This window comes from Shewanella nanhaiensis, assembly GCF_019457885.1.
Lineage (GTDB): Bacteria > Pseudomonadota > Gammaproteobacteria > Enterobacterales > Shewanellaceae > Shewanella > Shewanella nanhaiensis.
In genome coordinates, this window is record NZ_JAHZST010000005.1 from 115,344 (window position 1) to 230,686 (window position 115,343).

A 115,343-nucleotide genomic window follows, 5' to 3' on the forward strand; every position below is an offset into this window, starting at 1 on the left:
ATACATTGTGTGCTTCTGCTCAGGCTATTCCAAGTTCAGCAAGTGTGACACTGCCTGTTGCTGATATTGCAGATCTCGAAGCCTTTGAAGGTATGCGAGTGAGCTTTACTCAAAACCTTGTCGTTAATGAAGTCTATAACTTAGGCCGTTTTGGTGAACTATTGCTCGGAAGTGAGCGTCACTTTATCGGTACGCAAGTCGCGGCACCTGGCGCCGATGCTTTGGCTGTTACTGCTGCGAATGCAAGGGATGCTATCGTACTTGATGATGGCTTAACGGCTCAAAATCCGGATCCAGTTCGTTACCCTTCACCTGGTTTAAGTGCCGATAATACAGTTCGTGTTGGCGACACTGTTACTGGATTAAATGCCATGATGCACTATGCATTTGGTAAGTACCGTTTGATGCCTGTTGATACGGTTAATTTCATTGCTGAAAACGCAAGAACGCTTGCACCAGAGCTCGTAGCGGGTGGTAATCTAACCGTGGCAAGTTTTAACGTTCTTAACTACTTCAACGGTGACGGTGCTGGTGGCGGATTCCCGACTCCACGTGGTGCTGATACTGTGACAGAGTTTGAGCGTCAACGAGCGAAGATCATTAGTGCCATGGTCGGTATCGACGCAGATCTGTTTGGTTTGATGGAGATTGAAAATGATGGCTTTGGCAGCGAGTCTGCGATTGCGGATCTGGTCTCAGGTCTGAATGCAGCTATCGGTGAAACTCGCTATGGCTATGTTAATGCAGGTGGAAGCTCTATCGGAACTGATGCAATTGCTGTTGGGATGATCTACCGACTCGACAAAGTTAGCCCACAAGGCGCGGCTAAAATTCTGTCAACGGCTAACTCACCGTTAGACGATGCTGGCGCACCTTTGTTTAATGATGGCAAGAACCGTCCTATGTTGACTCAGTCTTTCTCTGTTAATGACAGTGATGAGTCATTTGTTGTTGCAGTCAACCACTTCAAATCAAAAGGCAGTAATTGTGACAGTCTTGGCGACCCTAACCTCAATGACGGTCAAGGAAACTGTAATGTCACTCGTACCCGTGCAGCGCAAGCTGTAGGCACTTGGTTAGCGGCTGAATACCCACAAGCTCCAGTGCTCTTGATTGGTGATTTGAATGCCTACGCACAGGAAAATCCATTAACGGCATTAAAAGATGCTGGGTTTACTGAGCTGTTTGATCACTTAGATAAAGTCGGTGCATACTCTTATGTGTTCTCTGGTGAAACTGGTCAGCTAGATCATGCTTTAGCCAATAGTGAACTGATTGACAGTGTCGTGGATGTTACTGAGTGGCACATCAATACCGATGAGCCGCGTATACTGGACTATAACGAAGAGTTTAAGTCGGCTTCTCAGATTGAAAACTTGTACAGTGATAATGCTTACCGCTCATCTGATCATGATCCAGTCATCGTCTCTTTACTGCTTGAAGCGGCTAATATCGCTCCAGTGGCTAGTTTCACTTTTGAGCAGCAAGGTGCTGTGGCTAACTTTACCAGTACCTCTGCCGACGAAGATGGTGAGCTGGTTAGCTACGAGTGGACATTTGGTGACGGTAATGGCGCTGATGGACAAACTGTGAGTCATGAGTATGCTCAAGATGGTGATTATGTTGTGACACTAACGGTGACGGACGATGGCGGCCTAAGCCACAGTGTTTCGCAAACTGTGACTGTGGTAACTGAGCCTGAGAATATGAAGCCAGTTGCTGTTATTCATCATATTGATCTTTGGTTTATTGATATTTTTGTATCGCTTAGCTATGACGAAGATGGTTATATCACTAGCCATAAGTGGAAGTTTAATGATGGCAGCAAAATTAACGGCCCAGTGGCGGTTAAGTTTGCAAGTCGTGCATCTAAAGTTAAGCTGGTTGTAACAGACAATGATGGCTTAAAAGACAGTGCTAAACTAAGATTTTAAAGAGAGTTTAACTTGTTAGTTAACAATAAAAAGCCCGCATAGCGGGCTTTTTGTTTAAATAGAGACTATTTTTTTATCCACTTACCATTTGAGCTTTTGATATATTGACCACGTTTGGTGGCTTTCATCGCTTTCTCAGCAGCGAGTTTTGCAACTTCACTAGCAGAAATACCATTTTTTCTGGCAATCTTTTCGTAGTGAGCTTTACGTTTTGCATTCACCTCTTTTGCTACCGCAGTAGCTTGAGGGTCACTTTTTATAACCCCTAAATAACCATTAGGTTGCTCGCCAACTAATCCTTGTGATTTAGCGTCTTGTAACGAGATCGCAAATGTGTTTAGGCTCAGCAGTAAACCTGCGGCGAGCACGAGTAACTTAGTTTTCATTCTGTCCCCCTTAATTAACTGAGCCGTTAAAATAGTTCATCATTGGTAAGTAGCTCATCAAGCTCTTTATCCACTTTAATGCGTATTTCATGTTCAATCTTAACATTGAGATTGATCACGATTGGCTTATCTGGTGGCTCTATCTTCACTGTGGGCGTGCAGCCCGTCAGTAGCAGGAGAGCGGTGATTGCGCTCAACGTAATGCGTTGGATTTGCAACTTTTTCACGGCTATTTCCTTTTATCCAGTTTTTTGAAGTTATTTGGGTCTAGGCGCTAACTATAACGGGTTTAAGATGACAATAAGCTGAACGCCTGCTTTAATTCATCGATTGTTCTATTTGAGTCTGTAGCTTATCACCTATCTGCAAACTCTTTAAAAGTAGTAACATATTCTCCTCTTGAGAGTAGTTCAAGTGAATAGGCCGTTCAATCCCTTTTGTGTGACCTTTCACATTGACGTTTAAGATGGCATCTCCCGATGGCTCCATATCAAAGGTACTTGCAAGCTCAGAGTATTCAAGGTGCTCCAAAGTTGAAAAAGCAAAGTCCAGATAGGGCTGCGACGTTCTCATCTGATCTACCGCAGGGTTGCCGCTGAGGGTAATAAGTCCACCCGGTGCACGAGCTGCCAGCCGTCCACCAGTGACAGAAACTTTACCGTCGAGAAGATCGACAGGTAATACACCATCAAATATCCCGTCGGCGTAGAGTCCCACTTGCGGTTGTATCTCTATCAGCTGGGCCAGACTTAATCCTTGAAGCACTAAATAGCCATGGGAGGGAGCGTTTAGGTTTAGGTCAAATTCGGGGAGAAGAAGTTCGCCTCCTAATAATTTACCGCCCGCATTCATCTGGATATTGGCATTCGTCAAATTCGCCGGCACACTGGCTGACTGACTCTCTAACTTTTCTGAGTCCTTTGATATAGATATGTTGGCATTTGCTTTGAAGTCTTCGATAAGCACACCTGGGTTAAATGCTACTGCTGATAGATTGATGTCGGGACAGGAGAGTGTACTTTGCTCCTTAGGAGGATCTATAGATTGATCTTTGCCAGTACGATTTAGCTCTAGGTGGCAGCTGGCATCCATCATTGCGCCTTCAAAGGGGAGCTCGTTGATACTGCCCCTGAGCTCACTTAATCTTGGGGTAAAATCTAAGGAAAATCGGCTTTTTGATAGGTGAACATCGCTATTTTGTGCTGCTTTCCTCTCTTGGGTGAACAGGTAGTTAAGGTCTAATCTAGTGTGACCATTGAGATTGAGGCTTGGTGGAAGGGAGTAATTTGCATTTATCACGCTTAATACCGAGCTTATGTCAGTGTCGAGTATCGCTTTCCCCTCAACAGTAAAGTCAGTTAGGTTGGTTTGAGTTAAATCTGGCGTGACTGTGTGCGTCGAGTCTAGATTTAGCCCATCGAATAACCAGTGCTCTTGGGTGTTTAAATCTTGTTTATTCCAGTTGAAGCTCTGTATTAGCTCGCCTTGACTCAACTCAAGGAGCTTTTCTATTCTAAGGCGTCTGTTCTTATGGTAACTGCGCTTTATCTCGAGTCCCTCAATCTGGTACTTGGCTTGGTTTTGCAAGCTTTGCTGCTTAAGCAGTTGGTTCAAATTAGTATGCTTATCGATAGCCAATTTAAGGTTTGCAGTCTCCATCAATGTCAGCGCAATGGAAGGAAGTTGAATGTTTACCTCCTGATTGAGTGAAGCCGTTGCTGTATTTTTTGATTGTGCTTGAGCCACTTGAGGCCCTGTTTGCACCAGTTCATTGGCTAGTTGTTGGAGTTTAACCCTTGGGATCTCTAGCGCTAGTTGAGTTGTTCCATCATCAAGTTGTGACTTTTCTAACTTGATCCTATCCAGTGACTGCAAGTTTGCTTCTTGGGTTGAAACTGAGATGGAAGGGGGAGCGAGTCCCTCAGTTTTACTCATTTTTTTATCTAAGAAGTTAATACCTTCAGAGTTTAATGAAAATATAGAGCCGTTAAACTTAATCGCTAAAACCTCTGGCTCGTTGCCCGTAGGGTGCTTTGTTGCTGAGAGATAACTGGGCGTATCTGTATGAAGGCTAAGGCTGTTAGCGCTAAAGCTCACCTCTTTTGTTTTAGAGGAGGGCTGCTTATGGTCATAGCTGACCGGACCTAAGGCCAACGTCAATGAAGGTAGTTCTATTGAAAAGGTATCGTTTGAGTTATTGAGATTAAGAGGGGAGTGAGTTTGCAATGAGAGTGATTTTACACTCATGACCATAGCATCTTCTCGATTACTCTGCTCTTGTGACATGGGCTCATGCAGCATCAGCTCTTCACTATGAAAAAGTGTCGCTTTATCTAGATTTAGGCTGAGCTCTGTCGATACCTTGTTGCTCTTTGCTTTTACTTTCCCCTTTAGTTCTGAAGTGGTTTTTGCGAGCTCAAGGGCATAACTGGAGAGCTGCTCAGGTAGGATAGTGGTTAGTTCAAGCCTCTTTTTGGTTACAGTATTAAGTGACCAAGTCATCTCTAGCTCAGCCCCTTGAGTTTCACTTTCCAAGGTTAGGTTTAGCGTTTGTAATTGGGCCTTGGCAGAGAGCATTTCGTTCTCTATCGCGAGTTGAATCTTGGGTGATAGAAGCTTCTGCTCTGCAAATGAGTAGTTGAGCGGTTCGTTCAGCTCGAACTTCATGCTCAAGGGGTTAAAAGAGGTGGCTTTATTGTCTGGATGCAACAGCTCAATCATTTCGTGAAGCGACTTATTTTTAATTAGTGAGCGTAATGCAACTTGCTGCAGGTATTCGGGAGCGACTGCTATCGAGAAGGGCTGTAAGCTCAATGATAGATCTGCAATATGGCCATTAATCGTAAATTTAGCAGTATGATTAGGCTCATTATTTGTGGGAGTTAGAGATGCTTCAGGAGTGATAACGAGATCCGCTAATTGTGTCAATTTGAGATTTGTGTCTATAAGTTCATGGTTTGATCTTAGTTGTGCGGTTTTGAGATTAAGCTCGGCTTGACTATTCAGTGTGCCACTCAGTTGTAATCCTAGCTCATCAACTCTCTGCTTTATCAATATCAGATGAGTTAACGCCTTGTTATTAAGAGGCTGTTTGGCAATATTGTTAAGGAGTGTTTGAACTTGCTCAAACACGACTGAGGTAGAGAAGGCCCATCTTGTGTCACTTAATTGAGCATCCATCGATAATAGAGTTTCGCCCTCTTGCGTGAGTAGGCTAGAGAGTGAGCCTTGGTTATCTAAGGTGAGGTGCGCTAAAACCAGATTTAGTGGATTAGTGGTTCCATTTTTTAATGTTAGTCTTGTTGGCCCAATCTCTACCTGCGGGAGTTGAGCGATATCCAGTGCCACAGTGGGACCCTGTTGATCGACATTTTTCCCCTCATCAGTGAGGATATCAGGATTGAGGGCGACATCCACTTGTCCCAGTGAGATTTTAGCTATTTGATCCGTTGAAAAATTGAGTAGAGAAAAAGTGGGGGCTAAGGTTAACTCAAGATCTTTAATCTTGATGTCGCTATCTTTTACCTCAAGGAACACATTGGCGAAGTGCCATTGAGTGAGCGAGCGAGGTCGGATACTAAGCTTAGTTATCTGAGTGTCATAATTGGCTAGATATTGATTGGCAAACTTAGCTGTCAGCCACTCATAGCTCATCAACAAGGCTGTGAATAGGCAGATAAAGAGAAGTGTAAAAGCGAGCATAAGTCGCTTCATCCGAGATAAGGTTCGGAGCATCAATATAGTTTTTCCCAGTTATTTGTTGAGTTTAGTATGATGAAAAAACAAATATTTGAAAAGTGACGATTATATTGGCTGGTATTAAGGTCAACTCCATAAAGAGCAATAAAAAAGCCAAGCTAATATTCATCAGTATAAGAATTAGCTTGGCTTTCGTTTATACCTTCAACAAAACTAACGCTTCCAACCGATCTTAGTGGTTAAGGTGTGCGACTCATCTGGGGCTAAAGTTACGGCATCATCTAGTACGTTAGCCGCTTCTAAGCAGACCATAGAGAGGTAGTCGTCACTATTGAATCGAGAGAGGCGTTGAGATTTCTCTATCCAAGGGTTCCAGAGTACAGCTGATCTACTATTTTCACGGCTAACCTCTATCACACCGTCAGGTGTCACTAGCTCCTGCAGATCACTTAGCTTGGTATAGACGCGATCAGTCTCTTTGTCGAAGGAGACCTCATCACCTTGCTGCTTAAATGGACCTTCTCCAAATTCAATGTATTGAGACCCTTCAAATCCTTTGGCCTTGAGTTTAGAGATATCCCCGATAGGGAAGTAGGTATGCAGAGCCTGCGTAAAGCTAATAGGGTAAGCAGATAAGTTTGTATTTTTGAGGGATACCGTTAAGGTGTCATTTAAGATAAAGAGCATTTCGACTCGAGTGTCGTGGGGCCAATAAAGCTTATCTTCCTCACTAATTGTCAGCGTAAACCTAAGCTCGACGCCAGAATCTTTCATCTGTACAGACTCCAGTGCCCATAATCGAGTACGAGCAAAGCCATGTTGTGGCCAGTCAGGGTTATCGTTCATGCCAAACCAGGGCCAGCAGACTGGTATTCCGCCTCTGATCCCGCTACCTGCTTGATAGTCATCTGCAGATGAGACCCAAAGTAGAGGCGCTTTTCCAGTTGGCTGGAAAAAGTCAATTTGTGCCCCTTGTAGGAAAATTCTGGCTTTACATGCCGGAGTATCAACATCGACGTACTCTAATCCGTTGGCGTGCTTTTTTGTTGTCACTGAACCCATGCTCTGTTTCCTCATTCCAAATGCTGGACTCACTTATATTGATACAAGCTCGAAATATTGAGATTGCTTGAATATGTTTGATAGTGAGTCGGAATAATAATGCAGCTAGCTTAGCTTGTTTTGCACTTTTTCATAAGAGGCACTTGTGTTCTATTTACGGTTACGCTGTTCGGGTGCGTAAACAAACTGAGAAAAGTGAAAGGTTTCAGTAACGGCTCAGTGAGATTGAGGTCAATATCTTGCGTGGACGTAAACTGCCTCTTGTAAAAGTTATTATTTAAACGCATGATTGAAACCATTGTATGAAAGGTCTGAACTTTATTAGCTGCGTATAAAAATAAAAGGATTAGGGAATGCCGACATATCAAGCACCACTTCGTGATTATCAATTTGTATTAAATGAACTACTCAATATCTATGGAGAGAGTGAGTTACAGGGATTCGATGAGATTGATGCAGATCTTGGCGATGCCATTCTTCAAGGTGTGGCAGACTTTGCTACCGAGATCATGCTACCGCTAAACAGTAGTGGTGATGTCGAAGGTTGTAAGTTGCTTGATGGTCATGTTATTGCACCTAAGGGCTTTAAGGAAGCTTACCAGCAGTATGTGGATAATGGTTGGGGTACATTGACCTGTGATCCTGAGTTTGGTGGCCAGGGACTTCCTGAAGTTATTGGTGTGTTTGCAACCGAGATGAAAACCGCCACTAACATGGCGTTTGCCATGTATCCAGGGTTAACTCATGGCGCTTATGCTGCGATACATGCACATGGAAGTGACGCATTAAAGCAGAAATATTTAGAAAAACTGGTGACAGGTGAATGGACTGGAACCATGAATCTAACTGAGTCACACGCGGGGACAGATCTGGCGCTACTGCGTACAAAAGCTGTTGATGCGGGTGAGGGATTTTTTGCTATTTCAGGTGAAAAGATATTTATCTCATCTGGTGATCATGATTTAGCCGAAAATATCATACATCTAGTGCTAGCCAGACTACCCGATGCACCGGCAGGGGTGAAAGGGATCTCTCTGTTTGCAGTGCCTAAATATCTCGTCAATGACGATGGCAGTATTGGTGATGCTAACACATTGTGTGCGACTGGGATCGAGCATAAAATGGGGATCCACGGAAACTCAACCTGTGTGATGAACTTTGATGGAGCACTCGGTGAGCTAGTGGGAGAGCCTCATCAAGGCTTACGCGCCATGTTTACCATGATGAATCAGGCAAGATTAGGAGTGGGCGTGCAAGGTCTAGGTGTCTCTGAGATCGCCTACCAAAATGCGCTTATTTATGCGAAAGACAGAATTCAAGGTCGCGGCTTAAGTGGTGTTAAAGCCCCTGAAATGGCGGCGGATCCTATTCTAGTCCATGGTGATGTTCGTCGTATGTTGATGTCTCAAAAAGCCTTCAACGAGGGCGCGAGAGCCATGATGGGCCAGCAAGCGTTATGGCTCGATAAAGCTGAGCGTCATAGCAATCCTGAAAAAGCCAAAGCGGCCTCTAAACTAGCGGCACTGTTTACCCCTATTGTGAAAGGTTTCGTGACTGACAGAGGCTTTAATGCCTGTGTCGATGCTCAACAGGTCTTTGGCGGCCATGGTTATATCCATGAGTGGGGAATGGAGCAGTTTGTACGTGATATTCGCATCGCCATGATCTATGAAGGAACAAATGGCGTACAGGCACTGGATCTGGTTGGCCGTAAGATACTGTCAGATAAAGGAGCTGCGCTGATGAGTTGGTCTGGGCTGGTTAAGCAGTTTATCGGTGAGAACATGGGCAATGATCAGATGAAGCCCTATATTGCTGGTTTGATGGATGCCTCTGGTGATCTTGAGAAAGCCACTCAGTTTATCGCGACTAATGCGGAACAGAATCCTGATATTCTTGGCGCTGCTTCAATGCCATATATGCAGATATTAGGGATCACAGCCTTGGCTTGGATGTGGGCACGTATCGCTTCAACGGCAATCGTAGCGCTCGAGAACGGTACAACTGAGCTTGAGTTTTACCAAGGTAAGTTAAAAACCGCCAAGTTTTATATGAACTATTGGGCGGTGCAAACCAGAAGTTTACGTAAACAGATAGAGGCGAGTAGTGAACAGTTAACTCAATTTAATGAGGCTGATTTTTAACGATTAGCTAGTTACTGCTCAGACTCGGTCTGACATCTTATCTAATTGATCTGCGGAGCTTGTGTCTCTGCAGATCAGCTTTTCTCAGCGTATAGATTAACAGCACTAAAGATTGTTTTATCTCTTACCGTTAAACCGTCAATTGCATTAACTCTCCCCATCATCTCCATTTAAAATTCATACTTAAAAACTCATTAATTAAGTGTATTTTGATTATTTGAACTTTTATGTAAACTTAAACGGTCATTTTTCTCTTACCATTGTGTCAGTTTACTAACAGGAGTCCCTATATGAAACTTAAAACATTAATCATTCTTTTGGCGGGTGTGGCATCATTTTCAAGTCAGGCATTAGAGATCAGTAGTAAAGATATTCATGAAGGTCAGCTGATGAGATCTAAATTTGAGTTCTCAGGAATGGGTTGCAGTGGGGGAAATGTATCGCCTCAGCTTTCGTGGTCTAATGCGCCAAAGGGGACCAAAAGCTTTGCCATTACAGTGTTTGATCCCGACGCGCCAACTGGCAGTGGCTGGTGGCATTGGACGGTATTGAATTTACCAGCAAGTACAACTCACTTAGAGCGAGGCGCTAAAATCACTAAAGGCCTTGAAACTCGCACCGATTTCGGTAAACCAGGTTTTGGTGGGGCGTGTCCGCCAGAGGGTGATGGTATGCACAGGTATCAGTTTACGGTCTGGGCTTTGCCACAAGAGAAAATAGACCTTCCTGCCGATATCTCTCCTGCAGTTGTTGGTTTTACTCTTAACAGTATGGCCCTAGATAAGGCTGTACTGACGGCAACGTTCGTCCGTTAAAGTAGGGATATTCGGGGATAAGATGGCTAAGTTAATCAGCGTGCACGCTTTTAAAAGCTCGCAACCTCAAGCATTAAGAGATGTTCCCATCTATATCCCCAGTATTGTAGTTGTGCAAGCGGGTGCTAAGCTGCTGAGTTGGCAAAGTGATACGTTAACGTTCGAGAAGGGAACCTGGCTGTTTGCTCATGCTGAACAATCGCTTACTTTTATTAATCACCCCGCTAACTTTGCATTTCGTTCAATTCAGATCTGTTTCTTATCGCCTCCTTCCTTAGCGATTATGGCGTCGATCGCTGCCAAGAGGGGAAGACATTTAACCAAATCACCTAAAGTGGCCTCTAGTACAAAACTTGATTTTGCTTTGAAACAGCTACTTGCTATGCAAGAGCTGGACTTTACTGAGCAAACTCAGCAGCACTACCTCGATGCCTTCTATCAAATACTGTTAGAAGCTGGGTTACTGCAGCTGCTTTTCCCTGGGGCAGATCTTTCAATGCGAGAGAGGGTATGTCGCTTTTTGAGTAATGAGCCAGCTAAGGCTCATTCCATTGATGAACTTTGTACACACTTAGGCCAGAGTCGATCGACGTTAACACGACGCTTAGCAGATGAGAGTACCAGTTACCGTGAGCTCTTAAGTGAGACTCGTATGCTCCATGCGCTCAGCTTGATGCAGGCCAGACCCTACAAGCAGTTAGAGCTGGCATTGGCCTGCGGTTATCAGTCTGAAACCCGCTTTGGTCAACGTTTTCTCAAGCAGTTTGGACTCACTCCTAAACAGTATATGAAAACGCTTTAAGCCAGTTTTTCTGCAATTTCTCTATATCGTTATTAACTATGTTTTTTGCTTGGCTAATTATGAATTAAACTATAGTCATTTATTCTTTTTAGAGAGAATCGGATCGTTTTTTATTGTCTTTTCCATAAAGTCTAAGAAATATTTTGTTTTTAAAGGCATATAATTATTTGCTGGATATACAGCATTGATAGGGTAACGCTTATAATAATCTTTGAGAATATGAGTTAGTTTTCCTGACGAAATATAAGAGGTAACTAACCAGCTTGGCATTAATGCTATTCCAGCATCTGCTAATAGCATCTCCATTAATCCAAATCCATTATCGCATTGGAAATTTCCAGTGATCTGTACTGAGGCATCTGATTTTTGATTGGAGAAATTCCATACTGTACCTTTGGGCGATAAGCTGTATACAAGGCAGTTGTGTTGTTTTAGTTCTCTTGGATGGTTTGGAGTGGAGTAATTTTGAAGGTAAGTTGGTGAGGCGACAATAATAAGATCATCATAACCTAACTGTTTAGCGATCATTGAAGAGTCTTTTAAATCGCCTAAACGAATAGCAAGATCAATACCTTCTTCGACGAGATGTAACATTTTTTCATTGAATATCAAATCTAAATGAATATTAGGATAGGTATCCAAAAATGTTGAAATGACGGGGGCTATATAGAGACCACCGAACATGGTAGGGACTGTTACTCGTAGTTTTCCTTTAGGTGTTGCGGTCATAGAGCGAGCCTCTGATTCTGCTTCCTCTATCTCACTTAAAATATTTACCACTCTCTCATAATAACTCTGGCCTGTTTCGGTTAACTTGTGAGCTCTACTTCCTCTCACCAACAGATGAGATCCTAATTCTGATTCTAAAGCCGCAACTCTTTTGCTGATGGTTGCTTGATTTGTATTTAGTTCTTTGGCTACGGCAGAGAAGCTGCCAGTTTCAACGACTCGAATAAAAGATCGCATAGCAATAAGTGTATCCATAACTATTCCTTTTAGGCATAGAAAGTATGCATATCTGCCTAGATTTAATCCTTAAAGCCATAGTTTATACTCTAATTAAGGTTGGAAAAAGGTTAAAACAGAACCTTTAACTAAATAAAAAATATCAATTTTTAAACAAAGGATACAAAGTGGACTGTCAAGCTTTACGTATTATTCATCGTGAAAATCTTCCTGTTGGAGGCTTCGCCGGTATCGTAGAAACTCGTATGGTGATGAATCCAGACATTTGGGCAGAAGCTGCTCAAAATAATGAAATTAGTCACGGTTTAGGTGATTTTATTTATCTTGCTAGTGGTTATTTTAAGCCGAATGAAGGTGTGCCCATCCACCCCCATAATGATGTTGATATTGTCAGTGTTATTTTGAGCGGCTCAGTTGGTCATAAAGGAAGCTTAGGAGATGGCACTGTCATAGAGGGGCCGGGTGTTCAGGTTCAGCGTGCAGGAACTGGAATGAGGCATTCTGAATTTAGTTTAAGTCAGAGAAAAGCAGAGATTATACAGGTTTGGTTTCGTCCTCCAGAACAGAAGTTAACACCAAAATATCAGAATTTTGAGCTTAAGCGAGGGAAGCTAACGACCGTTTTAGGTGGAGAAAATGATGAAAGCTTTAATAGTAATATGCTATGTCGAGTTGGATTTGTTTCTCCAAGTCAAACTATAGAGTGTGATACATCTTTTGTTGCCATGATCATAAAGGGCACGGCTGAGGCGAATGGTATTGCACTTAAAGAGGGAGATCTTTTTGAGGGGGAGGAGTTAATGCTTTCTTCAAATGAGGGCTTTGGACTCATCCTCATTACAGGGAGTGAATAACATTCATTTCTATAAATAATAAAGATGATTTTTTAATAGTTCTAAGATTAAATAATTGTCTAAGGTTTATTATTAAATAACGTCCGCATCATTAACTAATGCTATTTAATATATTTCATGCTTGGTGCTTATATTTTGTTATAGGTAATTATTGCTTGATTACCTTCTTAACTAACTAATAGGGAATGTTTATGAACATAGTTAGAGTATTGTTGAAAAATATAATGGTTGTCATATCATCTTATGCCGTGAGTTTTATTGTTTATGCAGGAGCACTTCCTTCATCTGCCACTATTCTTGAGTTTGCAGAGAAAGATATTCTTTTTGTAGCAGACTCCGATGCGAGTCAGATAGTGGCGTATAAGCTACCACCTCAACAAGCTGCAAAAACCTCCTCTAGTTATAATCTCGAGGGAATAGGTACAAAAATAGCTAAACAGCTTAGTGTTGGTGAACGTTCGATTAGTTATCACGACATTGCAGTTCATCCTGTTAGCAAGGAAGTTTATATCTCTCTTTCTGTATTAAAGGAAAATAAAACTGTGCCACTCATTATGAGTGTTAATCAGTCGGGGAATTTAACCGAAATTAATTTGAAGTCTTTAGACCATAGTGTCAAAAAATTAGTTAACACTGCTACAGATACCGTGAAATTCTGGCGTGATATTCCTGCTACAACACTGGCAATTACAGACTTAGACTATATTAATGGCAACTTATATGTATCTAGTTTATCTACTGGTGAGTTTGCCTCTACTTTACGTAAGGTCTCATACCCATTTGATAAATCGACAACTATCTCAAGTATTGAGATCTATCATGCGGTTCACGATCAAACAGAAACGAGAGCACCTATTCGTGCTATGGCTGTGTTGGAGATCGGCGGCGTTGAAACCGTTGTTGCTGCTTATACATGTACACCCTTAGTGACAATTCCTACTAGTGCTTTAGATAACGGTGCTCATGTAAAAGGTAAAACGATAGCTGAATTAGGTTATGGTAATACGCCGTTGGATGTTATTTACTTTTCAGCTTTGAACAATGAGCAAAAAAAGGAAGAGTTTGTACTTGTTATTCATAAAGAGCGTAGCGCAGATCTGATACGTGTTGCAGATTTAGTGGAAGCAAATAAACAGGAGGGATTATCGACACCAGAGATGTGGGCTAAAGCCGGGGTTGTCACGCGTCCTGTTCCACTTGCTGGAGTATTACAAGCAGCAGATCAAGATGAGCAGTTTATTGCGACTTTAAAGAGAAATTTAATAACAGGGGATATTGACTTAGTTTCATTCCGTAAAGGCGCATATTTTCGTTTAAATGACTTTATTAGTGAATATAACTTTCCCGATTACCAGTATGTACCAGAGCAAGATATGTTTCGTAACTACCAAAATCTGTTGAAAACAGACTCAGATTACGGTGATTTGATACGTCAACAGCAGGCTCAAAAGGAAAAGAGATAGTGAATGCTTTATCACTGAGCTTGGTACTTTGGATGTTGTTTAATGTTTCAATAGCGCAGGCTTCAACCTGTGAAATAGAGAGTGAACAACTACAAATTTCAGCTGTTTACCCAACAGCTGAAACATTACCTGAAAATCTCTTACGTTTTTATGTATATTTTTCTAGGCCGATGTTACGTGAAGATATACTAAAATCCATTTATCTAGCTAATGAAAAAGGGGAAAAGCTTGAAGGCGTTTTTCTTGAAAATAGATTTAACCTTTGGAGTCCAGATAGCACGCGATTAACTTTACTTTTTGATCCTGGACGAGTCAAAACGGGGTTGGTTGCATACAATGAGATGGGGCATGCACTCACTCCTGGGAGTGAGTACCAATTAATCATAGATAAATCTGTTATGAGTGTTGCTGGCTGTACTCTTGAACGTCAATTTATCAAGGAGTTTAACGCAACAAAAGCTAACTATGAATTGCCTGATATAGAGCAGTGGAGCCTAAGCCAGCCTATTGCAGGCACTCATGATGCGCTAAATGTTACGCTCAATGGCAGCATGGACCATGTGTCTTTAGCTTATCGCTTAAGAGTAAAAGACAGAGAGGGCGAGGTCATTTCAGGAAGTATAGCTCTCTCTAAACAGGAAACAATGTGGATTTTTGTGCCAGAAAAACCATGGAGGAAACGTCCATATAGGCTGGTCGTCGATCCTATGTTGGAAGATATTTCTGGAAACCGGATCACAGGTTTATTTGAACAGCCTTTGTTGATGAGTGGCAAAGCTGAGCTAAAGAACTGGATTAAGATAGACATACAATCAGCTTTATAGCACCAAGGAAAATCACTCTTGAAATAAACTTATCGATGCTAACTGCTATAGAGTTGTCTAGTAACTGCGTTTATAGCTTAACAAAATGAAGCAAGCGATTATTGGCTGGCATGGTGTGGTCGGCCATTAGCTTTAGATCTTGCTCTTTTGCAAGTTGAACAATCCACTCAATATCGCGTATCGCACTTTGAGGGTTTTGCTCTGCGAGCCAGATATCGAACATGGCATTACTTTCACTGGTGTAGTTTCCTCCATAATTAAATGGCCCGTAGATGCAGAGTTGTCCTTGGGGCTGTAAATGCTCTCCGACGCCGTTAAAAAAGGCTTCTACCATCTCTTTAGACATGATATGCAGCGTGTTGGCAGTAAACATAGCATCGAAATTAACCTGTTTTGATAGTGGCCAAGTTTGGGTCACATCGAGTGTTAATGGTTGTCGTAAATTCATTAGCTGTACTTGAGCTAATCTCATCTCTATCCCTTCAAGATAGCCCTGTTGATCACTGGTTTGCCAAATAAGATGTGGCAGATGTTGAGCAAAGTGGACGGCGTGCTGCGCAGTGCCAGTGCCTATCTCCAGCAGGTGTCTTGAGTTTAAAAATAGCGGCCTTATCACATCAAGGATAGGGGCTTTATTGTTTTCACAAGCTTGAGAAAAGGGGAGTTGATTTATGTTCATTCTATTACGCCCAATGAATAGGAAAACTTATACTGATTGGTATTAGTCATAGTTAATTTGATACTGTATCTTGTTCTTTCTATTCAAAGAAGGGAAGGATAAGAGTTTATGGAGAGTTGGATATGAAACTTATCAGTGTAAGTGAGGAGCATGTTCACCAGATGATGCTCTGGTTTGATGATAAAGACTCACTGTATTCTTGGGCTGGTCCTGGTTTTCGCTATCCATTTACCTATGATAGCTTCATTGAAGATCTTAATCTGGACACGTTAACATCATTCTCTTTGGTAAATGACACTGGCGAGCTTGTCGGATTTGGTCAGTGTTACCGCCGTAATGGCAAATGTCACCTAGGACGCCTCGTTATTGCCCCCCATTTTCGAGGGCAAACTTGTCAGATAACAGGGTTGATAGAGATGAAAGTGAGTCATTACCTGATCTTGACTTTAAGTGAGTTAGGGTGTGAAGCGTTAGGGATCCCTCTTGTCACAGGTTCAGTCTCTTTGTTTGTGTTAAATCATAATCTTCCAGCCCTTAATCTCTATCTGTCGTTAGGTTTTATTGAGAGCCAATACCCTGAAGCTATCCCGATTGATAACTGCCTCTATATGGTGAAGTGATTTTAATTTTAGTGAGACTTGCTAAAACATAAGGAGTATTAATGTCTGAGTATCTTGCCATCATCAATTGGAAGCGAGCCGCTGATGAGTCCTTTATTGATAATGAATATAGCCGAGGTCATCAGTGGTCTTTTGACGGTGGAGTCGAGATTTCAGCTTCCTCTTCACCTCATATTGTTCCTTTGCCGTTTTCTGTGGAGGCTAATGTTGATCCAGAGGAGGCATTTGTCGCTTCACTCTCAAGTTGTCATATGTTGTTCTTTTTGGGGATTGCGGCAAAAAGGCGTTGGGTAGTTGATGCGTATCATGATAATGCTGTGGGAGTAATGGAGCTGGATGAAAGTGGGAAAATGGCGATGACTAAGGTACTGCTTAGGCCCAAAGTGACGTTTTCAGGAGAAAAGCAACCAAGCTTGGCTCAACTTGAAAAAGTGCATCATCAATCCCATGAGCAGTGCTTTATTGCGAACTCAGTAAAAACTGAGGTGGTCACTGAAATCGTATTTTAGCGAGAGAAAGTTGATGCTAGGCGGGGGATAAAGGGTCAACACTTTAAAAGTAAGTCGAGTACTGGCCTACTCGACCTAACCTGAGTTGTAAATGATGACAAGCTCTTAGGCTAGTTTCATGATTCTACATTCAAAAAACAGCAAAATAATTGGTGGCAGATTCACTACTTGTGCTCGCTCCCTAGGCGTTTTTTCGTTTGTACATTTTGGTTTGACACTGCACAAGTCAACTCAAGATTTAACATTAACAAACTATCTGTCTAAAAAATTAGACTAAAACTGTCTGTAGTGTTAAAAATATGTTCTCCCTACTTAAGGGAAAAGCTGTATATCTTTTTATCAACGGCCAGTGGAAAAAAGGAATTTATGTTCACAACACCAGAGATAGTCAAATCGCTTCGGTTGTCACAAGGATACAGTGTCACTGAACTGGCAAGTAAGATGGGGTGTAGCCGACAAACCATATATAACTGGGAGGATGGGGTCTCTGAACCTAAACTGTCTCAGTTTTTGCATTTATGTGTGATTGTGGGGCTTAACCCGAACAATTTACTTCCCAAAATACCTTCAAAAATGAGTAAAATACAGTTCACAGACAAGGAGTTTCAAGATGATAATCAGCAATCCTCCACTGATTTCACAAAGTAGTCAGCTAAAATCAATATCCTCAAGTGAAGTAGAGATCACACCGAATACTACTGGGGGGGATGTTCAGCCACCACCAAAAATTCAAGCAGGTGGACTGATGATCACACCAAATACGACAGGGGGAGATGTTCAGCCACCACCAAAAATTCAAGCAGGTGGACTGATGATCACACCAAATACAACTGGGGGCGATATTCAGCCACCACCAAAAGCTCATAGTGATGAGACGGTTACCTATTCTCGAGGCGTTTCAGGACTTAGCTCTTCTGACGTTGATAAAATATCAGGTGGCCATACCCCAATATCCGTTAATGTGTGATATTCAGTTAGGTTTAAGCAGTGAAGGTTAACGTATTTAACACTTTTGTTTTAATTGTGTTTTTACTGGTTGAAGTTAGGAATAGGATGTTTCCAGACTTATGTTAGAGTATTTTTCACTGCTTAACCGCATTGAATGGGCCATTATTATCATAGCTTTTGCTGTGAGTGCCCAATCTGCTAATATCCGTTGGTTGACGGGTACACTGATTGTTTTAAAGACAATAGATGTGTTAATCATTGGGGTAATTATAAAGTGGGGAGGTTTTTATTACCTTGCAATCTCACTTTTTGATGTTGTTATTATTGCTATGATATTGAATCGGCAGAAAACGGCCTCCAAAATTGCTAACCTTAATATTCCTATTCTGAGTCGACTTGCATTAGGCTCTGCCCAATATTATAAACTGACAAGTAATGAGATCTGTTTAATTTTACTGTATCTAGCCTCTATTGTGATTAACCTACTCTCTTTGATTGAGCGTTTAGTTCGTAATTACACTGAGTTTGAGCCTATGTTTATCTATAACAACTATCCAATGGCTAAGTTTGTACTTACTGTTTTAAGCGTACTTATTTTATGTTCTCTTGCGATAAATGGCGCAAACAATCTCTATCGGGACAGGAAAGGACAAAAATTATAATTTAATGGCGAAGCATGAGTTGGTTACTAATGGGAAAATTTTCAACGTAAACCAACTCATTCAAAGGTGAGCATTTTGCTAATGTATATGGCTAGCTTTCAGCTTTTCCTGCTTCTTTGGCTTTCTTAATATCAAAATTATCCAGTAGAAGAAGGTTGTCGGCTAAGGCTGATTTGAGCTTAGTTGCGGGAGGCGTTTTTTTATCACGACTTAATGACTCCCTTCGCGTCACAGATTCTAATAGTGCTTCAAGCTTTTCGGGGGATTCAAGCTCGAGATCCGGAAGCTTTTTACTGCTAGCGTCATTATAAAGTTTAAACTCATTCTTTAAGTGCTCTTGAGCCTCTTTGATTCTATTCATCTGCGCTTCTCCATTTAAAATAAATGTCATCTAATTAAGCTAGTTCATAAGATGGGTTTACGCAAATTATTGAATTTCTCAATATTAAAATGAATTCATCGCTCTTTTGGTTTAATTGTATGATCTAGTTTGGTTAGAAAAAGACCCTTTTGATGCCAAAAGGGCCTTTGTTAGTCAAAACCGACTAGGTTAGGCTTAAATGAGACAGCCTTGTAGTATGTTTACCTACTTAGTCACTGGTGTGGTTAGGTCAATATTGTAGATGGCAAAGCCAAACTCATCGGTTAAATCTGTGCGTTTAGTTAATGGGCGAACTTGGTTATCGATAACAAATTTATCAGCAAGTTCGCTGTCTTGGGTTTCAAAGCGGATATCTAACTGAGTGGCAGTATCGATCGTCACAAAGTCCCAGTTATTGTCAGCAGAGGGATCCACTTCTCCATTGGTCTCTGTTTCATCTGTGATGTACTGAGCTAGAGCTTCACGATTACTGTCTGGCAACTCCATGATGACGTAGTCTGATCCCGTACCTGCAAACTTACCACCAAATGCGCGGTAGTTATTGGTTGCGACGATAAACTCTTTCTTAGCTAATTCATCACCGGTGAATACCGTATCACCTTGGGTATAAGCCAAGTCAACAATGCGGTTTGCATCTTCATTGACAAGCTTACAATCCCCATCGAACTTAGTGGGTTGAGTGACATCTATTTTGTAAGTCACACCATCGATAACATCGAAGTTGTAAGTTCGGTGTGTGTCCCAGTTAATTAGGTTTTGTGGTGTCGAGATGCTTGGATCAATCTGATTAAACTGGTTTGCACTGCACTCCAACCAATCTTTTAGCTCTGCGCCAGTAAGTTTAACGGCAACCATAGTATTTGGATAGAGATAAAGATCGGCGGCATTCTTATAGGTCAGATCTCCTGCTGGTACTTGCACGTAGGAGTCTGCGTCAGCAGCGGTGCTGTGACGTCCGCCAGCTTTAAATGGAGCAGCCGCAGAAAGCACCGGAATATCTTTTAATGCGTCGGTTAGGTTAGCTTTGACTTTAGCTATCTGTGCATCAGAGACAATCTGCACTGTTGGATCATCCTGCACTAAGGTCAGGAAGCTATACATATCAGCAGAGGCTCTACCAATAGGCTGATCTACGTAGCTAAGTGTGCCTTGGTGCTCAAGCGCTACAGCGTCACGAATACCATTATCGGCAGTGACGAGTTCAGGCTGTTCTGCATTTTTATCATATATCGGTGATGCTTTAGCTGAGCGGTCGATGACAACCCAAGCGCCGTTTTGCATCTCGAGTTTAAGATCGACAATACCTAAGTTATCACCCCAACGACCAGGCATTACCGCTGCCACACCGTTGATTGTTCCTTTCTCTAAGTCAGCGTTTTCCAATCCTTCAAAGGTAGCTGATGGGAACACTGAGTGGCTGTGGCCAAAGGTGATGGCGTCAATCCCCTCCACCAATGAGAGTGCATAAGTGGCATTTTCATCGTTAACATCAACCGGATTTGATGGCGTGCCGACACCTGAGTGAGGAATGGCAACAATCACATCCGCACCTTCAGCTTTCATCATAGGGATGAACTTTTCTGCGGCTTCAACAATCCCAAGTACAGTTACTTTGCCTGAAAGGTTTTGTTTATCCCAAAGTAGAATTTGTGGAGGAACAAAGCCGATATAACCAATTTTGACGGTTTGTTGATCGCCATTGCTGTCGATAACAGTTTTCTCTTCGATGATGTAAGGGGTGAAGAGGTTGTCGCCCTTGGCTTTACCTTCCCAGCAGTCAGCTTCACATAATACGTTAGCATTGATATAGGGGAAGTTTGCACCAGCTAGGGCTTCCTCTAAGAAATCTAGCCCGTAGTTGAACTCGTGGTTACCAATATTACCTACAGAGTAGCCTAAGGTGTTCATCGCTTTATAGGCGGGGTGAGTACCACCTATGGTGTTATCGCGTTTGAAGTTGTCGGCAACGTAATCCCCCATTGGGCTACCTTGCAGCAGATCACCATTATCAACTAAAACGAAGTTGCTAACCTCAGCGCCTTGCTGTTTGATCAGGCTAGCGGTTCTTGCCAAGCCTATGGTTGGATCATATTTTGTTTTGTAATAATCATAATCCATGATGTTAGTGTGTAGATCTGAGGTTTCAAGAATTCGAAGGTCAACCTGTACGGCTGATACCTCTTCATTGTTATCATCTGAACCACAGGCAACTAATCCTAGTGTGGATGCTATCACTACCGCTAAAACTTTTTTATTAAACATATCCATCGTTCTCTTGTATTTAGACCCCGAGAGAGTGCTATTGCAACTTTCTCATTTAGCTGATGGTTACTCTCTGTTAACGTTACTCAGCTTGATGGATTATATAGAGATCCAATGGCTTTTATGTGACATGAGGTAGGCTTGTTGTGATGATATCTCTGAATTAACTCTTACCTGCTTAAAATGTGAACTTGGTGTTTTACATGATGTTTTGTTTGTTAACGCTATGATCGTTTTGCTAATAAAAGGCTCACGGTAATTGAGATAAAAGACAGGCATAAAAAAACACGGCATCAGCCGTGCTTTTTACTTTCATTAGCTTTTTGGTTTACTTATTCAGTAAGCCACGGCTGCGAAGGAGTGGATCAATACCTGCTTCTTTGCCGCGAAACTCTTTATAGAGTTTCATCGGATCTTCACTTCCACCTTGTGAAAGCACTGTATTTCTGAATGCATCGGCAGTGGCTTTATCAAAAATACCATTTTCTTTAAAGGCTTCAAATGCATCCGCACCTAAGATATCAGACCACAGGTAACTGTAGTAACCAGCTGAATATCCACCAGAGAAGATATGAGCAAAGTAAGTACTGCGGTAGCGTGGTGCAATCTCACTGATTAGGCCCATCTTGTTTAGAGAATCAGCTTCAAATTTAGCCGCATCTTTTGGCGTGAAGTCTGTGATGGTGTGCCAATCTAAATCAAGTTTAGTTGCTGCCATATATTCAACAGTAGCAAAGCCTTGGTTGAATTTACTCGCGGCTTGGATCTTTTTAACCAACTCTTGAGGAATAACTTCACCTGTTTTGTAGTGCTTAGCAAACTGAGCTAGCACTTCTGGTTGTGTCATCCAGTTTTCCATCACTTGTGATGGGAATTCAACATAATCACGTGGTACAGAAGTACCAGCCTGTGAGCGGTACTTCACATCAGACAGAATACCGTGAAGTGCATGACCAAACTCATGGAAGAGTGTGCTTGCTTCATCGAAGGTGAGTAGCGAAGGCTCATCACCGATTGGGCTAGGATAGTTCAATACGTTAACGATGATCGGCATAGAGTTGACACCATTCATATCGTATTGCTTGCGGTAAGAGTTCATCCAAGCGCCACCACGTTTGCTATCACGAACGTAGTAATCGCCTAAAAAGATCGCCATGAGTGAGCCATCTTTGTCATACACTTCCCAAGTGCGTACATCTTTATTGTACTTAGGTAGATCTGTGCGCTCTTTTACCGTGATACCAAATAAACGGTTAGCCGTGTAGAACACACCTTTAAGGGTATTTTCTAATGAGAAGTAAGGGCGAGTTTGCTGCTCGTTGAAGCTATATTTAGCCACGCGGATCTTATCGGCATAATAGTCCCAGTCCCAGGCTGCTAGTTTAAAGTTTCCACCTTGCTCATCGATTAGCTCCTGCATAACGGCAACTTCAGCTTCAGCTTGACCCAATGCAGCAGGCCATACCTTGTTTAGCAACTCATAGACATTTTCAGGCGTTTTAGCTGTGCGCTCTTCAAGTACTAAATGTGCGTGTGTTTTGTAACCTAGCAGCTGAGCACGCTCTGCACGCAAGGCTGCCATCTTAGCCAAGATTTTCTTATTATCATTGGCGTTATCATTGTTAGCACGTTCGATGTAGCCTTTGTAGAGTTTTTCACGAAGCTGACGGTTATCTGCGTAGGTTAAAAATGGCGTAATTGACGGGCGTGATGTGGTAAATACCCATTTGCCTTCATGTCCACGTTTAGTGGCAGTTTGCGCTGCAGTGCTGATAACATCACTCGGTAGTCCAGCTAGATCCGCTTCATTGTCGATAACGAGTTCGAATGCGTTGGTCTCTGCCAACAAGTTATCACCAAACTCTAGGCTTAGTTTGCCAATCTGCTCATTTAGGGCGCGTAGCGTTGATTTATCCGCTTCGTTTAAGTTTGCACCACCGCGAGTGAATGATTTATAGGTATCTTCAAGTAGTTTGGCTTGGGCAGTATTAAGGTTAAGTCCCTTACGCTGCTCATAAACGGCTTTCACTCTCTTGAATAGTTTATCATTGAGTAAAACATCATCGCCGGCAGCTGAAAGCATAGGCGACACCTCTTTAGAGATGGCTTGAAGCTCATCATTAGTGTCTGCACCGGTTAGGTTATAGAAAACACTGGCAACTTTAGTCGTTAAGTTTCCAGAAAACTCCATCGCTTCAATGGTATTTGCAAAAGTAGGCGCCGCAGGGTTATCGATGATGGCCTGAATTTCAGCCTTATGCTGTGCAATACCTGCTTTAAATGCGGGCAGGTAATGCTCGGGTTTAATTTTATCGAAATCTGGAATACCAAAATAGGTGTCATATGGCTTAAAGAATGGATTAGAAGCATTATTTTCAATTATTTGCGCTGCTAGTACATTGGGTGCGATTTGTGTTTCAGTACTGGTATCTTTGCTTATATTTGAAGCACCACATGCACTAAGAGCTAATGCTAAAGCGACTGCTGATACGATTGGTTTGAGGGTTAATCCCTTCATATTTATATCCCCGATTATGCTTGTTTTAATTCTCGTCAATTTAATTACGCTAACGTTAACCTCTTTAAGTACCACGGATAAAGGTGTTAAATCTATTAAAAAACGGTGTTATTTGTAACAAATGGTGCGGTTAGCCTATTTTTATACATTTAACAGCCTCATTTATGGCTGGAGTCAGGTAGCATTCACTATTTCGAATGCGCCATTTAATCTGGCGTAGAGTCAACCCAAGTTACTCGACTTTTAACGGGGATAATTTGTTAGCCAAGTGCCGCAGTACGCCTGTTCTAGGCAGGTTAATCTTGATAGCCAATGACTGGCGAAGTTAAAAGATAAAGCTTGTACTCACCAACAGATACAGTATCCTTTTGAATCTAATGGGCAAGTATTGACCTCTTCGCTGATGAAAATGTTTCAAATATGGCTCTCGTAAGAGCCATAGGCTGAACTATTCTCTAGTTAGAAGATGTACTGAACACCCGCACCACCTGACACATCAGTCTGTGTACCCGTAGTGACGTTGAATGTCGCTGACATTGACCAGTTAGCATCGAATGAGTGGGCGACTCCCATGGCTGCTGAACCTTCACTGCCCGCGAAACCGTAACCAAAGCCAATGGCTGTTTGACCAGCACCTTGTAGCAGGGGACGCGCGTTGGTGATTGCGTGCATCGAAGCCTGTACACCATCGATACGAGTATCTAAGCGGTCAACGTGGCCATATAGGTCGTTAATACTTAGCGTGTTGAAGTCAATCTGCTCCTTGTTAGCCGCGATGGCAGAGGTGTTTTTACCAATGTTGCTGGTGTTCTCGCCGATTGCATCTGTATTGTCGCCAATCAGGCCAGTGTTGTTATCGATAGCATCTGTGTTGTCGCCAATCAGACCAGTGTTCTTATCGATAGCATCTGTGTTGTCGCCAATCAGGCCAGTGTTCTTATCGATAGCATCTGCGTTGTCGTCGATTCCTTGGTTCACTTCTTCGAAGCCGTCGCGAACGTCATCGACAATATCTACTAAGCCTTGGTCAACTGGGTCTGTGCCAATAGGCTGGTTACCAATCGGATCTTTAACATCGTCACCGATTGGGTCAACACCTAGATCTGGTTGTCCCGGGTCTTTGATGTCGCCTTGCCCTGGGTCAACATCGATGATGTCGTCATGAAGTGGTGGACGGTCACTAACGATTGGGCGAACCTGCATGTCGTCCTCGATTGGGCGAACCTGCATGTCATCATCAGGGTTGGTGATGTCGATGATTGGGTCTACACCAATTGGTGAGTCTGCAACTGGGTCATGGCCAATTGGTGAGTCAGCTACTGGGTCGTGGCCAATTGGTGCGTCAACTACTGGGTCGTGGCCAATTGGTGAATCTGCAACTGGGTCGTGACCGATTGGACCACTTGGTTCAGGGTCAACACCAATTGGATCATCAGATACTGGGTCTGTGCCAATGTCACCAACTGGCTCAAGACCTATTGGACCCTCTGGCGGCATAGGACGCACCTGCATGTCATCTTCAATTGGACGCACTTGCATGTCATCTTCAATCGGTCGTACCTGCATGTCATCTTCGACAGGGTCAACTGTAATTGGATCTTCAACTGGTAAACCATTGTCTGGCTGGATTGGTCGAACCTGCATGTCGTCATCAGGGTTAGTAATGTCGTCAAAGATTGGATCAACACCCATTTCGTTATCAACAGGGTCAGTACCCATATCATCAGATGGCAGTGGGCGAACTGTCATGTCATCTTCAACAGGGTCAGTGCTCATGTCATCTTCAACAGGGTCTAGACCGTCGAAGATTGGGTCAACACCAATTGGTGACTCAACAGGTAAGCCCACAACTGGCTCCAGGGGACGCACGCTCATGTCATCATCAACAGGGTGCAGGTCGAAAACATCTTCAACGATTGGGTCTAAGTCACCGTCGTTGTCTTCAAATGATGGCATCTCAGGTACTAAGTTCTCACCATGATCACCAACAGGGTTGAGGCCAATTGGCAACTGGTCAACAGGGTCTAGGCCAATGTCACCCTCAAGAACTGGGCGGCCTTGCATGTCGTCAGGTAATGGACGCACTTGCATGTCATCCGGCAGTGGACGAACTTGCATTTCATCTGGCTGCGGGCGAACCTGCATGTCATCTTCGATTGGGTTAAGCCCATTGAAAACTGGGTCAATAGTGATGTCACTCACTGGCTCTAGGCCAATCTCACCTACTGGGTTGGTGCTCATGCCGCCTTTTACTGGCTCTAGGCCAATCTGCTCTGCCATTGCTGGTACTGATAGTAGTGCTGCTACTGATACTGCTAAAACTGTCTTTTTCATTGCTATGTTCCATCTATTAATGTCGGCATTATGCCGTGGGTTCCCCGCAGGGGAGTTCTGTTAAAGTCATTCGTTAAAGTCGTTCGCTATAGTCGGTCAGCTAAACGTCTGCACTTGCTTATTGTCATCTTGTGACGGTAGCGCTGCTTACGGTCCTCTTTGTAGACGAGGAAGCCATCACCAATGTGGTCACGTGTTACTTCTCGTGTTTCACGTTCCAACTTGAGCGCGCGTAGTGGCATGCTTGCAATGCGTAGCTTGGTCGCACACACTGTGTACTTAGCTGCGAAGTCAGCGGCTACCCGTTCGTCTAAACCAGCATTTGCTCGTTCACACGCCATGATTGAAATTCCGCCTAGTACCAGGATTAGTACTGCTGAATTGAATCGTTTTGACATCACTCGTCCTCTTCATCTGTTTCGAATTGTTTCGCGTCATCGCCGCCAGTCTCGATGTTGGTTAGCGCTGTTACTGATGCCGCTGAAATAAGCGGTACTGTTAATGATTCCTTCATGGAACTTACTCTCTGTTTGTGTTTATTGGGCTGTCTACGCCCGAGAGGAACCTTACTGTCTGTCTTTTTAGGCCATCGCTATTTGCATAGCAGGCACAGTGTACTTGTCTGCGTTAGTGTCGTTAGCTACAGTTGTTAGCATTTTAGCTAATGCGCTGGTAATTAGTGTCGCTGTTATTTTGTGTCGTGAAATAGCCATGTTTCGACCTCTGTTATTGGTACTTATTCTGCTTTGAATTGTGCGTTCGGGCGTATTTATAGGACAACACCATCATCGCCGTCTTGGTTCTCAAAGTTAAGCATTTGTAACTTATGAATCACCACTAAGCACCCTTGCTAATTTCTAGGTAAACAGTAACACTGTATTTGCGGTGAAAGCAAATAAAAAATCGAGTGTTGCGAAATTCGACGTTTTGTACTCTTTGTGCCCACTTTGGAAGAAAGTGCATCTACATGCCGCTTGCAACATGCGACACTCTCAAAAGATATGGCATAGAGTGTCTGAGATAGTCGCGGTACCTAGCTCTTCTTGAGGCTGGATTTGCACGCAACCTGTACAGACTGGACTCCTTTTCTCAGTGCCAATGGGTGGCTGAGATTGCTATCCTACGACCGACCAAATCGCAAGCAAAATATTACTGACCTGTACACGAGTACATATAGCTGCGCATTAATTTGACGCCTAAACAGTGCCCCTGTTATAGTGAATAATAGAGTTAATAATTATGGCGGAACAAATGGCGTACAATGAAGATACCCAGAAGGCGGTTCGACGGGTTTGGGATGAGTTCAAGAGTGAGACAGGGACGAGCCAAGCAAAAGCGGCCAAAGCCCTCGGCATTAACCAGTCGGCGTTAAGTCAGTATCTAAGAGGGGAGATCCCCCTTAATACAGACTTCTTGGCTAAGTTTGCAAAACTAACAAAGTCCGACTTAGACTCCTTGGGAATAACTCCCGCCACCGTAGGGGCGATGCCGCTAGAACTAAGGTACACGCTGTCAGGGCGTAGGCTACGTGACACCAGTGCGCTGGTACCCTCGCCGACCTCATTTGAGGGCTGTTTCGGGATAGTAGTCGATTACGACGATTTCGCCCTACCAAGAGACAGCATTATGATTGTCGATGAGACAACAACAATCAAAGAATATGACTCGGTTATCCTAGTCTCACGCGATGACCGAATGATCAACGGCACCATCAGGTACACCCCAGATGGATGGGAGGTTCTTGAGCCTCACGCAAGAGGGGCGCGGCGCTTCGTTGTGGGAGGAGACGACACTATTTACAGATTAGGGGGCGCGTTCCTACCCGAAAGGCATGGGCGGACTTTCGAGCAAAAACCTGCACGGGGTTAGTACTCCGTTTTTTGGGTTAGCGTTTAAGTGGTAATCCTGCTAGTGGTGCTAGTCCTTATACTATTATCTCTGTTGCCTATCAAAACGAAATATGAATAAATGGCGCTAGCAAAAAGTTAGTGCCATTTTCTTCTTAAGCTATAAACTGCCTGCTTCAGTAGATGGAACCACTATATTTCTACTCCTTAGTGCTTCAACCTTCTTTTTCACCTTCATTATCTATTCTCGGGTTATAGAGTCTGCTGATTTTAGCCTAACTGCATTTTCGTGATAGTAATCAATACTTTATTTGTTAATATCTGTAAGAGTGACGTACGTTATTTTACGCGATAAGACTGATAACAATGCGAAACAACCAACCCGTGACTCAAACGGAAAAGACTCTAACCGATAATTGTATTTTACTGTCGACCACCAATCTTGACGGTAATATTAAGTATGCCAATGAGAGCTTTACCAAGGTTAGTGGCTACAGTTTTGATGAGTTACAAGGTCAACCTCACAACATGGTGCGGCACCCTGATATGCCAGAGGCTGCCTTTCAGTCACTTTGGGAGCGTATTAAACAAGGGAAACCTTGGGTTGGTATTGTTAAGAATCGCACCAAGTCAGGCGATCACTACTGGGTTAATGCATACATAGCCCCTGTGTATGAAAATGGCAAAATCCACGAGTATCAGTCGGTACGCCGTAAGGCTACACCGGAGCAAATCCAGCGCGCAGAAGCGATTTACCAGCAGGTAAAAGCGGGAAAGCAACCAAAAGCGCTACGCAACCCACTTCTAGGCTTTGGGGCAAAGTTGTATGCTTGGCTGCTGTCGATGTTAGTGATGGCGGTTATTTTAGCGAGTTATTCACCGATAGCTGCGGTGATACTACTTAGCCTAGTTGGCGCGATTGGCTTGCACCGTATCTTGAAACCATTCAACCAATTAGTGACACAAGCTAAAAATACTGTTGATGATCCTCTCGCTAAAGGTGTATTTACCGGCCGGCAAGATGAATTAGGCACAATAAGTTTTGCGCTGCAGTTCTTACTTACAGAAACTGGTGGCGTGATAGGCCGAATGGCGGATTCAGCTGGCTCAATCGAGTCTCTTAGCGCGAGTTTAAACGATACCATCCACAATACACGACAGCGTGCCGACAGCCAGAGTATGCAAACCAGCCAAGCGGCCACCGCGATGGAAGAGATGAGCGCTAGCTTTGCTGAAGTGAGTAATAATATTCACAGCGCGGCGAGAGAGATGTCGGTGAGTAACCTTTCTGCAGAAAAGGGCCATCAACTGCTTGAACGGGTGATTGAGTCCATTACCAAACTCAAAGATGAGGTGGGTAACTTTGCTTCAGTCGTCGCTTCAATCGAACAAGATAGCCAAGATATCAATAAGGTTTTAGAGGTGAACCGTGGCATTGCAGAACAAACAAATCTGTTAGCACTTAACGCTGCGATTGAAGCGGCTAGGGCGGGAGAGTCGGGTCGAGGCTTTGCGGTGGTTGCCGATGAAGTGCGTCAACTTTCTAGCCGTACCAGTGAGTCTACCTCTCATATCGAAGCTATTGTTGCTAAGTTCCGCGAAAGTACCGTTATGGCAGCTAAGACCATGGAGGCCGGTCAACGCAGTGCTGAGCAATCGGTAGACTTGGCTAAGCAGGTAGATGAGTCATTTGAGGCACTACGTCACTCAATTATTAAGATGAATACTATGAGTGATGAAAATGCTTGTGCTATGACCCAGCAAACGACCGTCGCCAACGATATCAGCCACTCAATTCAAGTGATCAGTGAGCTCGCAATTGAGAGTCTTGAACAGACACAAGATGCAGCAGAGCGTGGTCAGCAAGTGTCTCGTTTATCGACTAAAACCCATAGTTTATCTAAGCAGTTCTGGGAGCAGAGCGCTGTAGGATCCCCTCATAATTCTGCTCCCCAGCATCCGTGAGACCTTGATAAGTCTGATAATTGCCTCATCGATTCCAGGAGGTCTTTATCGGACATTTTGTAATACCTCCTTCGCCTTAGTAACTCTTTTCCCATTCTTACTACGGATAGCACACTACGATTTTTTACTGTGTTAGCTTGAAATTGGCTCTGTAATTTATTTGTCAGCCCAAACAGTCCTACCCACCAAAATGCGAGCTGAACAAGCAAAGCAATGAGTAGCAAGATATCCATTCTAGCCGCACTTCTTGTACGGCTGTGACGTAGGCTAAACCCGTAGGCAGGGCTTTTTAAATCCCGAAATGTCTCCTCTATCTGCATACGTTTACGATAGATATTGACCAATTTATTAGGCGGCATTGCTTCCATCGTCAGGTTGGTAACCAGTGCCCAGGGTTCTTTGGCTGTTCGTTCATAGGTCCATTGAGCCGTATGATGACAGTCGGTTGTCGTACTTCTTTGCCCTTTTCGCCCTTTCGCGCGCTCTTTAAAAAGTACCAGCTCGCATAGCAACGGTTTTTTAACCGATAGCGCAACCAACTAATACTGTGGGCATGGTGTTATTGCAAATCAACCATTTGGCATGCCACTGATAGACAGCAACTCTTTCCCTGTGCAGATGATGGTTACCAAGCAACCTATCCATACGCTTAATGGAGTGTTTAGTGTGTGTCGCACTGTTATTGATATGCCGACCTAATGAAGTCAAAGTCAGCTCATCTGAATCGACGAGTGCTTGGCAAGCAAGCATGAGAGAGTTGAGACGCTTTAGGTGAATTTCAGGACAGTGTTCATACAGAGATTGATGTAGGATAGACAGCACTTGCACCTTGAGCTCCTGAGTTTGATGTTTGTTCGCACCTTCATCAGATCATACTCAAGGTGTAAGTTCACCCTATTTAGTTAATTTATTAGAAAATCATCAGGGGATTCGTCAGTGTGCAGCCTGCAGATCCGGTGTTGTGGGCTCAAGATCCTTTCTTGTTAGATACTCAATCTCAGCCAGGTAAGTTAATTGGTCGCGGCACTGAAGACGATAAAGGCGCCATTGTCACCGCCATGTATGCCATGAAATCAATTAAGGATAAACAACTTACATTAAGTAAGCTCTTTCCTAATGCGTTAAGTTTTGGCCCCACCATGCCCGGCAAGGCATATACGGGACACACGGAGAATGAGTTTATGACTCAGGAGCAGTTTATGCTGAATCTAAAGATGTATACCGCGGCGTTTATTGAGTTAGCGGTTGAGAAGTAGCGAGCAAAAAAAATCGCCAGTGTTTGGCACTGGCGCTCTCTCGTTACTATTGACTCTAAACTAGTTATGTATTTTAAATTGGCTAAATGAAGTTCATTAATAACCTAAATTAATAACCTAAGGTTTCACTGCCCGCACGTCTTGGATCTGATGCGCCAAAGATGCCTTCATCTGTCACCATGATTGACTGAGTGGAGCCCATGGCATTATTGATTTTCACCTTATGCCCTTTAGCTCTTAGCAGTTCTATGGTGTCACGATTTAAAGTATGTTCAACTCGCAACAGATCCGGTAACCATTGATGATGAATACGTGGCGCTGCTGTGGCTTCAGCGATATTAAGATCGTGATCGATAACATTCATGATGATCTGCATGGTAGTGTTGATAATACGTGACCCCCCTGGACTGCCCGTGATGATAAAGGGCTTGCCATCTTTCATCACTATGGTTGGACTCATGGAGCTTAGTGGGCGTTTATTTCCTTCTACAGCGTTTGCATCACCACCGACTAAGCCATAACCGTTTGGTGTGCCTGGTTTAGCAGAGAAGTCATCCATCTCGTTGTTCAGTAATATTCCTGTGCCTTTAGCCACTAAACCTGAGCCATAACTGAAGTTAAGGGTGTAAGTATTGGAGACGGCATTGCCCCACTGATCAACCACCGAGTAATGAGTCGTTTGCTTGCTTTCATAGGGGGCTATGTTACCGGGTTTTACTTCGCTACTGGGTGTGGCTTTATTGATCGCTATTTGGCTGGCGAGCTTTTTAGCGTAATCTTTGTTGATAAGGGCTTGTACTGGCACTTTATAAAAATCTGGATCGCCTAAATATTCGCTGCGATCGGCATAAGCGCGGCGCATCGATTCAGTCATTAAGTGCAAGGTTGCGGCTGTATTATGGCCGAGCTTATCGATAGGGAACTGCTCAAGAATGTTTAGCATCTCTATAATATGTACGCCTCCTGATGAGGGAGGGGGCATGGAGACGACTTGATAGCCTCGATAATCACCTTGAACCGGTTTACGCTCAACCACTTTATAGTTTTTGAGATCGTCCAGTGTCATGATCCCGCCTGCATCTTGTATCGCAGCCACCAGTTTTTCGGCTGTTTCACCTTGGTAAAAACCTTCGCTGCCCTTTTGTGCTATCAGTGATAGTGAGTGAGCCAACTCAGGTTGCTTTAACAGATCTCCGACCTGATAGTCGCTGCCATCGGCTTTGTAGAAGATCTCTGCAGAACTTGGCCACTGAGCGATACGGCGCTTTAAACCTGTGAGTGATGTGGAGAGATCTGGCGTGACTGAAATACCATTTTTGGCCATTTTAATGGCAGCCTCAGTGACCTGTTTCATGGTCATGGTGCCGTATTTTTGTAAGGCCAGCTCCATCCCCATCACAGTGCCAGGCACGCCAACGGCTAAGCCATGCTCTCGGCTGAGTGCGGCAACTGGCTCGCCTTGCTCATTGAGGAAGATATCTTTGTGCGCTTTAGAAGGAGCCATTTCACGGTAATCAATTGCTATGGTTCTGTTTTGCTCAGCCAGATGAACCAGCATAAAGCCACCGCCTCCGATATTGCCAGCCCTTGGTAGGGTGACTGCTAAACTAAAGCCAACAGCGACAGCCGCATCAACGGCGTTGCCACCTTGCTTTAATATCTCGACACCGGCTTGTGTAGCTAAAGCTTCCTGACTGGATACCATGCCATGTTTAGCCCAGATAGGCTGTGCCGTTGCCATATGGCTGTAGATAGATGCTTCTTTAGCCTGTGCTGGTGAAACAAAGGCTGAGGAGAGAGTGACGAGTGGGGCTGCTATCGACATGGCGACGAGTAAGGTCTTGAACGCGCGCATAGGCTTCCTTGTTATTACTTATAATTAATTATCAGTGCAATGTGACGTTAAAGAAAACAAATTGCAAGTGGTACGCAAGCTATCATTTATTGCCCTAGTTTGTGCCCCTGATTTTTCGAAGGTTTATGTTATTCTCAATGATCTGTTTTTAATCACTTTTGAGCCAGAGTATTGATGTCAGAGATCCAGATTGAATTTATCCCAGCAATTTCATTAATCCCTGCTCAGGAGTGGAACCACTTAATGTCGACGGGCTTAGATGAAAGAACGAGTATTAACCCCTTTGTGCGACATGAGTATTTAGCCGCATTGGAGTCAAGTGGTTGCGTCTGTACTAAAACAGGCTGGACACCGATGCACCTTACTGTATTACAAGGCGAGAAACGCTTGGCGGTAATGCCACTTTATGAAAAGACTCACTCCTATGGGGAGTATGTTTTTGATTGGGCGTGGGCAGAGGCCTATGAGCGAAACAGTATCGATTATTATCCTAAATTACTCTGTGCTATCCCTTTTACGCCAGTAACTGGGCCGAGAGTGGGGATTGCTAAGGACTTAACTCAGAGTGAAGCGGCATTAGTGTGGTCAAAGATTGCTGAGCGTCTTAGCGAGATGCAGCAAAAGAGTGGCTACTCTAGTTGGCATGCGCTGTTTTTAACTAAACCTGAGTGTGACATGTTTTCAAAGCAAAATGCATTGAACCGAGTTGGTACCCAGTTTCATTGGATGAATAAAGGCTATCACAGCTTTGATGATTATCTGGCAGCGATGCATTCACGAAAACGTAAAGATATTCGTAAAGAGCGTTACAGAGTCGCTCAATATGGGCTTACTATGCGTTTTGTTGATGGTGGGGAGGTGACGGATGAGCAGTGGCAGGCGTTTAGCCACTGTTACCAAATGACTTACGCCAAACGTTCGGGCCACTATGGTTATCTTAATTTATCGTTTTTTAAATCATTAGCGCAAAGTATGCCTCATCAGATTAAGTTACTGCTAGTGGAAGTTAATGAAGAGGACAGTGGTGCTGGTTTTGAGGATAAGCAGGGCCAACGAATTATTGCATCAGCACTCTATTTTTGTAGCGATACTCATCTATATGGCCGTTACTGGGGAGCATTAGAGTCGATTGAAGGGTTACATTTTGAGGTTTGTTATTATCAGGGGATTGAGTATTGCATTGAGCACGGGTTACAAACCTTTGATGCTGGCGCTCAGGGGGAACATAAAGTTCCCCGAGGGTTTGAGCCAGTAACTATCTATTCAAATCATGATATTGCTCATCCCGCCTTTCGTGATGCGATTGAGCATTTTACTCACCAAGAACGCGCTCAGATAAGCTGCTATATGAAGGAGATGGGTCAATCACTGCCTTTTAAGTCTAGTGATTAACCTAAGGCTAGCCAGAAGCCAACACCTATCATAAGTGAGCCTGCTATCCGGTTCATCCATTTGATATTATCCCCACGGCTTAAGAAGATCTTTAAGCTTTTTCCTCCAGCAGCGTAGGCTAACATGCTGATAAGCTCAGTAAAGAGTATGATACTTAGCAGGGCGACAAACTGAGGAGCAAGCTCCTTGTCGACATTGATAAAGGGGGGAAGCAGGGAGATCATAAATGCCCATCCCTTAGGATTCGCGATGGCAGTGATAAAACCTTGTGAAATCAGCGCGCCATTACTAATCCTAGCAGATTGCTCATCGAGCTTGGCCATCTTACCTTTAGCGCGCCACATCTGAACACCGATATAGGCTAAATAGATACCTCCTACCCACTTTAATACCTCAAAGATTTGTGGGTAGTTAAGCATGATACTTGCTACGCCCATTACTGCTGCGATGGCGACTAAAGCAACACCAACAAGCTCACCTATCATCATCCATAGGGTACGGCGAACACCAATACTCATACCTAATGTCATGGCGAGTGTCATGCACATTCCCGGTGTGATTGAGACAAAGAAAAAAGTGGGCAGAAAAACCGCAAGTAGAGCAAAATCCGGCATGTTAATGGACTATCTTAAAGTAATTGGAGGGGCAAGTTTATCCCTATATCTCTCCACTGAAAACAAAAAACCAGCAACATGGGCTGGTTTTACATCTAGGTAACCTAGTTAAGCAGGCAGTGTAACCTAACTGACTGAATATATGTGGAGTTTACAGTACACCACGGCGCTGTTGATCGCGCTCAATTGATTGGAATAGTGCGGTAAAGTTACCTTCACCAAATCCTAGGTTATTTTTACGCTGTATGATCTCAATAAAGATAGGACCAAACAGGTTCTTAGTGAAGATCTGCAAAAGATACCCATCTTCATCACCATCAACCAAAATTTGGTGATGCTTGATGCGCTCTCTGTCTTCAGTTACCTGAGGAAGCTTGTCAAAGATGGTGTCGTAATATTCAGGGATAATATCTAATGTCTGAATTGATGAACCTTCCATCGCATCGAGTGAGGCGACAATATCGCGACTTCTAAATGCCAAATGCTGAACACCTGGGCCATCATAGTCTCTTAGGTACTCATCAATTTGGTTTTTGTCATTGCCTTTACCTTCATTGATTGGAATACAGAAGCTGCCATCTGGCGAGCGCAGTGCATAGGAAACCAGTGCCGTTTGAGAACCTTTGATGTCAAAGTAACGCACTTCTGTAAAACCAAAGATATCTTTATAGAAGTTTGCCCACTTCTCCATTGTGCCCTTGTAGACATTATTGGTTAAGTGATCGACCTCAATAAACCCTTTCTCTTGGGTAACAACTGGGTTTTCTAGATCAACAAAATCATTTTTATAGATATTATTCTCTTCACCGAAGATATCGATAAAGTAGATAAGGCTATCGCCAATACCGTAGATAGCTGGATAAGGATGATCCTTACTTGCTTCATCGGCAGGCTTAGCACCACGCTCAACCGCACCTTCGAAAGCAAACTTAGCATCCTCTACACGCCAGCCCATTGAGCAGATTGCAGGTCCGTGGCTTTTAGCAAACTCTGAAGAAAATCCACTACGTTCGTTGTTTAAGAGGAAATTAATATCATTTTGCTTGTAGTAGGCAATGTCCTTTGTCTTACTCTTTTTTAGTTTAGAAAAACCAAAATCGATAAAAACCTGATGCATGAAGTCATGCTCTGGTGTAGCAAATTCTGTAAATTCGATACCCAGTAATCCCAGTGGATTTTGTTCGCTTGCCATTGTCTTATCCTCGTTCAATTTAACATCACACGCCGCCACTCTTCGATGGCTGTTGAGTGAAGCATTTATTGTTCACTAAAAGTCGTGGTAATGAGTGCTTATCTATTAAGCGTCGTCTTGTTTGTTTTCTTCACTCAGTTTGATGACATATCTGGTTTGATATCGATCATGTACTGATTCTATGTGTGATCTAAGTATCAATTTAGTTGGTGACTTAAACAAAAAAAAGAATAATAATTAGCTTATCTTGAACAAATTATTAGATGGTATCATATTGTTTACATCCTTGGAGGCCATATGCGGATAGATGTCGACACATTCAAAGTGCTTGAGATATTAGTCGAGGAGGGAAGCTTCGCTAAGGCCGCAGAGCGTTTACATAAGGCTCAGTCTGCGGTGAGTTATCAAGTTAAAAAACTTGAACATCACTTAGGTGTAAAGCTTTTTTGTCGGGATCAGTACCGTGCTGAATTAACACCTGAGGGCAAAGTTATCCTTGCCGAGGGGCAAAAACTGCTGCAATACCTTGCCAACATTGAACATTTGGCCAGCAAGTTCAGTGATGGGTGGGAACCCAAACTTGAACTCATTGTCGACGGATCTTTGCCAATGGAGCCCATTATGAAGGCATTGAAGCGGATGACATTGGAGAATATTCCCACAAAAATCCAGTTGAATGTGGAGTTTTTGTCTGGTGTTCAGGCAAGGTTTGAGCGAGATCAAGCGGACTTGATGTTAGTGAAAGACTACAAAACAGGGCCTCATTACCGTCCACAGTCCCTTCCTGATATCACAACCGTTCTAGTTGTTTCATCAAGCCACTCATTGGCGAATGTTCCTGATGTTTCGTTGCTTGAGCTACAAAGCCACGTTGAGTTGACCATAGAAGATTCATCACTTGATATGCATTATCACGACGAGTTGCAGTTTGGTGGTGACAAAGTGTTTTACCTTTCGGGCTTCATCATGAAGAAAAATGCGTTGGAGATGGGACTTGGCTTTGGGTGGATGCCAGATTTTCTTATTCATCAGGAGTTGGCAAGTGGCGAGATGGTTGAAGTCGACTTTACTGGGGGAAGCCGTTATACCTTTACGCCTAAGTTGGTGTCGACAATGGAGCGGCCTCTGGGAAAGGCTGGACAACTATTTACTGATTTCATTCTTGATGAGTTTGCTAAAGCTGAGCTCTCATACTCCCTTTAGCGACATTGAATCTCAGATTGCGAAGCAAATTAAGAGCCGTCATCCATTTTTTTTACCTCCTTATGAGCAATGAGCGACATAACATCATCTAATGTGCTCCTAAGTAAGCTGCAGAGTTCAGAGGGGAGTGAGTAATGAGTTTTGAGCTGGATAAATTTCAAGCTCTTGTATCTGAGGATGAATCTAGAAAGATAGAGCTTAAATAACACTTCGTACTGTTAAGCTTAGGTTCAGATAGCTTACCTTAAGATGGTTTCATTGAAGGTTTGCCCAATGCTGGTACAGCATATGCAAATCCATTTGTAAGTTGTTATGAGATGAAAAATCTTCATTTACGCAAGCAATGTCTGCCCGCTTGCAGGGGGTATTAGATGAAACCATTACTACTCGACCATACATCTTCTCTTTATGCTAAATATGTGAGTGACTTAGCCTGCGGAGAAAAAGCATTATCTATATTTAAAATGCACGAGTTTATTGATGAGCTGGCTGAAAACAGCTTACTCTTAACTGATTTCAATTGGGATGACTGGTATCACAACAGCCATTTAGTTGACAGGCCTGAGTATATTGCAGATGCCAGTTTACATGAGTGTCAACTCTTGCTTACCGCCATGACACGTTTAGAGCAGTTCAGCCCTGGCGTGATGGATAATATGCGCCGAAGTGGGGTGTTATTGGCGATTATGGAACGCTTTAACTGTTTATCGTTAAAGCTTACAGCATAGATAATAGCAATAAGTATAAAAACGCCAGCATATGCTGGCGTTTTAGTTTAAAACTCACACAAGTGGTTACTTACCAAATGGTACTGGCTTTGGCGTATTGGCGTTTGATGGCGGCAAGATAGGCAAGACTATCTGAGGCTGATCGCCAGTTAGTGATTTTAGAAATGCGACCATCTCTTTCGTTTCCTGCTCAGTTAAACTCTGTCCCAGCTGAATATCTGCCATAACATTAACGGCTTCCTCGAGTGTCCAGGTGGCACCATCGTGGAAGTAGGGATAGGTGAGTTCAATATTTCTTAGTGTTGGCACTTTAAATACATGCATATCGGCTGCATTACCTGTGACAGCAATCCTTCCCTCAGCAGGGTTCTTAGTGTGGAAAGGCTTGACGAGTCCCATTTTCATATACATGGTGCCGCCAACCGCAGGGCCGTTATGGCAGCTGACACATCCCTTATCTTTAAACAGTTGATATCCAGCTGTAGCTTCAGTTGTTATTGCTGACTTATCACCTTGTAAGTACAGATCAAACGGGCTGTTTGGCGTTACTAAGGTTTTCTCAAATGCGGCAATGGCATCTGTGATATTGTCGATAGTGATCTTACCGTCGCCATAGACGTTTTCAAATCTTGCCTTATAAGCGGGCATAGAATCGATTGTTGAAACCGCCAGTTCATGGGAGAAACCCATCTCTTTGGGATTAGCAATCGGTCCACCAGCTTGTTCTTTTAAGTCTTTAGCTCGGCCATCCCAAAACTGTGCTAGTCCATATTCAGCATTTAATACTGTAGGGGAGTTGATTGGACCCTCTTGCCAGTTATGGCCGATTGAGGTCGGTAGCGCATCGACACCTCCCGTAGAGAGATTGTGGCAAGAGTTACATGAGATAAAGCCAGATTTTGATAGTCTTGGTTCGAAGAAAAGCATCTTACCCAGTTCAACTTTCTCTGGTTCAGTGATATTTGCTGGCTTGATGATCTCAATGGGCTCTTTGGCCATGACAGGAGAGGCACAAATAGCGGCTAAAACGGCAAGTGCAATGGGGGAAAATAGTTTCATAACAGACCTCACTGTAAGATGTTTAAATCGATTAAGCTTATCGACGCAGGCATGATATTCAGTTAAGGGGAAATCTCATAACTATTTGTTTCGATGGGGACTATCGTAGATTTGGATTAATTAATCGTGAGGTTGATCTCAGACAGGAGGGGGATATTTCGCTAGTATTTATGCGCTGATTCAAACTTTGTTTAAAAGTGTGAATCAGGTGGTGTCGTTGCCATGTTGGATTGGAGCAAAAGTTAAGGTTTCATTCTTTTTAATAGGATTTTTCTATCGAGCCAAGCTGCAGATGCTGAAAATTGTTTCTGGCTTTTACGTAACCAGACTTTTGCCCAAGGGTATTCAAGGCTTAAAATTGCTAAACCGATTGGAAGAAGTAACCAAGCAGGCCCTGGTAAAATAAGTAAAGCGGCGCCGAGTAAAGTGAGTCCTCCACCGAGTACTGTTATGGCAGTCTTTCGTAGCATAAGCACCTCTCATCATTGTTATTCTAGTTAGTTTCTCACTGTTTATTCCTCATTGACTAGGCAAGAATTGTAACAAAGGTTGATTTATTCTTGGGCTAAACAGGCTATAATTGCTTTCATCACTATGGATTTATGGACCGTTTTTGAATTGCTATTAAGGAGGTTATCAATATCGATAACAGTACTTTTTTAGTTTGCGGTAATAAAAATAACTCTATCTTTGCCACTCTCTGTTTTCTGCTAGGAATATTGGCAAGTCTTCTTGCACCTAAAGTAAATGCAGAAACTTTGCATCTCACTTCACTTCATTGGCCACCCTATTCGAGTAGTCAGCTAGCTGAGCAGGGGGCGGTCATTGCCATCACCCGAGCGGCTGTGAACGCCATGGGCCATAAATTAGAAGTTGATTTCTACCCCTGGAGTCGAGCCGTTAGATTAGTGAATAGAAAGGGGGCAAAATATGACGGTTATCTTCCTGCCTATCCTTATCCTACCGAGAAATTTGTTTTTTCAGATGTTTTAGGTACCAGCCCGCTAGGGTTAGTAGAGCGACGTATACATCCTGTAAGCTGGCTAAAAGCCTCAGATCTTAATCAATATACCTTAGGTGTCGTGAGAGACTATGTGAACACCAGTGAGCTTGATGCCATGATTAAACTGGGAACTCAAAAGGTCGAGGTGGTGAATTCTGACGAACATAATTTGACAAAAGTGGCAACAGCGCGAGTGGATGCAGCTGTTATGGATGTCAATGTGTTGCAGTTTTTACTGTTACAGAACAAGTTAAAACCTTTGAGCAGTAAAGTACAAGTAAATAAACATATCTTAGAAAACAAAGATTTGACCATTGCATTTGCGAATAATTCACAGGGGCTTTTTTGGCGAGATATCGTCAATGCAGGCTTGGCTAAAATTGACAGTGATGCAATGCTTTCAGCTTATATCAAGAACAGTGAAAGCAAGTAAAGCTCTTATCACACCTCGAATAAGTGAAGGGAATACTTGCCAAATTGATGGTTTGGCAAGTGAGACTAGCCGTTACAAAAACTAGCTTGTATGTTTACCCACTTCCCAGCCTTTTAGTACAAGTAAGCTTTCTCCTGAGGCGATAGCTCCCTCTTCCAGTGTGGTGGCCATGGAGTCATTCCAGCGATTAAGGTAACCAAACAGCGAGATAACCCCTAGTATTTCAACAATCTCATCCTCTTCCCAGTATTGATGTAGACGTTGGTTCAGCTCCTCATCAACCCCATTAGGAACAGTTGATGCTGCTACTGAGAAATCCAATGCGACGCGCTCTGCATCAGTAAACGCAGGGTGCGTTTTATATTCCCATATATTATCGAGTTGAGCTTGCTCGGCGCCATAGCGCTCAGCGGCTCTAATAGTATGTGCTTGGCAATAACGACAGCCAGTAACATTACTGGAGACATAAGCGATTAATCGCTTGAGTGAACTTGTCACTCTCCCCTGATTGTCCATTACAGCCATATTCAGCTTGATAAATGCTTTAGCAATTTTTGGCCTCCTCATCATGGTCAGCACACTATTGGGGCAAAAGCCTAATGTTTCATTAAAAAATCTAGCAAGCTCTAAAACTTCTTCATTGGATTCGAGTAGGGGGGTAACGAGTGGCATGACTTATCTCTTTTTTGTTTGACTATGATAGTTAGCCTACAGACTCGTTTTTCAACTAAAAAGAGACAGTACAGGTTAAAAATAGCGGTACACTTTTAACAAAAATACTAAAAAGGTTTTATATTTTAATTTTGTACTGATAGTGTATCAGCCATCCTACAATGGGAGTGTTTTATGCCTATTAAGAAATACCAACTGGTTGCGGACACGATTTCCCAGCAGATCTTGACTGGTTATTTTCAACCTGGAGAGAAAATCCCTTCAGTTAGAGCCAGCTGTGAGCAGTTTCATGTCAGTATGACAACGGTACAGGCGGCCTATGAGATCCTTGAAGATAATGGCTTAGTAACCAGTAGGCCAAGTTCCGGTTACTTTGTTTCTCGTTTAGCTGATACGGAGCACTTAACGCCAATAAAACCACAGGGGATCTCGGTTTATAACCGGATGATATCTGTGCTGAATGACTGTCATAAAGATGGGGTTATAAACCTAGGTACCGCGGTGGTATCGCCCTCACTGCTTCCCACTCATCAAATTAAGAAGCTCCTGAATAAGCTGACCCGCGATCATATGCTTGAATTGGTGGCGCCTGAATTTTCATCAGGTTATCCGCCCTTAAGAAGAGAGTTTGCCAAACGGATGCTTAATGTGAATGTTGAAGTACACCCTGATGATATTTTGATCACAGGGGGCTGTCAGGATGCTATTGCATTAGCATTAAGTGCTGTGGCAAATGCTGGTGATATTATCGCTGTTGAAAGCCCATGTTTCCCCGGATTATTGCAGGTGATTGAATCACTAGGTATGAAGGCGCTGCCACTTCCTTGTTCGGGGAGTTTAGGGATGAAACCTGATGTATTACAAGATGCGCTTCAGTCCTGGCCTATATCGGCCATAGTGCTTGTTCCTTCATTCAGTAATCCTACTGGGAGTCTTATGCCGATAGAGAGCAGAAAGAGGGTGATAGAATTAGTAGAGGAGTATGATATTGCGCTTATTGAAGATGATCTTTTCTCTGAGCTTAACTATCAAGATAAACCAGTACCGGCTATCAAGTCATTAGAGATGAAAGGGAATGTGATCTATTGCTCCTCAGTTTCTAAATCATTAGGATCAGGCTTTAGATTGGGCTGGTTATGCGGAGGGAAGTATCACAGCAAGGTTATGAAATTAAAAGCTTTTAGGAATGTATCTGAGCCTTTAATTATTCAGATGTTGATTGCTGAATTGATGAAACTGGGCGGATATAGTAAACACCTTAAAAAACTGAAAATAGCCCTACATCACAATCAAAAATTGATGCAAGTCTGCATCAAAAACTCCTTCCCTAAAGGGACGCTGGTGAACTCTTGTGATGGTGGTTATGTCCTGTGGGTACAACTTCCTGAGTTGTGTGACTCAAGAGAGTTGTTCACGCAGGCCATTAAAAACGGGGTTGCATTTTTCCCTGGAGATGTATTCTCCCCCCATGAACACTACCTTAGTTACATCAGGTTTAATTTAGCCGTGAAATGGAGTCAAGAGATTGAGCAAGCCATTAAATGTTTAGGTGAGTTGGTTAAATACCAGCTGGAGCGAAGAGCAGCTCAGTCACAGATAGAGCGAGCTGCTGTAAATTAGATTATGAGATAACTGTTAGCGTTTAAGCTTTAGCAACAACGGTTTGGCCTATTGGCGTTAAACTTAAAATAGCCAATTTAAGGTGTTGAATGCCAAATGGAATGCCTATGATAGTGACAAAGCATGCTAAGGCATGAGTAATATGTCCTATTGCTAACCAGATCCCGAAAAGCAGAAACCAGATGATATTACCTAGGGTACCGAATGCACCGGTTCCAATGTCCTCTCGGCCTGTAAGGCTTTGACGATTCATATGGTCTTGACCAAATGGCCAGAAAGTCATCTCGCCAATTACGAAACATGCTCGTCCGAAGGGGATACCAATTATACTGATATAACAGAGTAATCCTGCGACCCACCAAGCCAGTCCCATCACAAAACCACCAAGAACAAACCAAGCTATGTTAAATATTAAACGTAATACTGCCATTAATGACTCCTAAATAAAGGCTGATGCTAAAAGATCACAAATGAGTGTGAAGTTATGATCCATAATCTTAATAGGCTATTTTTGTGCCACATCTGTATCTTGTTGTAAATATTGGTTTTAACTTAGATTTATCTTTGGTGCGTTAGTGAGAAATACTTGTATTTAGTTATTTTGCTCAATAGTGGCAAGTGATAGAATTCTTTGAATACGGTTTGAAGGCTAATTTAGAAATGAAGTTAAGTAACACACCTGTCGACTCGCTTGTGATGTTTGATAGACAGATATTTATTAAGCGTGATGATCTGCTTCATCCAGAGTTTTCTGGCAATAAAGCACGAAAATTTGCCTATTTTCTCGCCCATGATTTTCCTAAAACCAAAAAGTTGATCGGCTATGGCTCGCCTCAGGCTAATTCACTCTATTCAATGTCGGCTTTGGCTAATCTTAAAGGGTGGACGTTGGACTTTTATGTGGATCACATCGCTGCACAAGTGAAGTCTCAAACAGAGGGAAACTATGTTGAAGCCTGTGCAAATGGGGCGAATGTCATTGATTTGAGTGAAAGAGACGATAGGGAAGGGCGCAGCTGCGAAGAATATATTAAAGAGAAAGCATTGCTCAATGAACCTCAAGCGCTTTATGTCCCTGAAGGCGGGCGATGTGAATATGCTGAGTTTGGTGTCGCGCAACTCGCCAGAGAGCTCATCGACTGGGCTGCTCAAGCAAAGCTAGAACAGTTAAAAGTGTTTCTTCCCTCTGGTACAGGGACAACAGCACTGTTTCTTAATAAGTATTTTATTGAGTCCGGCTCTGATATTCGAGTGTTAACCTGCGCTTGTGTTGGTGGGGATGAGTATTTAAATCTGCAATTTACCCAACTATCTCAGTTTGAAGCGTTTTATCCTGAGGTCACCTCTTTGCCTAAAAAGTATCATTTTGGGAAGCTTTACCGTGAATGCTATGAGATGTGGCAACGTATCGATGAGCAGGGAATTAGATTTGAGCTTTTATACGATCCGGTAGGCTGGATAGCGCTTGAAGAGTATTTAAAGAGTGCTAGTGAACAAACTTCAATCATCTACATTCATCAGGGAGGTTTACTGGGAAATGCCAGTATGCTGCCGAGATATAAACGTAAGTTTGGTTAGTGAGTTAATGTAAGCTTGGGAAGGTTTTTTACCAGTTGGTCAGGCTAAGTATCTGTGAAATTGATACAGCCTAGACCAAAGGTAGATGTTGCTTAGATGCTTAATAGCCGACGTAATGAAGTCGGTCCTATCTGTTCTTTAAGAACAATCGATACTGATGAGAGGAGTGTATCGAACTGCATTTCATATTACTTCTTTTTCGGTTTACTTGTTGCTTGAAAGCAACCACTTCATAAACGTTAATGCTTCAGTACGCTTAGAAAATGTTTGTCTATTCTTTCCAAGGCTATCGGTAAATGCGATAGATGACTTGTTTAAAGAGATAGAATTTACTGGAAAACTAACTGTGATCTCATGACCATTTACATTGTACGACATATGCCATACTCCTTTTATTTTTTACTGCATTATTAGCAGTGAACATATAACTATAAGATATCCTTAGCATTATTGCGAAAGACGAATTTAAGATTCGTTTTGAGCCTACCCATCTTTAGCACCTTAATCAAGGCTGTTCGTTATCTATAAATGTTAGTGTTTGTAACAGTTTAGATTGAAGCTTTGATCTAATCAGATTTAATCATAGTGGTATGACAGTAATATGACTAGTTTTTAGATGCGAACCAGGTGTATTAATATTTTTGCGTGGTATTGACGAGAGGAGTCAAACAAAAGGCAAACTACTTTACAAGGGTGTTCAAAATCAGAGCACAGTATATCCCTAGTTTTTGGCTTGTCAATAGTTATCGAGTATCTTTTTCATCCTTTGTGCTACTAATATTTAGCGTTATAAACTGTTGTTTTATAAAATAAGTGATATTATTTTGTCACCATAGTGTCTCAATTTGGTTGTGCTAATGCGCCTTTTTTGTATCTCTGTCATGTTTTTTATTTTGGGTTTGCTTGGCCCTTCGTTGGCGCTAGCAAATACTGCAAGCCTAATACCAGGAGCTAATGTAGCTGAAGAGCCACACACTGCATTGAGTGTCCATCAGCAGTTTCAATATAAAGATAAGCATAACAGAGATACGCCTAAGGGAACGCTTGAGGGGTTCTTCAATGCCGCTTATGAGCAGGATTTTGAGTTAGCGTCACAGTATCTGGATCTGCGTTACCTGCCTGAGAATATGTCTCAAGAGAAAGGCCCTGAATATGCCACCATGTTGCAGGCGATTATTGACAGAAATGTATGGATTAACCTCGATGAACTAGATGATACACCTCAAGGATCAACTAATGATAGTTTGCCCTCATACAGAGATCTCTTTGGCCGAATAAAGGTGGAGAGTGGTGAGGTGATGTTACTGCTTCAACGAGTGCCGTCTGACAAGCGTTCGATCTGGAAGATATCGAATGCCACCGTTGCTAAAATTCCTGAGCTTTATAGTCAACTCGGGTATGGGCCTATCGTTGAGTGGTTTGTTGAGACTATTCCCGAAGGTCGACTGTTTAAGATCAATCTGTGGGAGTGGGCGTTGTTGCTCACATACCTTCTCGCAGCGTTTGTGATTGTGATCCCTATTACCTGGTTGATTAAGTTAGTTCTGTTAAAGTCTAGCCTTAACCTTAAGGTTGAGCTTGGCTATATCGCTTCAGGCCCATTGCGTTTTTTTCTTGCTGTGGTGCTTGATAGAGCTTGGATTGCTCAAAGCAGTATCTCTCCTCTTGCTCTGGAGGCTATTAATACCGGATTTTTACTGCTGATCTCGGTTATATGGTTGGTATGGTCCTCATTAGGTATTATGAGTGCAGGTCTAAAGCAGCGCTTGATTGCTCAGGAGCATCAGCAAGGTGCATCTTTACTGGGGCCCTTGACTAATTTCGTTAGAGTTATCTTTATTGCCATCGCTTTTTTGGTTTGGTTGGAATTTTTAGGGTTTAATGCCAGTGCAATCGTGGCGGGAATGGGCATTGGTGGTGTTGCAATAGCCCTAGCATCTAAACAGTCGATTGAAAATTTTATTGGAACGATCACGCTTTATTCTGCAGCTCCCATTAAAGTAGGTAACATCTGTCAGTTTGGCTCTATCAAGGGGACGGTTGAGGAGATTGGGCTACGTTGTACTCAAATTCGTACATTAGACAGAACCTTAATTCATGTGCCTAATGCAAAATTAGCTGAGATGGAGATTGAAAATATCTCTGAGCGTGAGAAGATTCGCTTTAAAGCTGACATTCGGCTCGATTATTTTACTCGTTCAGAGCAGCTAAAGGCTATTATTTCAGATATCACTGAAATGCTAGAAAACCATGAGCTGATAGATGAAGACCCCTTGCGAGTTACCTTTCAAGGTTTTGGATTACACGGGCTCCAAGTCAATATTTTTGCGTATGTTGGGACAACTAGTTTTCCTACTTATCAGAAAGTTGCTCAGGAGTTACATCTGGCGATCATGGATATCGTTGAGACCCATGGTTCTAGAATTATTCCTGTTGCGCCTATAGCTGCTAAAATTTAACTATCCATAGGGTAAGTGATAGCTCTATATGTTATTTATTCGAGTTTTATCAGGTTTAGCTATGGTTGTACGGACTATAATTAATTAGCAATGTTACCAGAGACCGAGTGTCTCTTTTTCCGAGAGTTGTATTATGACAAAAGTACTAGATTCAGTAGACCAACGTACCCAATTAGTCGGTGAAAACCGCTTAGAACTTTTATTATTTCGAATTAATGCAACTCAACTATTTGCCATCAATGTCTTTAAAGTCAAAGAGGTGGTTAAGCTTCCTCCTTTAAGTTCTGTGCCTGGAAGCCACTCCCATATCTCGGGGGTGGCTAATATCCGCGGCTCTTCCATTCCAGTGATTGATCTTAGAGGTGCTATCGGCTTTTCACCTATGAGTAGTGAGCAAGAGCGTAACCTAATTATTACCGAATACAATCGTAGTATTCAGGGATTTATGGTGGGTAAGGTTGAGCATATTGTTAATATGACTTGGAGTGATATCTTGCCTCCACCTAAAACTGCCGGTAATCACAACTACCTAACGGCTATCTGTAGATTAGAGATCGACGGCGTGGTTAACATGGTATCGATTATCGATGTTGAAAAGGTGTTGGCGGAGATCATTAATTACGACATTCGCCTTTCAGAAGGTGTGTTAGATGAAGAGTTAGCCAAAGAGATGGTTGGCCGTAGAATATTAATTGCCGATGATTCATCAACAGCACGAAGACAGATTAAAGAGACGCTTGAGCCATTAGGGATTGAGATTTTAGAGGTGTCCGATGGCTTACAAGCACTCCAGTTACTGCAAAGTTGGTGCAATGAGGGAAAATCGGTCTACGATGAGATATTAATGCTAATCACAGATGCTGAGATGCCTGAGATGGATGGGTATAAGTTAACCTCAGAGATACGAAGTGATAATCGTATGTCGGATCTATTTATTGCATTGAATACTTCATTGAGCGGCAGTTTTAATGAAGCCATGGTTGAGAAAGTAGGTTGTGATCGATTTATCTCTAAGTTTCAACCGGATCTCTTAGTCGGCGTAGTACAAGATAAATTGAGAGAGCAGAAAGAGGAGTAAAAAAGAAGTCATAGGTGCTTATCATTAAAGCAGCATTAGGCTGCTTTATATTGTTTTAATACTGATTTAGTATAAAGCCAGTTAAAACCAAGTTGAATCACTCAGCTCTTCACCCTGTTCAAGGGACAGGTCTTTCAATACCTCCTGTTTAGTTCTCTTGTTTGATGCGATATTGATCCGGCAGAGTCGAACCGCATACGCGAATCGATTTCGGCCCACTTGTGAGACGATTGCCTGAAGAAAATGTTTATCTAGCCCTAAGGTTTCGCTGTAGTGTTTAATGGCTTTTGAAAGGGAAGAGTATTTTACGCCATCGAAATCAAAACTTGTTTCTCTCTCTTCGATATCAAGAGGCACACCGTCAATTGAGATAGACCAGCTATGGGCGTTCACTCTATCTCTGGCAATCAGATACATCATCCAACCGCTTTTTTTAAAGCCCTCAAAAACCTTGCAGGAAAATTCAGAGTCAATTAACTCCTGCTCAGTCCAATTAATGCCAATGGCGAGATGCTTAGCGTAGATCCGCATTAACTCATCTTTAACGGCTATCTGACACTCCCAGATAGAGGTTAACTTATGCTTTTTAGCTAACTTTAAGCACTCTTTACAGGCTGGAACAGCCAAGCTTGGGTGCGGTGTATGGCTATTAGCATGATACTGAAAAGAGTCGTTACATGGCTCAGCACAAAACCAGCAGGTATGACGAAGGTCGAAGGGGATATCGATTAGGGGGGCTGTTAGCGTCATAACAGATCACTGTGCATGACGCTATTGTGTGTACTTTTCACTATGAATTATAGTTTGTAGAGAGGTTACTCCTCTTCTACGTTAACCAGAGACTTAGCGAGTATGATGGGGTCCATCTCTAAGCACTCTTGATCTTCTTGCCAGTTAGTTCCAATCAAGACGCCATCTTCATTAAGATCTGAGATCCAGAATTCGAGTAGATCGGTTAACCCGATAGCAACGGGTTGGTAATTAGCCCACTCATCATTACAGTGCACCTTAGCTTGTGCTTCAGTAGACCAGAGTGGCATAACGTCGGTATCTTCATATTCTGAAGAGTCACACACGACCCAACCTTCACCAGATTCATCTTGCAGTCCCCAGACAGCTTGGTGTTGTTTCACATCTTCGATAAAGCTGGCTAATATTGGATTTATTTCTGTCATGTCAGGTCTCTTAAGTGAGTTATTTTTTCGGGGTCATTATACGACATCGCACCTATTCGCCAAGTGATCTTTAGCATTTTATCCTTAACTTGAAAAATTAAGGTTATTTCCATCTTGCGTGAGTATAGTAATTATGGCTCAATTTGAGCTTGATATCTTAAGGCCTTTTTTCTGACTATTATTGTCGGCCTATTTTTGACAACATTTTTGGAGTATTCATCATGATTAAAAATGTCCCTTTAGCATCTCTGCTACTGTTTTCGAGTTTGAGTACACCACTGGCCTTTGCGTCAGATTTTTCCTCTTGTGTGGTTGAGCTGCAAAAAACCGCCAAAAGCCAAGGTCTGTCTGCCGATACCATTGAAAACACTTTAGGTAAGGTTAAATATGTGTCTCGGGTCATTGAGCTAGATAAAAAGCAGCCAGAGTTTAGTCAGACCTTCGATAACTATTTCAGTAAGCGAGTCACAGATTGGCGTGTGAAAGAGGGGAGGCGTTTACTCGCTGAGAATCGTGAGCTCCTTAATCAGCTGAAAGATAAATATGGTGTACCTCCACAATATTTAATGGCCTTTTGGGGTTTAGAGACAAATTTCGGCTCCTACAAAGGAAAGATGCCTGTTTTAGACTCTTTAGCGACATTAGCTTGTGATCCCAGAAGAAGCGGATACTTTACCGGTGAGTTGATGAAAGCCCTTAAACTCAAAGAGGAGTATCAATTTGAGGCAAGTGAGATGGTAGGCTCATGGGCGGGTGCCATGGGTCACACTCAGTTTATGCCCTCTGCATATACAGCCTATGCAGTAGACGGTGATGGTGACGGTAAAGCTGACTTATGGAATAGTAGGGCTGATGCGTTAACCTCTGCGGCAAACTTTCTGCAGCAACTTGGCTGGCAGCGAAATGAGCGTTGGGGACGTGAAGTTACCCTACCTGATAACTTCAGTTATGAGTATTTAGGTAAGCGCCATGAACAAGCTTTAGTGAAATGGGCTGAGCTAGGGGTGATGAAAAATGATGGCAAACCTATATCTACACCGGATATGAAAGCTGCACTTTACTTACCTGCTGGTCATACAGGCCCCGCTTTTCTGGGCTATAAAAACTTCGATGTGATCATGCGCTGGAACCGTTCGACTTTCTATGCGATTGCTGTCGGTCATCTTGCAGATCGTATCAATGGTGGAGTTAGCCTGACAGTGGCGCCGCCTAAACAGGATAATTTAAGCCGAGCACGGGTTAAGCAGCTTCAGGCAAAGTTGAATGAAAAAGGGTTCGATGTCGGAAAACCTGATGGTGTATTAGGGGCTAACTCCAAATCAGGGCTGCGAGAATTTCAGCGTTCTGCAGGTTTAGTTGCCGATGGTTTTCCAAGTGAGGAAAGCTTTAATGCGCTAGGCGTTAGATAAACACTAGAGCTGGTGGGGGAGTTTTGGTAAGCTTCTTCTCCAAAATTTAAGTCAGTATTATGGTTAAGGACAGTTAATGAGCATTAAGAACGATATGGTAGTTCAATTTAACTACACATTACGTGATGAACAGGGAGAAGTATTGGAGACAAATGAGGGGTTAGATCCGATCGCATACCTTCATGGTCACGACAATATGATGCCTGGCGTTGAAGATGCCATTGCCGGTAAAACCGTTGGTGAGAAGTTCTCTGTTACCCTAGCGCCAGAAACCACTTATGGTGTTCGTAATGAAGAAGCTATTCAGCGTGTTTCAGTAAAGCATCTTCAAGGTGAGAAAGTGTGGAAAGCTGGAATGCGCGCATTGATCAATACCGATCAGGGTCAGCGTCAGGTTACTATCATCAAAATGGGTAAGTTTATGGCGACCGTTGATGTTAATCACCCGCTGGCGGGTCGCGAGCTGACTTTTGATCTTGAGATTATCGATGCAAGAGCGGCAAGTGATGAAGAGATCGCTCATGGCCATGCTCACGGTAAAGGTGGCCACCACCACTAGGCTCAAAGAGATTAAGTGAGCAGATAAAAACCAGCAACATCTTGCTGGTTTTTTTGTTTTATGTTTATTTTCAGGAATGGGCTATGGTCATCGATTTTTCTCAAGGGAAAATTATTCTGACATCCTTTGAGATCCAGATTAAATTATCGACACCGGGTAGTGGTATGTATGCCATGGCCGAGGATCTCAAGTTTATTGATGATGCGTTAATCATCAGCGCCGATGCTGGCTCTGTAAAATGGAGTTTGCGCTTGGACTCTATTGAACAACTTAATATGATCCGTGAGACTCTGGGAGTCGCTTGAGTCTTGCTCGTACCGTCTGACGTCCTACGGTGAGTCCAGCTAACAATCCAAGCCATTTTTAATATATTAATAAGGATCTAAGGGAAAATATGTCAACAGTATCATTAGAGCGGATCACGATAGAGCCTCAAACTAAAGCCACTGCTTGCGTTATCTGGCTCCATGGCTTAGGTGACTCTGGAGCAGGTTTTGCGCCTGTTGTTCCTGCATTGGGCTTGCCACAAGATCATAGCATTCGATTTGTTTTTCCCCACGCACCTGAGCAAGCCGTGACGATTAATCAAGGCTATGTTATGCGAGCTTGGTATGACATTAAGAGCATGGATCTGCATAACAGGGCGGACATGCAGGGGGTGTTGGAGTCTGAGCTGTCGGTCAAAGCGTTAATCCAAGAGCAGATAGACTCAGGTATCCCAGCAAGTAGAATTGTGCTTGCAGGGTTTAGTCAAGGTGGGGTTATGAGCCTGTTTACAGGCCTTAGATATCCTGAGAAACTTGCTGGAATTATGGCCTTATCATGTTACCTGCCAACAGCCGATAAGCTACCTGATAACTTAAGTGTAGCGAATCTTTCGACGTCAATTTTACAACATCATGGTGAGCAAGATGATGTTGTGCCTGTGAGCTCAGGTAAGATGGCAAATGAGCTACTCAATGATGCAGGATACAAGACTGAGTGGAAAACATATCAGATGCCCCACAGTGTTTTACCCGAGCAGCTAAGTGATATTGCGAAATGGTTGCGCAGTGTGTTGTTGTAAGTTTCTGCTTTGTAAATGATTTTATTTGGGCTCTGATGTCAATTTATTCTGTCTGTTCTGATTTTCGAAGAGTATGAACCGGGTTTAATTTTAAATAACTCATTGAAAAAACAAGGTAAGCTTTGCTTAAGTGCTAGCTTACCTTTTTATTTTGCCTTTTTATTGCTCCTTCTCTTTTACACTTGTTTTACTTCACGAACAATAATGTTAATAACTGTATGTTTTAACAAAGTTTTTACTCTCCTTTTTGCAATAAACTTAACAGTTTTCATCTCACCCTTTGGTATGATGTCGGTCAGCGAGATCAGAGAATCCGTGATGTTAATAACTAAATAATTAAAGGGTTGATGTAATGATAAATAAGCTAGTAAAAGGTGTTGTCGCAACGGCTGTCTTAGCTGCATTGGCGGGCTGTAATAGCAGCGACGATAACAATACTCCACAAACAGCATGCGAAGCTGCGGGCGATGCATGTACTAAGTTCACCGTTATCCATACTAACGACAACCATGGTCGCTTCTGGCAAAACAGCAAGGGCGAATATGGTATGGCGGCGCGTAAAACTGTTATCGATCAAATTCGTAATGAAGTTGACCTAGCTGGTGGTGAAACCATTCTACTCTCTGGCGGTGACATCAATACAGGCGTTCCAGAGTCAGACATGCAAGATGCTGTACCTGATTTTATCGGTATGAGTATGCTGGGCTATGATGCGATGGCTGTGGGTAACCACGAATTTGATAACCCATTATCAACTTTAGATATGCAAGCTAACATTGCTCAGTTCCCAATGCTAGCAGCTAACATCTATAAGAAAGACAGTAATGGCGAGGTCACTTCAGAGCGTTATTTTGAACCTTACCGTGTTTTTGAGATTAACGGTCTTAAAGTGGCTATTATCGGTTTCACAACGGTAGATACGCCTAAAGTCGTGAGCCCAGATAACGTAGCTAGCCTACATTTCACTAAGCCTCAAGATGAAATTCAGACCGTTCTTGCTGAAATCGAAGCCAATGAAAAAGTCGACATGGTGTTTGCTTTGACTCATATGGGTCATTACGCCAATGGTGAGCACGGTACAGAAGCTGCTGGTGATGTGAAACTAGCTCGCTCATTAGAGCAGGGCCAATTACAGGCAATTATCGGTGGTCACTCACAAAACCCAGTGTGTATGGAAGGCGATGGTTATGCTGACTTTAAACCGGGTGATGAGTGTAAACCAGATGTTCAAAATGGCACCTTTATTATGCAAGCCCATGAGTGGGGCAAGTATGTAGGCCGCGCTGATTTCGAATACATGGACGGTGAGTTGAAGTTGGCCAGCTATAAGCTGATCCCAATTAACCTGAAAGAGAAAAATGAAAACGACGAGCTTGTTTTCATCACAGAAGAGATAGAGCAAGATCAATTGGTGATTGATGCACTGCAGCATTACCAAGATTTCGGTCAAAAGCTATTAGATGTAGTGATCTCAAGCACTGATGGCAAGCTTGAAGGCGATCGTGAAGTTGTTCGAGCAGAGCAAACCAACTTAGGCCAACTATTAACTCGCGCTTATGGCGATTGGGTGACGGCTAACTTTGAGCCAACAGTCGACTTTGGTGTGATGAATTCAGGTGGTATCCGTGACTCTATCGCGCCAGGAACTGTGTCATACCGCGACGTGTTAACCGTGCAACCATTCAGTAACGATGTGGCATTTGTGACGATGTCAGGTACTGAAGTACAGCAATATCTTGCTAATGTTGCATTAAAGACTGGCGGTGGTATGCCTCAGTTGTATCCTATGGAGATGAATGTAACTTGTGATGCTGTTGAAATTAACGCTGAAGCAACACCAGCAGATATTGTGCAGATCGCCTCTTTAGGTGGACGAGACTTTAAACTTGAAGACAGTTACACCTTCTCACTGATCAATTTCAGTGCAAAAGGTGGTGATGATTATCCAAAGATCACAGAGCATGCAAACTATGTTGATACTCAGCGTAGCGATGCATCGGTACTTCGCGAATACTTTGAGAAGAACCCAAATATCAAAGTGGCTGATTACGATCCTGCCCAAGGTGGACACCCTGTGTTCTACCGTGGTGGTGCGGTCGTTAAGAGCTGTGCTAAGTAACCTAAGAAGTTAATCTTCTCTACTTTGATAAAAGCAGCCTCGCGGCTGCTTTTATTTTCTATTTCAGATCTGCAACTTAATAAAACCCGCATTTTCCTTCTTTATTATCTAGCAGTGCTCTTTATAAAACGTCATAAACTCTTCATCAGTTCTTCACACTTGATAAAACTGCGATAATATTTTAATCAAGGCTTAAAATTTAACACGCCAATACGGCCGCTATTGTTCTTTGAACAGGTCAAGTTTTATTCATTTAACTAAGTATTTAATCTATTGAAAATATAGAGCCTAAACCCATTAATATAAAAAGTTGCTGCGCTTAATTTAATTTTGCTGCCGACGTCGATTTGCCACTGTTCTTATATAGAGACAATCGCCGCTACAAATCACCCTTTTAAGAAACATTAACATCACATTTATTCATTAAAATGACACATATTCGATATATTCTTTGTTATTATGTTCGCCAGCGAGATCATAGAATCCGTATTTTTAAAAAATGATGGTAATAATTAAAACTATTTCAATAAAAATCTAGGGGTTGATAGTAATGAAAAATTTGTTAATTAAAGGACTTGTTGCATCTGCTGTACTGGCTGCATTAACGGGTTGTGGTAGCGACAATGATGATGCACCCGTTTTACCGACAACCTGTGCCGAAGCAGGTGAGGCGTGTACCACTTTCACTGTACTGCACACGAATGATAATCATGGCCGTTTTTGGGAAAACAAGCATGGCGAATATGGCATGGCGGCACGTAAGACACTGATCGATCAGATCCGTGCTGAGGTCGAGTCCAATGGCAGCGAAACAATCCTGCTTTCAGGCGGTGATATTAATACAGGTGTACCTGAGTCAGATCTGCAAGATGCGCGTCCTGATTTTGTTGGTATGAACCTGATTGGTTACGATGCGATGGCCGTTGGTAATCATGAATTTGACAACCCGTTAGCAACCGTTGAGATGCAGCGTGAGCTGGCAAACTTCCCTATGCTGGCTGCTAACATCTATGATAAAGCTTCAGGTAAGCGTTATTTTGATGCTTATAAAGTCTTTGATGTAAACGGTTTGCGTATTGCCGTTGTTGGTTTGACGACTGAAGATACTAAAAAAATCGGTAACCCTGAATTTATCAGTGGTCTTGAATTTACCGATCCTGCCACAGAGATCCAGAAAGTCATTAAAGATATTAAAGACGCCGATGAAGCGGATCTTATTTTTGCTACTACCCATATGGGACATTATGCTGATGCGCAAAATGGCAGTAACGCCCCGGGCGATGTGGCCATGGCTCGTGCAGTAACAGCTGGCGATCTGCATGCGATTATTGGTGGTCACTCTCAGAACCCAGTTTGTATGGAGCCTGGTACCAACGATTATGCTGACTTCACCCCAGGTGGCGACTGTACACCTGATAAGCAAAATGGCACCTATATTATGCAAGCTCATGAGTGGGGCAAGTATGTAGGACAAGCGGATTTTGAATACTTCAACGGTGAACTACACCTTGCAAGTTACAAGCTTATTCCGGTTAACTTGAAGAAGAAAAACGATGCAGGCGACCGTGTATTGATTGGTGAAGAGATCACACCTGATGGCACAGTATTAGAGATCCTGAAGCAGTACCAAGAGAAAGGTCAAGAGCAGTTAAACGAAGTGATTGCGACAACAGCTGAGAAGCTTGAGGGTGATCGTGAAAACGTACGCTTTATGCAGACTAATTTAGGTCATTTAATCTCAACTGCGCACACCTCAAAAGTCAATGCTGATGTTGGTGTGATGAACTCAGGTGGCGTACGTGCATCTATTGAGCCTGGTGAGATCACCTATAAAGATGTGTTAACCGTGCAGCCATTTGGTAACTCTATCACTAAGAGTACAGTAACAGGTGCTGAGTTAACTGAATATTTAGGCGCTGTTGCATCTCTACAGATTGACTCTGGTGCTTATGCACAACTGACAGGTGTAAAAATGACCGTTGATTGTGTTGCTAAAACTGTTGATATCAGCGATGTCAATGGCAAAGGCTATGATGCCGCTGCAACCTACACATTTACCGTTCCTAGCTTTAACGCTGCTGGCGGTGACGGTTACCCTGTATTGACCCCTGTGATGACAGGTTTTGTAGATGCAGCCGTTATGTATGACTTCCTAAAAGAGAAGGGGTCTATCGCTGCGGGTGAGTTTGCACCGACTGGTGATGTTGTTTATGAGAACTCCATGAGCACTGATGGCTGTCAGGTACTAAGCACTCAGTAATAAAAAGCGTGTTTTAGGGTAAAAGAGTAGGGTAGCTTTCGAACTACCCTTTTTTTGATTGAAAATGTGTCACTAGAAAAAGTTTCACTTTTTTTGTTTACAATCCTTGAAAACGAAAATATTGGCTACATATAGTGAGTATGGGACGCTCAATGAGGTTCCTAGTTAATGAAAACGAGATGCCTTCGGGGTCTAAATTTGTTAGCGAATATTGATTATGAAAAGGTGCGACTAAGCTAGCGATTTAGCTGATGTTGACCAACTTAAATTAACTATATTGCTTAAGACAAGGATATAACTATGCGTAATTATGATTTAACTCCACTATACCGCAGTGCCATTGGTTTCGATCGTTTAGCCCAGCTTGCAGAGCACGCTGCATCGAACAAAGGCAATTCAGGTTACCCACCCTATAATATCGAACTGCTTAATGAGACCCGTTACCGTATCACTATGGCTGTTGCCGGCTTTACGATGGATGAGCTGGATATTACCAGCGAAGGTGACAAGTTATTAGTGAAGGGCACCAAAGCTGAGCAAGATAAAGAGCGTAAATACCTTTATCAAGGCATAGCAGAACGCGGGTTTGAGCGAACATTCCAGCTTGCTGATTATGTGACTGTTGTGGGGGCTAATCTTGAAAACGGTTTGCTCAATATCGATCTTCAGCGTGAGATCCCTGAGGCGATGAAGCCTAGAAAAATTGAGATCGGTACATCAAGATTGATCGACTCTGAGTGATTATCTGATTATCTGATTATCTGATTATCTGATTATCTGATTATCTGATTATAGCCTGGACTCTATAATTAAGTAACACTCAGAAATAGAAAGGGAGCCTAAGGCTCCCTTTTGCACATGGATGTGCTTATCCCTGATCGCAAGGTACCTGAAATGCTCCCAGCATTTGTCGGTATTCCCTACACTGACCCATAGGGATATGGGGAATGTCTTTAAAGCGTATGGAACGCTTAAGACCATGTAGGTCAAAGCGATAGAAGGGGGGCTCCTGCAAGTAATCGCTTCTTAAGCGCGCATCGCTTTTTCACCACGGCTAAGTCCAACGACGCCAGAGCGAGACACTTCAACCACTTTAGTGACTTCACCAATGGCGCTGATAAAGGCATCAAGCTTAGCGGTAGGCCCTGTTAACTGAATCGTGTAAAGCTCAGCGGTAATATCGACAATTTGAGCTCGAAATATATCCGCAGTGCGTTTTACTTCCTCACGAATACTGCCCTTGGCTTTCACTTTGACCAGAGCGAGCTCTCGCTCGATATGTTCAGATTCAGTGATATTGGAAACTTTTAGAATATCGATTAACTTGTGTAGTTGTTTTTCAATCTGTTCCAGTACATTTTCATCGGCAAACAGGGTGATATTGAGCCTTGATAGTGTTGCATCATCGGTTGGAGCTACCGTCAGTGTTTCTATGTTATAGCCACGTTGAGAGAACAGGCCAACAACTCGAGACAGGGCGCCAGGTTGGTTTTCAAGTAATACAGATATAATACGACGCATTAGCTTTTCTCCGTTTTGCTTAGCCACATCTCATTCATTGCCCCACCGCGAATAAGCATTGGGTATACGTGCTCTGTCTGATCGACATTGATATCAACAAAAACCAACTTATCCTTCATCGCTAGTGCTTTCTCAAGTCCAGACTCAAGCTCTGATGAGTCACTGATTGTGATCCCCACATGACCATAAGCTTCAGCAATTTTGGCAAAATTGGGTACTGAGTCCATATAGGAGTGAGAGTGGCGGCCTGAATAGATCATGTCCTGCCACTGCTTTACCATGCCAAGAAAACGGTTATTGAGATTAATGATTTTTACAGGAATATCGTATTGAAGCGCCGTCGATAACTCCTGAATATTCATCTGTATTGAACCATCGCCAGTCACGCAAAGCACTGTTTCATCAGGCTTAGCTAGCTTGACCCCCATAGCCGCTGGCAAGCCAAATCCCATGGTGCCGAGTCCGCCTGAGTTTATCCAGCGACGTGGTTTATCAAATGGATAATAGAGGGCGGCAAACATCTGGTGTTGGCCTACATCTGAAGCCACATAAGCGTCACCTTTGGTGAGTTTATGCAGGGCTTCTATTACCTCTTGTGGCTTAATTTTTTCACTGGTTTTGTCATAGGCAAGACTCTTACGTTCACGCCATTGATTAATTTCACTCCACCAGTAATCGATGGCAGCTTCATCTCGGTTGTCATCACTGGATGCATCTAGCTGAGTTAACATTACATCGAGAATTTTATCTGCCGAGCCAACGATAGGAATATCGACACGTATAGTTTTAGAGATAGAGGAGGGGTCTATATCTATGTGTAAAATGGTGGCGTTGGGACAGTACTTTTCAACATTATTGGTGGTTCTGTCATCGAAACGCACCCCGATACCGAAGATTAAATCGGTATTGTGCATCGCCATATTGGCTTCGTAGCAACCGTGCATCCCCAACATGCCTAAGCTATTTTGATGTGTTCCAGGAAAAGCGCCGAGTCCCATTAAGGTACTTACCACAGGGATATTTAGCTTTTCTGACAGGGCTAAAATCTGCTTGTCGCACTCTGATATGACTGCGCCGCCACCTACGTAAAGTACAGGTTTTTTAGCTGCAAGTAGCGCCTGTATACCACGGCGGATCTGCCCTTTGTGACCTGAGGTCGTTGGATTGTATGAGCGCATGCTGATGTCATCTGGATACTCATAATCATGGAGTATCTCTGGATTCATGCAATCTTTTGGTACATCGACAACAACAGGACCTGGTCGGCCGCTGGCTGCGATAAAAAAGGCTTTTTTGATGATCTCAGGAATATCTCGTGCGTCAGTGACCAAAAAGCTGTGTTTAACAACGGGCCTTGAGATACCTATCATGTCACACTCTTGGAATGCATCGTTACCGATCAAATTACTCGGAACCTGACCAGAGACAATCACCAGAGGGATTGAATCCATATAAGCAGTTGCAATACCGGTAATGGTGTTGGTGGCACCGGGGCCTGATGTGACAAGAACCACACCGACTTCGCCTGTTGCGCGGGCATAGCCATCGGCCATGTGTACGGCAGCTTGTTCGTGACGAACTAAGATATGTTCTATTTTGGATTTCTCGTGTAGGGCATCATAGATATCTAACACGGATCCGCCTGGATAGCCGAATATATGTTTTACGCCTTCGTCGATAAGTGAACGGACGATCATACTGGCGCCGGATAACTTCTCCATTTGTAAACCCTCATAAGTTACCGCTACGGTATGCAGTATCTCGATACAGCGACGGTAATCGCTTGAATATAATGAGTTTGGACGGTGATCCTCACTCTCGATATGCCGATTAACATTTGGTGTAATGTTAACCATCACCTTGTAAGGTGCGACATCTGTTTAAAATGAACAGAATTTCATCATATAAAAAAGAGCACGGATTTCAACCCTTTTATGCAAAAAAACTCTTTAAATGAGAAAAAATCGTGTTTAAGGGGAGTCAAGACCCTTTTGGGTGTGAAAAGGTAAAAATGCAGAGAAAGGTTCGTTTCTCTGCATTTATAACCATTTTTGTACTAAATGTGATTAGCGCCTACTTTGGCTTTCGAGAGTGGCTTTCAAGATTGCTTATTAAGATTGCTCTTCGCATTGAACGCCGTGAGCCGCAAAAAACTGACAGAGGCCAACTAAGAGGACGGCGCTTAGCATTAGCGCTGAAAACGGCACTGCAGTGCCCGTATAAAATAGGGCAAGCAAGGGGCCTGCCATGGCGCCACAGCCAAAGCGTAACGTGCCGATCACAGCGGTGGCTGTGCCAGTCTCTTTCTTGAATTTCATCAGCACAATGGCGTCAGCATTGACGGACATTATCCCTAAGAAACCCATAAAGGGGATTAACATGGCCACAGTAAAGTGAAAACTAAGCCCAAAAAGGTTAGCCAGTAACAGTGCAGAACCTGCAAGTATCGCTAGTAACGTCGAGACTTTTAACATCAGCCTTGAGCCGTAACGGACAACAATTCGGCTGTTTATAACATTAGCTAACATGAGTGCGCCAACGTTGGTACTAAAGAGTATGGCAAAAAGTGATTTGTCTAAGCCAAAGACCTCCATGTAAACAAAAGGGGAGGCGGTCAGGTAGCAGAAAAAAGCAAATGAGGTCAGCACGCCACTGGCGATATGCAGTTTTGTCCCTGGTTTGGTAAAGACCACGGCATAAGCCCCAAAGAAGGATTTTTGGCTGCGACTGTTTGCATCACTGTCGCTTGGCATCTTTAATTTCCACAAAACAAGTGCCAGCAAGATGAATGCGTAAGCGGCAAGAATGAAGAAGATCAGATGCCACTCTCCAAGCTCTAAGATAAGACTGCCTATACTAGGGGCTATCAGAGGGGCTAACATCATGATTAAGCTGACATATGACATCCCCTTTGCCGTGTTTTCTCCATACACCTCTTTGATGTAACCTGGCACCACAACCGTCGCGGCTGCGCCAATAAAAGCTTGTGCAAACCTTAATGCCAAAAATAGCTCAACATTGGTGACGAAGGCCAAACAGAGGCTCATCAGCATAAAACCTGTTAAGCCCATCAGTACAAGGGGGCGCCTACCAATCCTATCTGCTAACGGGCCAAAACAGAGCATACCTAAGGCATAACCTGCCAGATAGATACTCAAAGATTGCTGCACTGTGGTGATATCGGAATGGAAACTACTGGCTAAGGTTGCCATTGCTGGCAAGTACATATCGATAGCCAAAGGGGTGATAGCCACAATGGCGGCTAACATGGGGATTAATATGGCAAGGTTAACGATAGCGACGGGTGTAACTGTAGCTGGCGATTGCTGTGGATCTGTTTGCACTGATACCTCTTGATACTAAATCTTGCTGTGAAGGGAAAATTACTTAATACGGCCGTGCGTGAGATATCTTTATACCGTTCGGTATGAGTCAGATATCTGAGAGATGGATGATTGTACGACTTATCATCCGAGTAAGCTATGTTGAAATGGACTCTTTACTGAATTAGCTGGGGCAATTTGTAACGAAACTTTATTTGAGCTAAGACCTCTCATTTTTAGCTCTCGTTAACCATTTAAGCTTATTCAGATTGAAAATTAAAGTTTGCTCACTGTCTTAAATTTGTCACCTTGTTGTCATCTTTTGTTCGCTTTATGTCATTAGGTTATCTGGTCAAATTCTTGAGATGACATACTTTAATGGCGGGCATAATGAAAACAACAAACAGAGCTATATCGGTAAGTAAGAGAGTCAATATTCAGCAAGGGGCGATAGTTGAGTATCGAAGCGTTATTCAGTCCTTGTTAGCTATACTAGTTAGCTCTTTTTTGTTAGCAGGCTGTGGCAGTGATGGCAAGGATGGCATCAATGCACTGATCAATGTGACTGAGCTTGATGTGGGAAGTGAGCAGTGTGCACTTGGTGGGCAGATAATTCAGACGGGTTTAGATATTAATGGCAACGGTCTGCTTGAGAGCGATGAAATAGATGACTCACAGACACAAATTAACTGCAAAGAGAGCAATAAACCCTTGGCTGCAGAGTTGATTGGTCGGCATAGCTCTGGTGTCTTTGGGCAAAGTACAGCAGAGATTGTTGATTATCATGGAGCATCGAAAAGAATATATGTGGTGAATGCAAACAGTGGCAGAGTGGATCTGCTTAACGCATCACTTTTGGTTGATGCCACTGCTGTCAATACAGAGAGTGCTTTGGTTTTAAATAATCTGCCAAAACTTGGGGAGATCGATGTTGCTGCCGATATCGCCTTGGCAGAGTTAGGGGGTGTTAATAGCTTAAGTATCTTTGATGATCTGTTAGCTGTGGCTATCGAAAGGGGAGATGGACAAGGCAATAAGAAGCAAGCTAATGGGTTTGTTGCCTTTTATCGTTTATCACAGTCAGGTGAGGCCAGTTTTATAAAAGCCGTTGAGGTCGGTGCATTACCTGATAATGTCACTTTTACCCATGACGGCAATAGTTTGATAGTCGCTAATGAAGGAGAGCCTAATGGGGCATACACTTTAGACCCTGAGGGAAGTATTGCTGTGATCGCGATTGTGCAAGGTGTGCCTGCTGACAGTGCTAACATAATAGGCTTTAGCGACTTTAATCATGGGGGAAGTCGAGAAAGTGAATTGAGCGAGCAGATAAAAATTAATGGTCCTGGCTCATCGGTGGCTCAGGATTTAGAGCCTGAATATATCTCTGTTTCAACAGATAATAATACCGCTTATGTGAGTCTGCAGGAAAATAACGCCATTGCTGTGGTTGATTTAACGACCTTGACGATTAGGGATATTTTACCTTTGGGCTTGAAAGATTTCGGGTTAGAGCGAAATGGCATTGATGCCAGTGACAAAGATGATCTGATCAATATCCGTGCTTATGAAGGCGTTTATGGCCTCTATCAACCTGACACTATCGCAAGCTTTTCTTGGAAAGGGGGAAATTTTATTGTTTCTGCCAATGAAGGTGATGCCAGAGATTATGCTGGCTTCTCTGAAGAGCTAAGAGCGCAAGATCTGCTGTTAGATGCCAATCACCCTCAAGTTGCTTCGATACAAGATAAGACACAGCTAGGGCGTCTTAAAGTGACCAACTCGATGGGAGATGAAGATCAAGATGGTGATTTTGATAAAATAATAGGTTATGGCGCTCGCTCATTTTCAATCTGGGATGAAGCGGGAAATTTAGTGTTCGATAGTGGTAATGAGTTTGCTCGTATCACTGCAGCGGTTTTAGGTAGCGATTTCAATAATCACAATGAAGAGAGTAAAGGAGATAGTCGTAGTGATGATAAAGGAGCAGAACCTGAAGCGTTAGCACTGGGAGTGATTGGTGATAAAAGGTACGCTTTTATTGGACTTGAACGAACATCCGGTTTTATGATTTATGATATTACTAACCCATTTGATGTTCATTTTATCGACTATGTGGTCAATCGAGACTTTAGTGTCGAGTTTGAGATAGATGGAGATAATATAAGCGGTATGCCAGAGCTTGCTGGTGACTTAGGCCCTGAGGGGATGAAGTTTGTCTCAGCTGATAAGAGTCCAAACGGGCAAGCGCTGTTGATTATTGGCAACGAGGTTAGCGGGACGACCTCTGTTTATCAGCTCAAGTAACAGGGGTAAGCCACTTCATTGTGGCTTTTTTATTCTATATTGTTGGCTGAAAACGCGCTGGTTGAACGCTAAAAATACGCTGGGTGAATGATTACTTGAACGATTGATCTGCTTGACTTAGTGCAAATGAGCTTGTCATAAATTGGGTTTACATGCTTTTATAGACAGATTGACTGCATAAATAGGATATAAAGTGGTGATATGAAGAAACGTTACCTTTTGGCTTTACTGTTTTCTCATCTGTTTGTGGCCGGTGGTGGTTTTATTATGGGGATATACCTCTTGCCGATAATGACCGCTCCTGCTGCTCCTCAACTGTCAGTGTTGGAGTCTACGGTTCAAAGTCGTGAGTTTAGTGGTCAATTTTCACGAGAAAGAGTTGACAGTGATCTACTTCATTGGGGAGAGGGGGAAGTTTCAATTAGTCAGGATTCGATAGCCTTTATTGGCAAGCTAGCACCGGGTCCCGATTACCGGCTCTACCTGTCACCAGAGTTTGTCGAAACTGAATTGGACTTTAATCGTCTGAAGTCATCAATGGTGCAAGTGGGGGAGATTAAAACTTTTGACAACTTTCAGGTGGCTCTGCCTGAAAATATCGATCCTTCAAATTATGTTAGCCTGATTGTGTGGTGTGAATCATTTGGCCAGTTTATTACCTCTGGAACTTATGAAACAGTTGCTCAGTAAAAACTGAGCAACTGCCTGCACCATCAACTCTCTTATGGGTTAACTGGCAAACTCCTTCTCATAGGCAAGCATAAAATCTTCTCTTATCGCTTGCTCTAGGTGAGATGCCCGCTCCGTTGGACAAAAGATCATGATATGAACATGCTGCTCCCCAGTTGCTCCGCTACTAACATGGATATGGGGCTCCGATCCGGGTAAGTCGACGCCCGCGTGCTTCTCAATGATACTGTTATAGCGTTTTGCGACTTCATGAAAATCTTCACAATGTTGCTCTATCTGCACTGTCAGAGAGGGAAATAATGGGTATAGATTAACGAACTTGGGCACTGTAATGGTGAAGTTATGGTACACATAGCGCTTCATGAAATTCAGGTTTTTGACTGGGTAGGTAAAAAAAGTACTGTTAGGGAAGGTCGCTGTTTTACCTGTGTAGTGGTACTGCCCATGGTGGAGATCGATCTCCTGAATAACCGTTGCCATTAAGTTATGTTCAATCACTTCGCCGCATAAACTTCCTACCTCTATCCAATCACCAATGACGAATGAGCGAGAACTTGCGCGCTGAATTGAGCCTGTAAAACAGAGAATAATCTCTTTAGATGCAACGACAATGGCAATTGCGATGGCTGTTACAGACAATGCAAACTTGTTGATCTCTGTTTGCCACAACATGAAAAGGATAATAACGAGCAGGGTGAATGTGCCATTTTTTGTCCGAGAGATCCATTTGCGCTGCCCGTCACTCAAAAAAGAGACATCCCCACGAACCTTATAAATAATCAGCCGCTTAGTTGCCGATATTAAAATGATGATGAGCAGGGTAAATATAAGTTTATGAGCGAATAAAAAATCCATCACTAGGGTTAGTTTTTCCACAAAAGCCTCTTCATAAGGGAGCGGGCACAAAGGTGCGATAAGTCGTAATTAATCTTTGGGGTTACTCTAAGGATATCGCTAAAAAAATACAAGCAAGCAGCATATCGCTTGAGCAAAGGGATAAGCTTTAGTTGTATTAACACCTGCCTATCTTGTTAGCGATACACAGAGTGAGCGAATCACATCTTTGTATAAAGTTTTTCACTCTCAAGTATCAAGGAGTTAATCAAGATAGATCCAAGCCGATAAAGACTGCCAGTTTTCCACCAGAACTAGACTTATTAACTATGCTTTTAGTTAGCACTATACGTCATGACCCCTTTTCTATGCAGATGAAGCGGGGCTATGGGCAAGTATTTTATTGTTTATAAAGCTAGTTTAGAGGTTTTCGATGAGCAAAACTCAATCTCAGGCACTCGCCAACTTGACGATCACGAAGAAATTACAGCTAGTCATCTTAGTTAATTTGATGCTGGTGAGCCTCATTTGTGTCTACGGGGTGAGCTTATTAATGTCAACAGGGAAGGTGGTTGAGGAGACAGTGTTATCTGAGATCCCAAGGGTGAGTAGCTTAACGCGCATTGAGTCTCATCTGTTTAAACAGAGAAGCTATTTTGAAAACTCGTTACGTTTAGCACAAGAGATACAAGTTGATGTTGGCGCAGAGAGGGAGACCGCTCTGCTTAATCTAACAGGTGAATTTAATCGTAACAGTCTGCTTTTGAGAGACATCTCAAGCAAGATAACCGATACGCTCGATAACTCTATAACTGAGTTAAAACAACATATAGGGTCAATCACAGGGTCAATCACATTAGATAACAAGCTTAATACAAGTCAAAAGGTGCTTGATGCGACCTTGGAGCTTAAAGCCGAATACCAAGAGTATGAGGAAGTGCTCTTTAATATTCTAGACTCGGTTGAGTCGGGGAAGTGGGAGTACAGCAGCTATTTTGAGACCATTAAAGAGGTGGAGAAAGAGTTAAGGAGGGTGGATAAAAAATTGATCGCGCTGCGTGATGGTGCTGAAGGTCATATTCAAACTCTATTTGTCAATAACAGGTTGAAAGGAGAGGCAGGCGTAAGAACAATGATTCTTCTTGTTGTTATGGTCTTAGTTCTAGGCTTAATCATCTCCCTGTTTGTGGTCAGACGGATAATCAAACCTATTAGTGAAGTTAAGAGGGTCATTGATGGCGTGATGAAGGGGGACTATAGCCAGATCACATCATGGAAAAGTGATGATGAAGTCGGTGAACTGTCTAACTCTATCAATGAGGTTATAGCAACGATGAGGGAGGTCACTGAACAGGCTGATTTTATCGCTCGGGGAGACTTCTCTAGAGAGGTGCAGATTAAGGGGGAGCAAGATAGGTTAAGCGTCTCCCTGCTTGAGATGAAATGTCAGATAGAGGAGAGAAGTGCAGCTTTATCGCGGAGTTTAAGCCTTAATCAGGGAGTGGTAAATACAGCGGTCGATGGCATCATTTTAATCAAAGATGACGGCACTATTCTTTCGGCTAATACTGCCACTGAGAAGATGTTTAACTATTCTGCAGAGGAGCTCATCGGGGAGAATATTAAATTCTTAATGCCGGAGCCCTACCACTCCGAGCATGATAACTATCTCAGCAGGTATAAAGCGACAGGGATAAAGAAGGTAATAGGTAAGGGGCGTGAAGTGGAAGCGCTGCGTAGTGATGGCAGTACTTTTCCCATTTTCCTTTCGGTTGGAGAGGTCAATCAAGGCGATGAAACTCTCTATACTGGTTTTATTCGCGATATTAGCCTGCAGAAAAAATTTGAGCAAGATATGCTCAGCAGCGAAGCGCTTAACCGTGGCATGGTTGATACTTGTTTAGATGCCATCCTCTCAATATCGGAAAAGGGCGTCATTATTGCGTGTAATAGTGCGGCTCAATCTCTGTTCCAATACTCTAGCGAAGCCTTACTCGGCAAGAAGATTAATACCTTGATGCCCTCACCGTTTACTGAAGAGCATGACTCCTACCTTCAAAACTATCTAACTTCAGGAGTAAAAAAGGTGATAGGGCAAGGAAGGGAGGTGATTGGCTTAAAAAGAGACGGCTCCACTTTCCCCATGTACCTGACCGTTGGTGAAGTTAAAGGAGAGGGGGAGAGTATCTTTACAGGTTTTGTCCGGGATATCACAGTGCAGAAAAGAGTTGAGCAGGAGATGATCAAGAGTGAGGCGCTCAATCGTGGCATGGTGAATACCTGTTTAGATGCCATTTTATCAATCTCAAAAAAAGGTGTCATTATTGCCTGCAATAACGCAGCTCAATCCCTATTTCAATATTCAAGTGAGGAGCTGATTGGCAAAAAGATAAACAACTTGATGCCAAGTCCATTCACCGAAGAGCATGATGGTTACCTTGAAACATATCAGTCTACCGGAGTCAAAAAAGTCATCGGAAAAGGACGAGAGGTCATAGGGTTAAAAAAAGATGGCTCGACTTTTCCCATGTATCTCACCGTTGGTGAAGTTGAACAAGATGGAGAGGTGATCTTTACCGGTTTTGTCCGTGATATCACCAAAGAGAAGCGTTATGAGCTTGAGCTGCAACAAAGCAATGAAGACCTTCTGAAGCAAAATGAACTAAAGGGGCAGGTTTCTAGGATTAATGATCTCACTCAGGGGGCAACGGATTTGATGAAGATGTCCGATGACATTATCTCTGCGTTGGCCCAGATGATGAAGGCTGGTATTGGGGTGATATATACCTTTGATGAAGCCAAGATGGGACTAACACTTTCCGGAAGTTATGCCTTTAAAAAAAGAAAGGCTATTTTGTCCTTTATTACTATGGGTGAAGGGTTAGTCGGTCAATGTGCAAAAGAGCAGAAAACCATACTCCTTACTCAAGTGCCTAACGACTATATTCAGATAAATTCAGCCCTAGGGCAGAGCGCTCCCCTCAATGTGTTAGTGGTACCCGTTCTGTTTGAAGAGGCGTTGGTCGGTGTTATTGAACTGGCTTCATTTAAGGAGTTTAGCGATGAACAGATAGAGGTGATAGAACTTATCTCCAATAATTTAGGGATCGTGATTAACAATCTGAGTAACCAACAAAGGACGCAAGCGCTTCTGTTGGAGACCCAGAGACAATCGGAGGAGTTACAGGCTCAGCAGGAGGAGCTAAAAAGTTCAAATGATAACCTTTTAGAGCAGACTCAACGCCTTAAAGCTTCTGAGGAGGAGTTAAAAGAGCAGAGTGAACAACTGAAGGTTTCCAATGAAGAACTAGAGGAGAAACAGATATTTCTGAAGCGTCAAAAAGATGAAATAGAGACGGCAAAAGCAGACCTGACGGTCAAGGCTGAAGAGTTAGCACTTGCCAGTAAATACAAATCAGAATTTCTGGCTAATATGAGTCATGAGTTAAGAACTCCTCTCAATAGCTTGCTTTTGCTTGCAAAAGGGCTGGCTGATAATAAGAGTCAGAACTTAGATGAGACAGAGGTTGAAGACGCTAGAATCATATTTGATGGTGGGAATAATCTACTCTGTCTTATTAATGACATTATGGATCTCTCAAAAGTTGAGGCTGGAAAACTCTCCATTCATATCGAAGAGGTCAACCTTAGTACGCTCTGTCGCAATCTAAAGCAAGTGTTCAATCCAATCGCTAAGAGCAGAGAGTTAGTATTTGATATCAAGGTTGATGAACAACTCCCTGCGACTATCTACAGCGATGGCCAGAGGATAGAGCAGATCTTAAGAAACCTACTCTCCAATGCCCTTAAATTCACCGAAACAGGTAGTGTGACTCTAGAGATCGGTTATTCAGCACCAGATACTCTTTTTTCACACAGTAGTTTAGATGCTAAGAGTGCATTGTCATTTGCCGTTATCGATACCGGGATCGGTATTCCTGCAAATAAGATCCAAGCAATATTTGAAGCGTTCCAGCAACAAGATGGCTCAACCAGTAGAAAATATGGTGGAACTGGACTGGGCTTAACTATCGCTAGAGAGCTCACTCGTCTGCTCGGTGGAGAGATCCAATTGCAAAGTGCACCGAATGAGGGCAGCACCTTTACGCTGTTCCTGCCCAACACTTTCGATGTTAAAGGTGTAGAAGCTAAGCCAGATGGAGGCGAAATTGTCTCCGATATAAAGTTTGCAGCAGAAAAAGCGGAGGAAATTTTAGACAAATCTCTAGATAAACCTTTAGCGCCATTAAACCTGCCCCCCTCATCCATCTCCTCATTACAGCCATACCCTGAGTTTATCCCCGATGATAGGAAAAATCTGCATCAAGGTGAGCCGTGTGTATTGATTGTTGATGATGACCCTGTCTTCGCCAAAATTTTGCGGGATCATGCTAGGGAGTCAGGGTACCAATGTTTGGTGGCTGGGGATGGTCGCATGGGGATCTTTTTGGCACAGGAGTATCAGCCCACAGGTATTATTCTCGACATCATGCTACCAGACATTGACGGTCATCAGGTTTTGGAACAGCTTAAATATAACCTTAAGACTCGGCATATACCGGTGCAGATCATCTCGGCGCACAGTGAAGATAGGTGTGCAGCCCTAATTCAGGGAGCGATAGGTTTACAGACCAAACCCGTGAGTCAGGAAACACTGTTAACTGTGTTTGATGAGATTAAGGCGTTCTCCTCCAGTGAATTACGTCACCTGCTGGTTATCGAAGATGATAGCGGCAATCAAACCTCCATCATTAGGTTACTGGAGGATTGTGATATTGACATTAAATGTGTCGACAGTGGCATTGAGGGGGTCGATGAGATCTTATCGGGTCAATATGACTGCATTATTTTGGACCTAGGATTGCCCGATATCAGTGGTTTTGAGGTGTTAAATCGCGTTAATTCCAGTGAGCTGGAACGGATCCCTCCGGTGATCATCTACACAGGAAAAGAGATAACCGATGCCGAGCAAGATGAGCTAAATAAGCTCTCATCGACAATAGTGATCAAAGGCGTGGGCTCTGGTGAACGTCTATTGGATGACGTTTCTCTTTTTCTACACGACATAGAAAAACGCTTTGGCAGTGAAACGAAAAAGACCATAAACATGCTGCACGATGAAGATGCCATGTTTGAGGGGCGTAAGGTACTGATTGTCGATGATGATTTGAGAAATACTTATGCGCTTTCTAAAAAGTTAATAGAGGTTGGTTTTGCGGTGGACATGGCCCACAACGGCAAAGAGGCTGTCGAGCTGTTGGCACTTGAAAAACATTTCGAACTGGTATTGATGGACACCATGATGCCAGAGATGGATGGCTATGAGGCGATAACATTAATCAGGGAGATGGCGCATTACAAGCAAGTACCAATCATCTCCTTAACGGCCAAAACTATGCCGGAGGACAGGGCGAAATCACTGCAGGCTGGAGCATCTGAGTATCTGACCAAGCCGATCGATTTCGAGAAGTTACTGTCCATTATGCGTATCTGGCTGTTTAAGCACTGTCGAGGAGTAGAAAATGTTAAGTGAGCTTAAATTTAGAACTCAACTGCTACTGAGTTACGCCGTCATCTTGATGTTTATGCTCATCATCGCGCTGGTGGTTTTCTTCAGCGTTAAGTCTTTAGAAGATGACCTGAGCTGGGTGGAACACACCCACGCAGTGCTGGATAAAGCCGCTCAAATTGAATCCAAAGCTGTTGATATGGAAACAGGGATGAGAGGCTATCTTTTAGCGGGAAAAAAGGAGTTTCTAGCCCCCTATGAGGAGGGGGAAAAGACGTTTTATGAGTTAGTTAACTCGCTTAAGTCCGATGTAGATGATAACCCTGAACAGGTAAAATTGTTAGATGAGATCACCACCACAATTGATGAGTGGCAAAAAGAGGTGACAAAGCCTGTCATAGCTCTGAGAAGTGAGATTGGCGATGCCAAGTCGATGAATGATATGGCTGAGGTGATTAAGCAAGCTGAAGGAAAGAAAAGTTTTGATAAATTTAGAGTTCAAATTGGCAGCTTTATCAAACATGAACAAGCCCTAGTCGCAGAGCGCCACCGAAGCCTTGAATTGAGTAACAATAATAAAGAACTTAAACGACTTGAAAAGCTAGAGGTTCAATCATATCAGGCCATCTTGATGGCGCAAAACATCCTTGCTGCCGCCACGGATATGGAGACTGGCATGCGTGGTTTTTTACTGGCAGGTCAAGAGCGCTTTCTTGAGCCCTATGAGCAAGGAAATGAGCGGTTTCATAAGTTAATCGATGAGCTAACCCTATTTGTTGATGCAAGTCCACAACAGCTCACACGTTTATCTGCAATACGCTCCATTATAGATGCTTGGATAGAGAAGGTCGCCGAGCCGCAAATCGTTTTACGTGAAGAGATTGGTGATGCTAAAACCATGGACGATATGGCAGATCTGGTCGGAGAAGCCAAGGGAAAGGTCTATTTCGATAAATTTCGTGCCCAGATAAATACCTTTAAAGAGAGAGAGCGGGTGTTACTGGATGAGCGCCAAGAGTCCTTAAAAACGACAGAATCTCTGGTGATAAATATAACCATATTTGGCACCTTGCTTGCCATTTTTGTCGGTTTAGTCGTCGCATTTCGATTAACCAAATATATCGCCGCTCAGTTGGGGGGAGAACCTGCTTACATTGCTGAAATTGCCCGAAATGTCTCCAATGGCGATCTGAGTTTGGAGTTAGAAACAGGCAGTAAATCTCAGGGGATCTTTGCCCAGATGCAGCAGATGATGTTGACCTTAAGAGATAAAACTGATCTGGCAGAGAGGATCGCCGTTGGTGAGTTAGATCAAGTCGTTAAACTTGCTTCAGAGAAAGACACCTTAGGCATTGCGCTTAAAGGCATGTTGAAGAACTTAAACAGTGTTGCCGATCAAGCTGATGCCATTGCCAGAGAGGACTTTAGTAAAGAGGTGGTGTTTAAAAGCGACAAAGACCGATTGGGTATCGCCTTGCATGAGATGAAAAATCAGATTAAGGAGAGAAACGTTTCATTGTCACGCAGCTTAAGCCTTAATCGTGGCATAGTCGATACGGCTGTTGACGGCATTATCTCGATCAAAGGCGACGGTACAATTCTCTCGGTAAACTCCGCCACAGAGAAGATGTTTAAGTACTCTGCCGAATCACTTATTGGCCAGAATATTAAAATGTTAATGCCAGAGCCCTATCACTCCGAGCACAGCACTTATCTTAGTCAGTATAAAGCCACAGGGAATAAGAAGATCATCGGTAAAGGCCGAGAGGTGATGGCCCTTAGAAGTGATGGCACGACTTACCCTATCTACCTGTCGGTTGGAGAGGTTCAGCAGGGAGAGGAGACACTGTTTACTGGCTTTATTCGTGACATCACCCTACAGAAGCAGTTTGAGCAGGATATTCTCAAGAGGGAAGCGTTAAACCGCGGTATGGTCGATACCTGCCTTGACGCCATTCTTTCCATTACGACCGAGGGAGTCATTATTGGTTGTAATTGCGCAGCTGAGCAGCTGTTTCAATATAAGAGTGACGAGTTAGTTGGGCAAAAGGTCAATATGTTAATGCCTAGTCCCTATAGGGATGAGCATGATCAGTACCTAAAGAGTTATCTCACGACCGGTATTAAGAAAATAATGGGTAAAGGTCGAGAGATTATAGGCACCAAAAAAGATGGCTCAACCTTTCCTATGTTTTTAACTGTGGGTGAAGTTGAGCAGGAGGGAGGCACGATATTTACTGGCTTTGTCCGCGATATTACTAAGGAGAAGCAGTATGAGGTAGAGCTTCAAAAAACCAATGAAGATCTGCTAAAACAGAATGAACTTAAGAGTCAGGTTTCGAGAATTAACGATTTGACTCAAGGGGCTTCAGATCTAATGGCCATGTCCGATGAGATTATTTCGGCTTTGGCTGAGATGATGAAAGCTGGTCACGGGGTTATCTATACCTATGATGAAGCTGACGATGGCTTAAGTCTGTCGGGAAGCTATGCTTTTAAGAAAAGAAAGGCCGTACTCCCCTTTATCGGCATCGGTGAAGGGATTGTGGGCCAATGTGCTAAAGAGAGAAAAACCATTCTTCTGACTCAAGTTCCATCGGATTATATTCAGATACATTCAGGTTTAGGTCAAAGCTCTCCCTTGAACGTGCTAGTGGTACCTGTGCTATTTGAAAGTGAACTGATAGGTGTGATTGAGCTAGCTTCATTCAGAGGTTTTACTGATGAGCAGCTTGAGGTGATTGAGCTTATCTCCAGTAATTTAGGGATCGTGATCAATAATCTTAGGAATCAACAGAAAACACAGGCCCTATTGTTGGAAACCCAGAGACAATCTGAGGAGCTACAGTCACAGCAAGAGGAGCTTAAAAGCTCAAACGAGAGCTTGTTAGAGCAAACTCAACTGCTTAAAACTTCTGAAGAGGAGCTAAAACAGCAGAGCGAAGAGTTAAAAGTGTCTAATGAGGAGCTAGAGGAGAAGCAGGTATTCCTGAAACGTCAGAAAAATGAGATAGAAGTTGCAAAAGCCGATCTGACTGTTAAAGCCGAGGAGTTGGCGCTGGCCAGTAAATATAAATCAGAGTTTTTGGCCAATATGAGCCATGAGCTTAGAACGCCTTTAAATAGTTTACTTCTGTTAGCTAAGGGGTTGGCGGATAACAAGAGTCAGCACTTGGATGAAACGGAAGTGGAGGATGCAAAAGTTATCTTTGATGGCGGTAATAACCTTCTATGCTTGATAAATGACATTATGGATCTGTCAAAAGTTGAAGCCGGTAAATTATCTATTCATATCGAAGAGGTCAATATTGATGTACTTAGTCGGAATTTAAAGCAAGTATTTGATCCTATCGCTAAAAATCGAGGTTTGGTATTTAATATTGAAATAGATAAAGCGTTGCCGCCTTCGGTGAGCAGTGATGGTCAAAGGGTTGAGCAGATCTTAAGGAATTTACTCTCAAATGCATTGAAGTTTACCGAAACAGGCACAGTGACACTTAAGATTGGTTATGCCGCACCAGATGCTAGTTTTATCCATAGCAGCTTAGATGTTAAGAGTGCGCTTTCGTTTGCGGTCGTTGACACAGGTATTGGTATTCCAGCTAATAAGATCCAGGCAATCTTTGAGGCATTTCAACAGCAGGACGGTTCAACCAGTAGGAAGTATGGTGGCACTGGGCTTGGTCTGACCATAGCAAGAGAGCTGACTCGTCTTTTAGGAGGAGAGATCCAACTTCAAAGTGTGCCTAATGAGGGAAGTACTTTTACTCTTTTCCTTCCTAATGCTTTCGACTCCAATGCCATAGAGGATAAGAAGGAGGGAGGGGCTATTGTTTCCGATATAAAATTCCACAATGATCAAGCAGAATCTGAACATGTAGAGTCAACAGTTTTACAGCCAGAGGGACAGCTTTCAGTTTCTACTTTGCAACCCTACCCTGAATTTATTCCCGATGACAGAGCACATTTTCAGCAAGGAGAGCCTAGCCTGCTAATTATCGATGACGATCCTACCTTTGCCAAAATATTGCGTGATCATGCTAGAGACAATGGTTATCAATGCTTGGTTGCTGGTGATGGTCGTATGGGGATCTATCTGGCGCAAGAGTATCAACCTAACGGCATTATTCTCGATATTATGTTGCCTGATATTGATGGTCATCAAGTGCTGGATCAATTGAAGTTTAGCTTGAAGACTCGTCATATTCCTGTCGAGATAATCTCTGCCCATAGTGAGGATAAGAACGCGGCGCTAGTTCAAGGAGCTATAGGCTTACAGACAAAACCCGTTAGTCAGGAAACGCTGTTAAGTGTGTTCGATGAGATTAAGTCATTCTCATCCTCTGAGTTACGCCGTCTGCTGGTCATTGAGGATGATGCGGGAAATCAGGCTTCAATTGTTCGGCTGCTTGATGGTAGTGATATCGATATCAAGTGTGTTGATAATGGCAGTGAAGGGGTCAAGGAGATTTTATCGGCTCAATATGATTGCGTAATTTTAGATTTAGGCTTACCTGATATCAGTGGTTTTGAGGTCTTGAAACAGATTGAAGGCAGTGAGTTAGAGAAGATGCCGCCAGTGATCATCTATACAGGTAAAGAGATCACAGATGAGGAACAGAGTGAACTGAACAAGTTTTCATCGACTATCGTGCTTAAAGGTGTCGGATCTGGTGAACGTTTGCTAGATGATATCTCATTGTTTTTACATAATATTGAGTCGAGGTTTGATACGGAAGGGCAGAATACGATTAATATGCTTCACGATGAAGATGCCATGTTTCAGCATCGAAAAGTGTTAATTGTTGATGATGATATGAGAAATACCTATGCATTATCGAAAAAAATGATTGAAGTCGGGTTTGAGGTTGAGATGGCTCACAATGGTAAGGAGGCTGTGGAGTTACTGACTGAGGATAAGAGTTTTGAACTGGTATTGATGGACACCATGATGCCGGAGATGGATGGCTATGAAGCGACCAAATTAATCAGAGAGATGAAGCATTACAAAAAGCTGCCTATTATCGCCTTAACGGCCAAAACTATGCCTGAGGATAGGGAGAAGTCTTTACAATCTGGCGCTTCGGAATACCTAACCAAGCCGATAGACTTTGAAAAGCTGTTGTCCATTATGCGGATTTGGCTATTTAAGCATTAGTGCTGGAGGTAGGACATGTTGTGTATGAAGCCAGAAGATATGCAGGAGTTTGAAATTAACCAGTTACTCGAGGCTATCTATTTTCGTTATGGCTATGATTTTAGAGATTACTCTAAGGCTTCTCTTGAGCGAAGAGTACTACACCGAGTGCAGCAGTCTGATCTAGGTTCAATCTCTGAGATGTTACCTAGAATTATGCATGATACTGAATTTTTTGAGCTGTTTCTGCGTGATATGTCGGTGACTGTCACTGAGATGTTTCGTGATCCTAAGGTGTTTAAAAAGCTGAGAAAAGAGGTGTTTACCCAGCTTAAAACTTACTCGAGAGTTAATATTTGGCATGCCGGGTGTGCAACTGGTGAGGAGGTTTACTCCATGGCCATCATGCTTAAAGAGGAGGGTTTACTGGACAGAACAAGGATTTATGCCACGGATTATAATAATCACTCTTTAGATATTGCTGAAAAAGGGATATACCCAGCAGAAAAAATGAAGGGATACACTGAAAGTTATATCACTGCTGGCGGTAAAGCATCATTTGCCGATTACTATTTGGCAAAGTTTGGCTCGGCTAAAATGGTTGAATCATTAAAAGAACATATTACTTTTGCTAATCACAACCTAATGAAAGACCAGCCATTTGCAGAGATGCATCTGATCGTTTGTCGAAATGTACTTATCTATTTTAATCCTAAGTTGCAGGACAGGGTGCTCACTTTATTCAAAGATAGTTTAATCTCGAGAGGCTTTTTACTTTTAGGTGATAAAGAGACGTTGGATTTTAGTCAAGTTAAACCTTCGTTTGAAACCTTCAGTAAGGAAGAACGGATTTTTAGGCGGATGATGTATGTTTGAAGCGATAGTGATCGGGGTTTCAGCTGGAGGGTTGAAAGCATTGACAGCAATTTTGCCCGTACTGCCATCTGATTTTCCGTTGGCTGTGATTGTGGTACAACATCGACATCGAGACTCTGATAACTTTTTGGATAGATATTTAGATGACTTATCATCAGTCAGAGTTAAAGAGGCCGAGCCTGGAGAGGTTATTTTACCCTCATATGTCTATATTGCACCAGCTGGCTACCACTTACTTATTGAAAGAGATAAAACCTTAAGTTTAAGCATAGATCCCCCCGTAAATTTCTCTATTCCCTCTATCGATGTTCTCTTTGAATCTGCAGCGGCTTGCTACAAAAATCACCTGATTGGGCTTATACTTACAGGAGCTAATTCAGATGGAAGTCAAGGTTTGAAATTGGTTAAAGACTATGGTGGCTACGCGATAGTACAAGCCCCTGAAACTGCAGAGGTCGATGTGATGCCAAAAGCTGCAATAGATTTGGTCGATGTAGATAAAGTGATTCCATTACAAGAGTTGGGTGTTTTTTTAGCTCAAGAGAAGTTTAGCTCTAATGTTGAGATGAGTAGGAGAGTGCTAAATGAGTGAGCCAAGACCCAAGATCCTTGTCGTGGATGATGAGCCCAATAACTTACGTGTCTGTGAAAGGATATTAGCCCCCCTAAACTTAGATATTGTTAAAGCCAGCTCAGGGCTTAAAGCTTTAGCTGTTGCGCATAAGCATGATTTCTTTTTAATCTTGATGGATGTTCAGATGCCAGGGATGGACGGCTTTGAAACTGCCTCATTGATTTTAGATCATCCTAAAACTTCCCATATTCCAGTGATATTTATTACCGCTTTTGCTCGTGATGAAACCTTTGAGTTTAAAGGGTATATGAATGGTGCAGTGGACTATCTCGTTAAGCCTATCAATGATGAGATATTAAAGAGTAAAGTTGGCGTATTCCTAGAGCTTTATAAGGAGCGACTAAGGCTAGATAAGGCATTTAAAACAAAGAAAAAAGCTGAAGAAGAACTAAAAGTACACAAGGAAAACCTTGAAGAGACAGTGAAAGCAAGAACCCAAGAGTTACAACTCTCAATAGAGCACCTGTTAACCACTCAAGATAAGTTGGTGAAAGTGGAAAAGATGGCTTCCTTGGGGCGTTTGGTTGCAGGTGTCGCCCATGAACTTAATACCCCCATAGGTGTGTGTGTGACCGCGGCCTCTTTTTTGGAAGAGGAAACCAGCAGGATCAGTGAAAACTTAAAGGATGAGTCTTTGAGTGCAGAGGATCTAACCAGTTTTTGTGAGTCATCGATTCAGGGTTCTGAAATGTTGCTTTCTAACCTTAGCCGGGCGACTAACTTGATTAAGAAATTTAAATTGGTGGCGGTCGATGTATCGACGGAAGAGCTATCAAGTTTGAATGTGATAGCACATATTGATGAGATTATTATTGAGATATTGCCCGCTTTGGATCTAACACACCATCAGATAACCATAGAGGGGGATAAAGATATTGTCGTGGAAACTTATCCAGAAACGTTAAAGCAGGTGTTAAAAGAGCTGATGTTGAACTCAATAACCCATGCTTTTGAAGAGGAGATTAACGGCAGTATAACGATCAAAATAGACAGAGTCGATAATAAGGTTCGTCTTACTTTCTGTGATGATGGTCGCGGCATGGAAGCGGACACTTTAGCTATGGTTTTTGAACCCTTCTTTACAACTCGCCGAGGTTCAGGTGCGAGTGGTTTAGGTCTTTATATCGTATTTAATCTTGTGACTCATGTGCTTAAAGGTGAGGTTGTCTGCAGTAGCACGCTTGATAAAGGGACTGAGGTTGTTATTACTTTTCCCGTGGAACACAGCTATTAAAACGATTTATCAGATACTCCAGCCTTTCGACTTTAGAACGATTACTCATATACAAGACTGATTCAGCTTTTGACTGATACCTCTTTTATTTTAATTGTTGACCATTTGTGGTTCACTAATTGAGCATGTTTTGGTTAGAGGTGTGAGAAATGAAAACTATCTTAGGGGTAATAGCTGGTATTTTCTTTGGTAGTCTTGTCAATATGGCCTTAGTGACGTTAGGTGGAGAGCTAGTTCAGCCCCCTAAGGGCGTTGATGTCACAGACATGGAAAGCCTTGCCTCCTCTATGCACCTTTTTGAACCTCAACATTATCTTTTTCCATTTTTAGCTCACGCTTTTGGAACATTAGTCGGTGCATTTGTTGCGGGTAAAATTGCCGCGACAGGATTCTATCGCGCTAGCTTGTTTATAGGGCTCTTTTTTCTATTGGGCGGCATAGCAAGTTCTGTCATCTTGCCTGCACCAGCTTGGTTTATTACGCTAGATTTAGTTTTAGCATATATTCCCATGAGCTGGCTTGGCTTTTGGTTATCAAAAAAACTCACTAAATAGAGGTATACCTTCTTACTTTATATAGAGGAGTTTCCACAAAGCCATTGCACGTTAAACGACCGAGTAAGCACTTTGACTGAGGGTTTGTATTGTTGTTTCAATTTCATGCAAACTTTTTGTAAATTGAGTTAGGCTTTGGGCTGCGCCAATACTGATACGGATATGATTATCATGGTTATCAAAGTCATCCCCATTCCGCACTAGTATGCCTTTTGCTGCGAGGGCGGTCACAACGTGGTGAGCTTTTAAAGGAGAGTTGAGCTTTAACCAGCCATTAAGTCCACGCCAGCGATGCTGTAAGTTTAAGCGCTTACACATAGCGATAGCTAGGGCTTGTCGCTCGCGAATTAACTGATCCCTTTCACCCACTAATGCCTGTGTATTAATTAAGCGAGCTGCAATCTCCATATTCAGTGGTGATACCATCCAGCATTGGCTGTGTAGAGCAAGTTTTACGGGGGCAATAAGTGCTTCTGGCAATAGAATAAAACCTTGGCGTAGTCCACCAGAGAAAGTTTTTGATAGGCTTGATAAATAGATAACTCTTGATTGTGCTTGGACTGAGTGCTCGCGCGCTTGTTGCCATAGTGGCAGGTGCCACTCCTCAGGAAGGCAGTAATTTACATCATCTTCAAGAATATAGAAGTTATGTTCAATCGCCAGCTTTAATAGGGCTTGACGTTGGCTGATGCTGTATTGGATACAGGTTGGGTTTTGGTTATTCAGCGTCAGGTAGAGCAGTTTAGGCTTATATTGCTCAACTAAAGTTTGCAGTGCTATCAGATCTAAGCCTGAATCGGTTAGGGGGATCGAATGGGCATCGAGGCCAAGTTGATTTGCTGCGACTCTGATCCCTGGATAGCAGTTTTCTTCGTGCATTAAAACATCGCTCTTGCCGAGTAGAGCGTTTAACACTGAAAACAGTCCTTGCTGCGCACCATGGCAGAAGATGAGCTGCTTTGCATCTTGCTCAATACCGCGAGCGGTAAGCCAATGATGAAAAGCTTGTTGTTGGTGAGCCAGAGGATCGGCCTGGTAGCCCATAATTTGATTTAAGGTGACAGGGTCTTTGGCAATCTCGGTCAATATATCACTGAGCGCTGCTGTTTGGTTGGTCAAGGGAGGTTGACAGGTCGCAAAATTAACTTTGCTACTTTCCGTATTTTGGGCTTTTGCTTTGACATAAGTGCCATCACCTCTTCTCGCCTCGACATAGCCTCTCTGCTCAGCCAGAGCATAGGCTCTGGTAATTGTACCTATTGTTACACCGATTGTATCTGCTAATTGTCGCTGTGGAGGTAACTTACTGTTTGGTTTAAGTTCACCTGAATATATGGCTCGTTCAATCGCAGTTACTATCCTTAAATACTTAGGCCCGCTGAACTCATTGAGATCTAAATTCCAAATTGTACCCATGACAATAAACCTGTTGATCCTAATTTAATTATCGATAATATGCACTTTAACATAAGTTGTGTCAATAATTGTATGCGTACAATTATTGGTGGTAGTTAAATATATTGAAATGGGAGTGAACAATGCAAGAGACACTTTGGACCTTGATGCTATCTGCCGCGTTTTTCTGTGCCACTATGACGATGACGCCTGGCCCTAATAATGTGCTATTGGCTCAATCAGGGGCTAATTACGGAATAAAACGCAGCTTGCCTCATATCTTGGGAATAAGAGCGGGGCAAACTTGTTTACATATCTCAGTTCTTTTAGGGCTAGGTAGTTTATTTGATATCTGGCCCATGTTTCACCATGTACTAAAAGTGCTTTCGATTGGGTATCTACTCTATTTGGCTTACCGGATCTCAACAGCTGTGGTCAATGATGATCCTGCTGATCAAGAGAGTAAACCAATGACCCTTAAGGAAGCGGCTCTGTTTCAGCTTATTAACCCCAAATCTTGGATGGCAACCATTACATTATGCAGTGCATTTACCGTTACTGGAGAGGCGTATTGGCTGAGTGGTCTTTTGGGGATGCTCGTGTTTAATCTTGTTGGGTTTCCGGCCTCGTTTACTTGGGTGTTGCTGGGGTCTACGATTAGAAATCAATTGAATTCTGCTAGACGACGAAGTCACTTTAATTGGTCAATGGGGTTTTTGTTATTGTTAACCATCCCCTTAATAGTCAAGTAGTGACGTATTAAACCTTTATAAATAGCCTGATGATTGATGGAGTTGTAATGAAGATAAAAATAGATATTATTGATGCATTTACTGATGTTAGGTTTAAAGGTAATTCTGCTGCGGTGATTATTACTGATACTTGGTTGCCTGATGAGTTGATGCAATCAATAGCGGTTGAGAATAACTTGTCTGAAACGGCTTTTGTGAAGCGTTTAAATACGCAGGATTATCAAATAAGGTGGTTTTCTCCTATTACAGAGATCGATTTCTGTGGACATGCGACGCTCGCGGCCTCTTTTGTGATTTTTAAGGAGCATAAAGCCGTTGAGGAGATAAGGTTTACAGCAAAAGCTGTAGGTGAGCTTGTGATCACAAAATCTGATGACAACTATATTCAGATGTCATTTCCTAATCGCATGCCTCAAAAGCTTAATAGTGTACCCACTGCCTTAATTGATGGGCTATCGATAAAGCCCGTTGATGTATTGCGTAATGAGCAAGCTTATATTGTGGTCTATCAGGATAGCTCTGATGTTATCTCTGTAGAGAAAGATGATGAGATACTAAAACGACTGGCACCTTTTGATGTTGTAGTAACGGCAAAGGAGAATAATGTTGATGGAGAATATGACTTTATCTCTCGTTATTTCTGGCCAGCCAATGGAGGAGGGGAAGATCCTGTAACAGGCTCAATTCACACTGGACTGGCGCCCTATTGGTCAGCGCGTTTAGACAAAAATGAGCTGAAAGCTTATCAGGCCTCTGCTAGAGGGGGAGAGCTGCTATGCCGTGTTGATGGAGAGCGTGTCTATATTTCGGGAAAAGCGGTGCAGTACTTAGAGGGCGTTATTCATCTATAGCTAAGGGGCTTTAATTAAATTGAAGCCAGTTCTGCCAAGGCTGATCATTTCAGCTATCTTATGCTTGGACTAAGTTGTTTGAACTTAAGTACTAAGATGAGAGCCCCCATTTGGCGATAATAAACAGATCGTTAATACTGGTATCACTTTGCTCTGGTATCGCTTTTCGTTTGATATCTAAAACGGTAAAGCCATTACTCTCTAAATGATCACACAGGTGCTCAGCGCTATGGTAATGGGTGTACATCTGATCGCCGCTGCTCGAGGTGTCAAGCTTAGATTTAGTATAGTCACCCTCCATGGTACTAAGATAGATAATCCCTTCTTTCTTTAGTAGGTTTGCTGAGTTTTTTATTAAAGTCTCTGCATCCGCCCTGGCAATATAGGGAAGACAAAAGCCACACATAATGGCATCAAAAAGGTGATCGATTTGAGAAATATCTCTACAGTCCATTACTTCAAAATGACCACTGGGGTTGTTCTCCTTTGCAAGTGTGACCATGTTAGGCGCAAGATCTATACCGTGCAGCTTGATCTCATCGCATCTTTCAATGAGAAAACGGCTGATATTTCCCGGCCCACAGGCTATCTCAAAGATTTCAGGGCAAACCTTTTGATTGATTAGTTGGCAAAAAAGCTCGAAAGTATCATCATAAAGCGATAGATCCATATACTTGTCTTGGTATTGTTGGGCGAACTTGTTAAACGTATTTACACTTAACCTATATTTATCCAAGTTAACTCCAGATGTTATTTTTTAGTTAGATTACTTTTTATCTATTTTTATTACTAGCCCTATGGATATTTAGCATATTTAAAAAGAGCCGTTATCAAAGTTTAAACTCTGAAATAAACTGTTTAAATTCAATCGCACTCTTTTTAGGCACTTCAATCATAGGAAGATGGCCTACGCCACTAAAGGTACAGACCTTATGTTGATTTAGTAATGGGCACATTATGTTTATGCTGCTTTTATCTAATATTCGGTCTTTCTCCCCCCAAATAATGAGTACAGGTATTGTTATTTTATTTAAGTAGGGCAATAGATCACTGTTATGAAAGTCATTAAATATCTTGTGATGCAGTTGATGCTTATGAGCTTGTCGCGCTAAATGTTCTCGTTTTAACGGTAGAGGGATATGGTTTGATTGTCCGAACACATAGTCAAAATATTCGATGGGGTCGGCGCAATCGATGAGTGGATGAGGATGGCCTGCATTGAGGGCTTTGATCATGTCACTTTTGATTGGAGTATCGATACCTGCACTATCTAACAAGGTCACAGAGATGAGGTTGTCAGGCAATAACGCCGCATAGGTGGCAGCAATTTGCGCCCCCATTGAGTTACCAAGTAGGTGGAAAGTAGGGAGTTCAATCGAGGTAATAAATTGATGAAGTCGTTGCACTTGTGCTTCTATGCTGTAGTCAGCTTCAAGTGGCGCATCACTCTCGCCGTGACCAAGCAGATCTAGAGCAATGATTCGATACTTGCCTCCCAAGAAAAGTGACATCATGGGCCAGTTGTCTTTATTGGCAGTAAAGCCATGAAGCATAACCAGTGTGGGTTTATTGTTATCTTGCTTATTTGGTTTGTTGTCCAGATAGACAATACGTTCTCCCATAATGGAGATCTCTTTACGTTTAAAGCCTGCCAGAGTTCGAGCACACGCAGTTAATAGCCGATATAGGTAGGAAGGGGTTAAATAGATTAACGTAAATAGTGTAAGCAGAATGAGGATTAATATGGATATAAAGAACCAAAACATGAAGCACTCCTTTTGAGAGAATTGCTTTTCCTTAATATGGCTCAGGAATTATTAATATTGCTCTCATCTAATATTGAGGTTAACACAAATTTGAGAGAGAGGTAGTGCTAGGGTTAATGAGTTGCCTCAGATTTAACTGGATGGCTGTTATACTTGCTTGCTATAAATAAAGCGGGTAGATAATCAGTACCGCTCTTACTACTCCCTGTAAGAATAACTTCAGTGTCCTGCCCCAAACAGATACTCCTGTTCGTTATCTAACCACAGTGGGTACTTCTTCATGATAGTGATAAAAGCGTCACTGTTTAGGTGGTTAGCTAGCCATTTCTGTAAGTTTGGGTAGGGGGCTTGTTCAAACCAAGTTTTGTCGACATGGGCAAATTGACGCACAAATGGATAGATGGCGTGATCGGCAATGGACTCATGATGGCCGAGAAGGTTGTCACTTTGGGTCAAAAGTTGCTCTAGTTGGGAGATAAACTGCTCACCTTTCTCTCGGTAATAGGTGTCACTGAACTCTGGGTATCTGTCTGCATACTTGTACCTGTCAAGCCAAGGTTTAAAGTTTTCATCATTGCTTCTGATTAATGCCATTGCGACTTTTTGTTGCTCTAGGTTGCCTTGCAATAGCAGATTATGTGGATCGTTTTGGGTTAAGGCCCACTGCATTATCTCTAGACTTTCATCAATGACCTCTTGCTCGCACGTAATGAGTACAGGAACCGTTCCTTTTGGTGAGGCATCTAACATGGGTTGAGGTTTATGTTTCAGAATAATCTCCCTTAACATCACTTGGGATCCGGACAGGTATATACCTAACCGAGCTCGCATGGCGTAGGGGCAGCGTCTAAAAGAGTACAGGGTTGCTAAGGTCATAATTTCTTTGTGTATAGGGGTCATTTGAGCCTATGTTGTGGCTTTTGATGTTAAAAAACAATCTTGATGTTGGCTCATCTCCTTATTAGGACCAACTAAATGGTAATACCCCTACATTTTGTCTCTTTTTGTTCGAGTGTGACTCAGGTAAGATTCTTCGCGTTTTTGCGGGCTTGCTCACTTTTGTGGGCGGCTTTATCATTGAGTTAAGATGCACCGGAGATTAAGCTCCGGCTAGCTGACGAGGTTATTATGTCCCAAGTTGTTGTGTGCGCGCTTTATAAGTTTGTTTCCCTTCCTAATTTCGAATCTATTCAAAAACCGCTTTTAGTCCATATGGAGGGGGCTGGAATTAAAGGGACGCTATTGCTGGCCAGTGAAGGGATCAACGGGACTGTCGCGGGCTCACAACTGGCTATCGATAACCTACTTCAGTGGCTTGCCAAGCAAGATGGCTTAGACAGTATTGTTCACAAGCTATCATTTGATGAGACGATGCCTTTTTACCGAACTAAGGTGAAGTTGAAAAAAGAGATTGTCACTATGGGCGTCGAGGGGATAGATCCTCTTAAAGTTGTCGGCACTTACGTGAAACCTAAGGATTGGAATCAGCTTATTTCAGATCCTGAGGTGTTGCTGGTCGATACCCGTAATGAATATGAGGTACAGATAGGGACATTTAAAAATGCTGTTGACCCTAAAACTGACACCTTCCGCGAGTTTCCTGCCTATGTGAAAGAGCATTTAGATCCTGCTAAGCATAAAAAAGTTGCCATGTTTTGTACCGGTGGGATCCGCTGCGAAAAGTCCACTGCTTATCTTAAAGAGCAAGGTTTTGATGAGGTCTATCATCTTGAAGGTGGCGTGCTTAAATACTTAGAAGAGGTTAAGCAGGAGGAGAGTTTGTGGGAGGGGGAGTGTTTTGTATTCGATAATCGCGTTGCTGTGAATCACGCATTGGAGAAGGGGCAATATGATCAATGTAACGCTTGTCGTATGCCAATTACTGAGTTGGAGAAAGCCAGTGAGGCATTTGTTCAAGGGGTAAGTTGTCCGCACTGTATCGATAATATCTCTGACAAACAGCGTCAACGTTTCGAAGAGCGAGAGCGTCAGATGCAGCTTGCTGCTAAGCGAGGGGAAGCGCATATCGGTAGTGATGTTGGTGCCGTTATTCAGGCGCGTCGTGATAACAAAGAAAATCTTAAAAAATCACAAGTTAAGTTGAATAATAAAAAATAGAAATAAGTAAGGTAGACTCAAAAATGCGGTCTATACTGAGTGTGCAATATGAGATTTTTTAATCCTGTATCGGGCGATTAATACCTCAATGTTGTAAGAAAGCCGTCCTAGACGGCTTTTTTTTTGCCCAATATTAATGTTTTAATCATCGCTATCTTTTGGTTGACTTGACGCATCTCCATCGCTCTTACTTTTTTGCATTACTCCTTCGAGTAGATCCATAGGAAGCGGGAAGAGTATAGTGGAGTTTTTCTCACTGGCGATCTCAGTTAAGGTTTGTAGGTACCTTAATAAGATGGCATTGGGCTCTTGAGCTAATTTACTGGCAGCTTCCACTAGCTTAGTTGAGGCTTCCATCTCGCCGGAGGCATGGATCACCTTGGCACGTCGAGTACGCTCAGCTTCAGCTTGGCGGGCAATAGCTCTGACCATGGTCTCGTTCAGATCAACATGCTTAATCTCAACATTAGATACCTTGATCCCCCAACCGTCGGTTCGGCTATCAAGAATGTTCTGAATATCTGTATTGAGCATCTCTCTGTTGGCTAACATCTCATCGAGATCGTGTTGCCCTAGTACAGAGCGAAGCGTTGTTTGAGCCAGTTGAGAGGTGGCCTGCAGAAAGTCTTCAACATTAATAATGGCTTTTTGAGCATCAATCACCCGAAAGTAGATGACGGCATTAACACGGACAGAGACGTTATCTCTGCTTATAACATCTTGGGTGGGCACATCCATGACAACAGTTCTGAGATCGACTCTCACCATCTGTTGAATAATAGGGATGACAATAATTAATCCCGGTCCCTTAACTTTATAAAATCGCCCAAGTAGAAAGACAACGCCTCGTTCATACTCCCGTAAAATTTTGAATGCACTAATAAACAGTGCAACAATCAGGAAGAGGACGGCAAAGGCGAACATGGGACCGCTTTGAAGTAGAGGCTCCATCAGTGACTCCTTAGTGAGAGTTAGACTCTGGTGAGTGGGTCGATGTCGGAGGGCTGGCAAGGATTAATGTCAACTCCTCGATACCACCGACTGTGACTGTTTCACCCTTAAATCGTGCAGTTGTCGTTGTGGCAGCCCAGCGCTCTCCCTCAAGGAGCACGAAGCCGCTTTCATTAAAATCTTCAATAACTAGGGCCTTAGCACCTATGATGGCCTCTTGACCGCTGACGATAGGCTTTTTACGTGAACGCCATAGATACCCTAGGAGAAAGATGAATAGTAGGCTGCTTACTGTTGTCATTGCAGCAATGACGGGGGGGGATATTTGGAATGAGACTTGATCTGTATCCATCAGAAAAATGGAGCCCATAGTAAAAGCGACAACGCCGCCTAATCCAAAGATCCCAAAACTCGGGATTAGCGCTTCGGTGATAAACAGGGCAATACCAAGAAAAAGTAGCGCCATACCAGCATAATTGACCGGCAGTAATTGAAAGGCATACAGCGCAATGACCAAACTGATAGCACCTGTGATCCCTGCGATACCGACACCTGGACTATAAAACTCAAGTAGCAAACCATAAATCCCGATGATCATCAGTATATAGGCGATATTGGGGTCGGTAATTGTTGCGATAAATTGGTTACGCCAATCTGGTGCTAAGCTCTCAAGTTTTGCTGACTGGAGAGATAACTCATGGAGCTGGTTGTTGATTGTGATTTTACGGCCATCAAGCTGCTGGAGCAGCGAGGTCGGTGAATCAGCGATAAGGTCGATGACATTCTTATTCAAGGCTTCAGTTGCCGTTAGGGTTGCTGCTTCCTTAACTGCCAGCTCTGCCCACTCTTGGTTTCTTCCTCTAAGCTGGGCAAGAGCGCGTATATAGGCGATGGAATCATTTAGGATCTTCTTCTCCATGGCAGATGCAGTGGGTTTGTGCTCAGGTTTATCTTCTGAGTTTGGTTTATCTTGCTTATCCTTGTTAAATGGCGAGCCGCCAATGCTCACAGGTGTCGCTGCGCCTAAAGTAGTTGCGCTCGACATAGCTGCAAAATGGCAGGCGTAAAGCATATAGGTGCCAGCACTGGCAGCCCTAGCCCCTGACGGGTGGACTAGACAGGCAACTGGAACCTTTGAGTTGAGTATGGCTTGATTTATCTCTCGTAGGCTTGAAACCAATCCACCTGGAGTATCAATCAGGATAATTATTAGGGGGGAGTGTGCAGGATCGACTTTGACTATCTCCGTGACTAAATAGTCACCTATCGCAGGTCCAATGGCTCCAGAAATACTCAGCACGGGAACAGTTTGAGATTGTGAGGTAGGGGGAGTTTGAGACGGAGCTGCAGCGGTTGAGCTGGAAAAAACAGTGAGTTGAAAAAAGAGTAAACATACAAACATGGCCATGACGTAGTCGATGGCGGCACATGATATCTGTCTTGCTAATCTATATGCGATGGCTTTAAAAACGCTTATGTTCATAGCGATGCCCTCGATTGGTGTTGTGCCAATTCTAATTACTATTTTAGGCGATCTATCCCATGCTGGCTAACGGTTATTTGCTACGCCATTGGCTATACTTATCTATGTTGTATTGCGGTTCTTCGAGCTAAATTTTGCTTGAGTCACTGTTGATAGGAGGTATCGTTATGGCCATTGCAATCACACTTGAGTCTTTTCTTAATGATAACCACGTGAACTACTCGTTGGTTAAACATCGAAGAACTTTATCTGCACTTGATTCATCCTCTGCGGCGCATTTACCTTGTACACAGGTGGTTAAGTCAGTGATGTTAGTGAGTAATGATGGTGATTATTTAATGGCGGGTCTTAGTGCTGGTCGCAGGTTATCTGTACTTAAGTTAAGTGAGTTGATGGGAGAGGCTTACCATTTGGTCGATGAAGAGGCACTCTTGAGTCTATTTAGCGATTGTGAAGAGGGAGCAATTCCAGGCATTGCTGAAGCTTACGGCATTAAAATGATATTGGATAAACCCTTAATTGATGAGGAGAGCGTCTATATTGAGGGAGGGGATCATTGTCATTTGATAAGGTTAAATCACCTTCAGTATACCCCGTTACTCTCAGGTACACTGCTTGGCGACATTAGTGGAGAGGTGATTGGTTCCCCCTCATTCGGCGATACAGACCTTCTGTAAAAACTGGCTACTTTTCGATTACTCTGGATGGAGGCTTAGCAAGCTCTAGTCTCCTTAGTTGATTTTTGCCGACACTTTAGTCGGGCGTTGAGTTTTTGTGATATCTAATCACTCATTCCTCTTTTTACTCATTTCAATGTGTGTTATTTTTCACGGCTTTTTATCTGTTTAGGCTAGTCGCCCAGGGGCAATTAAATGTTTGTCGGTTTTGATTATGGAAGTGCCAATTGCGCCGTTGGTGTTATGCAAAACAGTGAGGTGAAACTACTGCCTCTGACTGAAAGTTCACACTATTTAACCTCAACGCTCTATGCATTAGACAGAGAGTTGATTGCCGAAGCTGTGTATCAACAGATGCCAGACTCCCTTAAAGCTGAATATGCCAAGGTCCGTGCATCTCAATTAACCCGCGCTCGCAGTGCTCGCAGAGAGCTGGATCTAGAACCCGATGAGCAAGCTGTATTTGTCGGCGAACAGGCGGTAAAAGCCTATTTAGATATGCCCGAAGAGGGCTTTTATGTCCGTTCACCTAAATCATTTTTAGGGGCAACTGGCTTGAGAGCGGATCAAGTTGCGCTGTTTGAAGATATCGTCACCATGATGATGTTGCATATCAAGCAAGAGGCCGAATCCACTCGCGGTTTAAACGCTAAAGGGGCAATTACCCATGCTGTGATTGGCCGTCCCGTCAACTTTCAGGGGATTGGTGGAGAGGAGAGTAACCTACAGGCTGAATCAATACTGAGACTCGCTGCCAAACGTGCAGGCTTTGTTGATGTGGACTTTCTGTTCGAGCCATTAGCCGCAGGTATGGATTACGAAGCAAGCCTTGATGAGGATAAGCTTGTGTTGGTTGTCGATGTGGGCGGCGGTACTACTGACTGCTCTGTGGTTAAGATGGGACCATCTCATGTCGATGCAAAGGAGAGAAGCCAAGACTTTCTTGGTCACAGCGGTCAACGCATCGGAGGGAACGATCTTGATATCGCACTATCGATGAAGGCTTTTATGTCTCACCTAGGCTTAGGTTGTCACATGGTGAATGGATTGCCAGTTCCGAGCAAACCTTTCTGGAATGCTGTAGCGGTCAATGATATCAGTGCACAGCGTGATTTTTCATCACTTAACTCTCGAAAAACTATCGAGGAGCTGATAAAAGATGCCAAGCGTCCTGAGTTACTGCAGCGTTTGTTGAAGGTACAAAAAGATCAACTCGGTTACCGCATCGTCCGCAGTGCTGAGCAGGTAAAAATCAGCTTGTCAGATGCCAACTGTGTGACGGCTAACTTAGATTATGTTTGTCCAAATTTACATGCTGAAGTGACACAAGCTCTGTTTAAAGAGGCGATTGAACTGCCAAGCGCAAAAATAGAGGCCTTGATGAAGCAAGCATTAGAGATTGCAGGGGTTAAGCCTGATGTTATCTATGTCACTGGTGGAACGGCGCGAAGTCCAGCTATCTACGATAAAATTGCTGCCATGTATCCTGAAACTCCTATTGTTGTTGGTGATCACTTCGGTAGCGTAACAGCAGGTTTAACGCGTTGGGCTCAAAAGGTATTTGCTTAGTCATATTTTGGGGTGTAGGTTAATCAAAAGCTTAAACGAGTTATACCAATCAGTATAAAGATTTGATCGCTCAGCGAGAGTTTAGCGGTCCTGAGGCAAGGCAACGAGTGAAGAGCATAGTTATTCTACGGTCAAGCTCGTTAACACAGCATCAGAACCGCTAAAACTCGCCTGTAAGGAGTGTTTTTGGCTGCCTACTTCTGCGTTGAATGAATTCACAAGGGAACAACCATTCCATCATCCATTCGCCTTGAATTAGTTTGCCAAAAGACACTCTGAGTAGATCAACTTCTTATACTGATTGGTATTAATGACTGTTAGATTTTTTTAAGGATTAAAGATGAAAAACCTTAAGCTGTTAAGGACTGCCTCATTGGTGGTGATGTGTAGTGGACTGAGTGCCTGTGGTGACGATGTGGCTAAGGTGAGTTTAGGCATGTTTACCACCAAAGATGTGCTTATTGACGCAAAGCATGATCCTAAAATACCCGGTGTGACTTGTCATATTAGCCGCGTTGAAGCAAATTTGAGTATGGCCGATCCCTCAGATATGAGCATCTCTTGTCGTCAAACTGGCCCTATTACCCAGGCTGAAATTGCCAGTATTGATAAAAGTAAAAACGGCGAGATAGTCTTTAAGCAGTCTTTGAGTATATTGTTTAAATCATTAAAGGTTCGCCGTATATATGATGCTGAGAACCAAACTTTACTCTACCTCTCTTACTCGACTAAAGAGACCAAAGGCAGTGATAAACATGCACTGTCTACGGTTCCTCTCTATGGTACTCAAGCTTGGGTAAAACCAGCTCTCCCTGTAGAACAAGCTAACTAACCTTGATTGAACACTCATTATGAGTGTTCAACTTTTCATACCAATCGTGCTAGGTACGTTAACTTATTAACGTCAAATGAACTAGGTGGCATTAATAAATATCATCGAATTAAGCGGTCAAAAACAGGTAGACGCTTTTTAGATAATGTTAAAGTTAGATGACAGACAATAAAAAGGCCGCAGAGATGCGGCCTTTTGTTTTGAATGTCGCGGTGATTACTTCACTCGCATACCAGGTTGAGCACCTTCATGTGGCTCTAAGATCCACAGATCTTTGTTACCAGGACCTGCAGCGAGTACCATGCCTTCAGACATACCAAAACGCATCTTACGCGGTGCAAGGTTTGCTACCATTACAGTGAGTTTGCCTTCAAGATCTTCAGGCGCGTAGGCTGACTTAATCCCTGCGAAAACCTGTTTGGTTTCACCACCAAGATCAAGCTGAAGTTTAAGTAACTTATTGGCTTCAGGTACATGTTCGGCTTTAGCAATACGGGCAATACGAAGATCAATTTTCGCGAAATCTTCGAAGCTTATCTCCTCTGAAATAGGATCGCTTTCAAGGGGAGGACGAGTATCGACAGGCGTGTCTGCCACTTTCTTGCTATCTGCTTTCTTTGGCGCTTCTGCTGGGATCAAGTTGTCTTTAGACGCTTCAATAATCGCTTCAATATTCTTCATATCGACACGTTGCATTAGAGCCTTAAACTTAGCAATCTCATGACCCGCTAGGTCGGCATTCAACTTATCCCAAGTCAGTGGGAACTGCAGGAAGGCTTCAACATCACCAGCAAGCTTAGGCAGTACAGGTTTTAGGTAGGTCACTAAGATCCGGAATAGGTTTAATGCGTTAGAGCAGACCTGATGTGCTTCCTCTTGCTTAGCTTCATCCTTAATTAACTGCCAAGGTGCTGCATCGGCAACATAAGCGTTAGCCAAGTCGGCTAAGGCCATGATCTCACGCATCGCCTTACCAAATTCACGGCTTTCATATAACTCAGCGATGAGAGTCTGTTTACCTAGGAAGGTTTGCTCAAGGCTAGTGTCAGCGACTTTTGCTAACTTGCCATCGAAACGCTTACTGATAAAGCCAGCTGTTCTTGATGCTAAATTAACGAGTTTACCGACAAGATCAGAGTTAACACGCTGAGCGAAATCTTCAAGGTTAAGATCAAGATCATCAATACGGCCACTTAATTTTGCGGCATAGTAGTAACGAAGGTATTCTGGGTCTAAGTTATCGAGATAGGTACGCGCTTTAATAAAGGTACCTTTCGATTTTGACATCTTAGCGCCGTTTACAGTCACATAACCGTGAGCGAAAACGCTAGTTGGCTTACGGAAGCCTGCACCTTCTAGCATGGCTGGCCAGAATAGGCTGTGGAAGTTCACAATATCTTTGCCGATAAAGTGGTACACCTCAGCACTTGAGTCTTTTGCCCAAAAATCGTCAAAGTTTAGATCTTCACGTCTGTCACACAGGTTTTTGAACGAGCCCATGTAACCGATAGGGGCATCAAGCCATACGTAGAAGTATTTACCTGGCGCATCAGGGATCTCAAAACCAAAGTAAGGCGCATCGCGGCTAATATCCCACTGCTGTAGCCCTTGTTCGAACCACTCACCAAGCTTGTTAGCTATCTCGTCTTGAATCGCACCCGAGCGAGTCCACTCACTTAGCATGGTTTCAAAAGCTGGCAGATCGAAGAAGAAGTGCTCAGAATCTTTCATCACTGGTGTGGCACCAGAGACGGCTGATTTAGGGTTAATCAGATCTGTCGGGTTGTATGTCGCGCCACAGTTATCACAGTTATCACCGTACTGATCTTCACTTTTACACTTAGGGCAAGTGCCTTTGACGAAACGATCCGGAAGGAACATAGACTTTTCAGGATCGAATAGCTGCGAGATAGTGCGGGTCTTAATGAAACCTGCATCGCGAAGCTTAAGGTAGATGTCACTTGAAAGCTCACGGTTCTCAACACTATGTGTGCTGTGGAAGTTATCAAATTGGATATTGAAGTCAGCAAAATCTTGTTGATGCTCTCTGTTAACTTGCGCAATCATCTCTTCAGGCTCAATTCCCATCTGTTGAGCTTTCAACATGATCGGTGTGCCATGGGCATCATCTGCACAGATATAGTGACATTCATGACCACGTAGCTTTTGGAAACGTGACCAAATATCAGTTTGAATATATTCCAGCATATGGCCTAAATGGATAGGTCCGTTTGCGTATGGAAGTGCGCTTGTCACTAAGATTTTACGTTGTGAATTTGCCATCTTGTCTCAAAATCAGTTAAGGGCCCAAAAAGATTGGCATAGATACTAACCGATCCCTTCAAGAGTTTCATCAAAACATGCGCTAAGTGAGTTAATTCTACGCGAATATTGTGGGCTTTTTCTGGTACACTTGGGCAAATTATTTATAGAGGGTTGCACTTTTGTCTTCAGCTTCTCAGGATTATCGTCTTAGCGATGAACTTCTCGGGCCTGTGTTGGCCATTTTGGACGCTTACCAAGATCCATATTTAGCACAAGGATTAGTCAGTGCTGGTTGTGTAAGTAAACTATCAATTGATGGTAAACGTCTTCAGTTAGGACTCTGTTACCCCTATCCCTGTATGACTCAGTATCGAGATACTGTGATGGCAATTACTAAGAAACTTGCGGTTCTTGATGCCATTGATGAGGTTGAGTGTGAAATTGATTTTCAACCAGCCAGTATCTCAGCAATCTCAACCGTTGAACCTATACCAAATGTGAAGCAGGTGATTGCTGTTGCTTCTGGTAAAGGTGGTGTGGGTAAATCGACTACCTCAGTTAACCTCGCATTGGCGTTAGCGGCTGAAGGGGCAAAGGTTGGCATCTTGGATGCGGATATCTATGGTCCATCTATTCCACTCATGTTAGGTGTTAGTGATTTTAGACCTGTTTCAGCTGACGGTAAGATGATGTCTGCTGCGACGGCGCATGGGATCTCTGCTCAATCTATTGGCTTTATGCTTGCCGATGACGAAGCCGCGGTTTGGCGTGGGCCTATGGCTGCTGGTGCCTTGGCTCAGCTGTTAAATGAAACACTATGGCCGGAGCTAGATTACTTAGTTATCGATATGCCACCAGGAACTGGTGATATTCAATTAACCTTATCTCAAAAAGTACCTGTGACAGGTGCGGTTGTGGTTACCACTCCTCAAGATATTGCTCTTGCCGATGCTAAGAAGGGCATTAGCATGTTCCAGAAGGTGAATATTCCTGTGCTCGGCATAGTGGAAAATATGAGTTTTCATATGTGCAGTGAGTGTGGTCATAAAGAGCATCCCTTTGGTAGCCATGGCGGCAGTAAGATGGCGCAGCGTTATCAGGTACCCCTTTTAGGTGAGCTGCCTCTTAAACTTAATATTCGCGAGGATGTCGACAATGGTAAACCAACTGTTGTTGCTGATCCCGATAGCGAAGTCGCGGCTCTATATCGCGAGATCGCAAGAAAAGTAGGCGCACAATTAGCGCTAACTAAAGTACAATCCACTGTATCAATCAGTATTTCAGATGACGAATAAGGTAACATCAGCATGAACTCTCAGTGTGTCATTATCGGTATCGCGGGTGCATCTGCATCAGGTAAAAGTTTAATTGCAAAGACGATATTCGAGGAGTTGTGCCGCGATCTTGGTACGGATCAAATTGGCGTTATCGCCGAAGATGCGTATTACAGAGATCAGGGACATCTTTCAATGGAGCAGCGAGTGCTGACCAACTATGATCATCCAAAAGCGTTAGATCATGAGTTGTTATGCCGTCACCTGCAAGCACTGAAAACTGGCGAGGCGGTAGAGATCCCAACTTATAGCTATAGCGATCACACGCGTATGGCCGATACGATTAAGATGACACCGAAAAAGGTGATCATCTTAGAGGGGATTTTATTGCTGACCGATCCTGCATTAAGAGGATTGATGGATGCAAGTGTATTTATGGATACACCATTGGATATCTGTTTTATGCGCCGTTTAGCCCGTGATGTTGCAGAGCGTGGGCGTACAATGGAGTCTGTGATGGCGCAATACACTGAAACGGTTCGACCTATGTTCCTACAGTTTATCGACCCCTCTAAGCAATATGCGGACATTATTGTGCCACGTGGAGGAAAGAACCGCATCGCCACTGATATCCTCAAGGCGAGAATTCAACATCTGCTCGCCAAATAATATTGCTGAATCCTTAAGGTGCCGTGTTATCTAGCCGTTTAACTTGTTAGGCTGCTAGATAATCGCTTATGTTTGCAGTACCTTACCAAGTGGTAACCTCAGAGCAATGATGGATAAGGAGCTAAAGAGTTAATGACACAAGTGTGGGTAAATGGTGTGCAGGCCAAAGAGATCGACCCGTTAGATAGGGCGATAGCATACGGTGATGGTCTGTTTGCTACTATGCGTATTGCTGCTGGAGAGATACAGTTTCTATCGGCGCACCTTGCCAGGTTAACTCAGGGAGCCAAGCGTTTAGGTTTTACTTGGTCTGCTTCACAAGAGTTGCAGGGCCTGCTTAATTCATCGGCGTTAACTCAGGTTAATGGCTGTGTTAAGTTGCTGCTCAGTCGCGGTGTCGGTGGACGAGGTTACGCCGCGCCAGATGCTTGCGGTATTAATGAGGTACTCTCACTTTATGAGTTGCCACAACATTACGCTCATTGGCAAAGTGAGGGCGTATCACTGAGCTTGAGTGAGGTTAAATTAGCAAAGCAGCCAAGGCTTGCAGGAATCAAACACCTTAACCGCCTAGAGCAGGTGCTGATCAAATCAACAGCGCTACCAAGCTCGTTTGATGACTGGCTGGTGCTCGACAGTGATAATCAAGTTATTGAATCATCCATGGCAAATCTCTTTTTTGTTAAAAAAAACACTGTTTTTACCCCAGCAATTAGCCACTCTGGCGTTGCTGGAGTGATGAGAGAGCAAGTGATTCACGCTTTAGTTGAATCTGGTTATCATATTGATATTAAAAAGATAGGTTATACCGATATTGATAAGTTTGATCACTGTTTTATGACTAATAGCCTTTTTGGGCTGGTGGATGTAAACCGTATTGGTACCATCAACTATTCTAAATACTCACTTTCAGACAGATTGAGAAATACTCTGCAACTTACCCTATGAAAAAATTTATTATCGCTTTTACCGCAGCCATCTTTACTCTGTTAACGTTAGCTGGTGGTGTTAGTTTATGGACCTACAATACTGTTGTAGATTTTAGTCAGTCGACACTTAAGCTTGAGCAAGCACAAGATATTGAATTAAAGAGGGGGACCTCTTTTTATCAATTGGTGAGCTTATTAGAGCAAAGGGCGTTAATCAGTGATGGTTGGAAACTGAAGATTTTGGTTAAGCTTCATCCTGAGCTGGCTAAGATCCGAACCGGTCTCTATGAAATCAAACCTGGAGAAACCGTGTCGGGTTTGCTGGAAAAATTCAATCAAGGTAAAGAGAAGGTATTTGCAGTCACTCTAGTTGAGGGACAAAGTATTAAAGAGTGGACTGCCATTTTAAACACCTTGCCACACACTGAAGCCACCGAAGATGTGTTTAATCTTGTGCTAAGTGAGCAAGGTGATGATTCAGGCCTGCCCGAAGGAAAGTTTTACCCAGATACCTATCATTATCGCGCTGGGGACAATATTAAATTATTAGTCACTCAAAGTTATAACAAGATGCAGCAGGAGCTAGAAGCTGCTTGGGCTGGCCGCGCTGATAACCTGCCACTTAAGTCCCCCTATGAACTGCTTATTATGGCATCGATTATTGAAAAAGAGACGGGTAAAGCCAGCGAGCGCCCTTGGATCTCAGCGGTATTTATTAATCGCCTTAATAAAGGGATGCGCCTGCAAACCGATCCAACTGTTATCTATGGTATGGGGGAGTCATATAAAGGGGACATAACCCGTAAAGCACTGAGAGAGATGACGCCATTTAATACGTACAGAATTAATGGTTTAACACCGACTCCCATCGCAGCACCAAGCGGTGCAGCCCTGTTGGCTGCCGCGCATCCAGCAGAGGTAAATTACCTTTATTTTGTCTCAAAAAATGATGGTAGCCATATATTTTCAAGAACATTAGTCGAGCACAATCGTGCCGTAAACAAATATCAGAGAAACAGATGAGCAAGCAAGTGAACAGCAAATTTATTGTCATTGAGGGCTTAGAGGGCGCGGGTAAGTCTAGTGCTATCTCATTGGTTCGTGATTTTATTGAGAAGCACACAGGAGCAGTACCTGTCTGTACACGTGAACCTGGCGGAACACCGCTGGCTGAACGTATTCGCGATCTGGTGAAAATTGCCGATGAGACAGATCCCTTATGTGATGAAGCTGAGTGCCTCCTATTTTACGCCGCTAGAGCCCAGTTGGTTGCTAACGTGATTAAACCCGCGCTTAAGCGAGGTGAATGGGTGTTAGGCGACAGGCACAACTTGTCCTCTTTGGCCTATCAAGGGGGCGGTAGGGGGCTGAGCACGTTAGTTGAGTCTGTGAGTCGTGCTACGTTAGGCGATTTTAAACCAGATCTGACTATCTATCTTGATATTGAGCCTAAATTGGGTCTGACCCGTGCGGCTAACCGTGGCGAGCTTGATAGAATTGAAGTTGAAGAGATAGCGTTTTTTGAGCGTGCCAGACACACTTTTCTCTCCTACGCCCAGCAAGATGATTCGATTCAAGTGATTGATGCAGGCCAAACCATGGCTGAAGTCCATAAAGATATTTTGGCCTTGTTACAGGCGCAGGATTGGTAATATGCAAGATATCCCTTGGCTTAAACCTGTGATCGCCGATTTTAGTGAGCAACTTAAGCTGCAACATGTTGGACATGCCTATCTGTTAGGGGTTCACCAAGGTTATGGCGGGGAGCAACTGACGCAAGATTTTGCAAAAGCTGCACTTTGTCACAGCGTCACTGACCAAGGGGCTTGCGGCTTTTGTAAAGGATGTCAGTTAGTCGAAGCGAATAACCACCCAGATCTCTATCATTTAATGGCGGATGGAAACCAGATAAAGGTCGACCAAGTCAGAGCGCTTTGCCAGAAGCTGACATCTACCTCTCAGCAGGGGGGAAGAAGGGTTGCCGTGCTTTCTCAATGTGAAAAGCTTAATGTTGCAGCTGCCAATGCCTTACTGAAAACCTTAGAGGAGCCGGGGAAAGATACTTTACTGCTTTTGCAATCGGATACTCCATCACGTTTGATGGCAACCATCAGTAGTCGTTGTCAGCGGGTTCACTTTCACTCTCCCAGTATTGAGGAGATTAAAGCTTGGCTATCTCAGGATAGGGAGCTTAGTTCTGATGTAACTTGGTGTCTACCTGTCATGGGAGGTCCACTGGAGCTGGTCAGTGCGTTACAAGATCAACGCTATGAACAGCTACTTCAGTTACGAAAAGACTGGGCTCAAAGTTTGTCCTCTGGCCACCTGTGTGCTAATTTAATTAATATCAATGAAAAGCAAGTTTCTGATGCAATTAAAGTTTTATATTTAATTTTAAGGCAGAAACTGGTAAAGCAGACCCAATTAGACGCCCTGTTAAGAGTGCAAGTTTCAGAGCTGGCGGCTAAGGTAATGGACACTTATCATAGGTTAAGTGTTATGCCGAACGTGAATTATTTGGCACTTTTTCAAGGGTTTATCTTAGAATATAGAAAGTTGACTTAAAGATAACCGATTTATGATAGATCTCGTTGTTAATTTTGACACGCTACATCATCTATACCGTGCCTATATGCCTTTTATTCAACCTGTTGGGCTATTTGTGTCAACGAGTGAGAGCCATTATTTAGGTCAAGAGTTAACTATCGCTTATCAACTGCCAGGTTCAACTACCAAATTAGAGTTTAAAGGTGCTGTAGTCTGGATAAACCCCCTAGGTGCCTCGGGTGGACGTCCGGCTGGAATAGGGGTGAAGATCATAACTGAGCCTGAAACCCACAAGCACCACATTGAGAATCTATTGTCACGTGAGCTGGCTTCAGGGGATCAAACCTGCACCATGTAGCCTCTTGATTTGACCTATCTTAGCTAGACTTGTATTCTTCACCTCCTTTTATTTTCTTCACTTTTGCTGGATAACCACGTGCTCATCGATTCCCACTGTCACCTTGACCGCTTAAAAGCGGCCCCCGATCAACAAAGCCTTAGAGATATTTTGGCTCAAGCTAAGAGCCGAGGTGTTGATTACTTTCTCTGTGTTAATGTACGCCAACAAGGCTTTGCTTCAATGCGGGATAAGATGGCCGAGTTTGATCAGGTCTTTTTGTCGGCTGGTGTTCACCCACTTGATGTGCAAGAGGGGCTAAATAGAGTGGAGCTGAATGAGTTTGTCAAAGATCCTAAAGTAGTGGCGATAGGTGAAACAGGGTTAGATTACTTTTATGCTAATGAGACGAAAGCCTTGCAGCAAAGCTGTTTCGAAGAGCAGATCGCGTTAGCAGTTGAGGTGAACAAACCATTAATTATTCACACCCGCGATGCTCGTGAAGATACGATCAACTTTTTAAAAAATGGTCACGCCGATAAGGTAGGTGGTGTACTGCACTGCTTTACCGAAAGCTGGGAGATGGCCAAAGCTGCTATCGATTTAGGTTTTTATATCTCAGTCTCTGGCATTGCAACCTTTAAAAATGCCGGTGAGTTGCGAACTGTGATGCGCAAAGTGCCGAAGGATAGGCTGCTTGTGGAGACCGACTCTCCCTATTTATCCCCTGTGCCTCACAGAGGAAAAGAGAATCAGCCTGCTTATGTGAGGGATGTGGCCGAGTTTATTGCTGAGCTGAGGGGAGAGAGTTATGAGGAGTTGGCAGAATATACGACCAATAACTTCTTTACTCTATTTTCTGATGCTGCGAAATTAGTTGGACGTTAGATAAAAAAAGACCCAAAACTATTCCGATTGTTTTGGGTCCAGGGGAATGGCTCTGTTTAAAGAGCCGTGCGCTACTGTTGAGATCCTCGCAGGAATTACTCTCTGGCTAATAGTGTAGTTGACCTAAATCGCTTACACCGTATATTCTGACCATTTATTGCACAACATTGTAACGAGATATTTCTTAGCTGATTCAAAGCTCAGTTTTTGCTTTAGCACTGATCACCTTGTCTCGCACTAGCTCTCTAGGTAAGTTGTTTTTTAGTCGTTTTCCTAGGTGTTTTGCGACGCCAAGTGCGCAGTGATGATAGGTTAAAATCACCTCTCCTTGTGGTTTTCCGCCATCTTGTAGCGGAATATCGCGTCCCATCAAATACTCTATTGCTTGTGTTTCATTGAGCTCGATGGCGTTGTGTTTATCTGATAGTGCCATAATTGCTTCATGGCGGACCTTAAATCCTTTCTTTAGCCCGTCAGCTAATTTAATTCCAATACGCTGAAAGCGCATCTTTCCGATAAAATCGGCCATTTTGGCTGGGAATAACCAATATTCAAGATCTCGCTCCATGATTAAACCATCTTTAGGCAAGCTGATGCCAAAAGTGTGCTTAAAATAGTGGTTAAGCTCATCTTTTGTTTTCTTAGTTGCTGCTGTAAATGGGAAGTTTTTCTGTGCTTTTGGTAGAGGCTTCTGGCGCTCAACATCGGCCACTTTACGGATTTTAGCGATGAAGAAGCCTTCACTATCGTAAATTTGCGGCCAAACGTGCAGGAACCCCTCTGAAGTACAAGATCTGTCGGCATCGGGAAATAGCTGACTCAATGGCTGAAACTCGACTGCGTGAGGAAAGCACGACATTAAGTGCTCACAGACCTCTTGATTTTCACTGCGGCTAAGGGCGCAGGTTGAATAGACTAAGCTCCCGCCAGTTTTAAGGGCGAGAAATGCTGATTCAATTAACGCCTTCTGGGTTTCAATAATCGAGGCATTTTCTTCTAGGCTCCAGTTACGCAGTGCTAACGGGTCTTTTCGTATTGTTCCCTCTCCGCTACATGGAGCGTCGAGTAAGATGGCGTCAAACTGATGATAAAGATATTCACCAAATACGCGAGCATCGAAATGAGTCAAGGCGGTGTTGCAGACGCCCATGCGTTGTACATTGGCGTGAAGTACTTTGACCCGGCTAGAGGAGTATTCGTTGGCAACTAACAGGCCCTTATTATCCATTAAACTGGCCATCTGAGTGGTCTTCGAACCTGGTGCTGAGGCCATATCGAGAATGGTGTATTCAGATGAGTTATCCATACCGTCAAACAGCGCAGTAGGGGGCAGCATGGAGCTGGCTTCTTGAATGTAAAAAAGTCCCTGAATATGTTCTATGGTATTGCCAAGCTGTATCTCATTGTCCAGCGCCACCCAAAAACCATCACTGCACCAAGGGATCGGATCGAGCGTCCAACCTTTAGGTGCCATTAGTGCAACAAACTCTTTTGATGAGATCTTTAATGTATTAATGCGAATAGAGGGCCGAAGGGGCTTACTACTGTAGCTGATAAAATCATCCATCGTGAGATGAGCTGGCATATCTTTAGCTATGCTATTGATAAAATCTTGATTTAATTGAACCATAGGAGAGAAACTGTTACCGAGCAACGTGTTATTTTGCGCGATTATAGCATAGCATGGCTTAGTAAGCGTAAGAGGAGAGCGGTAACATCTGCCTGTTTAGGAGTCGGTGTATATCTCCTCGACTCAGTAACGATTAGCGAGTGAGAATAAGGGGATCTTGTGTTAAATCGGGTGTGGTTGTTTTTCTTTGTAACGGCGATGATTGCCATCTCTATTCAACTTTTTAATGGCAATATTGAGGTGTTATCAAACTCAGTAAATGCCCTCTTTGATAGCTCAAAACTTGCTGCTGAAATCGCATTGGGATTAATTGGTGTGCTCTCTTTGTGGATGGGTCTGATGAGGGTGGGGGAGAAAGCGGGCGTGGTCGGCTTCTTTGCGAGTTTGTTTGAGCCATTACTCTCCCGTTTGATGCCTGAAGTGCCCAGAGGTCATCCAGCTTACGGCAGTGTGACCATGAACCTAACTGCTAATATTTTGGGTTTGGATAATGCTGCGACACCTCTTGGGTTAAAAGCGATGCAAGATCTGCAGAATTTAAACCCAGAAAAGTCAGTGGCCACCAATGCGCAGATCCTGTTTTTAGTTCTTAATACCTCATCTGTCACACTGGTGCCAGTGACCGTGTTTCTCTACCGCGCCCAACAAGGCGCTGCAGCACCAGCAGATATCTTTCTACCTATCTTGTTAGCAACATCGGCATCGACCTTAGCGGGTGTCATTATAGTGTCGCTGTTCCAGCGGCTATCACTACTTAATGCCGTGGTGCTAGGTTATGGCGCAGTGATATTTGGCTCTATAATGGCATTAGTGTTTTATCTGGGAACCTTGACGACGACGGCCATAGGTACCTTGTCGACAGCGATGGGTAATGGAATATTACTGCTGCTGGTGTTTAGCTTTATACTGGTGGCCGGATTGCGTAAGGTCGCTGTGTATGATGAATTTATTACGGGAGCGAAAGAGGGATTTTCTCAGTCAATAAAGCTTATCCCATATCTGCTTGCTATGTTGTTGGCCATTGCGTTACTGCGGGCTTCAGGTGCGTTAGATTATCTGCTAAATCTGATCTCTGTGCTGGTTTCCGTTGCCGGAGGTGATACTCGTTTTGTTGATGCGTTGCCAACGGCAATCATGAAGCCTTTTAGTGGTTCAGGAGCCAGAGCCATGATGTTAGAGACCATGGAGCACCATGGTGTCGATTCATTTGCTGGGCGTTTAGCCGCTATTTTCCAAGGAAGTACTGAAACCACTTTTTATGTCTTAGCTGTCTATTTTGGTGCCGTGGGGATCAAGAATGGACGACATGCATTAGCCTGTGGGTTAACAGCAGATTTTGCTGGAATTGTCGCTGCCATTTGTGTCTGTTATTACTTTTATGGGTAGCGAGTTGCACAATACAGATAAAAAAGCTGACGAAATGTCAGCTTTTTTATCTGGTAAATACCTGTTTATCTTAGAAGTGATAACTTACTGAAAGCATGGGGCCGATAAAACTGTAATGGAGGTTATAGTTGGCGATATGCAGATCGGCTTGAGTCTTTTTATGAACATAATCGACATCGACCTCATAGTAGTTAAAGGCTGCTGTCATGTGCCAATTTTCGGTTATCTCAGCTTCAACTCCAGCTCGAATATCGACTAAATTACCTTTAAGATCATCAAGTTTGATATAAAAGTATTGTGCATGGGCGGTAAACCTAAAGCCTGGCATAAATTCGTAATCGCCATAGAGACCGATATCTGGAAGAGGGGCTGTTACGCTCTCCTCAACCATCTGGTTGGTTGGGGTTGCTCCACAGGTATCTAAGCTGCCGCCATCGATACAGGCACCTATATTTCCTTCAAACCCTGTTTCAATAAACATGGCATGGAGTCCGAGAGATAGCCCTAAATTGTAATTATTTCCCTGTAGAAAATTATAACCATAACCTATGCGGGCGATATCGATATTAAGGGTGGTTTTAATTTTAGCCCCTAGTTGAATATCGTAGATTTGATCGTCAAGATTGACCTGAAAAGGGGTTGTTATCTGCTGTACATCAGCATTGCGATGTAGTTGCTTCCAGTCGATATATAGACTGTGTTTATCGTTAAAGTGGTAAAAAACTTCGAAAAAAGGTAAAAACTGTGACTCTTCAAGCTTAAGATCTTGTTCGAAATCAATTTCAAAATCATTCCCAAGAATGGGGTTAGTAACATCCATGCTGGAATTTGAGTTCGAATAAAACCCTCCTATTCTAATGACGGTTTTACTGTCATCTTCAGGAAGTGGGCTCATTGGCTCTTGGGCCCAGCAGGGCGATGTTATTAATAGACCTAATACGGAAATGCCTATCTTTCCAAGCATAAAGGCGACTCCATTAACTGTTATTATAATTATATTTTTCTAAGTTGTTGATTTTATTGATTTGTACGTAAAATCTAGTACTATAGTATCAGAATGAGTTTATTTGTGAATGATTTGTATCAAGAAATGTCAGAATAAATTGGATAAATCATACTATTTTTTCGAAAGGTAAACCTCTTCAGCCCGAAGGCGACTGTTTTCAAGGCCTGCGAGATAGTTCAATTACTGAGGAGCCGATTCTCCCCATCAGTAACTGATATGGATTATGTTTATTTTTTGTTAATTCGCTCTTTTGTAGCTAAAGAGTTATAGGTATCGAGATCCGAGGATCACGGCCCATGTGATGGCGCATAGTGTTAGGCTCATAAATACGGCCGCAGAGGCGATATCTTTTGCTTGACCGCTTAACTGATGGTGTTCACTGCCTATGCGATCGACAACGGCCTCAACTGCTGAGTTTAGCAGTTCGACAATCAGTACAATAAATAGCGTCAATATTAATAACAGACGTTCGATGGTCGTGATGTCGGCAACTAGAGCGATGGGCAACATTAGCAGTGCTAACATGACCTCTTGTCTGAATGCAGCTTCATGTACCCAAGCTGCTTTTAGCCCCTTCATCGAAAAGCCTGTCGCTCTAAATACGCGCTTTATACCGTGGTTATTTTCAGGTTTCATATTGTTCCAAAGTAAATTTGTGAATGCTTTATGCTGGTTGATATGGCAGTGTTTATTGCTGACAGTCTAATTTTTGCAAGAGTATAACATTGTGAAAATATGAGACCAATTTCAATTAGTTTGGTTCATGTTCTACACTCATGAGCATCGAGCTAATTAATAGCGTGATTGAGATTAATGGAATTGATCTTGAATATTTTACGAAGGAGCGTTGAATGAAAACCTTAAATAGAAAATGGGGTGAGCTTGCCCTATTTCTCCTCTTGTTTATGTCACTACCCTCTGTTGCGGAAGGTGAAGATGCAAAGTCTATTCAACTTGCAACGAATGCTGAGATCGAGGGAGAAATAACACAGTACCTTATCAGTGAAAAACTCGATGGTGTGAGAGGATTTTGGGATGGGGAACAGCTTTATACTCGCTCAGGACTTCGCATTGTTACCCCTGATTGGTTTACACATCATTTCCCTACCTATCCTCTAGATGGTGAACTTTGGATGGGAAGAGGTACTTTTGAGCAAGTTTCAGGCTTAGTGAGGCGTAAAACGCCGTTAGAGAGTGAGTGGAAAAAAGTGACCTTTATGGTATTCGATTTTCCCGATAGCAAACTCCCTTTTGGTCAACGTTATCAGTTTTACGTGAAAGCCTTAGCCGATATTTCACCCTATCTATCGGTAATAGAGCAGATTCAAGTAGCGAATGTTGAGCAACTCGATGCCAAACTTGCCTTAGTTGTTAAGGGGGGAGGAGAGGGGTTGATGCTGCATAAGCAGAATGCTTTTTATGTAGCGGGTCGAAATCGAAATTTGATAAAACTTAAGCCATTTTATGATGCGGAAGCGACCGTTATTGCTCATCTTCCCGGAAAAGGTCAGTTCAGTGGCTTACTTGGGGCATTACTGGTTGAAACACCAGAAGGTTTGCGCTTTAAAATAGGCACAGGCTTTAGTTTAGAGGAGCGACGACAACCGCCTAAGTTAGGGGATATTATCACTTATAAGTATTTAGGTTTAACCCAGAAAGGTACACCTAGGTTTGCCAGTTTTTTGCGGGTAAGGGCTAGTCAGTAAGCCGAATTAGAGAGTATATTTTGGCATATTCGCCGTTTGAATGATGGATTATTTATGAAGAAAATAGAATCAGTGTTGTTTGTCTGTATGGGCAATATCTGCCGTTCGCCTACTGCAGAAGCCGTGTTTAGGGTGAAAGCTAAGCAGAGTGGTTTAGATATTGAGATCGATTCAGCAGGAACCTTAGCTTATCATCAAGGTGAATCACCGGATCCACGAACGGTTACCGCTGGGGAAAGGCGAGGCTTTAGTTTTGAAGGGATGAAAGCGAGGCCAGTGATTGATGAGGATTTTGCACATTTCGATCTTATTTTAGCCGCTGATGTCCAAAATATTCGGGAGCTACAAAGTCGCTGCCCTGAGCAGTATCTAGATAAGATTAAGTTGATGCTCTCCTATTGTGAGGAGGGGGCTGAGCCATCGGCTCAGGTGCTGGAAGTGCCAGATCCCTATTACGGTAAAGGAGATGGTTTTGAGCGAGTATTGGATCTGCTTGAATCGAGCTGTGAGCAATTAGTTAGGCTGATAAAGTATTAAAGGTAAAAACTCAGCCTAACTTGAGACCGGCTGAGTTTTTACTATTTTAACTATCGAAGGGGCTATTTGTATCGCTTACCAGATCGTTTAAGCTTTTCTGCTTCCTCTTTGGCTTGCTTTTCAGCTTCTTTCTTCGCCATTAAGATAGCCACTTCCTCTTTCTCAATTTCAGCCATCTCTGGAGTTTCCAGACTAAGTTGGCCTATTTTCCCTGAGCGAAACTCGTGAAGCACCAGCTCTGATACCTTATGCAGATCGATTCGACCGCCAGGTCGCAGTGCGCCTCTTTTACGGCCAATAGCTTCGAGTAGTTCGATATCGGTATCAGGCAGCTCTTTGAGCTTGTAACGTTCAGCAATCGCTTCTGGATAAGCTTGCAGGAAGTACTCTGCGGCAAACATGGCCACATCCTCATATTCCATGGCTGTATCTTTGATTGCACCAGTAATGGCTAAACGATAGCTGCTTTTCTCATTATCGACCTTTGGCCACAAGATCCCTGGGGTATCGGAGAGAACAATGCCGTTTCTTAGGTTGATGCGTTGCTGCACTTTAGTGACGGCGGGTTCGTTACCTGTCTTGGCAATCGTTCTGCCCGCCAGTGTGTTGATGATGGTGGACTTACCTACGTTAGGTATTCCCATAATCATGGTACGAATATCTTTCTCTATCTTGTCGCGACTTGGTACAAACTTGCGGCATAGATCAGGAATTTTTTTCACTTGAGCCGCTTGTAATGTGGTGATGGCCATCGCCTTAACACCTTGTTCGCGCTCTAAGTATTCTATCCAACGTTGAGTGGTTTCAGGATCGGCGAGATCTGATTTGTTCAGTAATTTGATGCAGGGCTTATCGCCACGTAAGCTAGACACGACAGGGTTTTCGCTACTATAAGGGATTCTGGCATCTAGCACCTCGATCACGAGATCAACCTGAGGCATCACCTCTTCAATCTCCTTACGTGCCTTGTGCATGTGTCCTGGGTACCACTGAATTGCCATGTAAACGCCCTGTCTCTCAAAAACTTAATTGCGTGGATTTTACCTTGTTAAGGTGAATTTTAACAAACAAAAAGCGCCTTTCGGCGCTTTTATCTAATTCTGTTAATCAAGAGGTGGTTAAATTACCCCCAACTCTCTCAATCGCTCCATTAAGTAACTATCAGCGGTATATTTGTCTGAGAGCACAACCTCTGGATTCGGATGCAGAAACAGAGGAAGAGAGATACGTGACTTGCTCTTATCTGCACCTTCTGGGTTTATCACTCTGTGGCTTGTTGATGGGTAATAGCCGCAGGATGCTTCCTGTAGCATATCGCCGATATTGATAATAATGTTGCCAAAATCACTTGGAACATCTAACCAAGAACCATCCTTTACCTGTACTTGTAATCCTGGCTCATTGGCAGCAGGCAGTACTGTGATTAAATTGATATCTTCATGGGCTGCAGCACGGATCGCTCCCATCTCTTCATCGCCAGACATGGGCGGATAATGCAGAACCCTAAGTAAGGTTTTTTGGCTGTTCTCTATCATCTGTGGTAAAGAGATGGAAAATTTAGCTTTAACTTCAGCTGGCGCATAAGATTCTATCCAGCCTAGTAGCTCTTGAGCCAATGCATTGGCTTTATCATAATAAGCGAGAATATTCTCTCTTAAGCTATCGGGAATACGGCCCCACGGATAGACGTGATAGTACTCTTTAATATCTTTTACACTATGACCTTTGGCAGTTTCAGAGATCTCTGCAGGAAAGAAACCATCTTGTGTCTCAGGCTTAAAGAGGTATTCACGTTTCTCCTCTGTATTGAAGAATGCTTGCCACTCTGTATAGATAGCTTCGACTAAGGCTTTGTCGATAGGGTGGTTACTGAGTACACCAAAGCCGGTTTCTCTTAAAGACTTTACAAACTCTTCGGCGCTATTAGGTGCTAGGTAATCTATGGTTTCTAGTTTCATTTTTGCTCACTTATTATTTTACCTTGATCAGTTTAACGAGGCAAAAGCGCAGGATCAAACCCGTGTGAGGCAAATCACCTTATGATTGTTTACCTGTGAGGCTGATGTCACGGTAAATAGTAGATATAGCATAATTAACAGTTAGATAGATAAGAACAGGCTGTCTAAATATATTTTAAGTTCAGAGCATAAAAAAGGCGAGCTACTCGCTCGCCTTTTTTGATCACTCTTTCACGACAAGGTTAGTCTAATTTGTTATCAGCGATCTTGTAGTGAGGATCTTCAATTAAGTTAACCTCAACTAAGTCTCCCGCTTTATGTAGTAACTCTTTACAGTCATTACTTAGGTGACGTAGGTGTAATCTTTTGCCACTGGAGCCATATCGCTCTGCTAACGTATCAATTGCGTCGAGTGCTGAGTGATCGCAAACGCGAGAGTTTTGGAAATCAACAATCACATCAGCAGGATCGGTGTTTGACTGGAATAGATCTAGAAACTCTGCCACTGAGCCGAAGAACAGTGGACCGTTTAGCTTATAAACTTTCCAACCGTTTGCATCTTCACTGATCTCAACATTGATATGCTTAGCATGTTCCCATGCGAATACTAATGCGGACACGATAACACCAACAAATACAGCAAAAGCAAGATCGGTAAATACGGTTACAATAGTCACGAGTATGATAACGAATGCGTCATGTTTAGGGACTTTTCTCATCACCTTAAAGCTTGCCCACTCAAACGTACCAAGGACAACCATAAACATCACGCCAACTAGTGCTGCTAATGGGATCATCTCAATAAGCGCTGAACCAAATAGAATAAAGGCCAGTAGGGCAAGTGCTGCAGTAATGCCTGATAATCGTCCACGTCCGCCAGAGTTAATGTTGATCATCGACTGACCTATCATGGCACAACCACCCATGGCGCCAAAGAAGCCGCTAGTGATATTACCTACACCTTGTCCGATACACTCTTTATTGCCTTTGCCACGGCTATTTGTCATCTCATCGATAACCGTTAAGGTCAACAGAGATTCAATTAAGCCAACAGCCGCAAGTATGAGTGAGTAGGGCAGTATGATGTACAAGGTTTCCAGTGTGAATGAGACTGCCGGAATAGAGAAAGTGGGTAGGCTGCCTGCGATAGTCGCATTCTCATCACCACTCATGGATTTTAGAAAGTCCAGTACAGTACGGGTGTCGAGATTTAAGAAGTAGACCAAAAGGGTTACGGTAACGATTGCGGCAAGTGACGATGGGATCGCTGATGTCAGTTTAGGCAGGAATTGGATGATGACCATAGTCAACAGCACAAGTCCAAGCATTAAGCCTAGCTGCTCCATAGGAAGCCAGCTCAAAACGCCATTAGCATCGGGAGCCTTAAACTGCCCTAGCTGTGCAAGGAAAATGACAATAGCTAAACCGTTAACAAAACCTATCATTACCGGGTAGGGAACGATACGGATAAATTTGCCTAATTTAAGCAAGCCGAATGTCACCTGAATCAGTCCCGCAAGAACCACAGCTGCAAACAGGTACTGAACACCATGCTCTGCAACTAGCGCAACCATGACAACGGCCATTGCCCCTGTAGCACCAGAGATCATGCCTGGTCGTCCGCCAATCAGTGCGGTAATTAGCCCCATTATAAATGCGGCGTATAAACCCACCATAGGTTCAACACCTGCGACAAAAGCAAATGCGACAGCTTCAGGAACGAGTGCGAGTGCAACCGTTAAGCCTGAAAGCAGATCAGCTTTGCTACTGGCAGTTTTGTGACGAATTAGATCAAACATTTAGCCTCTGTTATAAGTATGTAGTTTTTAGATTGATAGCGGTCGCGAATACTAACAAATTATCCGCCTTATACCAATCGGTATGAAATAAAAAGCCATGCTGTAATGCATGGCTTTTTGATTATACAGACTGACTCTTAGCTATGGTTTTACCATTTCCGAGTTCGCTGTATTTGCAGTTCTTGCTGCCCTAACAGGCTGTGAATTATCGTTTGAGTCATATTGGCGGCCCATTGGCGTCGCAATATTTTCTCTCACTTCAACCACTGGCTTAGTCATATCAGACGTCACCATAGTACCAAAACGGCTACTTGAAGCAGGTTTAACCTTAGCTGTATTTACAGTAACTGGCTTAACACTTGCTGCAGTCTCAGTCTCAACAGTCGTTTCAACTTCAACCTTAACCGGTGTCTCGGGTCTAGCTGGCGCTGCTGATGCTACTGATGCTTCAGACTTGGTTGGCGCAGGTGTCGCTTCAGCTTTCACTGGTGCTTCAGGCTTAGTCGGCGCAGATGTCGCTTCAGCTTTCACTGGTGCTTCAGGCTTAGTCGGCGCAGATGCGGCTGCAACTTTTACTGGTGCTTCAGGCTTAGTTGGCGCTGATGCGGCCTCCGCTTTCACTGGTGCTTCAGGCTTAGCAGGCTCTGATGCAACTTCAGCTTTCACTGGTGCTTCAGGCTTAGCAGGCGCTGATGCAGCTTCAGCTTTCACTGGCGCTTCAGGCTTAGCAGGCGCAGATGTAGCTTCCGCTTTCACCGGCGCTTCAGGCTTAGCAGGCGCAGATGTAGCTTCCGCTTTCACTGGCGTTTCAGGCTTAGCCGGCGCAGATGCGGCTTCAGTTTTCACTGGCGCTTCAGACTTAGCCATATCAAGAGTCTCTGCAACTAGCTGAGTGTCAGCTTGGGCTACTGATTCAGATACTTCAGCGTTAGCCGCTTCAGTGGCTTTAGACTCATTGGCTTGATTTTCAACCTCAATTTCATTTGGAATGAAAGCAGGAGCTGCACCAGATGAAGTCTCTGTTGTCTCTTCATCTCTGCGGCGGCGTTGACCAGCGGCTCTAAGATGACGTGGGCTACGACGGCTACGACGTTGACCATCACGAGAATCAGACGCCTCTTTGCCCTCTGTCGTCTCCGTATTCTCAGTTGACTGAGATGCAGAGCTTTCAGCAGAGTTAGCTGTGTCGCTTGAGTCATCACTCTTTGCTGTGCTTGGCTCAACTGCTTGTGCTGATTCAACACTGGCTTCAACAGGCTTGCTTTCGACAGTTTTAGCGTCGGCTACCACTTGGACTTCAGCTTGAACAGTATCTGATTTAACTGCATCAGCTGCCTCTACCTGTTCTGCTGTTTGTGAAGCAACAGCCTCATCCGCTTGAGGCTTAGGCTTAGCTTTTCTAGGCTGACGCTTTGGACGGCTCTGCTTCTCCTCGTTGGCTTTAGGTTGTGCTTGCTCTTGTGGAGCAGGCACTGAATCTACAACTGTTTCAGTTTGCTCGTTTTCAACGCGTACTTTACGGCGCATATTACGACGTTGACGGCGCTCTCTAGCCACCTCTTGCTTAGGTTGTTCTGCAGTCGTGTCGTTTTCACTGTTTTGATTACGATTAGACTTGCTATTGCGAGGTTGACGTTTAGTTTGCTCGCCTCTCTCTTTGCTAGCACGATTCTCTTTATTCGAATCAGCATTCTTGTTACGGCTGTTACGAGGATTGCGCTCTCTCTTTTCGCCAGACTGCTCTTTATCATCACGTGGACGGCGGTCATTGCGGCGAGTATTACGTCGTGCATTCTTATTTTGATTATTGCGTCCAGACTGTTGTGGCTTCTTAGGCTCCTCTTTCTTCTCTTCAGATTTGAAAAGAGCACCAATAGCTGACAGGAACTTGGAGATAAGTCCAGGTTCGTTACTATCCTTAACAGTTGGCTTCGCTGCAACACTTGGTGTTGCTTCAATTGATTTCTTAGGCGCTGAGAAACCTTTTAATGCAGGCTGAGGTGGCGCTGCACGTTCAAGTTTACGCGGCTCATAAAGCTTAGCTTCAGGCTTGTCTAACAGCTTATAGCTAGATTCACTGATCTGATCATCTTTACGATGACGGGATACGCGGTAATCTGGCGTAGTCATGTTTGGATCTGGGATCACATACACTTCGACATCGTGGCGCTGCTCGGTGATTCGGATCGCTTTACGCTTTTCGTTCAGCAGGAAGGCCGCGACATCAACAGGTACAACCGCTTCAATTTGTGATGTGTTCTCTTTAATCGCTTCCTCTTCCATAAGACGCAGAATTGAAAGTGCTAAAGATTCAGTGCCACGAATAGTGCCTTGCCCATGACAGCGTGGACATAGGTGCGCAGCTGACTCTTCAAGGGAAGGGCGCAGACGTTGACGTGACATCTCCATTAAGCCAAAACGTGAGATACGACCTAATTGAACGCGAGCTCTGTCGTGGTGAACGGCGTCACGCATTCTGTTTTCAACTTCACGTTGATGACGTACAGGGGTCATATCGATGAAGTCGATAACCACCAAGCCACCTAAATCACGAAGACGAAGTTGACGGGCAATCTCATCAGCTGCTTCAAGGTTAGTATTGAGAGCTGTCTCTTCAATATCACCGCCTTTAGTTGCGCGGGCAGAGTTGATATCGATTGAGGTGAGTGCTTCAGTTGGATCGATAACAATTGAACCGCCAGATGGAAGACGAACTTCACGTTGGAATGCGGATTCAATTTGAGTCTCAATCTGGTAATGAGTGAACAGAGGAACTTCTGCTTCATACTGCTTGATACGATCAACAAAATCAGGACGTACAAGTGATACGTGCTGCTTAGCATCTTCAAAAATACGCGGGTGATCGATCAGAACTTCACCGACATCACGACGTAAATAGTCACGAATAGCGCGAACAATAACATTGCTCTCTTGGTGAATTAAGAAGGGGGCTGGACGACTGTCGGCTGCTTCTTTAATTGCAGCCCAGTGGTGAACTAGCACCTTAAGATCCCATTTTAGCTCAGCTGAATCTTTGCCTACACCTGCAGTACGAACAATTAAGCCCATACCTTGAGGTACTTCTAGTTCAGACAGTGCTGCTTTTAGCTCAGTACGCTCATCACCTTCAATACGACGAGAGATCCCGCCTGCACGAGGGTTGTTAGGCATAAGAACAAGATAAGAACCAGCAAGGCTGATAAAGGTTGTCAGTGCGGCACCTTTATTACCACGCTCTTCCTTATCTATTTGAATAACAACCTCTTGGCCCTCTTTTACCACCTCTTTAATATTGGGGCGGCCTTGGAAAGAATAACCTTTAGGGAAGTACTCTCTTGCGATCTCTTTTAGGGGTAAAAAGCCATGACGCTCTGCGCCGTAATCAACAAACGCGGCTTCAAGTGAAGGTTCTACTCGGGTTATTTTACCTTTGTAAATATTGGCTTTTTTCTGTTCATGACCAGGACTTTCAATATCTAGATCATACAGTTGTTGCCCATCAACAAGGGCAACGCGCAACTCTTCAGATTGAGTTGCATTAATTAACATCCGTTTCATTATGACGTCATTCTTCTAAAATAAGGTCATCAAACGACTTTATCGCTGCATTACGGGCCTAGCATTCGTAACTGAGCCTCACGGCTAGTGTCTAGGCAAGGTGCGCATTTCTGTAAGACGCATTCGCTGCGTGTCGCATCCATTTATGGCTTATTTTTTAATATTTACAAAAACAAGGAATTCGTTGTAAAACGTCAACCAACCCCATAAATTATTCAGTACTTTCCGGTAATGCCAAATTCGAATTAAGTTCGTTTGATGATTAGTTAAAAATAATCTTCGAATTTTGGGTGCGATTCTTAGAGAAACCACGTTGTAATGTGGGCTTATTATTCTGTTTAGTCGCTAAATCTTGTTTTAGGTCTATTTTCAATGTGAACGACTTGCAAATCAATGGTTTGCTACAGGTATAAAAGCTTTTTAGTCTCTATTTCATACGCAAGCGTTGAGGGATTTGTGAACACTTTTTTCACTAGTTATCCCCAATCGCCGATGAAATATAGCAATAATCAATAAATTCAGCAAATGGAAAGGCACAAAATTCTTATAACTTGTTGTACAATACGCACCTTGATGTACATATAGGCGCACCATGAATAGCGAATCTCCCAAAATAAAAGTCCAACTGGTAACCATTGATGAAGATCATGTTGGTCAACGCATAGATAATTTCCTACTGACTAAGTTGAAAGGTGTGCCTAAGAGCATGATCTATCGGATTGTGCGTAAGGGTGAAGTCAGAGTAAATAAAAAGCGAATTAAACCTGAATATAAGTTACAGGATGGGGATATTGTCAGGGTGCCTCCTGTACGCGTATCTGAAAAAGATGAGAGGCCAGGGCCTTCGGCTAATTTGAGTAAAGTATCTCAATTAGAAGAGCGTATTCTGTTTGAAGATAAGCATCTTATTGTACTGAATAAACCCGCTGGACTGGCTGTTCATGGTGGTAGTGGTGTCGACTTCGGTATTATTGAGGCGATGCGCGCTCTGCGTCCAACTCAGAAATTTCTAGAGTTAGCTCATCGTCTAGATAAAGACACCTCCGGTGTACTGCTTATAGCAAAGAAGCGTAGTGCATTAAGACATCTTCATGATCAACTTAGATTTAAGAAGATGCAAAAAGATTATCAGGCATTGGTTAAGGGCACATGGCAAGCAAGAGACAAGGCGATTAAAGCGCCATTGTTAAAACTGACTCTAAAGTCCGGTGAGCGAATTGTGCGTGTTAATCAAGAGGGGAAAGAGTGCGAAACTCGTTTTAAAATTTTGCAGCGTTATCAAGGCAGCACCTTAGTGCAAGCAAGCCCTGTTACAGGTCGTACTCATCAGATCCGTGTTCATTGCCAATATACTGGTCACCCCATTGCTTGTGATGAAAAATACAGTGAGCAGAAATATGATGACAGTATGCGCGCTTTAGGGCTCAATCGACTTT

Annotated in this window: 94 protein-coding genes and 2 pseudogenes (2 of these 96 cut by a window edge); 56 read left to right on the forward strand and 40 right to left on the reverse strand. The window is 43.2% G+C overall.

The annotated features are described in order from the left end of the window. Window positions 1-1,934: the 3' portion of an ExeM/NucH family extracellular endonuclease gene (locus K0625_RS08855; protein ID WP_220109362.1), read on the forward strand. The gene continues 889 nt to the left of window position 1, outside the view; 1,934 of the gene's 2,823 nt are visible here — the last part of the coding sequence; its start codon lies off the left edge, out of view; it ends in the stop codon at window positions 1,932-1,934. 65 nt (window positions 1,935-1,999) lie between these two features. Here K0625_RS08855 and K0625_RS08860 read toward each other — a convergent pair whose 3' ends face one another. The 4 genes from K0625_RS08860 to K0625_RS08875 all read right to left on the reverse strand — a co-directional run bounded on the left by K0625_RS08860 (window position 2,000) and on the right by K0625_RS08875 (window position 7,081). Then, window positions 2,000-2,320 carry a YdbL family probable chaperone protein gene (locus K0625_RS08860; RefSeq protein ID WP_220109363.1) on the reverse strand — a complete coding sequence of 107 codons (321 nt, stop codon included), beginning with the start codon at window positions 2,318-2,320 and terminating at the stop codon, window positions 2,000-2,002. A gap of 26 nt (window positions 2,321-2,346) precedes the next feature. Beyond that, window positions 2,347-2,547, reverse strand: coding sequence for a YnbE family lipoprotein (locus K0625_RS08865; RefSeq protein ID WP_012324543.1), 201 nt, complete (start codon window positions 2,545-2,547; stop codon window positions 2,347-2,349). Window positions 2,548-2,638: 91 nt separating this feature from the next. Beyond that, a complete protein-coding gene (locus tag K0625_RS08870) occupies window positions 2,639-6,022 on the reverse strand; it encodes an intermembrane phospholipid transport YdbH family protein (RefSeq protein ID WP_220109364.1) in 3,384 nt (1,127 codons plus the stop codon). A 210-nt stretch (window positions 6,023-6,232) separates the two neighbouring features. Then, the gene (locus K0625_RS08875) at window positions 6,233-7,081 is read right to left on the reverse strand and encodes a D-hexose-6-phosphate mutarotase (protein WP_220109365.1); all 849 of its coding nucleotides are present in this window, start codon (window positions 7,079-7,081) and stop codon (window positions 6,233-6,235) included. A gap of 353 nt (window positions 7,082-7,434) precedes the next feature. Here K0625_RS08875 and K0625_RS08880 point away from each other — a divergent pair, with 353 nt between their 5' ends. The 3 genes from K0625_RS08880 (at window position 7,435) to K0625_RS08890 (ending at window position 10,842) form a co-directional block, all read left to right on the forward strand. Continuing rightward, window positions 7,435-9,225: an acyl-CoA dehydrogenase C-terminal domain-containing protein gene (locus K0625_RS08880; RefSeq protein WP_220109366.1), complete on the forward strand. Its 1,791-nt coding sequence runs from the start codon at window positions 7,435-7,437 to the stop codon at window positions 9,223-9,225. 290 nt (window positions 9,226-9,515) lie between these two features. After that, window positions 9,516-10,040, forward strand: coding sequence for a YbhB/YbcL family Raf kinase inhibitor-like protein (locus K0625_RS08885; protein WP_220109367.1), 525 nt, complete (start codon window positions 9,516-9,518; stop codon window positions 10,038-10,040). Window positions 10,041-10,062: 22 nt separating this feature from the next. Continuing rightward, window positions 10,063-10,842, forward strand: a complete 780-nt coding sequence (locus K0625_RS08890) for a helix-turn-helix domain-containing protein (protein WP_220109368.1) — start codon at window positions 10,063-10,065, stop codon at window positions 10,840-10,842. A 75-nt stretch (window positions 10,843-10,917) separates the two neighbouring features. Here the strand turns inward: K0625_RS08890 and K0625_RS08895 are convergent, their stop codons facing one another. Next, window positions 10,918-11,826 (reverse strand): LysR family transcriptional regulator, encoded by a 909-nt coding sequence (locus K0625_RS08895; protein WP_220109369.1) that lies wholly within the window; start codon window positions 11,824-11,826, stop codon window positions 10,918-10,920. Window positions 11,827-11,975: 149 nt separating this feature from the next. Here K0625_RS08895 and K0625_RS08900 point away from each other — a divergent pair, with 149 nt between their 5' ends. The 3 genes from K0625_RS08900 (at window position 11,976) to K0625_RS08910 (ending at window position 14,949) form a co-directional block, all read left to right on the forward strand. Further along, window positions 11,976-12,662, forward strand: coding sequence for a pirin family protein (locus K0625_RS08900; RefSeq protein WP_220109370.1), 687 nt, complete (start codon window positions 11,976-11,978; stop codon window positions 12,660-12,662). 191 nt (window positions 12,663-12,853) lie between these two features. After that, window positions 12,854-14,125, forward strand: coding sequence for a hypothetical protein (locus tag K0625_RS08905; protein WP_220109371.1), 1,272 nt, complete (start codon window positions 12,854-12,856; stop codon window positions 14,123-14,125). Next, window positions 14,125-14,949 carry a hypothetical protein gene (locus K0625_RS08910; RefSeq protein ID WP_220109372.1) on the forward strand — a complete coding sequence of 275 codons (825 nt, stop codon included), beginning with the start codon at window positions 14,125-14,127 and terminating at the stop codon, window positions 14,947-14,949. The genes K0625_RS08905 and K0625_RS08910 overlap by 1 nt, the downstream gene beginning before the upstream one ends. 70 nt (window positions 14,950-15,019) lie before the next feature. On the opposite strand, the gene K0625_RS08915 is transcribed toward K0625_RS08910, so the two are convergent. Beyond that, window positions 15,020-15,628, reverse strand: a complete 609-nt coding sequence (locus K0625_RS08915) for a DUF938 domain-containing protein (protein ID WP_220109373.1) — start codon at window positions 15,626-15,628, stop codon at window positions 15,020-15,022. A gap of 122 nt (window positions 15,629-15,750) precedes the next feature. On the opposite strand from K0625_RS08915, the gene K0625_RS08920 reads away from it, so the two are divergent. The 5 genes from K0625_RS08920 to K0625_RS08940 all read left to right on the forward strand — a co-directional run bounded on the left by K0625_RS08920 (window position 15,751) and on the right by K0625_RS08940 (window position 18,367). After that, window positions 15,751-16,248, forward strand: coding sequence for a GNAT family N-acetyltransferase (locus K0625_RS08920; RefSeq protein ID WP_220109374.1), 498 nt, complete (start codon window positions 15,751-15,753; stop codon window positions 16,246-16,248). 41 nt (window positions 16,249-16,289) lie between these two features. Continuing rightward, window positions 16,290-16,757 carry an OsmC family protein gene (locus K0625_RS08925; protein WP_220109375.1) on the forward strand — a complete coding sequence of 156 codons (468 nt, stop codon included), beginning with the start codon at window positions 16,290-16,292 and terminating at the stop codon, window positions 16,755-16,757. Window positions 16,758-17,123: 366 nt separating this feature from the next. Beyond that, window positions 17,124-17,405, forward strand: a complete 282-nt coding sequence (locus K0625_RS08930) for a helix-turn-helix domain-containing protein (RefSeq protein ID WP_220109376.1) — start codon at window positions 17,124-17,126, stop codon at window positions 17,403-17,405. Continuing rightward, on the forward strand, window positions 17,368-17,724 hold the full coding sequence (locus tag K0625_RS08935; RefSeq protein WP_220109377.1) for a hypothetical protein: 357 nt from the start codon (window positions 17,368-17,370) through the stop codon (window positions 17,722-17,724). The genes K0625_RS08930 and K0625_RS08935 overlap by 38 nt, the downstream gene beginning before the upstream one ends. Before the next feature lie 100 nt (window positions 17,725-17,824). After that, window positions 17,825-18,367, forward strand: a complete 543-nt coding sequence (locus K0625_RS08940) for a hypothetical protein (RefSeq protein WP_220109378.1) — start codon at window positions 17,825-17,827, stop codon at window positions 18,365-18,367. 91 nt (window positions 18,368-18,458) lie between these two features. Here the strand turns inward: K0625_RS08940 and K0625_RS08945 are convergent, their stop codons facing one another. The 5 genes from K0625_RS08945 to K0625_RS08965 all read right to left on the reverse strand — a co-directional run bounded on the left by K0625_RS08945 (window position 18,459) and on the right by K0625_RS08965 (window position 26,204). Next, window positions 18,459-18,728: a hypothetical protein gene (locus K0625_RS08945; protein ID WP_012324555.1), complete on the reverse strand. Its 270-nt coding sequence runs from the start codon at window positions 18,726-18,728 to the stop codon at window positions 18,459-18,461. Between the two features lie 225 nt (window positions 18,729-18,953). Beyond that, window positions 18,954-21,011 carry a bifunctional 2',3'-cyclic-nucleotide 2'-phosphodiesterase/3'-nucleotidase gene (locus tag K0625_RS08950; RefSeq protein ID WP_220109379.1) on the reverse strand — a complete coding sequence of 686 codons (2,058 nt, stop codon included), beginning with the start codon at window positions 21,009-21,011 and terminating at the stop codon, window positions 18,954-18,956. A gap of 328 nt (window positions 21,012-21,339) precedes the next feature. Beyond that, window positions 21,340-23,529 (reverse strand): M3 family metallopeptidase, encoded by a 2,190-nt coding sequence (locus K0625_RS08955; protein ID WP_220109380.1) that lies wholly within the window; start codon window positions 23,527-23,529, stop codon window positions 21,340-21,342. Window positions 23,530-23,988: 459 nt separating this feature from the next. After that, entirely contained in the window at window positions 23,989-25,863 is a 1,875-nt protein-coding gene (locus K0625_RS08960; RefSeq protein ID WP_220109381.1) for a YadA C-terminal domain-containing protein, read from the reverse strand. Window positions 25,864-25,949: 86 nt separating this feature from the next. Beyond that, entirely contained in the window at window positions 25,950-26,204 is a 255-nt protein-coding gene (locus K0625_RS08965; protein ID WP_220109382.1) for a hypothetical protein, read from the reverse strand. A gap of 910 nt (window positions 26,205-27,114) precedes the next feature. Between K0625_RS08965 and K0625_RS08970 the strand changes: the two genes are divergently transcribed. Continuing rightward, complete coding sequence (locus K0625_RS08970) at window positions 27,115-27,732, forward strand: helix-turn-helix domain-containing protein (RefSeq protein WP_220109383.1); 618 nt, start codon at window positions 27,115-27,117, stop codon at window positions 27,730-27,732. Between the two features lie 344 nt (window positions 27,733-28,076). Continuing rightward, window positions 28,077-29,675 carry a methyl-accepting chemotaxis protein gene (locus K0625_RS08975; protein WP_220109384.1) on the forward strand — a complete coding sequence of 533 codons (1,599 nt, stop codon included), beginning with the start codon at window positions 28,077-28,079 and terminating at the stop codon, window positions 29,673-29,675. On the opposite strand, the pseudogene K0625_RS08980 reads toward K0625_RS08975, so the two are convergent. Beyond that, window positions 29,648-30,503, reverse strand: a pseudogene (locus K0625_RS08980) (IS4 family transposase). The gene K0625_RS08975 and the pseudogene K0625_RS08980 overlap by 28 nt on opposite strands. A gap of 110 nt (window positions 30,504-30,613) precedes the next feature. Here K0625_RS08980 and K0625_RS24900 point away from each other — a divergent pair. Beyond that, window positions 30,614-30,769, forward strand: a pseudogene (locus tag K0625_RS24900) (M20/M25/M40 family metallo-hydrolase); the annotation flags it as partial. A gap of 271 nt (window positions 30,770-31,040) precedes the next feature. On the opposite strand, the gene ggt reads toward K0625_RS24900, so the two are convergent. Next, window positions 31,041-32,786 carry a gamma-glutamyltransferase gene (gene ggt, locus K0625_RS08990; protein WP_220109385.1) on the reverse strand — a complete coding sequence of 582 codons (1,746 nt, stop codon included), beginning with the start codon at window positions 32,784-32,786 and terminating at the stop codon, window positions 31,041-31,043. A gap of 174 nt (window positions 32,787-32,960) precedes the next feature. On the opposite strand from ggt, the gene K0625_RS08995 reads away from it, so the two are divergent. Next, on the forward strand, window positions 32,961-34,178 hold the full coding sequence (locus K0625_RS08995; RefSeq protein ID WP_220109386.1) for a GNAT family N-acetyltransferase: 1,218 nt from the start codon (window positions 32,961-32,963) through the stop codon (window positions 34,176-34,178). Here K0625_RS08995 and K0625_RS09000 read toward each other — a convergent pair. Together K0625_RS09000 and hppD are read right to left on the reverse strand one after the other, a co-directional pair. Further along, a complete protein-coding gene (locus K0625_RS09000) occupies window positions 34,175-34,792 on the reverse strand; it encodes a LysE family translocator (protein ID WP_220109387.1) in 618 nt (205 codons plus the stop codon). The two genes, K0625_RS08995 and K0625_RS09000, sit on opposite strands and share 4 nt — an antisense overlap. A gap of 151 nt (window positions 34,793-34,943) precedes the next feature. Beyond that, the gene (gene hppD, locus K0625_RS09005; RefSeq protein ID WP_220109388.1) at window positions 34,944-35,984 is read right to left on the reverse strand and encodes a 4-hydroxyphenylpyruvate dioxygenase; all 1,041 of its coding nucleotides are present in this window, start codon (window positions 35,982-35,984) and stop codon (window positions 34,944-34,946) included. 297 nt (window positions 35,985-36,281) lie between these two features. Here hppD and K0625_RS09010 point away from each other — a divergent pair, with 297 nt between their 5' ends. Together K0625_RS09010 and K0625_RS09015 are read left to right on the forward strand one after the other, a co-directional pair. Further along, window positions 36,282-37,187 (forward strand): LysR family transcriptional regulator, encoded by a 906-nt coding sequence (locus tag K0625_RS09010; RefSeq protein ID WP_220109389.1) that lies wholly within the window; start codon window positions 36,282-36,284, stop codon window positions 37,185-37,187. Between the two features lie 371 nt (window positions 37,188-37,558). Continuing rightward, on the forward strand, window positions 37,559-37,915 hold the full coding sequence (locus K0625_RS09015; protein ID WP_220109390.1) for a DUF6508 domain-containing protein: 357 nt from the start codon (window positions 37,559-37,561) through the stop codon (window positions 37,913-37,915). A gap of 66 nt (window positions 37,916-37,981) precedes the next feature. Here the strand turns inward: K0625_RS09015 and K0625_RS09020 are convergent, their stop codons facing one another. Then, window positions 37,982-38,914 (reverse strand): cytochrome-c peroxidase, encoded by a 933-nt coding sequence (locus tag K0625_RS09020; RefSeq protein ID WP_438944495.1) that lies wholly within the window; start codon window positions 38,912-38,914, stop codon window positions 37,982-37,984. Between the two features lie 302 nt (window positions 38,915-39,216). Further along, a complete protein-coding gene (locus tag K0625_RS09025; RefSeq protein WP_220109392.1) occupies window positions 39,217-39,444 on the reverse strand; it encodes a PGPGW domain-containing protein in 228 nt (75 codons plus the stop codon). 246 nt (window positions 39,445-39,690) lie between these two features. Between K0625_RS09025 and K0625_RS09030 the strand changes: the two genes are divergently transcribed. Beyond that, entirely contained in the window at window positions 39,691-40,410 is a 720-nt protein-coding gene (locus K0625_RS09030) for a substrate-binding periplasmic protein (protein ID WP_438944496.1), read from the forward strand. 81 nt (window positions 40,411-40,491) lie between these two features. Here the strand turns inward: K0625_RS09030 and K0625_RS09035 are convergent, their stop codons facing one another. Then, window positions 40,492-41,082 carry a carboxymuconolactone decarboxylase family protein gene (locus tag K0625_RS09035; RefSeq protein WP_220109393.1) on the reverse strand — a complete coding sequence of 197 codons (591 nt, stop codon included), beginning with the start codon at window positions 41,080-41,082 and terminating at the stop codon, window positions 40,492-40,494. Window positions 41,083-41,256: 174 nt separating this feature from the next. Between K0625_RS09035 and K0625_RS09040 the strand changes: the two genes are divergently transcribed. After that, window positions 41,257-42,702: an aminotransferase-like domain-containing protein gene (locus tag K0625_RS09040; RefSeq protein ID WP_220109394.1), complete on the forward strand. Its 1,446-nt coding sequence runs from the start codon at window positions 41,257-41,259 to the stop codon at window positions 42,700-42,702. Window positions 42,703-42,724: 22 nt separating this feature from the next. Here the strand turns inward: K0625_RS09040 and K0625_RS09045 are convergent, their stop codons facing one another. After that, a complete protein-coding gene (locus K0625_RS09045) occupies window positions 42,725-43,132 on the reverse strand; it encodes a YccF domain-containing protein (RefSeq protein WP_220109395.1) in 408 nt (135 codons plus the stop codon). Window positions 43,133-43,362: 230 nt separating this feature from the next. On the opposite strand from K0625_RS09045, the gene K0625_RS09050 reads away from it, so the two are divergent. Continuing rightward, window positions 43,363-44,280, forward strand: a complete 918-nt coding sequence (locus tag K0625_RS09050; protein ID WP_220109396.1) for a pyridoxal-phosphate dependent enzyme — start codon at window positions 43,363-43,365, stop codon at window positions 44,278-44,280. A 204-nt stretch (window positions 44,281-44,484) separates the two neighbouring features. On the opposite strand, the gene K0625_RS09055 is transcribed toward K0625_RS09050, so the two are convergent. Continuing rightward, the gene (locus K0625_RS09055) at window positions 44,485-44,658 is read right to left on the reverse strand and encodes a hypothetical protein (protein WP_012324572.1); all 174 of its coding nucleotides are present in this window, start codon (window positions 44,656-44,658) and stop codon (window positions 44,485-44,487) included. A gap of 479 nt (window positions 44,659-45,137) precedes the next feature. Here K0625_RS09055 and K0625_RS09060 point away from each other — a divergent pair, with 479 nt between their 5' ends. Beyond that, window positions 45,138-46,739: a mechanosensitive ion channel family protein gene (locus K0625_RS09060; RefSeq protein ID WP_220109397.1), complete on the forward strand. Its 1,602-nt coding sequence runs from the start codon at window positions 45,138-45,140 to the stop codon at window positions 46,737-46,739. Between the two features lie 133 nt (window positions 46,740-46,872). After that, a complete protein-coding gene (locus K0625_RS09065; protein ID WP_220109398.1) occupies window positions 46,873-47,817 on the forward strand; it encodes a chemotaxis protein CheV in 945 nt (314 codons plus the stop codon). Between the two features lie 81 nt (window positions 47,818-47,898). On the opposite strand, the gene K0625_RS09070 is transcribed toward K0625_RS09065, so the two are convergent. Continuing rightward, window positions 47,899-48,567 (reverse strand): hypothetical protein, encoded by a 669-nt coding sequence (locus K0625_RS09070; protein WP_220109399.1) that lies wholly within the window; start codon window positions 48,565-48,567, stop codon window positions 47,899-47,901. Between the two features lie 65 nt (window positions 48,568-48,632). Then, a complete protein-coding gene (locus K0625_RS09075) occupies window positions 48,633-48,992 on the reverse strand; it encodes a DUF2750 domain-containing protein (protein ID WP_012324576.1) in 360 nt (119 codons plus the stop codon). Between the two features lie 221 nt (window positions 48,993-49,213). On the opposite strand from K0625_RS09075, the gene K0625_RS09080 reads away from it, so the two are divergent. From K0625_RS09080 to K0625_RS09110, 7 genes are all read left to right on the forward strand, one after another. Continuing rightward, complete coding sequence (locus tag K0625_RS09080; RefSeq protein WP_220109400.1) at window positions 49,214-50,401, forward strand: lytic murein transglycosylase; 1,188 nt, start codon at window positions 49,214-49,216, stop codon at window positions 50,399-50,401. A gap of 76 nt (window positions 50,402-50,477) precedes the next feature. Next, entirely contained in the window at window positions 50,478-50,960 is a 483-nt protein-coding gene (locus K0625_RS09085; protein WP_012324578.1) for an FKBP-type peptidyl-prolyl cis-trans isomerase, read from the forward strand. An 83-nt stretch (window positions 50,961-51,043) separates the two neighbouring features. After that, a complete protein-coding gene (locus K0625_RS09090) occupies window positions 51,044-51,265 on the forward strand; it encodes a DUF3389 family protein (RefSeq protein ID WP_220109401.1) in 222 nt (73 codons plus the stop codon). An 89-nt stretch (window positions 51,266-51,354) separates the two neighbouring features. Beyond that, entirely contained in the window at window positions 51,355-52,026 is a 672-nt protein-coding gene (locus K0625_RS09095; protein ID WP_220109402.1) for an alpha/beta hydrolase, read from the forward strand. A gap of 352 nt (window positions 52,027-52,378) precedes the next feature. Then, the gene (gene ushA, locus K0625_RS09100; RefSeq protein ID WP_220109403.1) at window positions 52,379-54,145 is read left to right on the forward strand and encodes a bifunctional UDP-sugar hydrolase/5'-nucleotidase UshA; all 1,767 of its coding nucleotides are present in this window, start codon (window positions 52,379-52,381) and stop codon (window positions 54,143-54,145) included. Between the two features lie 550 nt (window positions 54,146-54,695). Next, window positions 54,696-56,405, forward strand: a complete 1,710-nt coding sequence (gene ushA, locus K0625_RS09105) for a bifunctional UDP-sugar hydrolase/5'-nucleotidase UshA (RefSeq protein WP_220109404.1) — start codon at window positions 54,696-54,698, stop codon at window positions 56,403-56,405. Between the two features lie 300 nt (window positions 56,406-56,705). Then, window positions 56,706-57,146 (forward strand): Hsp20 family protein, encoded by a 441-nt coding sequence (locus K0625_RS09110; protein ID WP_012324583.1) that lies wholly within the window; start codon window positions 56,706-56,708, stop codon window positions 57,144-57,146. Window positions 57,147-57,431: 285 nt separating this feature from the next. On the opposite strand, the gene ilvN is transcribed toward K0625_RS09110, so the two are convergent. From ilvN to K0625_RS09125, 3 genes are all read right to left on the reverse strand, one after another. Beyond that, window positions 57,432-57,926 carry an acetolactate synthase small subunit gene (gene ilvN, locus K0625_RS09115; RefSeq protein WP_220109405.1) on the reverse strand — a complete coding sequence of 165 codons (495 nt, stop codon included), beginning with the start codon at window positions 57,924-57,926 and terminating at the stop codon, window positions 57,432-57,434. Beyond that, the gene (locus K0625_RS09120) at window positions 57,926-59,647 is read right to left on the reverse strand and encodes an acetolactate synthase 3 large subunit (RefSeq protein ID WP_220109538.1); all 1,722 of its coding nucleotides are present in this window, start codon (window positions 59,645-59,647) and stop codon (window positions 57,926-57,928) included. The genes ilvN and K0625_RS09120 overlap by 1 nt, the downstream gene beginning before the upstream one ends. A gap of 390 nt (window positions 59,648-60,037) precedes the next feature. Beyond that, complete coding sequence (locus K0625_RS09125) at window positions 60,038-61,270, reverse strand: multidrug effflux MFS transporter (protein WP_220109406.1); 1,233 nt, start codon at window positions 61,268-61,270, stop codon at window positions 60,038-60,040. A 369-nt stretch (window positions 61,271-61,639) separates the two neighbouring features. Between K0625_RS09125 and K0625_RS09130 the strand changes: the two genes are divergently transcribed. Together K0625_RS09130 and K0625_RS09135 are read left to right on the forward strand one after the other, a co-directional pair. Beyond that, entirely contained in the window at window positions 61,640-63,556 is a 1,917-nt protein-coding gene (locus tag K0625_RS09130; protein WP_220109407.1) for a choice-of-anchor I family protein, read from the forward strand. Between the two features lie 201 nt (window positions 63,557-63,757). After that, window positions 63,758-64,246 carry a DM13 domain-containing protein gene (locus K0625_RS09135; RefSeq protein WP_220109408.1) on the forward strand — a complete coding sequence of 163 codons (489 nt, stop codon included), beginning with the start codon at window positions 63,758-63,760 and terminating at the stop codon, window positions 64,244-64,246. Window positions 64,247-64,285: 39 nt separating this feature from the next. Here K0625_RS09135 and K0625_RS09140 read toward each other — a convergent pair whose 3' ends face one another. Then, window positions 64,286-65,122 (reverse strand): mechanosensitive ion channel family protein, encoded by an 837-nt coding sequence (locus K0625_RS09140; RefSeq protein WP_220109409.1) that lies wholly within the window; start codon window positions 65,120-65,122, stop codon window positions 64,286-64,288. A 391-nt stretch (window positions 65,123-65,513) separates the two neighbouring features. Here K0625_RS09140 and K0625_RS09145 point away from each other — a divergent pair, with 391 nt between their 5' ends. The 6 genes from K0625_RS09145 to K0625_RS09170 all read left to right on the forward strand — a co-directional run bounded on the left by K0625_RS09145 (window position 65,514) and on the right by K0625_RS09170 (window position 79,024). Then, window positions 65,514-70,613, forward strand: coding sequence for a PAS domain S-box protein (locus K0625_RS09145; RefSeq protein ID WP_220109410.1), 5,100 nt, complete (start codon window positions 65,514-65,516; stop codon window positions 70,611-70,613). Then, the gene (locus K0625_RS09150) at window positions 70,603-75,747 is read left to right on the forward strand and encodes a CHASE3 domain-containing protein (protein ID WP_220109411.1); all 5,145 of its coding nucleotides are present in this window, start codon (window positions 70,603-70,605) and stop codon (window positions 75,745-75,747) included. The genes K0625_RS09145 and K0625_RS09150 overlap by 11 nt, the downstream gene beginning before the upstream one ends. A gap of 24 nt (window positions 75,748-75,771) precedes the next feature. Further along, window positions 75,772-76,602, forward strand: coding sequence for a CheR family methyltransferase (locus K0625_RS09155; protein WP_232846995.1), 831 nt, complete (start codon window positions 75,772-75,774; stop codon window positions 76,600-76,602). After that, complete coding sequence (locus tag K0625_RS09160) at window positions 76,595-77,194, forward strand: chemotaxis protein CheB (protein ID WP_220109413.1); 600 nt, start codon at window positions 76,595-76,597, stop codon at window positions 77,192-77,194. Before K0625_RS09155 ends, K0625_RS09160 begins: the two co-directional genes overlap by 8 nt. Continuing rightward, window positions 77,187-78,470 (forward strand): hybrid sensor histidine kinase/response regulator, encoded by a 1,284-nt coding sequence (locus K0625_RS09165; protein ID WP_220109414.1) that lies wholly within the window; start codon window positions 77,187-77,189, stop codon window positions 78,468-78,470. Before K0625_RS09160 ends, K0625_RS09165 begins: the two co-directional genes overlap by 8 nt. Window positions 78,471-78,619: 149 nt before the next feature. Then, window positions 78,620-79,024: a hypothetical protein gene (locus K0625_RS09170; RefSeq protein ID WP_220109415.1), complete on the forward strand. Its 405-nt coding sequence runs from the start codon at window positions 78,620-78,622 to the stop codon at window positions 79,022-79,024. A gap of 51 nt (window positions 79,025-79,075) precedes the next feature. On the opposite strand, the gene K0625_RS09175 is transcribed toward K0625_RS09170, so the two are convergent. Continuing rightward, a complete protein-coding gene (locus K0625_RS09175; RefSeq protein ID WP_220109416.1) occupies window positions 79,076-80,440 on the reverse strand; it encodes an aminotransferase-like domain-containing protein in 1,365 nt (454 codons plus the stop codon). A 122-nt stretch (window positions 80,441-80,562) separates the two neighbouring features. Between K0625_RS09175 and K0625_RS09180 the strand changes: the two genes are divergently transcribed. After that, a complete protein-coding gene (locus K0625_RS09180; RefSeq protein WP_220109417.1) occupies window positions 80,563-81,171 on the forward strand; it encodes a LysE family translocator in 609 nt (202 codons plus the stop codon). Window positions 81,172-81,218: 47 nt separating this feature from the next. Continuing rightward, window positions 81,219-82,022: a PhzF family phenazine biosynthesis protein gene (locus K0625_RS09185; RefSeq protein ID WP_220109418.1), complete on the forward strand. Its 804-nt coding sequence runs from the start codon at window positions 81,219-81,221 to the stop codon at window positions 82,020-82,022. A gap of 91 nt (window positions 82,023-82,113) precedes the next feature. Here the strand turns inward: K0625_RS09185 and K0625_RS09190 are convergent, their stop codons facing one another. From K0625_RS09190 to K0625_RS09200, 3 genes are all read right to left on the reverse strand, one after another. Next, the gene (locus K0625_RS09190; RefSeq protein ID WP_220109419.1) at window positions 82,114-82,758 is read right to left on the reverse strand and encodes a class I SAM-dependent DNA methyltransferase; all 645 of its coding nucleotides are present in this window, start codon (window positions 82,756-82,758) and stop codon (window positions 82,114-82,116) included. 94 nt (window positions 82,759-82,852) lie between these two features. Next, the gene (locus K0625_RS09195; RefSeq protein WP_220109420.1) at window positions 82,853-83,788 is read right to left on the reverse strand and encodes an alpha/beta fold hydrolase; all 936 of its coding nucleotides are present in this window, start codon (window positions 83,786-83,788) and stop codon (window positions 82,853-82,855) included. A 219-nt stretch (window positions 83,789-84,007) separates the two neighbouring features. Beyond that, entirely contained in the window at window positions 84,008-84,664 is a 657-nt protein-coding gene (locus K0625_RS09200) for a glutathione S-transferase (protein ID WP_220109421.1), read from the reverse strand. A gap of 252 nt (window positions 84,665-84,916) precedes the next feature. Between K0625_RS09200 and trhO the strand changes: the two genes are divergently transcribed. Beyond that, window positions 84,917-85,906, forward strand: coding sequence for an oxygen-dependent tRNA uridine(34) hydroxylase TrhO (gene trhO / locus K0625_RS09205; protein ID WP_220109422.1), 990 nt, complete (start codon window positions 84,917-84,919; stop codon window positions 85,904-85,906). Between the two features lie 141 nt (window positions 85,907-86,047). Here trhO and K0625_RS09210 read toward each other — a convergent pair whose 3' ends face one another. Both K0625_RS09210 and K0625_RS09215 read right to left on the reverse strand, forming a co-directional pair. After that, entirely contained in the window at window positions 86,048-86,857 is an 810-nt protein-coding gene (locus K0625_RS09210; RefSeq protein ID WP_220109423.1) for a slipin family protein, read from the reverse strand. 10 nt (window positions 86,858-86,867) lie between these two features. Continuing rightward, window positions 86,868-88,265 carry an NfeD family protein gene (locus K0625_RS09215; protein ID WP_220109539.1) on the reverse strand — a complete coding sequence of 466 codons (1,398 nt, stop codon included), beginning with the start codon at window positions 88,263-88,265 and terminating at the stop codon, window positions 86,868-86,870. Between the two features lie 242 nt (window positions 88,266-88,507). Here K0625_RS09215 and K0625_RS09220 point away from each other — a divergent pair, with 242 nt between their 5' ends. The 3 genes from K0625_RS09220 (at window position 88,508) to K0625_RS09230 (ending at window position 91,418) form a co-directional block, all read left to right on the forward strand. Further along, the gene (locus K0625_RS09220) at window positions 88,508-89,017 is read left to right on the forward strand and encodes an aminoacyl-tRNA deacylase (RefSeq protein ID WP_220109424.1); all 510 of its coding nucleotides are present in this window, start codon (window positions 88,508-88,510) and stop codon (window positions 89,015-89,017) included. 195 nt (window positions 89,018-89,212) lie between these two features. Next, window positions 89,213-90,586 carry a molecular chaperone gene (yegD, locus tag K0625_RS09225; protein ID WP_220109425.1) on the forward strand — a complete coding sequence of 458 codons (1,374 nt, stop codon included), beginning with the start codon at window positions 89,213-89,215 and terminating at the stop codon, window positions 90,584-90,586. A gap of 340 nt (window positions 90,587-90,926) precedes the next feature. Next, window positions 90,927-91,418: a CreA family protein gene (locus tag K0625_RS09230; protein WP_220109426.1), complete on the forward strand. Its 492-nt coding sequence runs from the start codon at window positions 90,927-90,929 to the stop codon at window positions 91,416-91,418. A gap of 216 nt (window positions 91,419-91,634) precedes the next feature. On the opposite strand, the gene metG is transcribed toward K0625_RS09230, so the two are convergent. Further along, the gene (gene metG, locus K0625_RS09235) at window positions 91,635-93,701 is read right to left on the reverse strand and encodes a methionine--tRNA ligase (protein WP_220109427.1); all 2,067 of its coding nucleotides are present in this window, start codon (window positions 93,699-93,701) and stop codon (window positions 91,635-91,637) included. 161 nt (window positions 93,702-93,862) lie between these two features. Between metG and apbC the strand changes: the two genes are divergently transcribed. The 8 genes from apbC to K0625_RS09275 all read left to right on the forward strand — a co-directional run bounded on the left by apbC (window position 93,863) and on the right by K0625_RS09275 (window position 100,327). Beyond that, entirely contained in the window at window positions 93,863-94,978 is a 1,116-nt protein-coding gene (gene apbC, locus K0625_RS09240) for an iron-sulfur cluster carrier protein ApbC (RefSeq protein WP_012324608.1), read from the forward strand. Between the two features lie 12 nt (window positions 94,979-94,990). Then, on the forward strand, window positions 94,991-95,626 hold the full coding sequence (udk, locus tag K0625_RS09245; RefSeq protein ID WP_220109428.1) for a uridine kinase: 636 nt from the start codon (window positions 94,991-94,993) through the stop codon (window positions 95,624-95,626). Between the two features lie 132 nt (window positions 95,627-95,758). Further along, on the forward strand, window positions 95,759-96,574 hold the full coding sequence (pabC, locus tag K0625_RS09250; protein WP_220109429.1) for an aminodeoxychorismate lyase: 816 nt from the start codon (window positions 95,759-95,761) through the stop codon (window positions 96,572-96,574). Continuing rightward, window positions 96,571-97,578, forward strand: coding sequence for an endolytic transglycosylase MltG (gene mltG / locus K0625_RS09255; RefSeq protein ID WP_220109430.1), 1,008 nt, complete (start codon window positions 96,571-96,573; stop codon window positions 97,576-97,578). The genes pabC and mltG overlap by 4 nt, the downstream gene beginning before the upstream one ends. Then, window positions 97,575-98,207: a dTMP kinase gene (gene tmk / locus K0625_RS09260; protein ID WP_220109431.1), complete on the forward strand. Its 633-nt coding sequence runs from the start codon at window positions 97,575-97,577 to the stop codon at window positions 98,205-98,207. Before mltG ends, tmk begins: the two co-directional genes overlap by 4 nt. A gap of 1 nt (window position 98,208) precedes the next feature. Next, a complete protein-coding gene (gene holB / locus K0625_RS09265; RefSeq protein ID WP_220109432.1) occupies window positions 98,209-99,120 on the forward strand; it encodes a DNA polymerase III subunit delta' in 912 nt (303 codons plus the stop codon). Between the two features lie 13 nt (window positions 99,121-99,133). Next, complete coding sequence (locus tag K0625_RS09270) at window positions 99,134-99,460, forward strand: PilZ domain-containing protein (RefSeq protein WP_220109433.1); 327 nt, start codon at window positions 99,134-99,136, stop codon at window positions 99,458-99,460. A 78-nt stretch (window positions 99,461-99,538) separates the two neighbouring features. Further along, on the forward strand, window positions 99,539-100,327 hold the full coding sequence (locus K0625_RS09275) for a TatD family hydrolase (RefSeq protein ID WP_220109434.1): 789 nt from the start codon (window positions 99,539-99,541) through the stop codon (window positions 100,325-100,327). Between the two features lie 193 nt (window positions 100,328-100,520). Here K0625_RS09275 and rsmF read toward each other — a convergent pair whose 3' ends face one another. Next, the gene (gene rsmF, locus K0625_RS09280) at window positions 100,521-101,957 is read right to left on the reverse strand and encodes a 16S rRNA (cytosine(1407)-C(5))-methyltransferase RsmF (RefSeq protein ID WP_220109435.1); all 1,437 of its coding nucleotides are present in this window, start codon (window positions 101,955-101,957) and stop codon (window positions 100,521-100,523) included. A 159-nt stretch (window positions 101,958-102,116) separates the two neighbouring features. Here rsmF and K0625_RS09285 point away from each other — a divergent pair, with 159 nt between their 5' ends. Further along, window positions 102,117-103,343, forward strand: a complete 1,227-nt coding sequence (locus K0625_RS09285; RefSeq protein ID WP_220109436.1) for a nucleoside recognition domain-containing protein — start codon at window positions 102,117-102,119, stop codon at window positions 103,341-103,343. Window positions 103,344-103,413: 70 nt separating this feature from the next. Here K0625_RS09285 and K0625_RS09290 read toward each other — a convergent pair whose 3' ends face one another. Both K0625_RS09290 and K0625_RS09295 read right to left on the reverse strand, forming a co-directional pair. Then, entirely contained in the window at window positions 103,414-104,307 is an 894-nt protein-coding gene (locus tag K0625_RS09290) for a hypothetical protein (RefSeq protein ID WP_220109437.1), read from the reverse strand. 306 nt (window positions 104,308-104,613) lie between these two features. Then, on the reverse strand, window positions 104,614-104,985 hold the full coding sequence (locus tag K0625_RS09295; protein WP_220109438.1) for a diacylglycerol kinase: 372 nt from the start codon (window positions 104,983-104,985) through the stop codon (window positions 104,614-104,616). A gap of 215 nt (window positions 104,986-105,200) precedes the next feature. On the opposite strand from K0625_RS09295, the gene K0625_RS09300 reads away from it, so the two are divergent. Together K0625_RS09300 and K0625_RS09305 are read left to right on the forward strand one after the other, a co-directional pair. Beyond that, the gene (locus K0625_RS09300; protein ID WP_220109439.1) at window positions 105,201-106,055 is read left to right on the forward strand and encodes a DNA ligase; all 855 of its coding nucleotides are present in this window, start codon (window positions 105,201-105,203) and stop codon (window positions 106,053-106,055) included. Between the two features lie 54 nt (window positions 106,056-106,109). Then, the gene (locus K0625_RS09305) at window positions 106,110-106,592 is read left to right on the forward strand and encodes a low molecular weight protein-tyrosine-phosphatase (protein ID WP_220109440.1); all 483 of its coding nucleotides are present in this window, start codon (window positions 106,110-106,112) and stop codon (window positions 106,590-106,592) included. A gap of 62 nt (window positions 106,593-106,654) precedes the next feature. On the opposite strand, the gene ylqF is transcribed toward K0625_RS09305, so the two are convergent. From ylqF to rne, 4 genes are all read right to left on the reverse strand, one after another. After that, the gene (ylqF, locus tag K0625_RS09310) at window positions 106,655-107,593 is read right to left on the reverse strand and encodes a ribosome biogenesis GTPase YlqF (protein ID WP_012324659.1); all 939 of its coding nucleotides are present in this window, start codon (window positions 107,591-107,593) and stop codon (window positions 106,655-106,657) included. Window positions 107,594-107,710: 117 nt separating this feature from the next. Next, window positions 107,711-108,550 carry an isopenicillin N synthase family dioxygenase gene (locus tag K0625_RS09315; RefSeq protein ID WP_220109441.1) on the reverse strand — a complete coding sequence of 280 codons (840 nt, stop codon included), beginning with the start codon at window positions 108,548-108,550 and terminating at the stop codon, window positions 107,711-107,713. Between the two features lie 242 nt (window positions 108,551-108,792). After that, window positions 108,793-110,349: a SulP family inorganic anion transporter gene (locus K0625_RS09320; protein ID WP_220109442.1), complete on the reverse strand. Its 1,557-nt coding sequence runs from the start codon at window positions 110,347-110,349 to the stop codon at window positions 108,793-108,795. Window positions 110,350-110,490: 141 nt separating this feature from the next. Further along, window positions 110,491-113,907, reverse strand: a complete 3,417-nt coding sequence (gene rne / locus K0625_RS09325; protein WP_220109443.1) for a ribonuclease E — start codon at window positions 113,905-113,907, stop codon at window positions 110,491-110,493. Window positions 113,908-114,499: 592 nt separating this feature from the next. On the opposite strand from rne, the gene rluC reads away from it, so the two are divergent. Next, window positions 114,500-115,343: the 5' portion of a 23S rRNA pseudouridine(955/2504/2580) synthase RluC gene (gene rluC / locus K0625_RS09330; protein WP_220109444.1), read on the forward strand. It continues 116 nt past the right edge of the window; the window shows 844 of its 960 coding nt (coding positions 1-844); its start codon is at window positions 114,500-114,502; the stop codon falls past the right edge of the window.

What these genes read in the sequence shown, in the direction of transcription:
- rne (WP_220109443.1), bottom strand. Translation starts at nt 113,907, where the DNA reads ATGAAACGGATGTTAATTAATGCAACTCAATCTGAAGAGTTGCGCGTT.
- K0625_RS09075 (WP_012324576.1), bottom strand. Translation starts at nt 48,992, where the DNA reads ATGACAGAAATAAATCCAATATTAGCCAGCTTTATCGAAGATGTGAAA.
- K0625_RS09080 (WP_220109400.1), top strand. Translation starts at nt 49,214, where the DNA reads ATGATTAAAAATGTCCCTTTAGCATCTCTGCTACTGTTTTCGAGTTTG.
- K0625_RS09020 (WP_438944495.1), bottom strand. Translation starts at nt 38,914, where the DNA reads ATGGCCAAAGAGCCCATTGAGATCATCAAGCCAGCAAATATCACTGAA.
- mltG (WP_220109430.1), top strand. Translation starts at nt 96,571, where the DNA reads ATGAAAAAATTTATTATCGCTTTTACCGCAGCCATCTTTACTCTGTTA.
- K0625_RS09290 (WP_220109437.1), bottom strand. Translation starts at nt 104,307, where the DNA reads ATGCTTGGAAAGATAGGCATTTCCGTATTAGGTCTATTAATAACATCG.
- K0625_RS09160 (WP_220109413.1), top strand. Translation starts at nt 76,595, where the DNA reads ATGTTTGAAGCGATAGTGATCGGGGTTTCAGCTGGAGGGTTGAAAGCA.
- K0625_RS08915 (WP_220109373.1), bottom strand. Translation starts at nt 15,628, where the DNA reads ATGAACATAAATCAACTCCCCTTTTCTCAAGCTTGTGAAAACAATAAA.
- ylqF (WP_012324659.1), bottom strand. Translation starts at nt 107,593, where the DNA reads ATGGCAATTCAGTGGTACCCAGGACACATGCACAAGGCACGTAAGGAG.
- K0625_RS08960 (WP_220109381.1), bottom strand. Translation starts at nt 25,863, where the DNA reads ATGAAAAAGACAGTTTTAGCAGTATCAGTAGCAGCACTACTATCAGTA.
- K0625_RS08975 (WP_220109384.1), top strand. Translation starts at nt 28,077, where the DNA reads ATGCGAAACAACCAACCCGTGACTCAAACGGAAAAGACTCTAACCGAT.
- ggt (WP_220109385.1), bottom strand. Translation starts at nt 32,786, where the DNA reads ATGCGCGCGTTCAAGACCTTACTCGTCGCCATGTCGATAGCAGCCCCA.
- K0625_RS08970 (WP_220109383.1), top strand. Translation starts at nt 27,115, where the DNA reads ATGGCGTACAATGAAGATACCCAGAAGGCGGTTCGACGGGTTTGGGAT.
- K0625_RS08870 (WP_220109364.1), bottom strand. Translation starts at nt 6,022, where the DNA reads ATGCTCGCTTTTACACTTCTCTTTATCTGCCTATTCACAGCCTTGTTG.
- K0625_RS09035 (WP_220109393.1), bottom strand. Translation starts at nt 41,082, where the DNA reads ATGCCACTCGTTACCCCCCTACTCGAATCCAATGAAGAAGTTTTAGAG.
- K0625_RS08935 (WP_220109377.1), top strand. Translation starts at nt 17,368, where the DNA reads ATGATAATCAGCAATCCTCCACTGATTTCACAAAGTAGTCAGCTAAAA.
- K0625_RS08925 (WP_220109375.1), top strand. Translation starts at nt 16,290, where the DNA reads ATGTCTGAGTATCTTGCCATCATCAATTGGAAGCGAGCCGCTGATGAG.
- K0625_RS08860 (WP_220109363.1), bottom strand. Translation starts at nt 2,320, where the DNA reads ATGAAAACTAAGTTACTCGTGCTCGCCGCAGGTTTACTGCTGAGCCTA.
- K0625_RS09320 (WP_220109442.1), bottom strand. Translation starts at nt 110,349, where the DNA reads ATGTTTGATCTAATTCGTCACAAAACTGCCAGTAGCAAAGCTGATCTG.
- K0625_RS09015 (WP_220109390.1), top strand. Translation starts at nt 37,559, where the DNA reads ATGAAACCATTACTACTCGACCATACATCTTCTCTTTATGCTAAATAT.
- K0625_RS08905 (WP_220109371.1), top strand. Translation starts at nt 12,854, where the DNA reads ATGAACATAGTTAGAGTATTGTTGAAAAATATAATGGTTGTCATATCA.
- K0625_RS09150 (WP_220109411.1), top strand. Translation starts at nt 70,603, where the DNA reads ATGTTAAGTGAGCTTAAATTTAGAACTCAACTGCTACTGAGTTACGCC.
- K0625_RS09135 (WP_220109408.1), top strand. Translation starts at nt 63,758, where the DNA reads ATGAAGAAACGTTACCTTTTGGCTTTACTGTTTTCTCATCTGTTTGTG.
- K0625_RS09045 (WP_220109395.1), bottom strand. Translation starts at nt 43,132, where the DNA reads ATGGCAGTATTACGTTTAATATTTAACATAGCTTGGTTTGTTCTTGGT.
- K0625_RS08880 (WP_220109366.1), top strand. Translation starts at nt 7,435, where the DNA reads ATGCCGACATATCAAGCACCACTTCGTGATTATCAATTTGTATTAAAT.
- K0625_RS08930 (WP_220109376.1), top strand. Translation starts at nt 17,124, where the DNA reads ATGTTCACAACACCAGAGATAGTCAAATCGCTTCGGTTGTCACAAGGA.
- K0625_RS09040 (WP_220109394.1), top strand. Translation starts at nt 41,257, where the DNA reads ATGCCTATTAAGAAATACCAACTGGTTGCGGACACGATTTCCCAGCAG.
- K0625_RS09305 (WP_220109440.1), top strand. Translation starts at nt 106,110, where the DNA reads ATGAAGAAAATAGAATCAGTGTTGTTTGTCTGTATGGGCAATATCTGC.
- K0625_RS09130 (WP_220109407.1), top strand. Translation starts at nt 61,640, where the DNA reads ATGAAAACAACAAACAGAGCTATATCGGTAAGTAAGAGAGTCAATATT.
- ushA (WP_220109403.1), top strand. Translation starts at nt 52,379, where the DNA reads ATGATAAATAAGCTAGTAAAAGGTGTTGTCGCAACGGCTGTCTTAGCT.
- rsmF (WP_220109435.1), bottom strand. Translation starts at nt 101,957, where the DNA reads ATGGTTCAATTAAATCAAGATTTTATCAATAGCATAGCTAAAGATATG.
- K0625_RS09070 (WP_220109399.1), bottom strand. Translation starts at nt 48,567, where the DNA reads ATGACGCTAACAGCCCCCCTAATCGATATCCCCTTCGACCTTCGTCAT.
- K0625_RS09090 (WP_220109401.1), top strand. Translation starts at nt 51,044, where the DNA reads ATGGTCATCGATTTTTCTCAAGGGAAAATTATTCTGACATCCTTTGAG.
- K0625_RS09010 (WP_220109389.1), top strand. Translation starts at nt 36,282, where the DNA reads ATGCGGATAGATGTCGACACATTCAAAGTGCTTGAGATATTAGTCGAG.
- K0625_RS09120 (WP_220109538.1), bottom strand. Translation starts at nt 59,647, where the DNA reads ATGGAGAAGTTATCCGGCGCCAGTATGATCGTCCGTTCACTTATCGAC.
- K0625_RS09165 (WP_220109414.1), top strand. Translation starts at nt 77,187, where the DNA reads ATGAGTGAGCCAAGACCCAAGATCCTTGTCGTGGATGATGAGCCCAAT.
- K0625_RS09170 (WP_220109415.1), top strand. Translation starts at nt 78,620, where the DNA reads ATGAAAACTATCTTAGGGGTAATAGCTGGTATTTTCTTTGGTAGTCTT.
- K0625_RS08945 (WP_012324555.1), bottom strand. Translation starts at nt 18,728, where the DNA reads ATGAATAGAATCAAAGAGGCTCAAGAGCACTTAAAGAATGAGTTTAAA.
- K0625_RS09050 (WP_220109396.1), top strand. Translation starts at nt 43,363, where the DNA reads ATGAAGTTAAGTAACACACCTGTCGACTCGCTTGTGATGTTTGATAGA.
- ilvN (WP_220109405.1), bottom strand. Translation starts at nt 57,926, where the DNA reads ATGCGTCGTATTATATCTGTATTACTTGAAAACCAACCTGGCGCCCTG.
- K0625_RS09145 (WP_220109410.1), top strand. Translation starts at nt 65,514, where the DNA reads ATGAGCAAAACTCAATCTCAGGCACTCGCCAACTTGACGATCACGAAG.
- K0625_RS09095 (WP_220109402.1), top strand. Translation starts at nt 51,355, where the DNA reads ATGTCAACAGTATCATTAGAGCGGATCACGATAGAGCCTCAAACTAAA.
- K0625_RS08965 (WP_220109382.1), bottom strand. Translation starts at nt 26,204, where the DNA reads ATGGCGTGTGAACGAGCAAATGCTGGTTTAGACGAACGGGTAGCCGCT.
- hppD (WP_220109388.1), bottom strand. Translation starts at nt 35,984, where the DNA reads ATGGCAAGCGAACAAAATCCACTGGGATTACTGGGTATCGAATTTACA.
- yegD (WP_220109425.1), top strand. Translation starts at nt 89,213, where the DNA reads ATGTTTGTCGGTTTTGATTATGGAAGTGCCAATTGCGCCGTTGGTGTT.
- K0625_RS08940 (WP_220109378.1), top strand. Translation starts at nt 17,825, where the DNA reads ATGTTAGAGTATTTTTCACTGCTTAACCGCATTGAATGGGCCATTATT.
- K0625_RS09230 (WP_220109426.1), top strand. Translation starts at nt 90,927, where the DNA reads ATGAAAAACCTTAAGCTGTTAAGGACTGCCTCATTGGTGGTGATGTGT.
- K0625_RS09300 (WP_220109439.1), top strand. Translation starts at nt 105,201, where the DNA reads ATGAAAACCTTAAATAGAAAATGGGGTGAGCTTGCCCTATTTCTCCTC.
- K0625_RS09085 (WP_012324578.1), top strand. Translation starts at nt 50,478, where the DNA reads ATGAGCATTAAGAACGATATGGTAGTTCAATTTAACTACACATTACGT.
- K0625_RS09175 (WP_220109416.1), bottom strand. Translation starts at nt 80,440, where the DNA reads ATGGGTACAATTTGGAATTTAGATCTCAATGAGTTCAGCGGGCCTAAG.
- K0625_RS09185 (WP_220109418.1), top strand. Translation starts at nt 81,219, where the DNA reads ATGAAGATAAAAATAGATATTATTGATGCATTTACTGATGTTAGGTTT.
- K0625_RS08920 (WP_220109374.1), top strand. Translation starts at nt 15,751, where the DNA reads ATGAAACTTATCAGTGTAAGTGAGGAGCATGTTCACCAGATGATGCTC.
- K0625_RS09195 (WP_220109420.1), bottom strand. Translation starts at nt 83,788, where the DNA reads ATGTTTTGGTTCTTTATATCCATATTAATCCTCATTCTGCTTACACTA.
- K0625_RS08995 (WP_220109386.1), top strand. Translation starts at nt 32,961, where the DNA reads ATGTCAGAGATCCAGATTGAATTTATCCCAGCAATTTCATTAATCCCT.
- metG (WP_220109427.1), bottom strand. Translation starts at nt 93,701, where the DNA reads ATGGCAAATTCACAACGTAAAATCTTAGTGACAAGCGCACTTCCATAC.
- K0625_RS09110 (WP_012324583.1), top strand. Translation starts at nt 56,706, where the DNA reads ATGCGTAATTATGATTTAACTCCACTATACCGCAGTGCCATTGGTTTC.
- udk (WP_220109428.1), top strand. Translation starts at nt 94,991, where the DNA reads ATGAACTCTCAGTGTGTCATTATCGGTATCGCGGGTGCATCTGCATCA.
- K0625_RS09200 (WP_220109421.1), bottom strand. Translation starts at nt 84,664, where the DNA reads ATGACCTTAGCAACCCTGTACTCTTTTAGACGCTGCCCCTACGCCATG.
- K0625_RS09180 (WP_220109417.1), top strand. Translation starts at nt 80,563, where the DNA reads ATGCAAGAGACACTTTGGACCTTGATGCTATCTGCCGCGTTTTTCTGT.
- K0625_RS09060 (WP_220109397.1), top strand. Translation starts at nt 45,138, where the DNA reads ATGCGCCTTTTTTGTATCTCTGTCATGTTTTTTATTTTGGGTTTGCTT.
- K0625_RS09000 (WP_220109387.1), bottom strand. Translation starts at nt 34,792, where the DNA reads ATGCCGGATTTTGCTCTACTTGCGGTTTTTCTGCCCACTTTTTTCTTT.
- trhO (WP_220109422.1), top strand. Translation starts at nt 84,917, where the DNA reads ATGTCCCAAGTTGTTGTGTGCGCGCTTTATAAGTTTGTTTCCCTTCCT.
- K0625_RS09065 (WP_220109398.1), top strand. Translation starts at nt 46,873, where the DNA reads ATGACAAAAGTACTAGATTCAGTAGACCAACGTACCCAATTAGTCGGT.
- K0625_RS09270 (WP_220109433.1), top strand. Translation starts at nt 99,134, where the DNA reads ATGATAGATCTCGTTGTTAATTTTGACACGCTACATCATCTATACCGT.
- pabC (WP_220109429.1), top strand. Translation starts at nt 95,759, where the DNA reads ATGACACAAGTGTGGGTAAATGGTGTGCAGGCCAAAGAGATCGACCCG.
- K0625_RS09295 (WP_220109438.1), bottom strand. Translation starts at nt 104,985, where the DNA reads ATGAAACCTGAAAATAACCACGGTATAAAGCGCGTATTTAGAGCGACA.
- K0625_RS08895 (WP_220109369.1), bottom strand. Translation starts at nt 11,826, where the DNA reads ATGGATACACTTATTGCTATGCGATCTTTTATTCGAGTCGTTGAAACT.
- K0625_RS09210 (WP_220109423.1), bottom strand. Translation starts at nt 86,857, where the DNA reads ATGGAGCCTCTACTTCAAAGCGGTCCCATGTTCGCCTTTGCCGTCCTC.
- ushA (WP_220109404.1), top strand. Translation starts at nt 54,696, where the DNA reads ATGAAAAATTTGTTAATTAAAGGACTTGTTGCATCTGCTGTACTGGCT.
- K0625_RS08890 (WP_220109368.1), top strand. Translation starts at nt 10,063, where the DNA reads ATGGCTAAGTTAATCAGCGTGCACGCTTTTAAAAGCTCGCAACCTCAA.
- K0625_RS09025 (WP_220109392.1), bottom strand. Translation starts at nt 39,444, where the DNA reads ATGCTACGAAAGACTGCCATAACAGTACTCGGTGGAGGACTCACTTTA.
- K0625_RS08885 (WP_220109367.1), top strand. Translation starts at nt 9,516, where the DNA reads ATGAAACTTAAAACATTAATCATTCTTTTGGCGGGTGTGGCATCATTT.
- K0625_RS09055 (WP_012324572.1), bottom strand. Translation starts at nt 44,658, where the DNA reads ATGTCGTACAATGTAAATGGTCATGAGATCACAGTTAGTTTTCCAGTA.
- K0625_RS09215 (WP_220109539.1), bottom strand. Translation starts at nt 88,265, where the DNA reads ATGGCCATGTTTGTATGTTTACTCTTTTTTCAACTCACTGTTTTTTCC.
- holB (WP_220109432.1), top strand. Translation starts at nt 98,209, where the DNA reads ATGCAAGATATCCCTTGGCTTAAACCTGTGATCGCCGATTTTAGTGAG.
- K0625_RS08875 (WP_220109365.1), bottom strand. Translation starts at nt 7,081, where the DNA reads ATGGGTTCAGTGACAACAAAAAAGCACGCCAACGGATTAGAGTACGTC.
- K0625_RS08950 (WP_220109379.1), bottom strand. Translation starts at nt 21,011, where the DNA reads ATGTTTAATAAAAAAGTTTTAGCGGTAGTGATAGCATCCACACTAGGA.
- K0625_RS09315 (WP_220109441.1), bottom strand. Translation starts at nt 108,550, where the DNA reads ATGAAACTAGAAACCATAGATTACCTAGCACCTAATAGCGCCGAAGAG.
- K0625_RS09220 (WP_220109424.1), top strand. Translation starts at nt 88,508, where the DNA reads ATGGCCATTGCAATCACACTTGAGTCTTTTCTTAATGATAACCACGTG.
- K0625_RS09155 (WP_232846995.1), top strand. Translation starts at nt 75,772, where the DNA reads ATGAAGCCAGAAGATATGCAGGAGTTTGAAATTAACCAGTTACTCGAG.
- tmk (WP_220109431.1), top strand. Translation starts at nt 97,575, where the DNA reads ATGAGCAAGCAAGTGAACAGCAAATTTATTGTCATTGAGGGCTTAGAG.
- K0625_RS08955 (WP_220109380.1), bottom strand. Translation starts at nt 23,529, where the DNA reads ATGAAGGGATTAACCCTCAAACCAATCGTATCAGCAGTCGCTTTAGCA.